The organism is Nonomuraea sp. NPDC050680, assembly GCF_040654555.1.
Taxonomy (GTDB): Bacteria; Actinomycetota; Actinomycetes; order Streptosporangiales; family Streptosporangiaceae; genus Nonomuraea.
This window is the reverse complement of record NZ_JBFAIF010000002.1, coordinates 1-115,343: the sequence shown is the minus strand read 5'-3', so window position 1 is coordinate 115,343 and position 115,343 is coordinate 1. Positions and strand designations below refer to the sequence as shown.

Annotated in this window: 101 protein-coding genes and 1 pseudogene (1 of these 102 running past the window's edge); 50 read left to right on the top strand and 52 right to left on the bottom strand. The window is 69.5% G+C overall.

The window, feature by feature from the left end; all coding sequences use genetic code 11:
- The 3 genes in view from AB0H88_RS07080 to AB0H88_RS07070 are tightly spaced (each overlapping or abutting the next) and all read right to left on the bottom strand, a layout consistent with a single transcriptional unit that may run on beyond the window.
- On the bottom strand, positions 1 to 197 hold the 5' portion of the coding sequence (locus AB0H88_RS07080) for an AMP-binding protein (RefSeq protein ID WP_357642253.1). It extends 1,288 nt beyond the left edge of the window; the window shows 197 of its 1,485 coding nt (coding positions 1-197); the start codon lies at positions 195 to 197; the stop codon falls past the left edge of the window.
- Complete coding sequence (locus tag AB0H88_RS07075; protein WP_357642250.1) at positions 197 to 1,171, bottom strand: acyl-CoA dehydrogenase family protein; 975 nt, start codon at positions 1,169 to 1,171, stop codon at positions 197 to 199. Before AB0H88_RS07075 ends, AB0H88_RS07080 begins: the two co-directional genes overlap by 1 nt.
- On the bottom strand, positions 1,168 to 2,334 hold the full coding sequence (locus tag AB0H88_RS07070; protein WP_357642247.1) for an acyl-CoA dehydrogenase family protein: 1,167 nt from the start codon (positions 2,332 to 2,334) through the stop codon (positions 1,168 to 1,170). Before AB0H88_RS07070 ends, AB0H88_RS07075 begins: the two co-directional genes overlap by 4 nt.
- 183 nt (positions 2,335 to 2,517) lie before the next feature.
- On the opposite strand from AB0H88_RS07070, the gene AB0H88_RS07065 reads away from it, so the two are divergent.
- The 4 genes from AB0H88_RS07065 (at position 2,518) to AB0H88_RS07050 (ending at position 6,719) form a co-directional block, all read left to right on the top strand.
- Positions 2,518 to 3,726, top strand: coding sequence for a HAMP domain-containing sensor histidine kinase (locus tag AB0H88_RS07065; RefSeq protein WP_357642245.1), 1,209 nt, complete (start codon positions 2,518 to 2,520; stop codon positions 3,724 to 3,726).
- Between the two features lie 3 nt (positions 3,727 to 3,729).
- Positions 3,730 to 5,076, top strand: a complete 1,347-nt coding sequence (locus AB0H88_RS07060) for a HAMP domain-containing sensor histidine kinase (protein ID WP_357642243.1) — start codon at positions 3,730 to 3,732, stop codon at positions 5,074 to 5,076.
- 11 nt (positions 5,077 to 5,087) lie between these two features.
- Complete coding sequence (locus AB0H88_RS07055) at positions 5,088 to 5,687, top strand: TetR family transcriptional regulator C-terminal domain-containing protein (RefSeq protein WP_357642241.1); 600 nt, start codon at positions 5,088 to 5,090, stop codon at positions 5,685 to 5,687.
- A 66-nt stretch (positions 5,688 to 5,753) separates the two neighbouring features.
- Entirely contained in the window at positions 5,754 to 6,719 is a 966-nt protein-coding gene (locus AB0H88_RS07050) for a diiron oxygenase (protein WP_357642238.1), read from the top strand.
- 41 nt (positions 6,720 to 6,760) lie between these two features.
- Here AB0H88_RS07050 and AB0H88_RS07045 read toward each other — a convergent pair whose 3' ends face one another.
- Complete coding sequence (locus tag AB0H88_RS07045) at positions 6,761 to 7,645, bottom strand: class I SAM-dependent methyltransferase (RefSeq protein WP_357642236.1); 885 nt, start codon at positions 7,643 to 7,645, stop codon at positions 6,761 to 6,763.
- Between the two features lie 48 nt (positions 7,646 to 7,693).
- On the opposite strand from AB0H88_RS07045, the gene AB0H88_RS07040 reads away from it, so the two are divergent.
- Both AB0H88_RS07040 and AB0H88_RS07035 read left to right on the top strand, forming a co-directional pair.
- Positions 7,694 to 8,278, top strand: coding sequence for a copper resistance CopC family protein (locus AB0H88_RS07040; protein WP_357642234.1), 585 nt, complete (start codon positions 7,694 to 7,696; stop codon positions 8,276 to 8,278).
- Entirely contained in the window at positions 8,275 to 9,300 is a 1,026-nt protein-coding gene (locus AB0H88_RS07035; RefSeq protein ID WP_357642231.1) for a CopD family protein, read from the top strand. The genes AB0H88_RS07040 and AB0H88_RS07035 overlap by 4 nt, the downstream gene beginning before the upstream one ends.
- Here the strand turns inward: AB0H88_RS07035 and AB0H88_RS07030 are convergent.
- Together AB0H88_RS07030 and AB0H88_RS07025 are read right to left on the bottom strand one after the other, a co-directional pair.
- Entirely contained in the window at positions 9,258 to 10,445 is a 1,188-nt protein-coding gene (locus tag AB0H88_RS07030) for a hypothetical protein (RefSeq protein WP_357642228.1), read from the bottom strand. The two genes, AB0H88_RS07035 and AB0H88_RS07030, sit on opposite strands and share 43 nt — an antisense overlap.
- Positions 10,446 to 10,551: 106 nt before the next feature.
- Positions 10,552 to 11,820 carry a cytochrome P450 gene (locus AB0H88_RS07025; RefSeq protein ID WP_357642226.1) on the bottom strand — a complete coding sequence of 423 codons (1,269 nt, stop codon included), beginning with the start codon at positions 11,818 to 11,820 and terminating at the stop codon, positions 10,552 to 10,554.
- 97 nt (positions 11,821 to 11,917) lie between these two features.
- Here AB0H88_RS07025 and AB0H88_RS07020 point away from each other — a divergent pair, with 97 nt between their 5' ends.
- From AB0H88_RS07020 to AB0H88_RS07010, 3 genes are all read left to right on the top strand, one after another.
- Positions 11,918 to 12,325, top strand: coding sequence for a PaaI family thioesterase (locus AB0H88_RS07020; RefSeq protein WP_357642223.1), 408 nt, complete (start codon positions 11,918 to 11,920; stop codon positions 12,323 to 12,325).
- A 47-nt stretch (positions 12,326 to 12,372) separates the two neighbouring features.
- Complete coding sequence (locus AB0H88_RS07015; protein WP_357642220.1) at positions 12,373 to 15,180, top strand: CocE/NonD family hydrolase; 2,808 nt, start codon at positions 12,373 to 12,375, stop codon at positions 15,178 to 15,180.
- 143 nt (positions 15,181 to 15,323) lie between these two features.
- Positions 15,324 to 16,205 (top strand): ABC transporter permease subunit, encoded by an 882-nt coding sequence (locus AB0H88_RS07010; protein ID WP_357642218.1) that lies wholly within the window; start codon positions 15,324 to 15,326, stop codon positions 16,203 to 16,205.
- A 219-nt stretch (positions 16,206 to 16,424) separates the two neighbouring features.
- On the opposite strand, the gene AB0H88_RS07005 is transcribed toward AB0H88_RS07010, so the two are convergent.
- Complete coding sequence (locus AB0H88_RS07005; RefSeq protein WP_357642216.1) at positions 16,425 to 16,550, bottom strand: hypothetical protein; 126 nt, start codon at positions 16,548 to 16,550, stop codon at positions 16,425 to 16,427.
- 121 nt (positions 16,551 to 16,671) lie between these two features.
- Between AB0H88_RS07005 and AB0H88_RS07000 the strand changes: the two genes are divergently transcribed.
- Complete coding sequence (locus tag AB0H88_RS07000; RefSeq protein WP_357642214.1) at positions 16,672 to 18,783, top strand: tetratricopeptide repeat protein; 2,112 nt, start codon at positions 16,672 to 16,674, stop codon at positions 18,781 to 18,783.
- Here AB0H88_RS07000 and AB0H88_RS06995 read toward each other — a convergent pair.
- Both AB0H88_RS06995 and AB0H88_RS06990 read right to left on the bottom strand, forming a co-directional pair.
- A complete protein-coding gene (locus AB0H88_RS06995) occupies positions 18,780 to 19,700 on the bottom strand; it encodes a hypothetical protein (RefSeq protein WP_357642212.1) in 921 nt (306 codons plus the stop codon). The genes AB0H88_RS07000 and AB0H88_RS06995 overlap by 4 nt on opposite strands.
- 154 nt (positions 19,701 to 19,854) lie before the next feature.
- Positions 19,855 to 20,256 carry an ankyrin repeat domain-containing protein gene (locus AB0H88_RS06990; protein WP_357642210.1) on the bottom strand — a complete coding sequence of 134 codons (402 nt, stop codon included), beginning with the start codon at positions 20,254 to 20,256 and terminating at the stop codon, positions 19,855 to 19,857.
- A gap of 85 nt (positions 20,257 to 20,341) precedes the next feature.
- On the opposite strand from AB0H88_RS06990, the gene AB0H88_RS06985 reads away from it, so the two are divergent.
- On the top strand, positions 20,342 to 21,241 hold the full coding sequence (locus AB0H88_RS06985) for a PAC2 family protein (RefSeq protein ID WP_357642208.1): 900 nt from the start codon (positions 20,342 to 20,344) through the stop codon (positions 21,239 to 21,241).
- Positions 21,242 to 21,308: 67 nt separating this feature from the next.
- Positions 21,309 to 22,370, top strand: a complete 1,062-nt coding sequence (locus AB0H88_RS06980; protein ID WP_357642205.1) for a Gfo/Idh/MocA family oxidoreductase — start codon at positions 21,309 to 21,311, stop codon at positions 22,368 to 22,370.
- A 230-nt stretch (positions 22,371 to 22,600) separates the two neighbouring features.
- Here AB0H88_RS06980 and AB0H88_RS06975 read toward each other — a convergent pair whose 3' ends face one another.
- Positions 22,601 to 23,392, bottom strand: coding sequence for a tyrosine-protein phosphatase (locus tag AB0H88_RS06975; protein WP_357642203.1), 792 nt, complete (start codon positions 23,390 to 23,392; stop codon positions 22,601 to 22,603).
- Between the two features lie 65 nt (positions 23,393 to 23,457).
- Between AB0H88_RS06975 and AB0H88_RS06970 the strand changes: the two genes are divergently transcribed.
- Positions 23,458 to 24,330, top strand: a complete 873-nt coding sequence (locus tag AB0H88_RS06970; protein ID WP_357642200.1) for a hypothetical protein — start codon at positions 23,458 to 23,460, stop codon at positions 24,328 to 24,330.
- A gap of 30 nt (positions 24,331 to 24,360) precedes the next feature.
- Here AB0H88_RS06970 and AB0H88_RS06965 read toward each other — a convergent pair whose 3' ends face one another.
- Complete coding sequence (locus tag AB0H88_RS06965; RefSeq protein ID WP_357642198.1) at positions 24,361 to 26,889, bottom strand: tetratricopeptide repeat protein; 2,529 nt, start codon at positions 26,887 to 26,889, stop codon at positions 24,361 to 24,363.
- Positions 26,890 to 26,956: 67 nt separating this feature from the next.
- On the bottom strand, positions 26,957 to 29,065 hold the full coding sequence (locus AB0H88_RS06960) for a M6 family metalloprotease domain-containing protein (protein ID WP_357642196.1): 2,109 nt from the start codon (positions 29,063 to 29,065) through the stop codon (positions 26,957 to 26,959).
- Between the two features lie 100 nt (positions 29,066 to 29,165).
- Between AB0H88_RS06960 and AB0H88_RS06955 the strand changes: the two genes are divergently transcribed.
- Positions 29,166 to 30,323, top strand: a complete 1,158-nt coding sequence (locus tag AB0H88_RS06955; RefSeq protein WP_357642194.1) for a helix-turn-helix domain-containing protein — start codon at positions 29,166 to 29,168, stop codon at positions 30,321 to 30,323.
- A gap of 113 nt (positions 30,324 to 30,436) precedes the next feature.
- Positions 30,437 to 31,489, top strand: coding sequence for an amidohydrolase family protein (locus AB0H88_RS06950; RefSeq protein ID WP_357642191.1), 1,053 nt, complete (start codon positions 30,437 to 30,439; stop codon positions 31,487 to 31,489).
- On the opposite strand, the gene AB0H88_RS06945 is transcribed toward AB0H88_RS06950, so the two are convergent.
- Positions 31,486 to 31,905 (bottom strand): MarR family transcriptional regulator, encoded by a 420-nt coding sequence (locus tag AB0H88_RS06945; RefSeq protein WP_357642189.1) that lies wholly within the window; start codon positions 31,903 to 31,905, stop codon positions 31,486 to 31,488. The two genes, AB0H88_RS06950 and AB0H88_RS06945, sit on opposite strands and share 4 nt — an antisense overlap.
- A 70-nt stretch (positions 31,906 to 31,975) precedes the next feature.
- On the opposite strand from AB0H88_RS06945, the gene AB0H88_RS06940 reads away from it, so the two are divergent.
- The 3 genes from AB0H88_RS06940 to AB0H88_RS06930 all read left to right on the top strand — a co-directional run bounded on the left by AB0H88_RS06940 (position 31,976) and on the right by AB0H88_RS06930 (position 35,483).
- The gene (locus AB0H88_RS06940) at positions 31,976 to 33,709 is read left to right on the top strand and encodes an ABC transporter ATP-binding protein (RefSeq protein WP_357642188.1); all 1,734 of its coding nucleotides are present in this window, start codon (positions 31,976 to 31,978) and stop codon (positions 33,707 to 33,709) included.
- A gap of 97 nt (positions 33,710 to 33,806) precedes the next feature.
- Complete coding sequence (locus AB0H88_RS06935) at positions 33,807 to 35,063, top strand: MFS transporter (RefSeq protein ID WP_357642186.1); 1,257 nt, start codon at positions 33,807 to 33,809, stop codon at positions 35,061 to 35,063.
- Between the two features lie 96 nt (positions 35,064 to 35,159).
- Positions 35,160 to 35,483 (top strand): DUF5709 domain-containing protein, encoded by a 324-nt coding sequence (locus tag AB0H88_RS06930; protein ID WP_357642184.1) that lies wholly within the window; start codon positions 35,160 to 35,162, stop codon positions 35,481 to 35,483.
- Between the two features lie 115 nt (positions 35,484 to 35,598).
- On the opposite strand, the gene AB0H88_RS06925 is transcribed toward AB0H88_RS06930, so the two are convergent.
- Positions 35,599 to 36,252 (bottom strand): HAD family hydrolase, encoded by a 654-nt coding sequence (locus AB0H88_RS06925; RefSeq protein ID WP_357642183.1) that lies wholly within the window; start codon positions 36,250 to 36,252, stop codon positions 35,599 to 35,601.
- Positions 36,253 to 36,550: 298 nt separating this feature from the next.
- Between AB0H88_RS06925 and AB0H88_RS06920 the strand changes: the two genes are divergently transcribed.
- Together AB0H88_RS06920 and AB0H88_RS06915 are read left to right on the top strand one after the other, a co-directional pair.
- On the top strand, positions 36,551 to 37,183 hold the full coding sequence (locus AB0H88_RS06920) for a Uma2 family endonuclease (protein WP_357642181.1): 633 nt from the start codon (positions 36,551 to 36,553) through the stop codon (positions 37,181 to 37,183).
- 84 nt (positions 37,184 to 37,267) lie between these two features.
- On the top strand, positions 37,268 to 37,816 hold the full coding sequence (locus AB0H88_RS06915; RefSeq protein ID WP_357642179.1) for a Uma2 family endonuclease: 549 nt from the start codon (positions 37,268 to 37,270) through the stop codon (positions 37,814 to 37,816).
- A gap of 16 nt (positions 37,817 to 37,832) precedes the next feature.
- Here the strand turns inward: AB0H88_RS06915 and hrpA are convergent, their stop codons facing one another.
- Both hrpA and ppgK read right to left on the bottom strand, forming a co-directional pair.
- The gene (gene hrpA / locus AB0H88_RS06910; RefSeq protein WP_357642177.1) at positions 37,833 to 41,702 is read right to left on the bottom strand and encodes an ATP-dependent RNA helicase HrpA; all 3,870 of its coding nucleotides are present in this window, start codon (positions 41,700 to 41,702) and stop codon (positions 37,833 to 37,835) included.
- Between the two features lie 399 nt (positions 41,703 to 42,101).
- Entirely contained in the window at positions 42,102 to 42,815 is a 714-nt protein-coding gene (gene ppgK, locus AB0H88_RS06905; RefSeq protein WP_357642175.1) for a polyphosphate--glucose phosphotransferase, read from the bottom strand.
- 121 nt (positions 42,816 to 42,936) lie between these two features.
- Between ppgK and AB0H88_RS06900 the strand changes: the two genes are divergently transcribed.
- Positions 42,937 to 44,064, top strand: coding sequence for a TIGR03118 family protein (locus tag AB0H88_RS06900; protein WP_357642172.1), 1,128 nt, complete (start codon positions 42,937 to 42,939; stop codon positions 44,062 to 44,064).
- Positions 44,065 to 44,339: 275 nt separating this feature from the next.
- Here the strand turns inward: AB0H88_RS06900 and AB0H88_RS06895 are convergent, their stop codons facing one another.
- From AB0H88_RS06895 to AB0H88_RS06885, 3 genes are read right to left on the bottom strand one after another with little or no spacing between them, the layout of a single operon-like run.
- A complete protein-coding gene (locus tag AB0H88_RS06895; RefSeq protein ID WP_357642171.1) occupies positions 44,340 to 44,930 on the bottom strand; it encodes an HAD-IA family hydrolase in 591 nt (196 codons plus the stop codon).
- Positions 44,927 to 45,532, bottom strand: coding sequence for a response regulator transcription factor (locus tag AB0H88_RS06890; RefSeq protein ID WP_357642170.1), 606 nt, complete (start codon positions 45,530 to 45,532; stop codon positions 44,927 to 44,929). The genes AB0H88_RS06895 and AB0H88_RS06890 overlap by 4 nt, the downstream gene beginning before the upstream one ends.
- Before the next feature lie 24 nt (positions 45,533 to 45,556).
- Positions 45,557 to 47,080: a carboxylesterase family protein gene (locus AB0H88_RS06885; RefSeq protein WP_357642168.1), complete on the bottom strand. Its 1,524-nt coding sequence runs from the start codon at positions 47,078 to 47,080 to the stop codon at positions 45,557 to 45,559.
- 129 nt (positions 47,081 to 47,209) lie between these two features.
- On the opposite strand from AB0H88_RS06885, the gene AB0H88_RS06880 reads away from it, so the two are divergent.
- The gene (locus AB0H88_RS06880; RefSeq protein WP_357642166.1) at positions 47,210 to 48,028 is read left to right on the top strand and encodes a DUF4253 domain-containing protein; all 819 of its coding nucleotides are present in this window, start codon (positions 47,210 to 47,212) and stop codon (positions 48,026 to 48,028) included.
- 178 nt (positions 48,029 to 48,206) lie between these two features.
- Here the strand turns inward: AB0H88_RS06880 and AB0H88_RS06875 are convergent, their stop codons facing one another.
- On the bottom strand, positions 48,207 to 49,037 hold the full coding sequence (locus AB0H88_RS06875) for an SAM-dependent methyltransferase (protein ID WP_357642164.1): 831 nt from the start codon (positions 49,035 to 49,037) through the stop codon (positions 48,207 to 48,209).
- Between the two features lie 175 nt (positions 49,038 to 49,212).
- Entirely contained in the window at positions 49,213 to 50,460 is a 1,248-nt protein-coding gene (locus AB0H88_RS06870) for a Scr1 family TA system antitoxin-like transcriptional regulator (RefSeq protein WP_357642161.1), read from the bottom strand.
- A gap of 335 nt (positions 50,461 to 50,795) precedes the next feature.
- Here AB0H88_RS06870 and AB0H88_RS06865 point away from each other — a divergent pair, with 335 nt between their 5' ends.
- The 10 genes from AB0H88_RS06865 to AB0H88_RS06820 all read left to right on the top strand — a co-directional run bounded on the left by AB0H88_RS06865 (position 50,796) and on the right by AB0H88_RS06820 (position 60,492).
- The gene (locus AB0H88_RS06865) at positions 50,796 to 51,455 is read left to right on the top strand and encodes a hypothetical protein (RefSeq protein ID WP_357642159.1); all 660 of its coding nucleotides are present in this window, start codon (positions 50,796 to 50,798) and stop codon (positions 51,453 to 51,455) included.
- A complete protein-coding gene (locus AB0H88_RS06860) occupies positions 51,452 to 53,047 on the top strand; it encodes an MFS transporter (protein ID WP_357642157.1) in 1,596 nt (531 codons plus the stop codon). Before AB0H88_RS06865 ends, AB0H88_RS06860 begins: the two co-directional genes overlap by 4 nt.
- A 209-nt stretch (positions 53,048 to 53,256) precedes the next feature.
- Complete coding sequence (locus AB0H88_RS06855; RefSeq protein WP_357642155.1) at positions 53,257 to 53,412, top strand: hypothetical protein; 156 nt, start codon at positions 53,257 to 53,259, stop codon at positions 53,410 to 53,412.
- 30 nt (positions 53,413 to 53,442) lie between these two features.
- Positions 53,443 to 53,640, top strand: a complete 198-nt coding sequence (locus AB0H88_RS06850; protein ID WP_357642154.1) for a hypothetical protein — start codon at positions 53,443 to 53,445, stop codon at positions 53,638 to 53,640.
- Positions 53,640 to 54,029, top strand: coding sequence for a hypothetical protein (locus tag AB0H88_RS06845; RefSeq protein ID WP_357642152.1), 390 nt, complete (start codon positions 53,640 to 53,642; stop codon positions 54,027 to 54,029). Before AB0H88_RS06850 ends, AB0H88_RS06845 begins: the two co-directional genes overlap by 1 nt.
- Complete coding sequence (locus tag AB0H88_RS06840; RefSeq protein WP_357642149.1) at positions 54,026 to 54,754, top strand: hypothetical protein; 729 nt, start codon at positions 54,026 to 54,028, stop codon at positions 54,752 to 54,754. Before AB0H88_RS06845 ends, AB0H88_RS06840 begins: the two co-directional genes overlap by 4 nt.
- Complete coding sequence (locus tag AB0H88_RS06835) at positions 54,751 to 55,932, top strand: FAD-dependent oxidoreductase (protein ID WP_357642147.1); 1,182 nt, start codon at positions 54,751 to 54,753, stop codon at positions 55,930 to 55,932. Before AB0H88_RS06840 ends, AB0H88_RS06835 begins: the two co-directional genes overlap by 4 nt.
- Positions 55,925 to 56,734 (top strand): aspartate/glutamate racemase family protein, encoded by an 810-nt coding sequence (locus AB0H88_RS06830; RefSeq protein ID WP_357642145.1) that lies wholly within the window; start codon positions 55,925 to 55,927, stop codon positions 56,732 to 56,734. The genes AB0H88_RS06835 and AB0H88_RS06830 overlap by 8 nt, the downstream gene beginning before the upstream one ends.
- 5 nt (positions 56,735 to 56,739) lie before the next feature.
- Positions 56,740 to 57,717, top strand: coding sequence for a porphobilinogen synthase (hemB, locus tag AB0H88_RS06825; protein ID WP_357642143.1), 978 nt, complete (start codon positions 56,740 to 56,742; stop codon positions 57,715 to 57,717).
- Between the two features lie 45 nt (positions 57,718 to 57,762).
- Complete coding sequence (locus tag AB0H88_RS06820) at positions 57,763 to 60,492, top strand: hypothetical protein (protein ID WP_357642141.1); 2,730 nt, start codon at positions 57,763 to 57,765, stop codon at positions 60,490 to 60,492.
- 43 nt (positions 60,493 to 60,535) lie between these two features.
- Here AB0H88_RS06820 and AB0H88_RS06815 read toward each other — a convergent pair whose 3' ends face one another.
- A complete protein-coding gene (locus AB0H88_RS06815) occupies positions 60,536 to 62,452 on the bottom strand; it encodes a Xaa-Pro dipeptidyl-peptidase (RefSeq protein WP_357642140.1) in 1,917 nt (638 codons plus the stop codon).
- A 186-nt stretch (positions 62,453 to 62,638) separates the two neighbouring features.
- Between AB0H88_RS06815 and AB0H88_RS06810 the strand changes: the two genes are divergently transcribed.
- The gene (locus AB0H88_RS06810) at positions 62,639 to 63,304 is read left to right on the top strand and encodes an excalibur calcium-binding domain-containing protein (RefSeq protein WP_357642137.1); all 666 of its coding nucleotides are present in this window, start codon (positions 62,639 to 62,641) and stop codon (positions 63,302 to 63,304) included.
- A gap of 90 nt (positions 63,305 to 63,394) precedes the next feature.
- Positions 63,395 to 64,054 (top strand): FadR/GntR family transcriptional regulator, encoded by a 660-nt coding sequence (locus AB0H88_RS06805; protein ID WP_357642136.1) that lies wholly within the window; start codon positions 63,395 to 63,397, stop codon positions 64,052 to 64,054.
- A gap of 14 nt (positions 64,055 to 64,068) precedes the next feature.
- On the opposite strand, the gene AB0H88_RS06800 is transcribed toward AB0H88_RS06805, so the two are convergent.
- From AB0H88_RS06800 to AB0H88_RS06770, 7 genes are all read right to left on the bottom strand, one after another.
- On the bottom strand, positions 64,069 to 64,707 hold the full coding sequence (locus AB0H88_RS06800) for a class I SAM-dependent methyltransferase (protein WP_357642133.1): 639 nt from the start codon (positions 64,705 to 64,707) through the stop codon (positions 64,069 to 64,071).
- 128 nt (positions 64,708 to 64,835) lie between these two features.
- Complete coding sequence (locus AB0H88_RS06795; RefSeq protein ID WP_357642132.1) at positions 64,836 to 65,420, bottom strand: nuclear transport factor 2 family protein; 585 nt, start codon at positions 65,418 to 65,420, stop codon at positions 64,836 to 64,838.
- A 388-nt stretch (positions 65,421 to 65,808) separates the two neighbouring features.
- Entirely contained in the window at positions 65,809 to 66,138 is a 330-nt protein-coding gene (nirD, locus tag AB0H88_RS06790; protein WP_357642129.1) for a nitrite reductase small subunit NirD, read from the bottom strand.
- A complete protein-coding gene (gene nirB / locus AB0H88_RS06785) occupies positions 66,135 to 68,567 on the bottom strand; it encodes a nitrite reductase large subunit NirB (protein ID WP_357642126.1) in 2,433 nt (810 codons plus the stop codon). Before nirB ends, nirD begins: the two co-directional genes overlap by 4 nt.
- Positions 68,564 to 69,958, bottom strand: a complete 1,395-nt coding sequence (locus tag AB0H88_RS06780) for an FAD-dependent oxidoreductase (RefSeq protein ID WP_357642124.1) — start codon at positions 69,956 to 69,958, stop codon at positions 68,564 to 68,566. The genes nirB and AB0H88_RS06780 overlap by 4 nt, the downstream gene beginning before the upstream one ends.
- Positions 69,955 to 71,976, bottom strand: coding sequence for a molybdopterin-dependent oxidoreductase (locus tag AB0H88_RS06775; protein WP_357643141.1), 2,022 nt, complete (start codon positions 71,974 to 71,976; stop codon positions 69,955 to 69,957). The genes AB0H88_RS06780 and AB0H88_RS06775 overlap by 4 nt, the downstream gene beginning before the upstream one ends.
- A gap of 19 nt (positions 71,977 to 71,995) precedes the next feature.
- Positions 71,996 to 73,306 carry an MFS transporter gene (locus tag AB0H88_RS06770; RefSeq protein WP_357642122.1) on the bottom strand — a complete coding sequence of 437 codons (1,311 nt, stop codon included), beginning with the start codon at positions 73,304 to 73,306 and terminating at the stop codon, positions 71,996 to 71,998.
- Positions 73,307 to 73,572: 266 nt separating this feature from the next.
- Between AB0H88_RS06770 and ligA the strand changes: the two genes are divergently transcribed.
- The 4 genes from ligA (at position 73,573) to AB0H88_RS06750 (ending at position 77,380) form a co-directional block, all read left to right on the top strand.
- A complete protein-coding gene (gene ligA / locus AB0H88_RS06765) occupies positions 73,573 to 75,654 on the top strand; it encodes an NAD-dependent DNA ligase LigA (protein WP_357642120.1) in 2,082 nt (693 codons plus the stop codon).
- A 99-nt stretch (positions 75,655 to 75,753) separates the two neighbouring features.
- Entirely contained in the window at positions 75,754 to 76,341 is a 588-nt protein-coding gene (locus AB0H88_RS06760) for a dihydrofolate reductase family protein (RefSeq protein WP_357642118.1), read from the top strand.
- Positions 76,338 to 76,676, top strand: a complete 339-nt coding sequence (locus tag AB0H88_RS06755) for a YciI family protein (protein WP_357642115.1) — start codon at positions 76,338 to 76,340, stop codon at positions 76,674 to 76,676. Before AB0H88_RS06760 ends, AB0H88_RS06755 begins: the two co-directional genes overlap by 4 nt.
- Complete coding sequence (locus AB0H88_RS06750) at positions 76,673 to 77,380, top strand: DUF6596 domain-containing protein (RefSeq protein ID WP_357642113.1); 708 nt, start codon at positions 76,673 to 76,675, stop codon at positions 77,378 to 77,380. The genes AB0H88_RS06755 and AB0H88_RS06750 overlap by 4 nt, the downstream gene beginning before the upstream one ends.
- Before the next feature lie 392 nt (positions 77,381 to 77,772).
- On the opposite strand, the gene AB0H88_RS06745 is transcribed toward AB0H88_RS06750, so the two are convergent.
- Complete coding sequence (locus AB0H88_RS06745) at positions 77,773 to 77,982, bottom strand: hypothetical protein (RefSeq protein ID WP_357642111.1); 210 nt, start codon at positions 77,980 to 77,982, stop codon at positions 77,773 to 77,775.
- A 147-nt stretch (positions 77,983 to 78,129) separates the two neighbouring features.
- Here AB0H88_RS06745 and AB0H88_RS06740 point away from each other — a divergent pair, with 147 nt between their 5' ends.
- A complete protein-coding gene (locus AB0H88_RS06740) occupies positions 78,130 to 78,417 on the top strand; it encodes a hypothetical protein (protein ID WP_357642109.1) in 288 nt (95 codons plus the stop codon).
- A gap of 184 nt (positions 78,418 to 78,601) precedes the next feature.
- On the opposite strand, the gene AB0H88_RS06735 is transcribed toward AB0H88_RS06740, so the two are convergent.
- Positions 78,602 to 79,087 (bottom strand): GNAT family N-acetyltransferase, encoded by a 486-nt coding sequence (locus AB0H88_RS06735; RefSeq protein WP_357642107.1) that lies wholly within the window; start codon positions 79,085 to 79,087, stop codon positions 78,602 to 78,604.
- 260 nt (positions 79,088 to 79,347) lie between these two features.
- On the opposite strand from AB0H88_RS06735, the gene AB0H88_RS06730 reads away from it, so the two are divergent.
- Together AB0H88_RS06730 and AB0H88_RS06725 are read left to right on the top strand one after the other, a co-directional pair.
- Entirely contained in the window at positions 79,348 to 81,585 is a 2,238-nt protein-coding gene (locus AB0H88_RS06730) for a glycosyl hydrolase family 28 protein (RefSeq protein ID WP_357642105.1), read from the top strand.
- Between the two features lie 250 nt (positions 81,586 to 81,835).
- On the top strand, positions 81,836 to 85,648 hold the full coding sequence (locus AB0H88_RS06725; RefSeq protein ID WP_357642102.1) for a S8 family serine peptidase: 3,813 nt from the start codon (positions 81,836 to 81,838) through the stop codon (positions 85,646 to 85,648).
- A 339-nt stretch (positions 85,649 to 85,987) separates the two neighbouring features.
- On the opposite strand, the gene AB0H88_RS06720 is transcribed toward AB0H88_RS06725, so the two are convergent.
- On the bottom strand, positions 85,988 to 86,125 hold the full coding sequence (locus tag AB0H88_RS06720) for a hypothetical protein (protein ID WP_357642100.1): 138 nt from the start codon (positions 86,123 to 86,125) through the stop codon (positions 85,988 to 85,990).
- A 451-nt stretch (positions 86,126 to 86,576) separates the two neighbouring features.
- On the opposite strand from AB0H88_RS06720, the gene AB0H88_RS06715 reads away from it, so the two are divergent.
- Positions 86,577 to 86,804, top strand: coding sequence for a hypothetical protein (locus tag AB0H88_RS06715; protein ID WP_357642097.1), 228 nt, complete (start codon positions 86,577 to 86,579; stop codon positions 86,802 to 86,804).
- Positions 86,805 to 86,966: 162 nt separating this feature from the next.
- Here AB0H88_RS06715 and AB0H88_RS06710 read toward each other — a convergent pair whose 3' ends face one another.
- On the bottom strand, positions 86,967 to 87,980 hold the full coding sequence (locus tag AB0H88_RS06710) for a hypothetical protein (RefSeq protein WP_357642095.1): 1,014 nt from the start codon (positions 87,978 to 87,980) through the stop codon (positions 86,967 to 86,969).
- Positions 87,981 to 88,081: 101 nt separating this feature from the next.
- Here AB0H88_RS06710 and AB0H88_RS06705 point away from each other — a divergent pair, with 101 nt between their 5' ends.
- Positions 88,082 to 88,507 (top strand): DUF4440 domain-containing protein, encoded by a 426-nt coding sequence (locus tag AB0H88_RS06705; RefSeq protein ID WP_357642093.1) that lies wholly within the window; start codon positions 88,082 to 88,084, stop codon positions 88,505 to 88,507.
- Positions 88,508 to 89,038: 531 nt separating this feature from the next.
- Here AB0H88_RS06705 and AB0H88_RS06700 read toward each other — a convergent pair.
- The 9 genes from AB0H88_RS06700 to AB0H88_RS06660 form a co-directional block, all read right to left on the bottom strand.
- The gene (locus tag AB0H88_RS06700; RefSeq protein ID WP_357642091.1) at positions 89,039 to 90,064 is read right to left on the bottom strand and encodes a M23 family metallopeptidase; all 1,026 of its coding nucleotides are present in this window, start codon (positions 90,062 to 90,064) and stop codon (positions 89,039 to 89,041) included.
- A 194-nt stretch (positions 90,065 to 90,258) separates the two neighbouring features.
- Complete coding sequence (locus AB0H88_RS06695) at positions 90,259 to 90,846, bottom strand: restriction endonuclease (protein WP_357642088.1); 588 nt, start codon at positions 90,844 to 90,846, stop codon at positions 90,259 to 90,261.
- Positions 90,847 to 90,997: 151 nt separating this feature from the next.
- On the bottom strand, positions 90,998 to 92,599 hold the full coding sequence (locus AB0H88_RS06690; RefSeq protein WP_357642085.1) for an FAD-dependent oxidoreductase: 1,602 nt from the start codon (positions 92,597 to 92,599) through the stop codon (positions 90,998 to 91,000).
- 23 nt (positions 92,600 to 92,622) lie between these two features.
- A complete protein-coding gene (locus AB0H88_RS06685; RefSeq protein WP_357642083.1) occupies positions 92,623 to 93,648 on the bottom strand; it encodes a LacI family DNA-binding transcriptional regulator in 1,026 nt (341 codons plus the stop codon).
- 25 nt (positions 93,649 to 93,673) lie between these two features.
- Positions 93,674 to 94,930, bottom strand: coding sequence for an enolase C-terminal domain-like protein (locus tag AB0H88_RS06680; RefSeq protein ID WP_357642081.1), 1,257 nt, complete (start codon positions 94,928 to 94,930; stop codon positions 93,674 to 93,676).
- The gene (locus tag AB0H88_RS06675; protein WP_357642079.1) at positions 94,927 to 95,775 is read right to left on the bottom strand and encodes an NAD(P)-dependent oxidoreductase; all 849 of its coding nucleotides are present in this window, start codon (positions 95,773 to 95,775) and stop codon (positions 94,927 to 94,929) included. The genes AB0H88_RS06680 and AB0H88_RS06675 overlap by 4 nt, the downstream gene beginning before the upstream one ends.
- Complete coding sequence (locus tag AB0H88_RS06670) at positions 95,772 to 96,617, bottom strand: carbohydrate ABC transporter permease (RefSeq protein ID WP_357642077.1); 846 nt, start codon at positions 96,615 to 96,617, stop codon at positions 95,772 to 95,774. The genes AB0H88_RS06675 and AB0H88_RS06670 overlap by 4 nt, the downstream gene beginning before the upstream one ends.
- Before the next feature lie 5 nt (positions 96,618 to 96,622).
- Positions 96,623 to 97,489, bottom strand: a complete 867-nt coding sequence (locus AB0H88_RS06665) for a sugar ABC transporter permease (protein WP_357642075.1) — start codon at positions 97,487 to 97,489, stop codon at positions 96,623 to 96,625.
- Positions 97,486 to 98,850 (bottom strand): extracellular solute-binding protein, encoded by a 1,365-nt coding sequence (locus AB0H88_RS06660; RefSeq protein WP_357642073.1) that lies wholly within the window; start codon positions 98,848 to 98,850, stop codon positions 97,486 to 97,488. Before AB0H88_RS06660 ends, AB0H88_RS06665 begins: the two co-directional genes overlap by 4 nt.
- Positions 98,851 to 99,021: 171 nt before the next feature.
- Between AB0H88_RS06660 and AB0H88_RS06655 the strand changes: the two genes are divergently transcribed.
- A complete protein-coding gene (locus AB0H88_RS06655; protein WP_357642071.1) occupies positions 99,022 to 101,310 on the top strand; it encodes a hypothetical protein in 2,289 nt (762 codons plus the stop codon).
- Between the two features lie 165 nt (positions 101,311 to 101,475).
- On the opposite strand, the gene AB0H88_RS06650 is transcribed toward AB0H88_RS06655, so the two are convergent.
- From AB0H88_RS06650 to AB0H88_RS06630, 5 genes and pseudogenes are all read right to left on the bottom strand, one after another.
- Positions 101,476 to 102,366 carry a hypothetical protein gene (locus AB0H88_RS06650; protein ID WP_357642069.1) on the bottom strand — a complete coding sequence of 297 codons (891 nt, stop codon included), beginning with the start codon at positions 102,364 to 102,366 and terminating at the stop codon, positions 101,476 to 101,478.
- Positions 102,363 to 102,656 carry a hypothetical protein gene (locus tag AB0H88_RS06645; RefSeq protein ID WP_357642067.1) on the bottom strand — a complete coding sequence of 98 codons (294 nt, stop codon included), beginning with the start codon at positions 102,654 to 102,656 and terminating at the stop codon, positions 102,363 to 102,365. Before AB0H88_RS06645 ends, AB0H88_RS06650 begins: the two co-directional genes overlap by 4 nt.
- A complete protein-coding gene (locus AB0H88_RS06640; RefSeq protein WP_357642065.1) occupies positions 102,653 to 102,934 on the bottom strand; it encodes a hypothetical protein in 282 nt (93 codons plus the stop codon). Before AB0H88_RS06640 ends, AB0H88_RS06645 begins: the two co-directional genes overlap by 4 nt.
- A gap of 26 nt (positions 102,935 to 102,960) precedes the next feature.
- On the bottom strand, positions 102,961 to 103,269 hold the full coding sequence (locus AB0H88_RS06635) for a hypothetical protein (RefSeq protein ID WP_357642063.1): 309 nt from the start codon (positions 103,267 to 103,269) through the stop codon (positions 102,961 to 102,963).
- Between the two features lie 186 nt (positions 103,270 to 103,455).
- A pseudogene (locus AB0H88_RS06630) lies at positions 103,456 to 103,756 on the bottom strand (transposase); the annotation flags it as partial.
- 636 nt (positions 103,757 to 104,392) lie between these two features.
- Here AB0H88_RS06630 and AB0H88_RS06625 point away from each other — a divergent pair.
- Positions 104,393 to 104,617, top strand: coding sequence for a helix-turn-helix domain-containing protein (locus tag AB0H88_RS06625; RefSeq protein ID WP_357642061.1), 225 nt, complete (start codon positions 104,393 to 104,395; stop codon positions 104,615 to 104,617).
- A gap of 54 nt (positions 104,618 to 104,671) precedes the next feature.
- Here the strand turns inward: AB0H88_RS06625 and AB0H88_RS06620 are convergent, their stop codons facing one another.
- The gene (locus AB0H88_RS06620) at positions 104,672 to 105,499 is read right to left on the bottom strand and encodes a sugar nucleotide-binding protein (RefSeq protein ID WP_357642058.1); all 828 of its coding nucleotides are present in this window, start codon (positions 105,497 to 105,499) and stop codon (positions 104,672 to 104,674) included.
- Positions 105,500 to 105,531: 32 nt separating this feature from the next.
- Positions 105,532 to 105,903, bottom strand: a complete 372-nt coding sequence (locus tag AB0H88_RS06615) for a DUF5997 family protein (protein ID WP_225289020.1) — start codon at positions 105,901 to 105,903, stop codon at positions 105,532 to 105,534.
- A 55-nt stretch (positions 105,904 to 105,958) separates the two neighbouring features.
- Here AB0H88_RS06615 and AB0H88_RS06610 point away from each other — a divergent pair, with 55 nt between their 5' ends.
- Both AB0H88_RS06610 and AB0H88_RS06605 read left to right on the top strand, forming a co-directional pair.
- Entirely contained in the window at positions 105,959 to 106,687 is a 729-nt protein-coding gene (locus tag AB0H88_RS06610; RefSeq protein ID WP_357642054.1) for a LysR family substrate-binding domain-containing protein, read from the top strand.
- Positions 106,688 to 107,061: 374 nt separating this feature from the next.
- On the top strand, positions 107,062 to 107,952 hold the full coding sequence (locus tag AB0H88_RS06605) for a potassium channel family protein (protein WP_357642052.1): 891 nt from the start codon (positions 107,062 to 107,064) through the stop codon (positions 107,950 to 107,952).
- Between the two features lie 479 nt (positions 107,953 to 108,431).
- On the opposite strand, the gene AB0H88_RS06600 is transcribed toward AB0H88_RS06605, so the two are convergent.
- Positions 108,432 to 108,572 carry a hypothetical protein gene (locus AB0H88_RS06600; RefSeq protein ID WP_357642049.1) on the bottom strand — a complete coding sequence of 47 codons (141 nt, stop codon included), beginning with the start codon at positions 108,570 to 108,572 and terminating at the stop codon, positions 108,432 to 108,434.
- Position 108,573: 1 nt separating this feature from the next.
- On the opposite strand from AB0H88_RS06600, the gene AB0H88_RS06595 reads away from it, so the two are divergent.
- Positions 108,574 to 110,028: a multicopper oxidase domain-containing protein gene (locus AB0H88_RS06595; protein ID WP_357642047.1), complete on the top strand. Its 1,455-nt coding sequence runs from the start codon at positions 108,574 to 108,576 to the stop codon at positions 110,026 to 110,028.
- Positions 110,029 to 110,724: 696 nt separating this feature from the next.
- Positions 110,725 to 112,146, top strand: coding sequence for an ATP-binding protein (locus AB0H88_RS06590; RefSeq protein ID WP_357642045.1), 1,422 nt, complete (start codon positions 110,725 to 110,727; stop codon positions 112,144 to 112,146).
- A gap of 343 nt (positions 112,147 to 112,489) precedes the next feature.
- On the opposite strand, the gene AB0H88_RS06585 is transcribed toward AB0H88_RS06590, so the two are convergent.
- Entirely contained in the window at positions 112,490 to 112,966 is a 477-nt protein-coding gene (locus AB0H88_RS06585) for an NUDIX hydrolase (RefSeq protein WP_357642043.1), read from the bottom strand.
- Between the two features lie 29 nt (positions 112,967 to 112,995).
- Complete coding sequence (locus AB0H88_RS06580; protein WP_357642040.1) at positions 112,996 to 114,210, bottom strand: helix-turn-helix transcriptional regulator; 1,215 nt, start codon at positions 114,208 to 114,210, stop codon at positions 112,996 to 112,998.
- Positions 114,211 to 114,335: 125 nt separating this feature from the next.
- Here AB0H88_RS06580 and AB0H88_RS06575 point away from each other — a divergent pair, with 125 nt between their 5' ends.
- Positions 114,336 to 114,683: a hypothetical protein gene (locus tag AB0H88_RS06575; RefSeq protein WP_357642038.1), complete on the top strand. Its 348-nt coding sequence runs from the start codon at positions 114,336 to 114,338 to the stop codon at positions 114,681 to 114,683.
- Positions 114,684 to 115,343: the final 660 nt, after the last annotated feature.

Below are 115,343 nucleotides of genomic sequence, written 5' to 3'. Positions count from 1 at the left end.
TCGAGGCCGTTCGGCAGCACGCCGGCCACCACGTCCCGGTCGGTGAGCCCACGGGCGCGCAGGCCGTGCGAGACCTGGTTGACCCGGGTGAGCAACTCGCCGTACGTGGTCCGGGACCCGTCCACGTCGATGACCGCGAGCCGGTCCGGGTCGGCGGCGGCGATCGCGTAGAAGCCGGGCAGTCCGCTGATGTCCATCACAGCTCCAGCAACTCGGCGAGGCGGGCCCGGTGGATTCGTGGCGGGCCGAGCAGCACTTCGTCGGCCTTGGCCCGTTTGTAGAACAGGTGCGCGTCGTGCTCCCAGGTGTAGCCGATGCCGCCGTACAGCAGCAGATGGTCGCGGGCCACCTCGAAGCAGGCCCGCCCCACGTACGCCTGGGCGAGCGCGGCGGCGGCGGGCAGCTCCTGCGGCGACTCGTCGGCGGCCCAGGCGGCGAAGCGGACGATCGACTCGGCCTGCTCCAGCTTGCAGTGCATGTCGGCGAGCTTGTGCTTGACTCCCTGGTAGGAGCCGATGTAGCGGCCGAAGGCGACCCTGATCTTGGCGTAGGCGACGATGGCGGCCAGCGCGGCGCGCAGCACGCCGAGCTGCTCGGCCGCCAGCGCCACGGCGAGCAGGTCGTCGACGCCGGCCGGCAGTGGGCCGAGCTCACGGCGGGGCGCACCGTCCAGCGCCACGCGGGCCTGGCCACGGGTCAGGTCGAGCGTCTCCAGGGCGGTCCTGGTGACGCCGGGCGCGGTGAGGTCGACGGCCGTCAGGACCTCGCCGTCGCGCAGCAGGAGGACGTCGGCCTCCATCCCGTTGAGCACCCGGTCGAGCGGGCCGGTGGCGAGCGTGGCGGTGATGCGGCCTTCGGCGATGGCGGTCAGCAGTTCCTTGTCCGGTACCCGGGTCAGCGCGATCGTGGCGAACGCCGTGGCCAGGAAGGGTCCGGGTAGCAGCGCGGCGCCCGTCTCCTCCAGCGCCACGGCCAGCTCCGCGAAGCCCGCGCCCGCCCCGCCGTACTCCTCCGGGACGATCAGCCCGGACAGGCCGAGCTCGGCGTTGAGCCGCGCGTACACCTCCCGGTCGTAGCCCTCGCGGACCTTGGGCAGCGGCGAGGCGGCGGCCAGGAACGAGCGGACGGCGGCGCGGAGTTCCTGCTGCTCCTGGCTGAGTACGAGCTTCACCCCTGCGTCCCCACCTTCAGGTCCTTGAACGGCACGGTCTTGTCCACCCGGGGCTCGGGCGGCAGGTTGAGCACGCGGTCGCCGATGATGTTGCGCATGATCTCGTTGGTGCCGCCGCCCAGCGACATGCCGGGGGCCATGGAGATCGCCTGCGCCAGCGGGTGGCCGCCGACGACCGCCTCGGGCCCGACCAGCCGGGTCGCGAGGTCGGCCTGGTACAGGTACAGCTCGGCCAGCAGCAGCTTGGCGGCGCTGCCGCGGGCACCGGGGAAGATGCCCGCCTTGGTCTCCTGGGACAGGCGCTGGTTGAACAGGGCGAGCGCCCGCGAGCGGATGTGCAGCTCGACGAGCTCGTCCCTGACCAGCGGGTCGGTGGTGTCCACCACCTGGCGCAGCGCCGCCAGCGAGGTGGGGTCGTCCTTGCCCTGGCCCATGCCGACGCCGGCCGAGATCGACAGCCGCTCGTGCAGGAGAGTCGTGACCGCGACGCTCCAGCCGTCATTGACCTCGCCGACGCGGTGCGCGTCGGGGATGGGGACGTCGTCGAAGAAGATCTCGTTGAAGTTGGCCCGGCCGGTCATGTCCTTGAGCGGCCTGATCGTGACGCCCGGGTGGCGCATGTCGACCACGAACATGGTCAGGCCCTTGTGCTTGGGCACCTCGACGTCGGTGCGGGCCAGCAGCAGCCCCCAGTCGGCGTGGTGGGCGACCGAGGTCCAGACCTTCTGGCCGTTGACGATCCAGTCGTCGCCGTCGCGTACCGCCCTGGTCTGCAGGCTGGCCACGTCGCTGCCCGCGCCCGGCTCCGAGAAGAGCTGGCACCAGATCTCCTCGCCGCGCAGCAGCGGCCGGACGAAGCGTTCGCGCTGCTCGTCGGTGCCCCGGTCGACCAGCGTCGGGCCCGTCATGCCCAGGCCGATCGAGAAGACGTAGGTGGGCAGCGTGAAGTCGCGGGCCGCGGCGGCGAACGCGCGCTCCTCCGCCTGCGTCAGCCCCTGGCCGCCCCAGCGGGCCGGCCAGGTGATGCCGGAGTATCCGGCGTCGTAGAGCCGGGCCATGAAGTCCTTGGCCCTGGCGACCGGGTCGGCCTCCGGGGAGTCGCCGGCCGGAGCGTTTTCGAGTAGCCAGGCCCTGGCGGCATGCCGATACTCATCAAGGTTCACATCGTCTCCCTGACATCAGTGCTCACTTACTCTAACCAGCCGAATGCGGCACGCATAGAGCGCCGTTCGGTTGGCGTTTTATCCGGATTTGTCGCCGAATCTCCGTTAATTAGGATGGTGACGACTAGGTGTGATCGGCTGATCGCCGGGGGGAAAGGCGTGGTCACACGGTTCGGGCGGTCCGTGCGTGCGCGGTTGACGCTGTTCGCGAGCGTCGCCATGGCGCTGCTGTGCGTTGTGGTCAGCGCGTTCGCGCTGCACGCGGTGCACACCACGGCGGTCGGGCGCCGCACCAACGAGGTGCTCACCGCCGCCCTGCGCGTGGTGCACCTGGTCAAGCGGCACGAGCTGCCGCCGGTCATCAGCGGCGAGGTGGACGGGATCCAGGTCGTCGACTCGGCCGGGCGGGTGGTGTCCACGACGGAGAACCTGACCGGCCGCCCGCGGATGAGCGAGTGGACACCCGACGCCGACAACGCCAACCGCACCCGGGTCGTGTGCGACCTGCCCGACTTCCCCGGCCGGTGCGAGATCCTGACCGTCCTGCGCGTCTACGAGCGGAGCGGCGACTGGCTGGTCTACGCGGCCGGGGCCATGGTGCCGCGGTACGTCCACCCGGCCGTGCTGGGATTCCTGGGCGGCGACTCGCTCGCGCTGGTGGCACTGACCTGGTTCGGCGTGTCCCGGGTGGTGACCAGGACGCTCCGGCCGGTCGACCGGCTGGAGCTCGCGGCCGAGCGGCAGCGCAGGTTCGTCGCCGACGTCTCGCACGACCTGCGCAGCCCGATCACCGCCATGCGCGCGGAGGTCGAAGAGGCCATGCTGTACCCCGGCGAGGCCGACTGGCAGCGGACCGGAGTGGCGCTGCTGGGCAGCCTGGACCGTCTCCAGGCCATCGTCGGCGACCTGCTGACGCTGGCCCAGCTCGACGCGGGCGCCCCCGCCATCCGCGAGCCCGTAGACCTGGCCGAGTTGGTCGGCGCCGAGACGGCCGGGCGGCGTTCCAAGCCGGTGATCACCGACCTGCGGCCGGGCGTGACCGTCATGGGCGACCCGGTCCGGCTGGCCCGCCTGCTCACCAACCTGCTGGACAACGCGGAGCGTCATGCCGAGTCCCAGGTCGCGGTGACCGTACGGGACAGCGATGGGGCGGCCGTGCTCGAGGTCGTGGACGACGGCGCGGGCATCGCGCCGGACCAGCGAGAGGTGGTGTTCCAGCGCTTCACCCGGCTGAGCGCCGCGCGCGAGCGCGACGCCTGCGGCACCGGACTGGGGCTGGCCATCGCCCGCGAGATCGCGCTGGCTCACGGGGGCACCCTGACCCTGGAGGACTCCGACCGCGGCGCCCGTTTCGTGGTGCGGCTCCCTCGGCTCCCGATCGTGGAAGGCTGAGAGGTGTTCGCCAGGTGGTCGGTACGGCGCCGGATGACGGTGGCCGCCCTGCTGTCGACGCTGGTCGGCTACTTCGTCACCGCCGTGCTCATCACACCGCTCGCGAACAGCGTGCTCACCGGGTACCGGATCGAGCACGCGGCCGGCGAGGCGCGCCGGGTCGCGGCCGGCGTCCAGCGGTCCGCGCCGGATCGGATGCGGCCGGTGACGGCCACCGAGGACGTGGACCTCATCCAGGTGGTCGACGACCACGGCGCGGTACGCCAGGCCAGCCCCAGGCTCCTGGGCTATCCGCCGCTCATCAGGGACACCTCCACGGGCGAGGACAACCGCCTGGACACCACCGTCTGCACCAACCGGGTGCCGGGCGTGAAGTGCCTGATCGTCGTGGGGTACCGGGTGCCGGTCGGGTCGACGTTCTGGACGGTCTACGCCTACGTCCCGGCCGTCCCCTGGTACATCAGCCCGCTCTATGTGGTGGCCGTGCTGCTCGCCGTGCTGCTGCTCTCCGCGATCACGGCGTACGTGGCCAGGACGACGGTGACCAGGGCGCTGCGGCCCGTCACGGCCATCAAGACCGAGCTGGCCGAGATCACCGCCACGGACCTGGGCCGCCGGGTGCCGCCCTTGCCGCACCGCGACGAGCTCGACGACCTCGCCCGGACCGTGAACCAGACCCTCGACCGGCTGGAGCACGCGGTCCAGCAGGAGCGCAGGTTCGCCTCCGACGCCTCGCACGACCTGCGCACCCCGCTCACCGCGATGCGCGCCCAGATCGAGGAGGCCATGCTCCATCCGGACGAGGCCGACTGGCCGCGGACCGCCGTGGCCCTGCTGTCGAGCCTCGACCGGCTGCAGGCCATCGTCACCGACCTGCTGACGCTGGCCAAGCTCGACGCGGGCGCGCCCGGTCTCGGCGCCGACGTCAACCTGGCCGAGCTGGTCGAGGAGGAGCTGGCCCGCCGGCCGCCCGGCAAGCGCGTGGAGCTGAACCTGCGTCCGGTGGTGGTGATCGGTGACCCGCTGCGCCTGACCCGCCTGCTGGCGAACCTGCTCGACAACGCCGAGCGGCACGCGGAATCCACGATCACCGTGACCGTCGACGAGCGGGGCGGCTGGGGCGTACTGGAGATCCTGGACGACGGCGCGGGGATCGCGCCGGACCAGCGCGAGAACGTCTTCCGCCGGTTCACCCGGCTGGACGCCTCACGCAACCGCGACGCGGGGGGTACGGGGCTCGGGCTGCCCATCGCCCGTGAGATCGCCACGGCGCACGGTGGTACTCTCACCGTCGAAGATTCCGACACTGGTGCCCGGTTTGTCCTACAAATCCCCCGGGTTAGTAGTTAAAGTGGCCCGCTGTGACACGGGGTTTCAGCCGATTACGGCGCGAAGATTTACTGAAGACAGCCTGCGAAGTGATCGCCGAGCAGGGGTTCGGGCACACCAGGACGATCGACATAGCCAGAGCCGCCGGCGTGAGCCAGGCACTGCTGTTCTACCACTTCGAGACCAAGGACGAGCTGTTCGCGCAGGCGTTCGCCTATGCCGCCCGGATGCATCTCGACACTCTGGACGCCATCGAGCGCTCGCCGAGCACGCCGCGCGAGCGGCTGCGCGCGCTGTTGCGCCGCTCCTCCCCCGCGGGCTCGTCCGACGGCTGGCGGCTGTGGATCGACGCCTGGTCGGAGTCCATGCGCAACAAGGAGCTCGAGCAGACCGTGCGACGGCTCGACGTGCGGGGCAGGACCATGCTGCGCGGGATCATCGAGGCCGGCGTGGCGTCGGGCGACTTCGTCTGCTCTGATCCCGAGGAGTCCACCTGGCGGATCTTCGCGTTGCTCGACGGACTGGCCATCCAGATCCACGTGCACCCCAAGGTCGTGTCGCGCCGCTGGGCCACCCGGCTCCTCCGCGCGACGGCCGCCGCCGAAGTCGGCCTGAACCCGGACGACCTGTGATGGGCGTCACTCTTCCCCTCTTATTAGATGCTTCGTACAATTACCGGGCGAGGAGAGGAGCAGGCGATGACACGCGCACCGAGCTCTACCACCGCCAGGGAGACCGACGAGCGGGTCGCCGAACGGAGCGCCTACCAGGCGGTCATCCAGCGTCTGTCGAAGGCATCGGTCGACAAGCACTGGGAGCCGTACAAGGACATCCCCTGGGAGGATCCGGAGTTCCTCGTCGACCAGACCGATCCTCGCTGGGAACTGCCCGGGGTGGACAAGCTCGGCGGCCATCCGTGGTACCGCAGCCGCTCCCCCGAGACGCGGGCCAGGATCGGGCTGTGGCGGCTGGCCACGGCGATGAAGATCGGGCTGCAGTTCGAGAACCTGCTCAAGCGCGGCCTGCTCAACTACGCCTACCGGCTGCCGAACGGGTCACCCGAATTCCGCTACGTCTACCACGAGACCATCGAAGAGGGACATCACGGGATGATGTTCCAGGAGTTCGTCAACCGGACGGAGCTCCCGGTGCGCGGCATGCCGGGGCCGCTCAGCATGCTCGCCCAGATCGCCCCCTGGATCCCGCTGATCTCGACCGAGCTGTTCTTCGTGTTCGTGCTCGGTGGCGAGGACCCGATCGACCACGTCCAGCGCAAGCTCCTCAAGGACGATCGGGTCCACCACCCGCTCGAAGAGACGATCATGCGCATCCACATCGCGGAGGAGGCCAGGCACATCTCCTTCGCCCGGCACTACCTGCGCAACCGGGTGCCGAGGATGCCGCGCTACCGGCGCCTCATGCTGGGTGTCGCCTCGCCGATCATCCTGGGGATCATGGCCAGGATCATGCTGGCGCCGCCGGGGCCGATGATCAGGCGGTTCGCCATCCCGCGTGACGTGGTGACCGAGGTGTACCTGCGCAATCCGGCGGCCAAGCGGGAGATCCGTGACTCGGTGGGCAAGACCCGCGAGTTGTGCACCGAGATCGGCCTGGTGAACGCTGTCACCAGGCCGATCTGGCAGGCCATGGGCATCTGGGCCTGAGAGGCTTTTAGGACCTGAGGGGCTTTAGGGACGGCGGGGCTTTAGGGACGGCGGGCGACCAGCACTTCGGTGATCGCCCGCTCTTCCCACACGCCCGACGGGTTGGCGGCCAGGAGCACCCGCCGGACCGCGTCGGTGAACTCCGCCACCCTGTCGCCGAGCCTGTCGGGAGTGGTGTAGGAGTACGACAGCTGCAGCCCGATCACGGCGTCGAGGTCCCAGGTCAGCCGCTGTTCGAACAGGCTCGCCTCCACCCGGTCGAACGGCGAGTCCGCGAGCACGTCGTCGTGGTGCTCCCCGCTGGCCTGGAAGGAGTTGCCCGCCAGGAACTCGTTCATCGCGAACTCGGCGCGCACCTCCCGCACGACCGGCTCCCACGGATGCTCGCTGTGGTCGCGGGAGGGTCCGATCAGGGCCACCGCCCCATCCGGGGGCAGCAGCAGGTCCAGCTCGGCCAGTACGGCTCTGCGGTCCATCCAGTGGAACGACCTGCCCATGACGACGTCGTCGAAGGGTGGCAGGGCGGCCAGCGTCGTGGAGTCGCCGGGCAGCCAGCGGATGTTCGGCGTACCGGCGGCGACGCGTCTGCCCTCGGCCAGCATGCCCGCGTCCGGGTCCACGGCGATCACCTCGCGCACGGCTCCCGCCAGCGGGATCGCCACCGTGCCGGGGCCGCAGCCGAGGTCGAGCACCCGGCTGCCGGGGCCGAACGCCCGCGCCAGGCAGCCGATCGCCTCCTCCCCGTGTCCGGGCCGGTACTTGGCGTAGAAGGGGGCGGCGCCGCCGAACAGGTTCGTCATGGTGAGACGATATTCGGGTTCTGTTGGCGTCCACTCTCCTTCGAGGGTGTTGAGGTTGACGGTAAAGAGGTTGACGGTGACGAGTTCGACGGTGAAGAGGAGGTCGCGTTGAGGGGCACGGTTCACCGGCTCACCCGGCGACGAGACGTGACGAGTTCGGTGAGGAGGCTGGTCGTGATCCTGCTGCTCGCCTTCGCCGGGGTGGGCGTCGCTCTCCCGGCGCGAGCGCACAACGTGCTGGTCGGCAGCGACCCCAAGGACGGGACGACGCTGAGCGCCGCGCCCGCGCGGATCACGCTCGTGTTCGACCAGGCGGTACGCCAGGGATACGCCCAGGTGGGCGTGACCGGGGCCGACGGGACGGCGTGGGCCGACGGGACGGCCGAGGTCGCCGCAGAGAAGGTGTCGATCAAGGTCAAGCCACTGCGGACGGCCGGGGCCTACGTGGTGGGCTACCGGATCCTGTCGGCCGACGGGCATCCGGTCACCGGCAAGATCAGCTTCAACCTCGCGGCGGGCGCCACGGCCGTACAGGAGGGCGCCGGGACGCAGGACGCGGTCACGGGCGGCACCGGGGACACCGGAGCCAAGGCCGCCGAGGCGGCGGCGAACGGCGGGGCGGGGATGGCCGTGGTCTGGATCGTGGGAGCGCTGCTGGTGCTGGCCGCCGGCACGGCCGTGTCCCTGCGCCGCGCCCGCACCCCAGCCCCAGCCCCAGCCGACAGCGAGAGGCGCGACAGTGAGGGGGCCGGCGCGTGACGATCACCGCTCCCCCTAGGCAGCGGATCGGCGGGCGGTGGGTGGTCGGGGCGTTCGCGGTGTGCGCGATCGTCGCCGCCGTGGTGGCCAGCACGTTCACCGCGCAGGAGGCGGTGCCGGGCATCCCGATGCCGGGTCCGGTGGTGGCGTACGGGCTGCCGATCGTACGGGTGCTGCTCGATCTGGCGGCCGTGGCCGTGGTGGGACTGAGCCTGGTGCCCAAGCTGCTCGGTTTCGACGCGCCGGAGCTGACCGAGCCGGTCCTGCGCAGGACGCGGCCGCTCACCGTCACCGCCGCGTGGGCATGGGCGGTCTGCGCGCTGCTGACGATCGTGTTCCAGACGGCCGAGCTGAACCCGGGCGGCCTGCCCACGGTCGGCATGATCGCCGCCTACGTCGACGGTGTCGGCACCGGGCAGGGCCTGCTGTTCAGCGCCGCGTGCGCGCTGGTGGCCGCGGGCATCGGGCTGATGGCCGTGCGGTTCGGCGAGAAGGTGCCCGCCGAGCTGCGGATCATCGTGGCGCTGTTCGGCCTGCTGCCGATTCCCGTGACCGGTCACGCGGTCAACTCCGTGTGGCACGACCCCATCATGATCGCGATGGAGACGCACGTGATGGGCGCGGCGGCGTGGGCGGGCGGGCTGGTGGCGACGGCGGTGTTCGTCGCGCCGCGTCCGTCGCTGCTGGCCGCCGCCCTGCCGCGTTTCTCCAGGATGGCGACCGTCTGCCTGCTCCTGGTCGGCCTGTCCGGGCTGATCACCGGGCTCGGCACGATGGCGCTGACGCCCGGCGTGGAGCTGCCGGGCGCCATCGTGACCAGTCACTACGGCTTGCTCGTGGTGGTGAAGCTGACGCTCACCGCACTGCTGGTGCCGCTGGCCGGGCACATCAGGTTCCGGCTGCTGCCGCTGATCCGCCGCGCCGAGCCCACGGCCGTGGTCGGCTGGGTGGCCGCCGAGGTCGCCCTGATGGGGATGGCCTATGGCGTGGCGGTCGCGATCACCCGGGCCTCGATCGGCTGACGCCGGGTCGCGAGCCACTCGCAGACCAGCCAGGCGATCATCAGCCCCGCCCCGGCCCAGACGGCCGACGACGGGACCAGGGGCGGCGCGCCGAGCAGGCCCTTCTGCCCCATCAGCGCGCCGTACACCGCTCCCATGATCGAACTCTGCGCGGTCAGCGCGCCGTAGACGGCGGCCGTCGCCACCACCGCCCCCAATACCGCGCGCACCGGCGCCAGACCCCGCATGGACAGCCGTACGGCGAACGCGAGATCCACGCAGATAGCGGCTATCACCAGGAAGTACGGCAGCGCCGACGGCGGGAAATTGGTGAACGTCAGCAACGGCCAGGCCACCGTCCTGAACCCCAGGTAGGAGGCGGCCACCAGCGTCGCCGCCCCGAACCTGCCGATCATCATCCGGGCCACGACCAGCACGGTCACGCCGACGACCACCGCGTACACCGGATAGAGGAAGTCCGGCACGGGAAGGGTGAAGTTGGTCATCATCACCCGGTCGACCGGACGCCCCATCTGGTCGGCGGCGAACCGCAGCAGGATGGGCTCGGCGTAGATGGCATGGTTGTCCCAGGCGCCGATCGACAGGATGCCGTACTCCTGGTGCTGCTCGGGGAAGTGCACGTTCTCCAGGAAGAACGCGAAGAACGCGCCCAGCATGACCGTGCGCTCCCTGCCGGGCGGCGCGCCCATGAACCAGCCGCGGATCACCCCGGCGATCATGAAGAACGAGCCCCCGTACAGCATGAGGTGGGACGGGCTCCACGAGGTGATGTCCAGGCCGTTGACCCGGTGGTTGATCAGGTCGAGCGGCACCGCGACGAGAAATATGCCGGTGCCCCACTGGATCAGCCGGAGCGCCGCCTTGTCCACGCCGAAGCCGGTGTAGCCGTGGATCACGGTCAGCGCGAGGGCCAGGGCCGTGCCGACGGAGTTGAGCAGGTGGGGCGGCGCCAGGTCGTCGCGCAGCCACTTGAAGTGCCAGGAGACGTCCCAGGTCGCGCCGAGCACCTTGAACGTGAACGCCACCAGCCAGCCGTAGTAGAGAACCCTGAACAGGTCGGGCGGCGTCTCGCGCCCCGCCTGCCCGCGGGTCCAGTGCGGCAGGGCCCAGTCGGCGGCGGACTTGATGATTGCGGGAGCCTTCACGGCGGAAATCTTACGATGCCTTCTTCCGGAGCAATACGCGCATGTGCCTCGTCATCCGGCTTGCCGCCCCTTCTGCCGGCCTTGACATCGAGACCGGCGCGCACAGTCAGGCGGAGGTCAACTGCCTTCCTCGGTGGGTCAGCCGTACAGGCAGGTGTTTGAGCCCGTTCTGGAAGTTGGACGTGAGGCGGACGGGCGCCCCCGCGAGCTCGACCTCCCAGGCGAGCAACTCGGCGAAGACCGCCCGGAACTGCACGCGCGCCAGGTGGGCGCCGAGGCAGAAGTGCGGGCCGAAGCCGAAGCTGACGTGGTCGTTCGGGGTGCGGGCGACGTCGAACCGGTCGGGGTCGGGGAAGACGGACGGGTCGCGGTTGGCGGAGGCGTGGTAGACGACGACCTTCTCGCCCGCGCGGATGCTCCGGCCGCCGAGCGTGAGATCGCGGGTGGCCGTACGGCGGAAGTCCATGACCGGCGGCCAGAACCGCAGCATCTCCTCCACCGCCGGGCCGAGCAGGGCGGAGTCGGCGCGCAGCCGGGCCAGTTGGGCGGGGTGTTCGAGCAGGGTGAGCAGGCCGCCGGGGATGCCGTTGCGCAGCGTCTCGTTGCCGGCGACGGCGAACAGGAAGAACATGTTCTCGAACTCCGCCTCGGTCAGGCCGCCGTCCCTCATGGCCGACATGACCGACTCGCCGTGGGCGCTCTTGGCCAGCGCGTGCGCGTACGCGAACATGTCCGCCAATGCCGCCCGGGAGCGGGGGTTCACCCCTGGCCCGAGCCGCGGCCGGGAAGCGGTGGCGAGGCGGCCGATCGGGCTGAGCGACTCGGCGTCGGCCGTGGACAGCCCCGCGTAGTCGGCGTCCTGATAACCGATCACCCGGGACGCCCAGTCGTACAGCAGCCGCCTGTCCTCGTCCGGCACGCCCATGACGTGCGCGAGCGTCCAGACGGGCAGGTCGGCGGCGACCTCCACGAAGTCGCACACGCCCGCGGCAAACAGCGACGCGGCCCGCTCGGCGATCGTCCGCTCCAGCGCCCGCACCGCGCGCGGCGTGAAGGCGGCCGCCACGATCCTGCGCAGCCGGGAGTGGTCCGGCGGATCCGTGTTCAACATCATCGCCCGCACGAAGGCCAGGTCGGCGGGGGTGTCGGGGTCACGGATCTGCGTGGCGCCCAGGTGCGAGGAGAAGTCGTCCGCGGCGCGCAGCACGTGCTTGACGTCGGCGTGCCGGAACACGCCCCAGTATCCCGGCCCCTCACGCCACGGACCCACGGCTGGTTCCGGGATTCGGCAGACGGGGGTTTCCCGCCGCAGCCGGTCGTAGAGGTCGTACGGGACGGCGTGCGCGTACGTGGCGGGCAGAAAGACCTCACTCACGGGCGGCTTTTCCACCGGCGGTATCCGTGGCAGGAAGTTATCCACAGGCTCTCGCCACGTCTCCTCGCTCATGCCTGCCAGCCTGCATGATGGGCGGGTGACTCCAGAAGACGGTGAGGCCATTCTGCGCGACTACTTCGCGCCCTGGATCCAGCAACTCGGGCTGCGCGTGCGGGAGCTGGGTGAGCGCCACGCGGTGGTGTGCCTGCCCTGGTCCGACGCGCTGGCCAGGGAGGGCGGCGGGCTGTGCGGCCAGGCCATGATGGCCGCCGCCGACACGGCCACGGTCATCGCGATCTCCTCGGCCAGGGGCGGGTTCGTGCCGATGACGACGGTGCAGCAGTCGACGACGTTCCAGCGGCCGGTGACGGGCAAGGACGTGCTCATCGACGTACGCATCTCCAAAATCGGCCGGACGCTGGCCTTCTCCGACGTGACGCTGACGGCCGACGGGGCGGCCGAGCCGGCCGCGCGGGCGTCCACGGTCTACGCGATCTTGGGCTGATCCACTGTCTCAGGGGTTTCTCAGGTGCGGAAAGTAGGCTCAACCACATGAAACGTGTGGCCGCGCCGGTCGCGGTGCTCGCCCTCGCGGGGGTGGTGACGTGGCTGGTGTGGCCGTCCGCTCCCGAGGCGAAGGGCCTCGACCAGCGCATCGCCGTCGTCGACGGGCCGGCCGACGAGCAGCGGGTCGAGCTCGACGCGACGTTCTTCCCCGCCGCGGGTGGCGGGAAGGCTCCGGTCGTGCTGCTCGCGCACGGGTTCGGCGGCAGCAAGCAGAGCGTGCGTCAGCAGGCTCTGCGACTGGCGCAGGACGGCTACGCGGTGCTGAGCTGGTCGGCTCGCGGCTTCGGCCGTTCGAGCGGCGAGATCGCGCTCAACTCCGCCGACTACGAGGTCAAGGACGTCAAGCAGCTCATCGACTGGCTGGCCAAGCGGCCCGAGGTCCGGCTCGACGCACCCGGCGACCCGCGTGTGGGCATCGCGGGTGGCTCATACGGCGGCGCCATCGCGCTGATGACGGCCGCCTACGACAGCCGCGTGGACGCGATCGTGCCGCAGATCACCTGGGCCGACCTGGCCGACGCGCTGTTCCCCGACGGTGGCGGCCAGGGTCCGGCCAACGGCGTGTTCAAGCGCATGTGGGCGGGCTATTTCTTCGGCCGTGGCGCCCCGGTCCAGGGCGGCGGCGCTGCTCAGGGGCTCGGCGCTGCTCAGGGGCTCGGCGCGGCTCAGGGGCTGGGCGCGCTCAGTCAGCAGAGCGGGCCGCTGACGGCCGAGCAGGCCAGGTGCGGCAGGTTCCTGCCCGCGGTCTGCGAGATGTACCAGCAGGTCGCCAAGACCGGGCGGGCCACGCCGGAGGCCATCGAGCTGCTGCGCAAGTCCAGCCCGGTGACGGTGGCCGGCCGCATCAAGGCGCCGACGCTGCTCATCCAGGGGCAGCGCGACTCGCTGTTCCCGCTCGGCCAGGCCGACGCCAACGCCAAGGCGATCGCCGCCGCGGGCACGCCGGTGAGCCTGGCCTGGTTCGACGGCGGCCACGACGGCGGCAACGGCGAGGCCGACTGGCTCTACGACCAGACGGCCGGCTGGTTCGGCCACTACCTCAAGGGTGACGGCACGCCGGTCCCGGAGCGGTTCACCGTGACCCGTGACGGCGGCCGCGACCCCGGCACCCGCCAGCGCATCAGGCTCCACCCCGAGTCCGCCGCGTACCCCGGCCTCGCCGGCACCGCCACCACCACGGTCGCACTCAAGGGCCCCGAGCAGAACATCGCCAACCCGCCCGGCGGCTCACCCGCCTCCATCTCCACGGTGCCCGGCGTCGGGGGCCTGCTCGGCGGAGGCGGCGGAGCGACCAATCTCAGCGTCGGGCTCGACATGCCCGGCCAGGTGGCCGTCTTCGAGTCGGCGCCGCTGACCGCACCGCTCCAGCTCACCGGCAGCCCCTCGGTCAAGCTGAAGGTCTACGGCAAGGGGCAGGTGACGCTGTTCGCCAAGGTCTATGACGTGGCCGACACCGCACAGCCGCCCAACCTGCCCGCCGGGCTGGTCTCGCCGCTGCGCGTGACGGTTCCGGAGGGCGCCGGCAGCGTGGAGACCACGGTCACGCTGCCCGCCGTCGACTTCCGCTTCGCGGTGGGGCACCGGCTGCGGCTGGCGGTGACGACGACCGACATGGGTTATGCGACGCCCGTCGAGCCGGCCTCCTACCGGGTCGGCCTGGCCGCGCCCGCCCTCGCCGTACCGACGGTATCCGCGCTGGCCGCACCCACGACCGGGGTGGCGTGGTGGGTGTGGGCGATGCCGCTCGCCGCCATCGCGGTAGCCGCCCTCATCCTGGCCACCGGCCGGACCCCATCCCGCCGCCGGATCCCCACCGTACGAGACCGCCGCCGGACCGCCATCGTCCAGAAGGACAACGGCCGATCCGACGCCATCGTGAAGGACGGCGGCCATACCGCCACTGACCAGGGCAATGGCCGATCCGGCGTCTTCGTTAAGGACGGCGGCCATACCACCACTGACCAGGGCAATGGCCGATCCGGCGTCTTCGTTAAGGACGGCGATCCGTCCGGTGCGGAGCCCCTGCCCAGTGAAGTGGGACCCGTGCCCGGCGAAGAGGTGCCGTTGGAGATCAGGGGGCTCACCAAGGCGTACCGCAACGGTGAGCTGGCCGTGGACGACCTGTCGTTCCGGGTCGAGCGCGGTCAGGTGCTGGGACTGCTCGGCCCCAACGGCGCCGGCAAGACGACGACGATGCGCATGATGATGGGCCTCATCCAGCCCGACGCCGGTGAGGTCCGCATCTTCGGCGACCGGGTGACCCCCGGCGCGCCCGTGCTGTCCAGGCTCGGGTCGTTCGTCGAGGGGCCCGGGTTCCTGCCGCACCTGTCCGGCCGCGACAACATCGAGCTCTACTGGGCCGCCACCGGCCGCCCCACCGCCGACGCCCGGTTCGACGACGCGCTGGAGATCGCGGACCTGGGCAAGGCGCTGGAGCGGGCTGTACGCACCTACTCGCAGGGCATGCGGCAGCGGCTGGCGATCGCCCAGGCCATGCTCGGCCTGCCCGACCTGCTCGTCCTCGACGAACCCACCAACGGCCTGGACCCACCCCAGATCAGGGAGATGCGCGAGGTGCTCAAGCGCTATGCCCGCGACGGCCGTACGGTGATCGTCTCCAGCCACCTCCTGGCGGAGGTCGAGCAGACGTGCAGCCACGTCGTGGTCATGCACAGAGGCCGTCTGGTGTCGGCGGGTCCGGTGTCGGTGCTGCTCAGTGCCGCCACCTCCACCAACGGACATGGGCCGCGCCTCGAAGACGTGTTCCTCGACCTCATCGGAGAGAAGTCGTGACCCACAGCTCCACGAACGGGACCGCGACCGGCTCCACCGACGGGACCGCGACGGGACCAGAGACTGAGATCGGGACCGGACCAGAAACCGGACCAGGGACCGGACCAGGGGCCGGAATCGGGTCAGCGGCCGGGACCGCGACCTTGGCCGGGCCGGGGACCGTAACCGGGTCCACGACCCGCTCGGCGACCGGCTACGCGCCCCGCCGGACGTTGCCGTTGCGGGTAGAGGTCGTCAGGCAGTTCAAGCGGCGGCGCACACTCGTCATGTTCGGGCTGCTGCTCGCGCTGCCGTGGATCCTGGTGATCGCCTTCCAGTTCGGCCCGCAGTCCAGCGGGCAGCAGCAGTCGGCGCTGCGCATCTCCGACCTGGCGACGGCCGGCGGCCTCAACTTCGCGGCGTTCGCCCTGTCGGTGTCGGCCAACTTCCTGCTGGTCGTGGCCGTCGCCCTGTTCTGTGGCGACACCGTGGCGAGCGAGGCGAGCTGGTCGTCGTTGCGCTACCTCCTGGCCGCGCCGGTGCCGCGTGACCGGTTGCTGCGGCAGAAGATCATCGTGGCGCTCGGCTACTCGGCGGCGGCGGTGATCTGCCTGCCCCTGATGGCACTGCTGGCCGGCACGCTGGCGTTCGGCTGGCATGACATCCTGGTGCCCGGCACGGGTGAGACGATCCCGGCGCTCGACGTGCTGCCGCGCTTCGGCATCGTGATCGGCTACGCCCTGGTGAGCCAGTTGGTGGTGGCGGCGCTGGCGTTCCTCATCTCCACGATGACCGACTCACCACTCGGCGCGGTCGGCGGGGCGGTGGGCCTGTGGATCATCAGCACCATCCTGCAGGCCGTGGAGGCGCTGGGGTCACTGCGGGAGTTTCTGCCGACCTTCTGGAACACGGCCTGGCTGGACGCCATCGCACCGGAACTCGACTGGAGCGGCATGGTCAAGGGCGCCTCGGTGTCGGTGACGTACGCGGCCATCCTGATCGCCGTGGCCTTCCGCCGCTTCCGCCGCAAGGACGTGGTCAGCTAAGACGCCTGCCGCTGCCGGCAGGCGTCTTGCCACTGCCACCGGAGCCGCCCGCCTTCGGTGGCACAAGCCCGTTCGGGGGACGGACGTCTGCGTCGGCCGGATTCTGGCCGGTGACGGACTTCTGGCGTATGAGGAAGGCGGCCTGCCGCAGGACGGTCTCCGTGTCTGGTCTGCCCGCCCGACATCACCTGATGACGCTCACCAGCGCCTAACAGACGGTCACCCCCAGTGAGGTGGCTTGTCGTCCAGGTAGAAGGAGTCCGAGTCGGCGTCCTGGGAGTCGCGCCAGTCGCCCCAGCCGAGGTCCGTATCGTCGCCCGTCTGCTCCGGGAGGAATTCACTCACGGTATACATGCTACCCAGAGGGACAAACTCATTCCCGGCCCGCGCGGCTTATCCCGTACGGCGAAGGGCCCCAAGGGTACGATGCCAAGGCAGGTGTCGCCTATCCCCCGTGAGGTCGCCCATGGCCACCCCAACCGGCTGGCGGCGAGAAGGTAATCTGCCGTCGGAGCTGACCAGCTTCGTGGGGCGGACCCGCTTGCTCGCCAACCTCAAGCGACATCTCGCCGAGTCGCGGCTGGTGACGGTCACGGGCATCGGCGGTGTGGGCAAGTCCCGCACGGTGCTCCGGCTGGCGCACCAGATCCGCTCCCAGTACGAGGACGGCGTCTGGTTCGCCGACCTGGCCCGGTTGCAGGACGCCGGAATGGTCAAGCACACCATCGCGTCGGCGCTGGGCATCGCCGACCAGTCGCAGCGGACCGAGTCCGAGTCGCTGTCGGAGTGGGTCGGCGATCGGGACATGCTGCTCATCATCGACACCTGCGAGCATCTGGTGCAGGGCTGCGCCGAACTGGTCGAGGAGTTGCTGGAGCGCGCCCCCAATCTGAAGGTGCTGGCCACCAGCCGCCAGTCGCTGCACCTGCCCTACGAGCACGTGATCCCCGTCCCGCCGCTGCAGGTGCCGGGCGACGACCCGACCGAGAGCCTGTTCACCAACGAGTCGGTGCAGCTGTTCGCGGCTCGCGCCGGCGCGGTGATGCCCGACTTCCTGCTCGACGAGCAGAGCATCGGCGCGGTGGCCGAGCTGTGCCGCCGGCTCGACGGCATTCCGCTGGCGATCGAGCTGGCCGCCGTGCGCCTGCGGGCGCTGTCGGTCGACCAGATCCTGGGGTTGCTGGCCGATCGGTTCAGCCTCCTGGCGGGCGCCAGTCGTACGGCACTACCGCGCCATCAGACGTTGCGCGCGGCGATCGGATGGAGCCACGAGTTGTGCGAACCGGCGGAGAGACTGCTGTGGGCACGACTGTCGGTGTTCGCGGGCGACTTCGAGCTCGACGCGGCCAGGTTCGTGTGCGCCGACGACCGGCTGCCGTCCGAGGACATCACCGACCTGGTCACCGGGCTGGTGGAGAAGTCGATCCTGCTGATCAGGAGCAATCACGCCGGAGTCCGCTACAAGCTCATCGACACGCTGGCCGAGTACGGCGAGGAGTGGCTGGACAAGCTCGGGCAGACCGAGCAGATGCGGCACAGGCATCTGGAGTACTACCTGAGCCTGGCGCAGCGTAGCGAGGACGCCTGGTCAGGGCCGAGGCAGATCTACTGGTTCGTCCGCATGCGCCAGGAGCACGACAACGTGCGCGTAGCCCTCGAGCACGCGCTGCGGTCGCCCGGCGAGTCCGCCCTGGCGCTGACCCTGCTGTCGTCGCTGTGGTTCATGTGGGTCTGCTGTGGATTCGTACGCGAAGGCCGGCTCTATCTGGAACGTGCGCTGCACGCCAACCCGGGAGTGAGCAAGGAGCGCTGCAAGGCTCTCTGGGTGCTGTCCTACGTACGCAGCGGCCAGGGCGACAGCGTCGGCGCGCTGGCGGCGGCCGAGCAGTGCAGCACCGAGGCGGTCAGGGTCGGCGACTCCAAGGCGGTCATCCTCGCCTCCAAGATGCAGGGGACGGCGGCCCTGCTGCAGGGCGACCTGCAGAAGGCCAGCGCGCTGCTGGGTGTGGCGATCGAGTTCAACACCGACAACAAGGAGCTCAACCCGGGCCTGCTGCCGGCCATCGTCGAGCTGTCGCTGGTGTTGTCCGCGCAAGGTGAGCTCTACGAGGCCGAGTCCCTGCTGCAGGACTGCCTGCAGGTGTGCAGGGAACGCGGCGAGCTGTGGCTGAGCTCCTACGCGCAGTGGTCGCTGTCCATCACCCGGCTGGCGACGGGCCGGGCCGAGGAAGCGCTGCAGAGTGCGCGTGAGGGGCTGCGGATCAAGCGCCACTTCCACGACACGCTCGGCACGCTGCTGGTGCTGGAGACCACGGCCCGGATCTTCGCCGTCATGGAGCAGGCACCACTCGCCGCGCGGCTGCTCGGCGCGCTCCATCAGAACTGGAAGACCGCCGGCCTGCCCCTGCTCGGCGCGCCGTTCCTCACCAGCGACCACGAGCAGTGCGTCAAGGAGTGCCAGAAGGTGATGGGCGAGGACTCCTACAAGCACGCCTTCGAGGAGGGCGCGCGGCTCGACCTCGATGAGGCGTCCGCGCTCGCGCTCGGCGAGCTGGACGCCCCAGGAGATGTCGGCTAGACGGCCTGCGGCCAGCACGTGCCGGTCGGCCAGGCGTGGATGTAGCGGGCGCTGCCGAGCGAGAACGCGATGTGCCCGCGCACCCAGTGTTCGAGGCCGCGCACATACTTGTGCACCGGTAACGAGGCCCAGTGGTCGAGCGCCGCGCGCCGGTCGAGGAAGGCGGCGATGGCTTCGTTGTGCATGTTCGCTACTTCTTGCAGCGCCTCTTGCAACGTGAGGGTCTTGTGCGTGGCCAGCACCGTGACGAGGTTGTGCCGGGCCTTGTCGTTGTCGCGCTCCTTGGCGTACGACAGCAGGTCATTGTCCCAGCCGATGAGGTCGCAGGCGAGGTCGGAGAGCGCGCGCACGTCCGGATGGTGCCATTCCTCCGCTTCGAGCCGGTAGCCGCCGCACGCGTCGATGAGCGCGAGGCAGGTGTAGGTGGCCCCGGTGATGCGGCGCATGAGCACATAGTCCTCGGGCGTGGGGATCAGGTCGACCTCGCGGTTGGCCGCCTCCCAGATCTGGGCGAAGAGGTACTCCTTTACCGTGATGCGCCACCTGTCCACTTGAGTGGGGGTGGCGATGTCCGAGATTCGGTGGAGCAGTTCGCTCAGGGCGAGCCCGAAGGGGTCGGTGGCGTCCGGTTCCTTGCGGCCGTCGAGGATCTCGAGGAGCGGCGGAAGGGCGCGGGCCAGCGCAGCGGCCCGGTGTCCCATCAGCTCGCCCTCGCAGAACGCGTCGTCGAACGCGAAGAGCCAGTTGTACCAGTCGTTGATCAGTCTGAGACTGTCTCGCGGCACGGTGGGGTTGGTACGCGCGGCGAGGAGGCCGATCTTCGAGCGCCGGAAGTGCTCGATCGTGTCGGCTCCGGTGAGCATGTGCGAGGCGGCCAGCCATGCGTGGCTTTCCGAGTCGATCTCTGTGGCGTGCACGTTGATCTCGTTCGGGAACGGGCATGGCAATGGAGGGATGCGAAGCGGTCGCCTACTGAAGGAGTGCGCAGAAGTAACCACCCTCACAGCATGACGATGGACTGTTCGAAAGGCCACACTCACTAACTTCCAAGACATTTAGCCATATTTCGCACTATGTACTGATTTGCCGGAACCATTCAAGGAACTGGTCGTTCGCGAACATCCGCGCCGTGTCGACCGCTGAGGGGGTTCCGGCCGCCGGATCCGCACCCGCGTCGAGCAACGCTCTGACCACGGCAGACTCCTTCTTGAACACGGCACCCGCCAGAGGTGTCTGGCCACGGTCGTTCGCTCTTCCCGGATCAGCGCCCACCTCGGCGAGCATCCTGACGGTCGCGGCGTGACCGTGATAAGCCGCAAGCATCAGCAAAGTGTCACCTTTGCTATTGGTGAGATTTGCCGGAACCCCGGCGTCCACGTAGGCGTGCAACGTCTCCGTGTCTCCCGCCCTGGCCAGGTCGAACATCCTGGTGGCGAACTCTTCGAGCTCCGGATCTCCGTCCATGTCCACCATTTTCCCTCGATAGGGTGCCTTGCACGGAATCGTTGCGGCTCGTCGTAGGTTCTGGAGAGAGTACCTAGGGAAAGGCTGTCCAACCGTGTTCGACCCGACGGATCTCTACAAGCTCGCAGACGATGCGCCCGAGCTGGCCGATCCCGTGCTCTTGTACCACTTCGACGGCTTCGTCGACGCGGGTGGTGCCGGGCGCCTCGCGCTGGGCCACCTGCTGGCTGAGCTGGAGCACCGGACCGTGGCGACGTTCGACGTGGACCGCCTCCTCGACTATCGCTCGCGACGGCCCATCATGACCTTCGACACCGACAGATGGGTCGAATGCGAGAGCCCCGAGCTGGCCGTCTACGCCGCGAAGGACGCCACCGGCACCCCCTTCCTGGTGATGAGCGGCCCCGAGCCGGACCGTGAGTGGGAGCTGTTCACCCGGGCGGTCGGCGCCCTCATCGACCAGCTGAAGATCAGCAAAATAGTCACGCTGCACGGCATCCCGATGGCGGTCCCGCACACCCGGCCGCTGGGCATCACCATGCACGCCAGCCGTCCCGAGCTGATCAATGCCCAGACCAGCTCCTTCGGCCGGGTACAGGTGCCGGCCAGCGTGGCCGCCCTGATCGAGTTCCGGCTCGGCGCCCAGGGGCACGACGCGCTGGGCTACGCGGTCCACGTGCCGCACTACCTGTCGCAGGCCGAATACCCGCACGCCGCGGTCGCCGCCCTGGAGGCGATCACGCGGGGCACCGGCCTGCTCTTCCCGCTGGACGCGCTGCGCGAGGCGGCCCAGCGCACCACGATCGAGATCGAGGAGCAGATCCAGGCGTCGACCGAGCTGTCCACCGCCATCAGCGGCCTTGAGCAGCAGTATGACGCGTTCTCGGGCGGCACCGATCGCGAGAACCTGATCGCCGAGGCCACCCCGATGCCCACCGGCGACGAACTCGCCGCCCAGTTCGAACGCTTCCTGGCCGAACGCGACGACGAGTAGCCGCCCCAGGTGAGAGATCCCCATCGCGCCGGGCGGTGACGATGGGGGCTCGCGTTACGCTGGGCCGATGAGCGAGATCGAGGTCGGCCTCGTCGGGTACGGCACGGCGGGCGCGTACTTCCACGCGCCTCTGATCCACGCCACACCCGGCCTGCGGCTGTCCGCCGTCGTCACCGGAAACCCGGCGCGAGCCGACGAGGTGGCCGCCCGCTACGGCGCGGTCCCCGTACCGGAGTTGGCCGGGCTGTGGGACCGCTGCGACCTCGTGGTCGTCGCCTCACCGAACAAGACCCACGTGTCGGTGGCCACCGAAGCGCTCACCCGCGACAAGCCGGTCGTGGTCGACAAGCCCCTGGCCCGTACCGCCGAGGAGGCCCGCCGGCTCCTACGACTGGCGGCCGAACGCGACCTGATGCTGACCGTGTTCCAGAACCGGCGCTGGGACGGCGACTTCCGCACCCTGAGACGGCTCACCGGAGAGGGCCGCTTCGGCGACGTGTTGCGCCTGGAGTCCCGGTTCGAGCGCTGGCGGCCGGTGCCCAAGGGCGGCTGGCGCGAGGCCGGCGGCCCCGAGGAGGTCGGCGGCCTGCTCTATGACCTGGGCAGCCACCTGGTGGACCAGGCGCTGCAGCTGCTCGGGCCGGTGCGCGACGTCTACGCGGAGAGTGACATCCGGCGTGAGGGGGTGGCGGCCGACGACGACACGTTCATCGCGCTGTCCCACGTCAGTGGCGCTCGGTCGCACCTGTGGGCCGGTGCGCTGGCCGCTCAGGCCGGGCCGCGGTTCCGGGTGCTCGGGTCGCGGGGGGCGTACGTCAAGTACGGGATGGACGTGCAGGAGGAACGGCTGCGCGCCGGGATCTCGCCCGACTCGCCGGGGTTCGGCGAGGAGAGCGAGGCGATGTGGGGGCTTGTCGGGACGGATGACGACAAAACCGCGGTCCGCACCGAGGCTGGGGCGTACCTCGACTTCTACCGCGGCGTCGAGTCCTGCCTGCGCGCCGGCACGCCGCCGCCGGTGAGCCCCCACAGCGTGATCGACGCGCTGACCGTCATCGAGGCGGCCCGTCTGTCGGCTACCGAGCACGTCGTCGTCCAGCTGCAGCAGAGCGCGACCGAAAGAACCTAGGGCCGATGGCTCGTCTCACGACCGTCTTGATCCCTGTGACGGTCCGTGGTGGCTGGGGTCCTTGGGAGGGATACCCCCTCCGGGGAGGTGCGGAAGAAGACGGTCCGTCGAGGCAGCGGTCCATATGGAGGACACCCCTCCAGGGGGGTACGGAAGAAGACGGTCCGTCGAGGCAGGGGTCCATATGGAGGACGCCCCCCGCGGAAACGGACCGAAGACGGCCGGAGGGCCTACTCGCGTAGGCGGGAGCGCATCGTCTCCGTGTCGGACTCCGTCCATCCGTGTGACTCCAGCCACACCGCCGGCCCGCCGAACCGCTCGTCCAGCACCGACAGGAACTGCTCCATGTACCGCGCCCGGGGCATGTGGTCGTCGGCGGGTCGTGAGTCGAGGTCGTCGCGGTAGGTGGCGCTGCCGCGCAGCCGCCGCAGCACCTGCTCCAGCCGCTCCCCGGTGGCCACGTAGTCGGCGATGATCTCCTCCCGGGTGACGCCCGTCACCTCCAGGGCGAGCGCCGACAGCACCCCGGTGCGGTCCTTGCCGGCCGCGCAGTGCACCACGGCCGCGCCGTCGCTCAGCGCCATCGCCCGCAGCGCGGCCACCACCGCGTCGGGCCGGTCCCGCAGGTAGCCGTAGTAGAAACCGGTCATCCGCAGGTCTTCGTCCAGCTCACGCTCCTGCCAGGGCAGCACCCGGTCGCCGTCGATGGTGTCGGCCTCGACGTCGGTGTACCTGCCTCCCTCGGCGAACAGCGTCAGATGGTGATGCGTCACCTCGGGCATCCGGGTCAGCGGCCCGGGGCCCTCCAGCGCGACCTCGGCGTTGGAGCGGAGGTCCACGACGTGCCGCAGCTTGAGCTCGCTGACCAGCCGGGACACGTCCTTGTCGGTGAGCCCTTGAAGATTGTCCGCCCGAAAAATCCGTCCGTAGCGGGTGACGCCGCCGTCATGGGTGGTGAGTCCACCCAGGTCACGCACGTTGACGGCGCCTTCCAGATCGATCCATCGCGTCATCTCGTTCATTGATTAGACCCTATATGTCCCTCAAAAATGAGCGGATTCGAGGTTCATAACGCAGCATGAACGGTATGGATCCGCGTGCTCTGCCCCCGAGGCTGGTGATCGACCCATCCCTGCCCCCGGACATCTCCCTCCAGCTGCGATCCAGCCCGCACATCCTTCGCATGGCCAGAACCGGCCGGCGGATGGGCTCCTCCGTCAATCCCCTCCTGCTCCTCGTCCTTCCGGCACTCCTGATGCTGATCTGGGCCGTGACCGACACGAGCGGCGCGATCGTGGCCGCGCTCGGGATGAGCCTGATCGGGCTGCTGCGGTGGATGGCCGTGGACTCGACGAACCGGGCGGCCAAGAAACGCCTGCGGCTCGCCTCCGAGTACGCCGCCCACTACGTCTTACCCGAAGATCTCGACTATCCCTGCCAGATGCTGCTTCGCCGCGCCCAGGACGCCGTGGACGCGATCCTGAACTCCCAGGTGAACAGGGCAGGGCTGATCGACACCATCGACAACCGGGTGACGTTGCCGGAAGAGGTGTGGCAGATCGCCCAGCGGCTGGCCAAGCTGTCGTCCATGCACGCCGAGCAGGGCCGGCTCATCCCGCGCGACCTGCCCACCGGCATGGAGGACGCGTTCAAGCCGTACACCGCCGCGCTGGACGTGGCCTGGACGTCGCTGTCGCGGCGGGTGCGCCACCTGGAGAAGTACGCCAAGCAGGTGCTCAAGGCGGACAAGGTCTTCCACGCGCACCGGCGGCTGGAGGCGCTGGCCGCGCGGACGCCGGACTACCAGCAGCTGATCGCCGAGACCGTCCACGACGAGCAGGCCCGTACGCACATCAGGGAGCTGGCCGACCAGGCCGCGCACGTACGCAAGCTGTTCGAGGAGAGCATCTACCAGGCCCGGCAGGCCGCCGGCGAGCTGATCAGGACTCCGCTGCCCTGACCAGGACCCTGCTCCCCTGATCTCCCCTGCTCAGGACTCCACTTGCCTGAGCAGCTCCAGCGTCCTGCGCATGCCTGCCTCGTTGCCGAGGCTGCGGTAGATGTCCCTGGCCTGCTGGAGGGGCTCGACGGCCGCGCGCGGCCCGCCCGAGTCGAGGTGTGTCTCGCCGAGGTAGCGCAGGCTGAGCGCCATCCACCACCGGTCGTCGAGCTCCTCGAAGGCGTGTACGGCCCGGCGCAGCTCGCGCTCCGACTCCTCGATCCGGCCCAGCCTGGCCAGCGCCCGCCCGGCCGACAGCGCGGTGCGCGCCACTCCCCAGGAGTCGCCGAGCGCCACCAGGATCTCCTCCGCCCGCCGGACGAAGTCGAGCTCGCGCAGCCCGTTGGACGGGTCGCCGACCTCGCCGGCGGCGCGCAGGCAGCGGGCCTCCTCCCACAGCTCGCCGCGCTGCCGGAACATCTCGGCGGCGCGGTCGAGGCTGAAACCGGCCTTGGTGAAGCCCTCCAGAGCGGCCCGGTGCTCACCTTCGCGGTGCCGGCCGCGGGCCTGCGCGGCGAGCACCTCGCCGTAGGCACGCAGCGTCTGGGCCTCGGAGTAGCGGTTGCCCGCGTGCTTGAACACCTCAAGGGCGTCTTCGAGCAGCTCCCTGGCCTCCTCGGGCCGCCGCTCGGCCAGCCGCATCTCGGCGAGGTTGCGCTGGGTGCGGGCCATCCACCAGAAGTCCTCCTCACCCTTGAACGAGGTGATGGCGCCGATCAGGTAGGACTGCGCGCGGTCGAGGTGGCCGTCGTTGAACAGGCCCATGCCGATCGTGCGCATCGCCCTGGCCGCCCACCACGACTCGCCCAGGTCGGTGAAGATCTCCAGCGCCTGCTCGGCGCCCACCCAGCCCTGCTGGTGCCCGCCGAGACCGCCCTGCACGGCCGCGCGGTCGAGCAGCGCGATGCCCAGGGCGCGCCGGTCACCGGTGCGCCGCGCGGCCTCGCAGCCCGCCTCCGCCACGGCGTGCCAGTCGGTCCAGTAGGCGCGCAGCGAGTGGCACAGCGAGCAGAACGCCCTGGCCAGCCCCGAGGTCAGCTCCCACAGCTCCAGCTGCCTGGCCAGATTGATCATGGCGAGCAGCGAGAGCCGCTCGGCGTTGAGCCAGTCGCCCGCGTGCGTCTGCCCCTCGATGCCGGAGCTGCGCCCGCCGCGGCTCCAGTCCTGCGGCCAGCGGTCCTGGGCCGCCTCCTCCGCGCGGCGGCGGTAGCCGGACAGCACCCGCTCGATCGCGGCCCTGCGCCGGCCCTGGTCATCCTCCTCGGCCAGCTCGGTGGCGAACAGCCGGACCAGGTCATGCAGGCGGTAGCGCATGGCGCCGGTCTGGTCGACACCCGAGCTCTCGGCGAGCTGCGCGTCGATCAGCGCCTCCAGCTGGTCGGCGCCGTCGAGCCCGGAGATGTCGAGCAGCTCGCCCGCCACCCAGCCGGGCACGTCGGGCGAGGTGAGCGCGGACAGCAGGCGCAGCAGGCGACGCTGCATGCCGGTGCAGTCGTCGTAGCTGAGCTGCACGGAGGCGCGCACGCTCTTGTCGACGGTCTGCGCGAGTTCGAGCTGGTCGAGGCGGCGGCGCTCGTCGGCCAGCCGGTCGGCCATCTGGCGCAGCGTCCAGTGCTCTCGGGTGGCCAGCCGGCCGCCGCAGATGTTGATCGCCAGCGGCAGATAGTCGCAGATCCGGACGATCTCCTTGGCCGAGGCGAGGTCGTCGACCACCCGTTCGCCGCCGGCCAGCCTGGCCAGCAGCTCCACGCCGTGGGCCTCGCTGAACACGCTCAGCTGGGTGTCGTAGGTGCCGTTGAGGAACAGCGGCTGGCGCGAGGTGACCAGCACGGCACAGCCCGGCTCGGCCGGGATCAGCGGCTTGACCTGGTCGGCGCCGTGCGCGTTGTCGAGACCGATGAGGATCCTGCGGTCCTTGGTCCAGGTCAGCCAGAGCTTGCGCAGCTCGTCGAGGCCGCCCGGATCGGTGGTCAGCCGGACGCCCAGCGCGCGCAGGAACCCGATCAGCACCTCCTCCGGGCGTACCGGGGCGTCGACGCCGCCCCGTAGGTCCGCGTAGAGGCGCCCGTCGGGGAACGCGCCGGCGACCTCCTGCCCGAACCTGGCCGTCAGCGCCGACTTGCCGACGCCGCCCCGGCCGTACACGGAGACGACCAGCGGCGGCGAGACATCGCCGGCCTTGGACTTGCGCCGCTCGCCGAAGACCGTCCGCAGCTCGGCGAGCGACTCGACGCGCCCGGTGAAGTGCTCGGGCACGGGCGGCCACTGGTCCGGCGGACGCGAGGACGGCTCGGCCGTCACCTCGCGCCTGGGCCGCGCCTCGGTCGTGGCCCAGGTGGTCAGGCCGACGAGGAGCGCCGCGGTCATCGTCACGCCCACCTTCACGACGGGCGGGATGTCCCAGTCGACGGAAGCGGCCAGGATGCTGGCCGCCGCGGCCGCGATGCCGGCCGAGACCGGCGCGGCCCATGGCACCTTCCTACGCCGCGAACGTGGCTTCTCCGGCAGCTGCCCTGTCAAGGACCACCTCCGGGGGAGATTCAAGCGGACGGGGTACGGCCTGCGCCAGCCGTACCCCGTCCTTAAGCTAAAGGCCGATCACCGGGCAGGTGGCCGTCATCGTCTTGGCCGGGTCGCTCTCCGACGTCGCGGTGAGCTTGACCTTGGCGAGCCGGTCACCACTCGAGGCGCGTACGGCGTTGACCGCCACCACCTCCTGCTTGCCGAAGTCGACGGCGGCCAGGGCGTTGGGCAGCTGGGCGGTCCAGCCCTTGCCCTGCACCTCGGCCTTGAGCCGGTAGACGTCGGAGTTGAGGTAGGCGCTGACGTCCTCGGGGTGCTGCCCCTGCGCCGGGGCCGCCTTGCCGGTGTTGAACAGCGGGAACTTACAGGTCGACACGCCCTTGCCGGCCGGGATCCCGGCCCCGGGCAGCAGCTTGACGCCGCGCTTCTGCGGGCCCGCGCCGTCGAGCGAGCGGATCGCGACCGTGTACGACAGCGTGCCCTCGCGGTCGCGCTTCAGGTCGGTCACGTAGAAGTGCAGGCGGTTGGCCTGGTCGACGTACTCGTACTGGCTGCCGGAGCCGGTGCCCGCGTGGAAGAGGGCGTCGGACAGCTGGCGGTAGTCGCCGATCGTGATCGGCACCTTGGTCCCGTCGGGCATGACGTAGTCGGTCATCCCGATGTCCTGCGGGTTGGCGTCGATCACCCACTCGAAGGGCGAGCGGTCCTGGTTCTTGGTCTTGGCCACGAGCACGCCGGAGTCGGGGGTGAAGGAGTCGGTGCCGACCCGGTCGACGACCTCGACCGTGTAGTTCTCGTAGCCGCCGCCGTCGCAGAGCGGGTTGGTCTGCGTGCTGCAGGCCGGGCTCTTGTCGCCGGTGTCGAAGGAGATGTTGACGCCCGACAGGTCGTTCTGGCCCGGCTGCACCTCGCGGGCGATGACCCTGGCCTTCACCAGGCCCGACTCGTCGAGGGCCTCACGTGACAGGCGCAGCACGTTCTGCTCCTCGACCATCTCCAGCTTGATCTTGTTGCGCAGCATGTGCTGGGCGCCCATGGACGCGCCGGAGGTCGGCGGGATCAGCCAGCGGGAGTGCGGGCCGCCTGGACCGTTGAAGCTGCCCCGGCTGAGCATCTCCCAGATGCCGGTGTAGGCGCGGCGGGCCGGGACGCCGTACGGGTTGTTGTAGTTGTCCAGCACGCCCAGGATGTGGCTGAACTCGTGGGCGTACACGGCCATACCGGAGCTCTCGGCCTGGACGGAGTCGACGCCGATGTTGGCGTTGGGCCAGAAGGTGGAGCCGGACTGCCAGGAGGTCCAGTCGACGTAGCGGGTCTCGGACCAGTTCGGCAGGGCGGGGTCGGGCGGGCCCCACTCGTCGGTCACGTCCTCCTTGGTGGGAAATTTCATCATCCCGAACTCCTGCCAGGTGGACGACTCGTCCTGGCCGGCGCTCACGTAGAAGATGAAGTCGAACTGCTTGGCCGCCTCTTCGCCGATCGCGCCGACGAACGCGGCGTGACCGTCGGTACGCAGGTTCTTGTCGCAGGAGTCGCCCGCCGGGCAGGCGGTGCCGCCCTGGAACTCCATGGCGTACTCGTGGTCCTTGCCCGGCATGGTGTAGGGCCCGAAGCCGGTCAGCTCGACCCCGTAACGCCCACCGGAGTCCTCCATCCAGTACTCGTGGATGGTGTGACCCTTGTTGAGGTCGTTCGGGGTGTTGAGGAAGTCCTGGTAGAACTTCGCCACCTGGTCACGCGGGATGTCGTGGGCCTCGGCGCTCGGGTTGCGGAAGATCGTCGAGCCCTTGGTCTGGGTGACCACGAACGGCTGGTTCGGGTAGTCCAGGAGCACCAGCGCGCCCTTGAAGGTGCGCTTGGAGCCCTTGACGGCCGGGTCGTTCCAGCGGGTGCCCGGCACCTTCTTGTAGTCCGCCCACGTCATGTGGTCGGGGTTCTCCCAGTTCTGCGGGTCGATCGGCGCGATGCCGCCCACCGAGCGGCTACGCAGCGACTGGGCGTCCGAAGGCGCGTCCTGTTGCCAGGGCTGGGTCTGCGGCCACTGGTTCTGCCGCCATGGGTATTCGGGATCGTCTGTGGGGGGTGCTGCGGAAGCCGGGGTCGCCACAAGGCTCATCGGAATCAGCACGAGGGCCGCCAGCAGACCTTTCAGCAGCTTCTTGGGGGCAATCACGGATCGACGTTATAGACGAAGTTGACGGAGATCACCGATCAGCTGTAGGGAAGACTTGTGGCGTGTCCTCCGACAAATGATGAAATGTCCAGGTGACGTGGTGGCGGATCTCCAGCGGACCGTGGACGAGCTGGCCGCTCGTCTTGACAGACCGCTGTTACTGGAGGACCGCGTGCAACGCGTCGTCGTCTACAGCGAGCAGAACGGCGCGATGGACGACGTCCGCCGCGACACGATCCTGCGCAGGCACTCCACGCCCGAGGTACGCCAGTGGGTGCGCTCCGCCGGGATCCACGAAGCCGCCGGGCCGTTACGCATACCGGGCGCGCCGCACCTGAGCCTGCTCCCCCGGGTCTGCGTTCCGGTACGGCACGATGCCGGGCTGCTGGGCTTCCTCTGGTTCATCGACTCCGGCCCGGCCATGTCCGGCGCGCAGGTCGCCGAGGCCGCCGCGGCGGCGCCCGCCCTGGCCCTGACGCTCTACCACGAGAGCCTGGCCACGGGGCTGGCCTCGCACCGGGAGCTGGAGGCGGTCACCGGCCTGCTGCTCGGGGAGCGGGACTCGGCCCGGCAGCTCATCGAGGCCGGCGCCTTCCCGCAGGCCCAGCCGGTGACCGTACTGGTGGCCAGGCCACTGTCGGACGAGCCGGACGAGGCGCTGCGGCTCGCGCTGGAGCAGGGCCTGCTCGCGCTGCGGCGGCGGCTGAGCGGGCACCACCCGCTGCACCTGGTCCGCTACGACCACGCCGTGCTGCTCACCGCGGGCGGAGCGATGGCGGCCGACGAACTGCACGCGGCGATGTCGATCCCGGTGGTGGTCGGAATCGGGCGGGCCAGACCGGCGCTCGCGGAGGCCGCCGGATCGTACACGGAGGCGCGGCACGCGGCCGAGGTGGCCGCCCGGATGCCCGATCTGGGCCGGTCGGTGGAGTGGGCCCGGCTCGGCGTCTACCGGATGCTCACCCATCTTCCGCACCACGAGCTGCATCCGGGGCTGGCGGAGCTGCTCGCCGATGAGCAGTATCTTCCGCTGCTGGAGACGCTGGAGACATACCTGGATCTGGCGGGCAGCGCGGTGGCCACGTCGCGGGCGCTGCGCCTGCACCGCACCTCTCTGTACTACCGGCTGCAGCGGCTGGAGGAGCTGGCCCGCACCGATCTGAAGGACGGCGGCGAGCGGCTGGCCCTGCATCTCAGCCTCAAGCTCGCCCGGCTCTCCGGCAGGTACCGGCCCAGGGAGGTGCGGCCCGGCACGTGATTGCGTGCCTGGCCCAGCTCACGTTTAATGCCCAGAGGGAACGCCCAGCAGGTATAGACCAGAAGGTCGAACCCGGCGGGTAAATCCAGCAGGTCATCCGACGGGAGGTCCTCTTGCCGTCCGCGAAGCGTGCCACATCCGGCCGAGCGCCGAAGCTCGGCAGGCGCACGCCCGCGCCCATCGTCCTCCACTCCGCCCCGCTGGTGCTGCCGATCGGCGCCGACCCGCTGCGCGGCGCCGCGGTCGCGGTCCGGGGCGAACGGGTCCTCCAGGTGGGGCTCCGGGAGGAGCTGCTCGCCTACTTTCCCGTCACCCGGGAGCGACGCTGGCCGGGCATGATCGTGGCGGGGCTGGTGGACGCCTGCGCCACGGCGGCCGTGCCGCCGCCCGGGGTGACCTCGCGGGCCGGCGTCGCCGCCGACCCGGCCGAGCCGGCCAAGCTGCCCGGCGTCTCCTATGTCGAGGTGTCGTACGAGTCCGAACAGGTCTGGGAGGAGACCGGGCGCGACGCGGTCATCACCGCCATCCGCGAGGTCGATCGGCCGCGTACGGTGGGCATCGCCGCGTACACGCCCGACCCCCAGGTGCTGGAGGACGTGGCGGTGCTGGCCAGGACGTTCGGCCTGCGGCTGCTGGCCGACCTGGACCGCCACTCGCCCGCGACACTCGACGAGGCGGGCATCCTCGGGCCGCACTGCCACGTGGCCTGCGGCCGGCCGCTGGATCCCGGTGAGCGCAAGCTGCTGCGGCTGCGCAAGAGCGTGATCGCGCTGTGCCCGTCGCCGCCCGACGACCTGCCGGCGCTCCTGGACGAGGGCAATCGCGTCGCCTTCGGCACCCGCGCCGCCGCCTCGGCCGGCCCGGTGGCCGATCTGCTCACCCTGGCCAGGTCCATCAGGCAGTACGCCAAGGGGCGCGGGCAGCGGTCCCCGGGCCTGGACCGCAGGCTGGTCGAGGCCGCCACGCTGGGCGGGGCGCGGGCGCTCGGCATGTCGAGCGGGGCGGGCCGGATCGGCTCGCTCGGACCGGGCAGCCGGGCCGACTTCGCGGTGTTCGACGCCCGCGGCCGTTACCCGTACGCCGCTCTGCTGAGCGGGGCGCCCTGCCTCGCCACAGTCGTCGGCGGCACGATCCTCGACGAGAAAGGGCCACCCTATGGCGCCTAGCGCGGCTGGCCGTCGACCACCCCGAGCAGCTCCTTGAGCTGGTCGCGCTGGTCCTCGGACAGGACCGCGAACAGGTCCTGACCCGCCTGCCTGCGCGCCTCCCGCGACCGCTCGTGCATCTCGCGGCCCGCGGGCGTGATCACGACCAGCGTGGAGCGCCGGTTGGCCGGATCGACCTCCCTGCGTACCAGGCCCGTCTGCTCCAGGGTGTCGACGACGGGTGTGACCGAGCGCGGCACGATCCTGAGCTCGTCGGCGAGCTGCACCATCCTGAGCGGCCGGTCGGCGTCGGCGAGCGCGCGCAGCGCCCGCGCCTGCCCCGGGTTCACGCCGAGGGGCGCGAGGCGATGCGCGTAACCGTGCCGCAGACGGCGGCCGACCCGGTGCAGGAGCTCCGACAGCTCCACGTCCTCCATGCCGGATAGCTTAGCCGGAATAAGTATGAGTTAGCCTCTGTTTGAGGGAGCATCTGATTAGGAGGCCTACTTGGCCGAGGAACCACGCGCGCCCTTGCGGCGCATCATCAAACTCTTCCGCGCCTACCGGGGCCGGCTGGCCGTGGTCGGCGCCCTCATCCTGCTGTCGTCACTGGTCTCGCTGGCCTCGCCGTTCCTGCTGCGCGAGGTGCTGGACGTGGCGATCCCCTCCCGCGACGCCATGCTGCTCGCGCTGCTGGCCCTGGGCATGATCCTGGTCGCGGTGATCACCAGCGTGTTCGACGTACTGCAGACGCTGGTGTCCACCACGGTCGGCCAGCGGGTCATGCACGACCTGCGCACCGCCGTCTACGGCCACCTGCAGCGCATGTCGCTGGCCTTCTTCACCCGCACCAAGACCGGCGAGGTCCAGTCGCGCATCGCCAACGACATCGGCGGCATGCAGTCGGTGGTCACCTCCACCGCCACCTCGCTCATCTCGAACCTCACCACCGTGATCGCCACCATCGTGGCCATGCTGGCGCTCGACTGGCGGCTGACGGTGATCTCGCTCCTGCTGCTGCCGGTGTTCGTCGGGATCAGCCGCAAGGTCGGCCAGGAGCGCCGCCGCATCACCACCGAGCGGCAGCGGAAGCTGGCCGTGATCTCGTCGATGGTGCAGGAGTCACTGTCGATCAGCGGCATCCTGCTCGGCCGTACGATGGGCCGCTCGCCCGCGCTCACCGAACGCTTCGCCGACGCCTCCGACGAGCTGGCCGAGCTGGGCGTGCGGTCCAGCATGGCGGGGCGCTGGCGACAGTCGTCGATCCAGATCGTCATGGCCGCGATGCCCGCGCTGGTCTACTGGGCGGTCGGCTACACCGGTGTGATCTCCGTCGGCACGCTGGTGGCGTTCACGACGTTGCAGGTCAGCCTGTTCAGGCCGGCGGTGTCGCTGCTGCGGCTCGGCGTCGAGGTGCAGAGCTCGCTCGCGCTGTTCGGCCGCATCTTCGAGTACCTGGACCTGTCGGTCGACATCCACCCGGGCACGCGTACGCTGAGCGACGTCCGCGGCGAGGTCCGCTACGAGCGGGTCGGCTTCTCCTACGACGAGGAGCCCACGCTCACCGACGTGGACATCACCGTGCCCCCGGGCACCAGCCTGGCCGTCGTCGGCGAGACCGGCTCGGGCAAGACGACGCTCAGCTACCTGCTGCCCCGGCTCTACGACGTGAGCGGCGGCCGGGTGACGATCGACGGGGTGGACGTCCGCGATCTCACCTTCGAGACGCTGGCCGAGACGGTCGGCGTGGTCTCCCAGGAGACGTACCTGTTCCACGCCACGATCGCCGAGAACCTGCGCTTCGCCCGGCCGTCGGCCACGGACGAGGAGCTGGCGCAGGCGGCCAGGGCGGCGCGCATCCACGACCACATCGCCTCGCTGCCCGACGGCTACGAGACGCTGGTGGGCGAGCGCGGCTACCGGTTCTCCGGGGGCGAGAAGCAGCGGCTGGCCATCGCCCGCACCTTGCTGCGCAACCCGCCGGTGCTCGTGCTCGACGAGGCGACCAGTGCCCTCGACACGCAGACGGAGCGGGCCGTACAGGAGGCGCTGGACACGCTCGCCGAGGGCCGTACCACGATCATGATCGCGCATCGCCTCTCCACGGTCCGTGACGCGGACCAGATCGTCGTCCTGGACCACGGCCGGGTCGTCGAGCGCGGCACGCACGAGGCGCTGATGTCGCTGGAGGGCCACTACGCGGCCCTGGTGGACCGGGACCGCCCGCTCGAACCGGTCTGACCTGCGCGTGAGCCGCCTCACATTTCGGTCAGGCCGGAATCCGCTTCTCGGAGCAGCGTGTTAGAAACCTGTCGCCCTTCAAAGAGAAAGACAAGTTTTGCCCACGCGTTCCCCCACGATGTTCCGTGCCCTCCGCCACCACAACTACCGGCTGTGGGCCGGTGCGGATCTGGTCTCCATCACCGGCACCTGGATGCAGGTGCTCGGCGTCAACTGGCTCATCCTCTCCCTCACCGGCTCGGCCACCAGTGTCGGGCTCAGCCTGGTCATGCAGGCGCTGCCCACGCTGCTGCTCGGCATGTGGGGCGGCGCGCTCGCCGACCGGTTGCCCACCCGTCCCGTCGTGATCGCCGCCCAGATCGCCCAGGCCGGGCTCGCCGCCGTGCTCGCGGCGCTCGCGCTGAGCGGCAGCGCCTCCGTCTGGCCGCTGTACGCGGTGGCGCTGGCCGGCGGGGTGGTCTCGGCGCTGCACGGGCCCGCGCTCGGCCGCTTCGGCGCGGAGGTCGTCCCGCCGCAGGACCTGCAGAACGCGATGGCGCTCGGCTCGATCGTCAACTCCGCGGGTCGCATCCTGGGCATGAGCCTGGCCGGGGTGCTGCTGCCGTTCACCGGAAACGGCGGCCTGTTCCTGGTCAACACCGCCACCTTCTTCGTGGTGATCGGCGCCGTCCTGGCCATGCGCCGCGCGGAGTTCCATCCATTGGCCGCCGCCGAGCGCCGGCCGGGCGCCGTCGCCGAGGGCCTGCGGTACGTCCTGCGCACCCCCTGGCTGCTGGTCGTCCTCGCGCTCTCGTTCGTGCTGGGCAGTCTCGGGCGCAACTACCAGGTCACAATGGCCGCCATGAGCGCCGGCCCGCTGGCCGCCGGTGGCGGCGGCTACGGCCTGCTGTCCACGGTCTTCGCGATCGGCACCGTGATCGGCGGCGTGCTCGCCGCCGCCCGGCCCCGGCTGACGCTGCGGCTGCTGCTGGTCACCGCGTTCCTCACGGGCCTGGCCCAGGCGCTGAGCGGGCTGATGCCGGGGCTGGCGACGTTCGCCGGAGCCATGCTGCCCATCGCGGCCGGCGCTGTGATCATCGACACCACGGTCGCGGCCCGGGTACAGATCGACAGCCCCGACGAGATGCGCGGGCGGGTCATCGCGGCGCTGGGCATGGTCGGGGCCGGCGCGGGCGCGCTGGGCGGTCCGGTGCTGGGCTGGCTGAGCGACTCGCTCGGGCCCCGGGCGGCTCTGGAGATCGGCGGCGTGTCGTGCGTGGCGGTCACGCTGCTCACGGCCATCGGACTGGCCAGGCTCTCGGGCCGGACGATCAGGCAGGCGGCCTTCCGGCGTCCGTCGCTGGAGAACGCCTGACGGCGCACCGCGATTCGCCCAGGCGCACAAAGATCAGCCGGTAACGGTATTACCAGCGGCAGGGTTCGGGGCGTGGCGCTGGGTAGGAGAGCGCGTATGACCGAACAACCTCCGGACAGGTACGGCTTGAGTGACGAGCAGAAGATCGAGGTCGACGAGTGGACCGACGACCTCGGCCTCAGTCACGACATAGAAGAGGACGACCCCGCGCACGAGGACACGCTCGACGAGCGACTGCGGCGCGAGGCACCCGACCGGGAGCGCGCCCCCCGCCCCTCGCACCGGCTCACCCAACCCGACGAGGGGCTGGCCCCCGACACGGAGAGCGAGGAGTGGGGCGAGGATTGGGGGCAGGACGACGGCGACCTCTCCGCCGAGGAGCGCGCGGTCCGCGTCGACCCCGATGACGAACTGAGGTGAGCCGCTCCAGCGCGGGCGGCGGAGCGCGGTGACGAGCTCAGGCGAGTGGCTCCCGCGCGGCCGGCCTGGCGGGATGACGAACCCAGGAACGCCGCTTCAGCGCGAGGTGACGAGCTCAGGCGAGCCGCTCCAGCGCGGGCAGCAGGGCGGGCAGATCGTCGACGATCATGTCGGCGGCCCGCGCCTGCGGCCGTTCGGCGTGCAGATATCCCCAGGGGCCCCGGCGCAGCAGCGCCGTGCGCATGCCCGCCCGAGAAGCGGGGAGCACGTCGTTGTCCAGCCGGTCGCCCACATAGAGGATCTCGGTGGGCTCCCGTCCGGCGATGGCCGCCACCTTGGCGAAGAACTCGGGGGCGGGCTTGGACGCTCCCCAGCCCTCAGAGGTGTGCACCGAGTCGACAGGTAGGTCCATGGCGACCAGCGCGTCATAGGCCCTGGCCGGCTGGTTGCCCGCGACGATCACCTGGTATCCCACCTCACGCAGGGCCTTGAAGGCCTCGCGGACATCGGGATAGAGATCGTCGGCGTCGAAGTGGTTGCGCAGGCTGTGGGGTTCGTCCCGCTCCCAGGCCGCCATCTCGGCCTCGATGTCGAGGCCGGGCCGTACGAGCTCGAACGCCTCGCTGTGGGAGCGGTCGAGCGCGGCCATTCCGCCGAGCGCGCCCATCAGCACAAAACTGCTCACGCCGAGCCGGTCGGCCCAGCGGGACCAGATGCGGGTCTCGTCGATGAGCGTCTCACCGACGTCGAACACCACTGCCTTGATCATCAAGCCTCCTGGATAGTCCCCCCAACTGTACGGATTCCTCATCGATCTTCAGTAAGGGGACATCTCATCCGTGGAACGGGTGACGCCAAGGACCGGAAGCTCGAAGAGCACCGCGCGCCGAACGACGGCGCCTCGATGACTACCGAGCAGGGCGTCCGGGTCGACGACACCGAACAACGCTTCTTCGACAGGGATGTCTCGGGACCGGCGGCTTGAGCTTCCTGGGTTTTGGAGTGTGTCCGACTCGGGCACGTGGAATACTTAGCGTGCCCGTTCGAATACGAAGGGACAGATTCACATGGTCGCCATGACGATTGGCCCCGAGAGCACCGAGCTGGAGCAGGCGAGCGAGTGCGACACCGCCACCCCCAGCGAGAGCCGTCTGCCCGGGACCGCTCGTGAGTTGTTCGATGCACTCCCCCCTCTGCCCGGTCTCCGGCAAGAGGTCATCGAAGGGAACTTGATCGTGAGCCCTATGGGCAGCCCTGAGCATGGCTGGATTGCCATGGACCTGTGTGATGCCCTTCTGCCCCTCAGGAAGGAGCGCGGCTGGCGTGCCGCCGTGAGCACCGTGAGCATCTGCATCGAGGGCTCACGCGACTCAGTGGCACCTGACTATGTGCTGTCGCCACCGGATTGCCGCCGCTGGGGCGAATACGAGCTGCTGTCCTCTCATCTCTTCCTGGTGGCCGAAGTGGTCTCATCGAGCAGCGTCCATCGCGATCACCACGAGAAGCGGGAGATCTACGCGCAGGGCGGGGTGCCGGTCTACTTGTTGATCGATCCGATCGCCGAAGAGCCGGCTGCCACCGTGTTCAGCGACATCAAGGACGGCTCCTACAGCACGACGACCAGAGTGGTCATGGGAACCCCCCTCTACCTGCCCAAGCCGATCGACTTCGAGCTCGACACCTCCATCTTCAAAGCGTGAGCCGCTCCAGACGAAGGGACGAACTCAATGGTGACCGCCTCTCGCGGGCCACACGCGAAATGTCGCTGGACCAGTGATCAGCGCATGCCCGTGACCGCGCGGGAGATGTTCGATGCTCTGCCACCCCTCTCCGGCTTCCGGGCCGAGGTCATCGAAGGAAACCTGATCGTGAGTCCAGTCGGCACCCCCGAGCACGCCGACCACGCCGTGGCTCTCCTCGTGGCGCTCCTGCCCGTCATAAACCAACATGGCTGGCGGGGACGACTCGGCAGCGTGGATGTGTGCATCGAGGGGCCGCTAGATCCGGTCGAGCCTGACTTCGTCCTCGCCCCAGCCGATTGCCCTCGCTGGGGCGATCGGGAACTGCTGTCCTCAGGCCTGATCATGGTCGCCGAGGTCGTCTCCACCAACAGCGCCCGAAGAGACCGGGAAGACAAGCCCCCGCTCTACGCGGCCGGCGGCGTGCCGATCTACCTGCTGATCGACACGATCGCCGAACCACCATCCGTTACCGTCTACAGCGGCATCGACGACGGTGTCTACCGCACGACGGCCACCGTGCCCGTCGGGACCCCGCTCCGGCTGCCCGCCCCGATCGACTTCGAGCTCGACACCTCCATCTTCAAGGCGTGAGCCGCTCCATCCAGCTTCACGGCGTGAGTTTCTCCATCGCCTTGGCGATGCGCTTCTCCGACACCGGCGTGGGCGTGCCCAGCGTCTGGGCGAAGAAGCTGACCCTGAGCTCCTCGATCATCCAGCGGATCTCCAGCACGTCCGGATCCGAGCGCCGTGCCGGGTGGAGCCGGGCCAGCAGGTCCTCGTAGGCGTCCTCCACCTTGTGCACCCGGTCCATCCACTCCTCGTCCCGCCACGGCTCCTCGGGGAGCTTGGTCAGGCGGCGTTCGATGGCTCGGATATAGCGGAGTATGTCGGGTAGGCGGCGATAGCCCGTCGCGGTGATGAAGCCCGCGAAGACGAGCTTGCCCAGTTGGTCGCGGACGTCCGAGGTGGAGGCACTCTGGCGCAGGGCGTCCAGGCGGGTGCCGATCGTGTGCCACACGGTCAAGATCTGCTCGGTGCGCCCCAGCACGTCGGCCGAGGTCTCGTACACGTGCGCGCGTACGTGCTGATAGAGGCGGTCGAACGAGACCGGGTCCCAGGCGGGGCCACCCAGGTCGAGCATGAGCTTGTCGATCGCCGCGTTGACCACGTCGTCGAAGAGCGCCACGGCGCCCCCGTGCGGGCTGCGGGACAGGGCCAGCTTGGCCTGGTTGGACAGGCCGCCCAGCAGCGACTTGGCCGGGTTGGTGACGTTGAGCAGGAGCAGGCGGCGGGTGCCGGGCCAGTGGGAGCGGCGCTGCTCGGCCTCCGTCTCGAAGATCTTGATCGACACGGAGTCGCCGTCGTCCACCAGCGCCGGGTAGCCCTTCATACGGCCCTGTTCGAAGATCTTGGGCAGGGTGCCGAAGCTCCAGGTGTGCAGGCCCGACTGCTCCAGGTCGTCGGCGGCGGCCGAGAGCGTCTTGCGCAGGCGCGGCGCCAGACGCCGTTTGAGGGCGTCGAGGTCCTTGTCCTCGGCGACCGTGCGCTTGCGTTCGTCGATCACCCGGTAGGTGATGCGCAGGTGGTCGGGGACCTGGTCGAGCTGCCAGGCGTCGTGCGGCACGCGGACGCCGGTCAGCCGCAGCAGCTCCCGCTCCACGGCCTCCAGCAGGGGTTCGCCGCCCTGGCGTACGCCTTCGAGCACCTGCTTGGCGTAGTTGGGGGCGGGTACGAAGTTGCGGCGCAGGTGCTTGGGCAGCGACCTGATCAGGGCGGTGATCAGCTCGTCGCGCAGGCCGGGGATCTGCCAGTCGAACCCGTCGGAGCTGACCTGGTTGAGCACCTGCAGCGGTACGTGCACCGTGACGCCGTCGGCGTCGGCGCCGGGCTCGAACTGGTAGGTCAGCTTCATCCGCTGGCCGAGCTGCCGCCAGGCATCGGGGTAGTCGTGGGCGCTGACGTCGGCGCCCTGGTTGACCAGCATCTCGGGCGAGTAGGTCAGCAGGTCGGGCTCGGTGGTCCTGACCTTCTTCCACCAGGAGTCGAAGTGCCGCGCGGACACGACGTCGGCGGGAACGCGCTGGTCGTAGAAGTCGAACAGGGCCTCGTCGTCGACCATGATGTCGCGCCGGCGGGCCCGGTTCTCGAGCTCCTCGACCTCTTCGAGCAGCCTCCGGTTGTCCTGGAGGAAGCGATGGTGGCTGTCCCAGTCGCCTTCGACGAGCGCGTGCCTGATGAACAGCTCGCGTGACAGGTCGGGGTCGATGCGGCCGTAGTTGACCTTCCGCCCGGTCACCAGCGGCACCCCGTAGAGGGTGACCTTCTCCAGCGCGATCACCGCGCCCTGGTTCTTCTCCCAGTGCGGCTCGGAGTAGGTGCGTTTGACCAGGTGCTGGGCGAGCGGCTCGACCCAGTCGGGCTCGATTTTGGCGTTGACCCTGGCCCACAGCCGGGAGGTCTCGACGAGTTCGGCCGACATCACCCACTGCGGCTGCTTCTTGGCCAGCGCGGAGCCGGGGAAGATGGCGAAACGGGCGTTGCGGGCGCCGATGTACTCCTGGATCGGGCGGCGCCCGTCGGGGGCCCGCTTCTCCATGACGTCCTTGACGCCGATGTGCGACAGGAGGCCCACCAGCAGCGCGGCGTGCACCTGCTGCGGGTCGGCCTGCTGGCTGCCCGGCTGGGCGCCGAGGGACTGGCGGATCTGGCTGTAGATGTCCTGCCACTCGCGTACGCGCAGGTAGTTGAGGAACTCCGACTTGCACAGGCGGCGGAAGGCGCTGGAGGACAGCTCCCGCTGTTTGTCCCGCAGGTGGTTCCACAGGTTGAGGTAGGACAGGAAGTCGGACTCCGGGTCGGCGAAGCGGCGGTGCTTCTCGTCGGCCTGCTGCTGCTTGTCGACGGGCCGCTCGCGCGGGTCCTGGATCGACAGCGCGGCGGCGATGACCATGACCTCGCGCAGGCAGCCGTTCTTCTCGGCCTCCAGGACCATCCGGCCCAGGCGCGGGTCGACGGGCAGCCCGGCCAGCTTGCGCCCGACGCCGGTGATGCCGCCCTGGCCGTCGAAGGCGCCCAGCTCGTGCAGCAGGCTCACGCCGTCGCGTACCTGGCGGCGATCCGGCGGCTCGACGAACGGGAACGCCTCGATGTCGCCCAGCCCGATCGAGGTCATCTGCAGGATGACCGAGGCGAGGTTGGTGCGCAGGATCTCCGGGTCGGTGAACTCCGGCCGCTTGAGGAAGTCCTCCTCCTCGTAGAGCCGGATGCAGACGCCGTCGGAGGTACGGCCCGAGCGGCCCTTGCGCTGGTTGGCGCTGGCCTGTGAGATGGCCTCGATCGGCAGGCGCTGCACCTTGGTGCGATGACTGTAGCGGGAGATGCGCGCGTAACCCGGGTCGACGACGTACTTGATGCCCGGGACGGTCAGCGACGTCTCGGCCACGTTGGTGGCCAGCACGATGCGGCGGCCCGTGTGGCGCTGGAACACGCGGTGCTGCTCGGCGGCGCTGAGCCGGGCGTAGAGCGGCAGCACCTCGGTGTTGCGGAAGTCGGCCTTGTCGAGCGCGTCGGCGGCGTCGCGGATCTCCCGCTCGCCCGACAGGAACACCAGGATGTCGCCGGGACCCTCGGTGACCAGCTCGCGGCAGGCGTCGACGATGCCCTGCGTCTGGTCGTCGTCCTCGTCGAGCGGCCGGTAACGCACCTCGACGGGGTAGGTGCGGCCCGAGACCTCGACGATCGGGGCGTCGTCGAAGTGGCGGGAGAAGCGCTCCGGGTCGATCGTGGCGCTGGTGATGATCAGCTTGAGGTCGGGGCGCTTGGGCAGGAGCTGCTTGAGGTAGCCCAGGATGAAGTCGATGTTGAGGCTGCGCTCGTGCGCCTCGTCGATGATCAGCGTGTCGTACTGCTCCAGCAGCCGGTCGTTCTGCAGCTCGGCCAGCAGGATGCCGTCGGTCATCAGCTTGACCAGGGTGCGGTCGCTCGCCTGGTCGGTGAAGCGCACCTTGTAGCCGACCGCCTGGCCCAGCTCGGTGCCCAGCTCTTCGGCGATGCGCTCGGCCACCGTGCGGGCGGCGATGCGGCGCGGCTGGGTGTGGCCGACCAGGCCCCTGACACCGCGGCCCAGCTCCAGGCAGATCTTGGGGATCTGGGTGGTCTTACCGGATCCGGTCTCCCCGGCGATGATCACGACCTGGTGGTCGCGGATGGCCGCGAGGATGTCGTCCTTGCGCTGAGATACGGGGAGATTTTCCGGATAGCTCACTACTGGTACGGCTTCGCGGCGCCGGGCGAGGCGTCGCTCGGCGCGTTCCACGTCGGCGAGGATCTCCGCGGTGATCTTGTCTCGGGCTTCGCGGGAGCGTACCCGGCGCACGCCGTCGAGCCTGCGCCGCAGTCGCCGCTGGTCGCGCGGCATCAACTCGGGCAGGCGGGACTGGAGCTCGGTGAGTGGAGAGGACAACGCAGAGGTTCCCATACTGCTATCAGGATATTTGAGCTCCGCGTCCCCGGAGCCAACCCACCATGCTGCCCGACGGCGCCGGTGTCCGCATCCGAATATCCGCTCGACCGTGATCGCCCAGGTCGGGCCCGCTGTCCCCCGAATATCTGGTCGACCGTGATCGCCCAAGACGGGCCCACTCTCCCCAGAGTTGTCGTCTTGGACGACCACGGTCACTAATGAGACTCCCGAAAAGCCCATCAGGTTGCGCTCCGGACCAACCTTTCTTGATCACCCAGGTCGGAGCGTCGCGAAGAAGACGGGCTCACCGTCTCGTAGCGGCGGCCGGCCCGCTCCACCGGAGGAGCGTCTCCCTGGACAGACGCCGGCCACGGGCGGCGGGTGGGGCTCACCGTGCCGTGCCGTAAAAACCAGTCATTTGACGGCGAGAGCCGCTCCTATGATGCCCGCGTCGTTGCGCAGGCGAGCGGGGACGACGGCGGTGTCCACGTGCACGTACGGCAGGAACTTGTCCGCCTTCTTGCTCACCCCGCCGCCGATGAGGAACAGCGACGGCGAGAAGAGCATCTCCACGTGCCGCAGGTACTCCTCCACCCGCCCCGCCCACTTCTCCCACCCGAGGTCGTGCTCCTCGCGGGCGTGATCGGAGGCGCGGCTCTCGGCGTCCTTGCCGTGGATCTGCAGGTGCCCCAGCTCGGTGTTGGGTACCAGGACGCCGTCGACGAACACCGCGCTGCCGATGCCCGTCCCGAACGTCAGCATGATGACGGTCCCCATCCGGTCCCGGCCCTCGCCGAACCTCATCTCCGCGACGCCGGCCGCGTCGGCGTCGTTGAGGACGGTCGCGCCGTCGAAGAGCTTCTTCGCGTCGACGCCGATCCAGGAGTGGTCGACGTTGGCGGCCGTCATGATCACGCCGTCCACGACCACGCCGGGGAACGTGACGCCGACCGGCCCCGTCCAGTCGAAGTGCTTGACGATCTCCACCACGACCTCGGCCACCCCGCGCGGCTTGGCCGGCTGCGGCGTGGGGATGCGCAGGCGCTCCTCCGTCAGCCGCCCCGACGCGGTGTCCACGGGGGCGCCCTTGATCCCGGATCCGCCGATGTCAATGCCCAAAACTTCCATGTACCTCAACTCCCCAGGAAAACGCCCGATTGACGTTCAAGGCCAATATTTCTGACCGTTACTGAACCGCACTTGCGTCCCCCACGTATCTCCGGCCACAAGCGCTAACAAGGAGGCACGGATGCGGCTCCGCATCATCACACTCTGCGCTGGTGCGGTCGTCTTGAGCACGACCCTCACCGCCCCCGCACAGGCAGCGACGAATACCAAGTTCGACGTCGTGAACCTCATTTCCGACATCAAGGGGAAGGCAGCAGTCACCGATCCTAAACTGGTCAACCCTTGGGGACTGGCCATGGGCAAGACCCTGTGGGTCTCCGCGACGGGCACCGGCACCGCGACCGTCTACTCCGGAGCAGGCAGGAAGGAGGCGACCGAGGTGGCCATTCCCGGTGGCGCTCCGACCGGCCAGGTGTTCAACTCTGGCGAGGGCTTCACCGTCAAGGGCAAGCCCGCCACGTTCATCTTCGCCAGCCCGAGTGGCGCGATCACCGGCTGGAATGCCGAGGTGGACCCGAAGAACGCGATCATCGCGGCCTTCACCCGGGGCGCCGACTACAAGGGCCTCGCGATGGTGAACACCGACGACGGCGACTTCCTGCTGGCCGCCGACTTCGCCAACGGGCGCCTCGCCGCGTGGAACTCGGAGTTTGAGAAGATCAACCTGTCCCGCAGGGCGTTCAGGGACCCGTCGGTTCCCTCCAATTACCACCCGTACAACGTGACGTTCAGCGGCGGCAGCGTATGGGTCGCCTATGCCCTGCGTGACTCGGAGACCGGGAAGTCCATCGCGGGCGCCGGCAAGGGTTTCGTCAGCCGCTTCAACGTGAACGGTCGCCTGGTCGGGCGCATCGCGCGTACCGGGCTCAACGCCCCCTGGGCCGTGACCGCCGCGCCGAAGCAGTTCGGCGCGTTCGCCGGATCAGTCCTGGTCGGCAACTTCGGCGACGGGACGATCCACGCCTACCGCGGCAACCGCCACCTGGGCGCGCTGCGCGATGGCAACGGCAGGACGGTCTCGCTGCCGGGCCTGTGGGACCTCGAGCCGGGCACCGCCGCCACGGGCGGGGAGAACGCCCTGTGGTTCTCGGCGGGCATCGACAAGGCCCAGCACGGCCTGGTGGGCGTGCTCCGGCCCGCGGGCACCGGATCACGGGTGAGCACGCCTTCGTCGAGCCCCACGCCGACGAACCATTCGTCGCACAAGCCGACGACGACGTCCAGTCAGTCTCCGTACGGGAGTTACTGACCGGACCCGCTGAACGTTTCCGGCACGGCAGGCGCGAGCCGTGCCGGAAACAAGCACTTGTTTTATGCGAGTTGTGTACATCTTTTATGCGGCTTGGATGGGATAACACGCATCCCGTGCAAGCCAATATGCATTGATGGTCGTTCTTCCGATCGCCGCCGCTTGACCTTGTCCCCGGGGAAGACCACATCGTGGTGGGCGACAAGGACGAAGGAGGCGGCGATGGGCTCGGACCATCTTCTGCCGTACCCCCGACGAGGGGCTCCCTCCAGGGACTAGTCGAAGAGCCCGGTGAGCGCGGGAGCCAGGTCGGCGATGCTCCGGTAGTGCACGCCGGTCATCCCCAGTGCCGTGGCGCCCGCCACGTTCTCCAGCCGGTCGTCGACGAACAGGCAGCGCTCGGGCGCGACGCCCGCCAGCTCGGCCGCGAGCTCGTAGATCCTGCGGTCGGGCTTGGCCACCCCCACACGGGCGCTGCTGACCACCGCGTCGGCGAAGTAGGCCAGGCCGAGGCGCTCCAGGTGCTCCTCCAGCGTGTCCATGGCGTTGGTCACCAGCACCACGGGCACCCGCTCCTGCGCCCGCGCCAGCAGCCCCCTGACCTCCTCGTCCACCCAGAACGGCACCGCCGCGAACTCGGCGGCGGCCTGGCGGGCATGCTCGTCGCCGCCCAGCGCCACGACGATGGACTCGACCCACTGGGCCTCGGTGATGTGACCGATCGTGGCGGGGCCGATCAGGTCCGGGTCGAAGGCGGTCTTCCGCAGGGGCAGGCCGTAACGGGCCTCGATATCGGCCTGAACCGCATGGTCGAAATGGCGGAGCACTCCATCGAGATCACAGAGAACAGCGTCAAATGGGGTCACAGCCACCCATTGTGCCGTGCCAGCTGGGCGGCCTCGATCCTGTTCCGGGTGTTCGTCTTGCCGATGGCCGACGACAGGTGGTTGCGTACCGTGCTCTCCGAGAGGTGCAGCCGCGCCGCCAGGTCCGCGATCGTGGCGCCGTCGAGCGCCGCGGCCAGCACCTCGCGCTCGCGGTCCGTGAGCGGGCTGGGCCCGGCGTTCAGCGCGGCCGCGGCCAGAGCGGGATCGAGGATCCGCTCCCCCGCCACCGCCCGCCGGATCGCCGCGGCCAGCTCCTCCACCGGCCCGTCCTTGACCAGGAACCCCGCCGCCCCCGCCTCCATCGCCCGCCGCAGGTAGCCCGGCCTGGCGAACGTCGTCAGGATCAGCACCGCGCACTCCGGCAGCGCGGCACGCAGCACGGGCAGCACGTCGAGCCCGCTGCGGCCGGGCAGCTCGATGTCGAGCAGCGCCACGTCGGGCCGGTGCTCCGTGGCGGCCGGCACGATCGCGTCGCCGGAGGACACCTGGGCGACGATCTCCAGGTCGTCCTCCAGCCCGAGCAGCAGCGCCAGGGCGTCGCGCATCATCCCCTGATCCTCGGCGATCATGACCCTGATCACGACGCCTCCCCTCGCGCTGCGCGTCTACTTCCAGAAGGCCAGCTGGTGCTCGGCAGCGTAGTCGACCGGCCGGACGGCCCCCGGGGCCAGGGACAGGGTGCCGGACGAGACCCGCGGCCAGGCGGGCAGCCCGCGGCCGTTCGGGTCGCCGGTACGGGCGAAGTTCGTCCAGTAGCTCATCATCTGCCCGGACAGCTTCTCCTGGGCGGGCGAGAGCTTGGCCTTGGTCTCCGGGAAGATGTACGGCAGGTCGCTCGCGTGGTAGGCGCCCCAGTCGAAGTCCGCCTCCAGCGGCAGGAACATCGGCGCCTTCCGGTCGGCGAACTCGTAGCCGTAGACCGGCGCCTTCTTGGCCAGCAGGGCGTTCTGCTCATGGGTGGACCGGGCCCACATGCGATCGGTCAACACGGTAGCCCAAGCAATACTCGGCGACTTATAGCGATTTACCGGATATTTCCGGGCAATTCTCTCAGCCTTCGCTCCGAACGCATCTTTTAGCAATTTCCGGTAATCCGGGGAGGTGCCCTGGACGTCGTAATTCATCCCGACAAAGATCCGGTGTTCGTCCTTCGTCGTCCCGGCCAGGACCGGCATCGGGCTGGTGTGCCCCTTCCGCATCGCCTCGGCCGGCGACTCGGGCAGGACGCCGTTGCCGTACGCGTACGACTGGAAGACGTTCATGATCTGCGGGACCTCGAGGATCTTCTTGACCGGCAGCGCGCGCAGGCACGCCAGGTCCGAGCAGCCCAGCTGCTTGGCGTACACCTCTCCTATGGCGCTCACCTCAGCGGCGGGCCGCCACGCGAAGGACGGCAGGGCGGGCACGCCCGGCACCATGCTGTTGGCGGGCATGTCCATCAGGGTCTCGCCGCTCTGCATGATCGCCCGCTGGAACAGGCCCTTGGCACCCGGCGAGGCGAGCTGGCCGCCGATCGACAGCGCGCCGTAGGAGATGCCGAAGGCGGTCACGTTGCCCGGGTCGCCGCCGAAGGCCGCCGCGTTCCGCTTGACCCAGCGCAGCGCCTCCTGCTGGTCCTGCAAGCCGTACGTGCCCGAATCGCGCAGTCCCGGATAGCCGAACCCGCTGAACACGCCGAGCCGGTAATTGATCGTCACGACCACCACGCCCTTGGCGGCCAGCTTCCGGGCGTCGGAGAAGTGGCCCGCGCCGACCGCGCCGTCGCCGTGGATCCACACCATGACCGGTCGCCCCTTCCCGGGGACGGCGGGGGTGGTGACGTTCAGGTACAGGCAGTCCTCGTTGTCGCTGCTGGTCGGCGCGTAGACGCTGCCGACCTGCGGGCACATGGCGCCCGGCTTGGCGGCCTCCCGCACCCCCTGCCACGCCGGCGCGGGCTTCGGCGCCTCCCAGCGCGCCGCCGTGGCGTACTTGATGCCCTGGAACAGGCGGTTCGTCGCGGTCACCGTGCCGCGCACGGCTCCCGACGCAGTCTCGACGACCGCCGGATCCGCGACGGGCCCGGGCTCGCCGACGGAGGTTTCGGCGCACCCCGTGAGGAGTACGGCCAGCGCTAGCAGAATCTTCATACCTCCACGGTCTCGGAGCCGGGGCGCCGGCAGAAGATTCGCCTGTACGGGATCGCCCAGGACAAAAGTCCTGACGCAACGGTCGGCATTACCATCTCCGAGACAGGATTCGGTAGTGAAACGGTGGGCATGAACGATCATCAGCTGCCACGTGAGGTGTGCCAGCTGTTCGCCGACGGCGGCAGAGGGCGGCTCCTGCCGGTCAGCCTGCCCGAGGGCGACGTCGTCTGGCCCGACCCCGGCTACACGCACCAGGGCGAGGCGTCCAGGCCCGCCTTCTGGATGAGCGACGAGGCCGTGGCGGGCGACGACTGGGCCCGGTTCCGCGCCGCCCACGCGCGCAGCGGCCTGTGGCCCGTTCTGCTGGACGAGTCCGCGCAGCCGTGGTCGATCGGCCAGATCGTGCCGGACGAGGCGCTGATGATAGATCACTTCACGGCCGAGGGGTTCATGGCCGAGGTGTGGCAGGAGTGGGTCTCCCAGATGCCGCCGGAGGCCCTGGCGGAGCTGGAGCCGTTCGGCGCGCTCTGTCCGGGTCCCGCCCCGCCGGGGGTGCTGAGGGCCGACCCGAACGCCGTCGCCGACTGGTACGCCCGTGAACTGTCATCCAGGGGCCTGCCGCTCGGCCTGGTCGCCGCGCATCGAGGTGCCGACGCGCTGGCCGTGATGGGCTGGCAGGGGGCTTTGCACCACAACGAGTGGATGGTGCCGCTGGCGGCGGTCGTGCGCAGCTGGGAGGACCGGTTCGGGATTCGCGTGGTGGGGGTCGGCTTCAACACGCTGGAGCTGAGCGTCGCCGCGCCGCCGGTGGAGCCCGAGCACGCGCTGCACGTGGCAGCCGAGCATTGGACCTTCTGCCCGGACAACGTCGTCCAGGGGCCGGGCGATCTCCAGAGCTACGCCGAGCAGATCATCGGGCGGCATTACTGGTCGTTCTGGTGGGACTAGGGCTGGGGTCTCTCGGGAGGGATGCCCCCTCCGGGGGAGACGGTCCGTCGTGGCCGGGGTCCCTGGCGAGGGACACCCCAGCGGAAGAAGACGGTCCGAGGGTCCGGCCGGCGTGTCGGGCCGGGCCCTCGGTCGCGGGCGTCCGTGGGCCGGCCGCGAAGGCGCCGTGGCCGGTGGGTCAGGGAAGGCGGGCCACGGCGCCGTAATTGCCCGACGAGCTCGGCTGGTCCGCGCACACGGAGTCGCCGTCGGGCCGCCAGAGCGGGACCCACACCAGGCCCGGTTCCAGCAGCTCGAGCCCGTCCAGGAAGGTCGCCACCTCCGCACGCGAGCGGATCACGTGTCCCGGCAGCGTCATCGCGAGCAGGTCGTTGATGGCGGGCAGCAGCTCGGCGGGGATTGCGTCGAAGGTGGTCTGCAGGATCGCCAGGTAGCTGCCGTCCACGACGGCGTGGCACAGGCGTTTGATCACGAAGGAGGCCAGCTCGTCGTCGGTGAGGCTGTGGGTGGAAAGGAGCAGCACTCCCACGGGCCGCTCCCAGTCGATGAACCGGGCCACGACCTCGTCGGCGAGCATCTCGTCGATCTGTCGTATGTCGCCCTCCACCACCCGTACGAGGTCGTTGAGGGGCTCGATGGTGACGCGGGCACTGGCCAGTATCAAGGGGTCGTTCTCGACATAGACGACGCGCACATCGGACGCGGCGGACGCGCCACGGGCGACGTCGTGTAACTGGCGTCCGGGCGGCAGCGCGCTGGGCACGCCACTGCCGATGATCAGGAACTGGTCGATGCCGGAGCCGGCCAGGTGGGCGACCACCCGTGCCAGGTAACGCAGAACAGCTCGCGCGGCGGAGCCGGTGACCGGAACCGCCTCGTCGTAACGGCTCACCGCAGCACTGTCAACCTCGAAGTGGTTCTTCCCTCCCGCGGCGGCGTCGAGTATTCGGGTGACACTCGCGCGGGTGGTGTCAAGGTTGGTCAGATTTCGGATAGCACGCTGACGCATTTGAGTGTTGCCCCTTTCCCCTCGCCGTATCTACACGGGAAAGTCGGTCCCACTGACCCCACTCAATTTGGCCCAACAATACCAATGATCCATCAACCTCAGGATCTGACAATACGAAGAACAATATTTGTTGGGAAATATCCATTTCCCGTTTTTCGTGCTAGGGAGTGTCAGATCACCTATGGCTCAGACGGTCACGGTGCGCATACAGCAGCTCGTGCGTCTCGTCGCCCATGGTGGTGGAGACCGACAACTTGGTAAACGCCTGGTGGTAGGCCTCGACCGCGGCCGCGTCGCTGATCACTTCATCGGATTCGATGGCGTGCGCGCAGGCCACATCGGGCTCGAAGGCCTCCGGGAAACGCCACATCGTGAACGAACCGCAACGGGGCAGGAAGATCGGATCGTCGATCGGCACGATGTGCAAGGAGATGTTGGGCCGCTTCGCGTACTCGATCAGCCGGTCGAGCTGAGCGGCCTGCGTCTCGGGGTCGGCGATCGAGCGCAGCAGGACGCTCTCGTCGATCACCGCCCACAGCACGGGTCCGTCGCCGTGGTTCAGCAGGGCCTGGCGGGAGCGCATCAGACGCACCGCCGCGTCGGCCGACGTCTGGCCGAGCCCGGCGCTGCCCGACACCTCGATGGCGGCCCGCGCGTAGGCCTCGGTCTGCAGCAGCGGGGGGACGATCTGGGTCTGGTACGTGCGGATCAGCGACGCCCGCTGCTCCAGGGCGTAGGTGGCGGCCATCCAGACGGGCACGGAGCCGGCGTCGTACCAGGAGGGCGGGCGTTCGCCGCGGGCCAGCGACAGTACGTATTCGCGGGTGGGCGGGGCGGTCACGCCATAGAGGGTGAGCAGGCGCTCGACCGTGACGGGCCCGGGCGCGACGCGGCCCTCCTCTATCGCGCCGATGGCGGCGGCCCCTCTGCCCAGGGAGGTCTCGACCTCCTCCGGCGACATGCGCGTGATCAGCCGCAGGTTACGCAGGCGGTCGCCGAGCGCCTCCCGTTGCGGCGCGGTCAGCGGCGCCGCCGCCTCGGGGATCTCGGCAGTGGCGGGGGGCTGGTCGGGCAGGCCCTCGGCCGCGCGCGCGAGCTCTATCACGCCGCGCAGGACGCTCAGCGACCCGTCGGACAGCCCGGCGGCGGACGCGCCGATGGCGGCGGCCCGCAGCTGGAGTTCCTCGACCGCGCCCGAGTCCGTGGCGTCCTCGCCCAGCAGCCAGCCCACACTCACCTGGAGGCAGGCGGCCAGGGCGCGCAGCACCTGGAGGGTCGGGTTGGTCTGCTTGCCCGTACGCAACTGGCTGACGTAGGCACGGGTGATCGGGATGCCGGCTTCGGTGAGGGCCGCGGCGAGCTGCGCCCCCGTGAACCCGCGCTTGCTCATAGCGAGACCGAGTCGCTCGGCGAAGTTCGCCACTCGTACCTCCCAGCCGCCAGGAACCTCCAGCGTAAAGGAAGCCCGGCTCGCCGTCCCCTGCCCTGCGGGGCGCGAAACTCCGCAAGGGGAGGTCAACATATACGAAAACTGTCAGTTGACACAACGAGCCGCGTACACCCACTATCGTACTGATCGTGGTAAGTGAGACTTGACAGCCGGAGGGTTCTGGAGTGTCTCCGGCGAGGAGGTGGCCGGACGTGACCGTCGATTCCGTCGATTCCAAGGTCCGTTCCTGGTTCTCGAAGAATCCGGCTCCCCCCGCGCAGGCCAGCGTGATCAGACGCGTCTGCGCTCGGGCGGCCCCTGAAAGGAACGTGATCCATGTAGTGGAGCTGCCACTCGGCGGCGTACAGGTCTGGGTGGAGGACACCCCTGACCGCTGGAGCGTGCAACACCGGATGGCCCGCGAGCTGAGGCTCGCCGGATGGCACACGGAGGCGAGCGCCGATCGCCTGCTGGTGCTCGGTTGGGGCGCCGACTGCCTGCACCACCGCGCCCGCATGCTCGCCTCGGCGCTGCGGGGCCGGCTGGCCGACTTCGACCAGACCGCGGTCATGGCCGTCATGATCGCCAACCCGCTGAAGGACCGGGACCTGTCCATCGACGAGATCGTCCTCGAGGTGGAGGAGCAGATCAGCCGTTCGCTGCGCTGGCCTGACCGGCTCGCCGATCTCGACGGCCTCGAACGCACCGCGACCGTGGAGTCGCTGCGGCTCCGGCTGGCGCAGATCGCCGGTCTGGAGGCCAAGGTGGCCCGCCGCTGTGCCGAGCACCTGAGCCTGGCCACGCAGGTCGCCCTCACGCTGGCCGGCGGCGAGGTGTCGACCAGGATCCGCGTGAACGGCCGGGACGTCGGCCTGTCCGAGCGGGTCGTCGCCGCGAGCGTGCCGAACAACAGCCCGGCGCCGGTTCCCGCCGAACCCGTCCCGGCCCCCGTCGAGGCCGAGCTCAGCTACGCGGAGTCGGCACGATGACCTTGACGCCCATCCGCGAGGGCGTCGCCGGTCCCACGATGGTGCCCGCGATGCCGCCGGCTCGCCGGCTCCGGGGGCGATTCGCCGTACTTCGGCTGGTCGCCTCCGGGGTGGTGGTCGCGATCATGGCGGACAGCACCGCGACGACGCTGGCGATCCCCGTGCTCAGCCGCGACCCGCTGGCGGCCGCCCTGCCGCTGTCCGAGATCACCTGGGTGAGCACGGTCAACTTCGCCGCGGTCGCCGCACTGCTCGCCACCGCCGGACGCTTCGCCGACCTGTTGGGCCGGCGCAGCGTGCTCGCGCTCGGGCTGGCCCTGTACGGGCTGGGCGCGACGACGGTCATCGCCGCCCCGTCCTGGACCCTGCTCCTGGCCGGACGGGTGGCGCAGGGAGTGGGCGCGGCGCTGATGTTCCCCGCCTCGCTGGCGCTGCTGCTCGGCGAGCTGCCCGCCAACCGCCGTGCCGGAGCCATCGCGCTGTGGAGCGCGTCGTCCGGCATCGGGGCCCTGGCCCTGCAGGCGGGCGGTGGCTGGCTGCTGACCGAGTACGGCTGGCGGGGCCTGTACCTGCCCGGCGCGGGACTCGCGGCGGCGCTGCTGATGCTCACCCCCGCGCTGCCCCGCAACCGCGGCACCAGGCAGGGCGTACCCGACCTGTTCGGCGCGGTCCTGCTGATCGGCGCGGTCGCGGGAGCGGTGCTGGCCATCTCCCAGGGCAGCCTGTGGGGCTGGACCTCCGTACGCACGCTGGCGTGCGCGGGAGGCGGCGGGCTGCTCCTGGCCCTGGCCATCGCGATCTCGTGGCGGCATCGCGCCGGAGCGATCGACATGAGCCTGTGGCGGCGTCCCGGCTTCCTGTGGGCCGGTGCCACCTCCTGCATGTACGGAGCCGCATCCTTCGTCGTGCTGGCCATGGGACCGCTCTACCTGCGCAACGCCGAGTTCGACGCGAGCACCATCGGCCTCTGGCTCACCCCGATCTCCATCGCCATGATCGTGTCGAGCCCGGTGGCCGCACCGATCAGCCGGCGCATCGGCATCAACGGCGTCATCTACGGCGGTGCCCTCATCCTCGGCACGGGCTGTGCGCTGATGCTGGCCCAGCCGCACCCGAACCTGTGGTGCCTGCTGGGGGCGGTCATGCTGGGCACTGGGTTCGGCTTCCTGTCCACCGGAACGTTCATGGTCGGCTCGATGGCCGCCGACCCCAGCCAGTACGCCTCGGCGGTCGGCGCGATCAACACCGCGCGCATGCTCGGCGGAGCCATCGGCGTGGCCGGCGCCTCGGTGCTGGTGGACCATCCCATGCTGGCCGGACCGATGCCGGGCTTCTCCACGGTGCTGGTGGCCTGCCTGGCGGTGGCGGTTCTGCTCGGCGTCGCGGCGCTGATCCGCGTAGCCGTCGCGGCCACCAGCAACCGGCCACGCCGTCCCTCCCTGCGCGAAGCGGAGGCGGAGCTGGTCGTGTTGCGCGGCCTGCTCGCCGAGCTCCGCGACAGCTTCGTCCAGGTCCGCAGCGAGGCCGAGCACGAGCTGGCCCGCTTCGGTGTCCGCGATCCGTCCGAGTTCCGGGCCCTTGACCAGCGCTGATAGGAGTGATCATGCTCGCGAACGAGACCCGCAGGCCGTACCCGCACCCCTATGAAGTGCGTTCGCCCAGGCACGTACTGCCGTCCAGTGCGGCGCCCGATACAGACGACACACAGCCCGCGAGCATCCCACGCCAGAGCATCCCTCTACAGACCATTCCTCGACAGGCCATGCCTACGCAGGCTACTCAGGCCATCCCTATGCAGGCCATGCCTACGCACAGCATCCCCACCCAGGCGGCCGCTGTGCCTCCGCAGACCCCGCCCGAGTTGACGGCGCGCACCGTCCATCGGCTTCGTCACATACGGCAGGTGTCGGACCAGGCGATCAGCGTGATCGACCAGGTGCTTCACCACGTGCTCTGAACCCCCCAGGCTCCTTCGCAGGAGGTACTCATGCTCACCATCCAGGTCGAATCCCCAGCAGGACTGGCAGTCGACAGGCAACGGGAGTTCGCCGATACCGTGATCGGGGCAGCGGTGGATCTCCTAGGCGTGGAGCGCGGCGAGATACAGCTCGTCCTCACCGACCGGGACGAGACGCGGGCGCGTCGAGAGGCGGCGTTCTGGGCCGCGGCTTGGTCGGGTTGCTGATGCCCGCCACCTTGACCCGCCCGGCGACCGCCGGCGAGGCCGGGACCGTTCCGGGGATGGCGTTCCGCTGCCCCTACGGTTCCAGAATGGTCCCCACGGTGCCGGTACCGCCTACCGTCCCCGTCGTACAAGCACTGAAGCGCAAGGCGGCCGCCGTCGCGGACGCCGAGCTCGGACGGCTGACCTCCCGTGCCCCCGGCCTGGACGCCGCCGCCCGCGCCGAGATCAGGGACGCCGTCCAGCGAGTGGTCGACGCCTTCCTGTACGAGCCGATCAACCGGGTGACCAGCTATGCCGGCTCCCCCCTGGGAGAGACCTACGCGGACGCCTTACGTGAGCTGTTCTCGCTGGAACTGCCCGCTTTCGGTCCGGCCGGGAGCGCGGGATGAGCCGGGGCCGGGTCGGCGTGTTCGTACCGCCGGCGAACCCGTCGGTGGAGCCCGAACTGGCGCGCCTGTTCGGGTCCCGGGCCGACATGTACGTCAGCCGCTTCCCGGTACGCCCCGGCCTCACCCTGGCGGAGCGGCTGGAGAGCTACAACGAGGTCCTGCCCGCGATGATCTGCTCGTTCGGCGACCTGCCGCTCGACGCACTGGTCATGGCATGCAGCGGCTCGCGATATCTGTTCGCACCCGAGGAAGACCGAGCGAGGTGCGACAAGCTGAGCGGTGAGGCGGGCATACCGTTCGCCTCGGCGACCCTGGCGACGCGGGAGGCGCTGGAGCACATCGGGGCGCAGGAGTTCGTGCTCGTCTCGCCGTATCAGCCCTGGCTCACCGAACTCGCCGAACGCTTCTGGGCTGCGGCCGGTCTGCACGTCTCCCGCGTGATACCGGTCAGGGCGCAGGGCGGCTTCTCACCGTACGACGTCACGCCGAACGAGCTGGTCGAGCAGGTGGAGCAGGCCGGCGTGCCGTCCGACGCGGTGGTGCTGTTCAGCGGCACCGGGATGTCCACGCTGCCCGCGCTGGGCCCCCTGGGCGCCGGAAACGACCGGATCCTGCTCACCTCGAACCTGTGCAGCGCCTGGTGGGCGCTGGCGCACGCGACCGGTCAGCCGGTCACCCTCAGCCGGGTGCCGCACCGCCCGGTGGCACAGGGCCGGCCGTCATGAACGGCGTCACGGTGGTCGGCGCGGGCCCGGTCGGGCTGACCGCGGCGCTCACCCTGGCCCGCGCCGGAGTGCCGGTGACGGTGCTGGAACGGGAGCCGGGCCTCGGCCGCCAGTCGCGCGCCTCGACCTTCCACCCGGCCACGCTCGACCTGCTGGAGGAGCTCGGGATCGCCACCGCGCTGATCGCCCGAGGCCGGGTGGTGGAGCGGGTGCAATGGCGTGACCGGGCGGGCCGGGTGCTGGCCGAGATGCTGATGGGCAGCCTCGACGGCCTGACCCAGCACCCGTTCCGGCTGCACGCCGAGCAGTCCACGCTCACCGCGCTGCTGCTGGAGGCGCTGTCGGCCTACCCGGAGGCGGACGTGCGCTTCGGCACCCCGGTCGACGGAGTGGCCGAGGGCGGCACGGGCGTCCGGCTGCGCATCGGCCGCACGTGGGCGCGGGCCCGCTACGTGGTCGCGGCGGACGGCGCGCACAGCACCGTCCGCAGTTCGCTCGGCCTGCCGTTCCCCCGCTCGGAGTATCCGACGCAGGCGCTGCGGATCTTCACCGACTCACCGCTCGACGCGCTGCTGCCCGGCCTGGCGCCGCTGACCTACATCCGCGACTCCCGGCAGTCGTGCAGCCTGCTGGCGCTGCCCGATCACTGGCGGATCATCCTCAGGATCCCGCACGATGCCCGCGACCCGCTCAATCCCCAGAACGTGGCCAAGCTGCTGTTTCGTGCCCTGCCCACCGAGCAGGCGCCGATCCGCGTGATCGGGGCCGACCGCTACAGCCTGGCCCGCGGCGTGCTGGGCGACTACCGGTGCGGGCGGGTGCTGTTCGCCGGTGACGCCGCCCACCTGACCTCCACGGCCGGCGGCCTGAACATGAACGCCGGCATCCACGACGCCGTCGAGATCGGCCAGGTGCTCGCGGCCGTGCTCGGCGGATTCACCGCACCCGCCGCGCTGGACGCGTGGGCCTGGCGGCGGCGCACCGTACTGGTCAACCGGGTGATCCCGCGCAGCGAGGCGCGGGTGGCCGGCGTACAGGACAGAGACAACACCAAGCTCGCGGCGGCCATGGCGGGACTGCGCGCCATCGCCGGCGATCCGGAGTCCACCCGCGCCTACCTGGCGCAAGCCTCGATGCTCGACACAATGCCCCATCAATCTCACGTGAGGCATGGCTGACATGCGCATCTGGTTCCAGAAACACACCGTCGAGGGTCGTTCCGCGCTGCTGGACAAGCTCTACGCCGAGCACTTATCCAAGATCACCGAACCCGGCACCGAGGTGGAGATCCACACGTTGCCGGCCGACACATACGGCACCGACCTGCCCGAGCACCTGGTCGGCTACGGCCAGCTGGGACTGCTGTTCGGCAACTACTTCGCGCAGACGGCCGTGGCGGCCGAACGCGACGGATGCGTGGCCTGGATCAGCGGCGCGGGGCAGGACCCCGGGCTGGCCGCCGCCCGCTCGCGCGTGTCGATCCCCGTGGTCGGCTACGGCGACGCGGTCTGGCAGGCGGCGCGCATGGAACGCCACCGGCTGGGCCTGATCGGCTTCATCCCGCATCTGGCCGAGCCCATCACCGACAACATCCGGGCGGCGGGCGCCGACCTGGCCTCCTATCAGGTGGTGGAGGACGGCACCACCCTCGTCCAGCGGGCCCTGGCCGAGGACTTCGGGCCGCTGCTGGCCGCGTACACGAAGGCCGCGAAACGGGCGGCGGACGCGGGGGCGCAGTGGCTGGTCCCCGCCGAAGGCATACCGAACGAGATCCTCGTCCACCTAGGGGTGCACGAACTGCACGGCCTGCCGGTGATCGACCCGGACGGGCTGGCGGTCAAGACGGCCGAACACCTGTGCCAGCTGCGCCGGCTCAACATCACCGCGCGCAGCACCTCCGGCTACTGGTTCCGGCTCCCGCCCGCGGACGCCGTCAGGCACGCGGAACGTGTTTTTCTCGGCAAGGTAATCGGAGGCTAGAACCCATGAGCTTCCCCGCAGACCGTCCCCGCCGCCTGCGGCGCACCTCCGCCCTGCGCGGGCTGGTCGCCGAAACGCGGCTGCACCCGGCCGACCTGATCCAGCCCTTGTTCGTCCGCGAAGGACTCGACGAACCCCGAGAGATCCCCAGCATGCCGGGCCAGGTCCAGCACAGCCGCGACAGCCTGCGCAAGGCGGCCTCGGCCGCGGCCACCGCCGGCGTCGGCGGCCTGCTGATCTTCGGCATCCCGGCCGCCAAGGACCCCGAGGGGTACGGCGCCTGGGACCCGTCCGGCATCGCGCAACTGGCCATCGCCGACGTCGCCGCCGAGGTCGGCGACGCCACCGTGGTGATCAGCGACATCAACCTGGACGAATACACCGAGCACGGCCAGGTCGGCGTCCTCGACGCCACCGGCGACGTCGACAACGACGCCACCCTGCGCGCCTACGCCCAGGTCGCCATCGCCCAGGCCAACGCGGGCGCCCACGTGGTGGCCCCGAGCGGCATGATGGACGGCCAGGTCGCCGCCGTCCGCCAGGCGCTCGACCAGGCCGGTCACCATCGGGTGGCGATCCTGGCCTACGCCGCCAAGTACGACTCCGCCTTCTACGGCCCGTTCCGCGACGCCGTCGAATCGCGCCTGACCGGCACCCGCTCGACCGCCCAGCAGGACCCCGCCAACAGCCGCGAGGCGCTGCGCGAGGTGCTCCTGGACATCGAGGAGGGGGCCGACATGGTGATGGTCAAACCGGCGGGCCTCTATCTGGACGTCGTACGCATGGTGGCCGACGCGGTCAACGTGCCGGTCGCCGCCTACCAGACCTCCGGCGAGTACGCGGCGATCGAGGCCGCCGCCGCCCAGGGGTGGCTCATGCGCGACCGGGCCATCCGGGAGAGCCTCACGGCGATCCGCCGGGCGGGCGCCGGGAGCGTGATCACCTACTGGGCTACGGAGATCGCGGAGCAGTTACCCGGCTGAGGCTTCCGGAGGCTCTGCTTTTCGACCAAGGAGGTGGCACGGGTGATGTGGCGGACACTGACCGACGACGTACGCGAGGAAATCCGCGAGCTGTGCGACGAGTACGGATCCCACCTCTATGACTATTGCCGCACGGAGCTCGCCCAGGGCGAGGCCGAGCTGGCGGTCGCCGGGGCGCTGCTGTCGGCGTACGGCCACACGCACCGGGTCGTCGACTCCTCCCTGCTGCGGCCGTGGCTCTATGGGCTGGCCCGGGCGCATCGCGCGGCCGTGGCCGGCCCGGCGAGCATCGGCTCGTGGTCGCGTTCCGGCCGGATGCCGGACCTGCTGCCCGAGGCCCTGCGCGCGCTGGACGGCCCGCAGCGGGAGCTGCTGGACCTGTCCGTACGGCACGGCCTCGCGCATCAGGAGATCGCCGTCATCTTCGATGTGACGCCGCCGGACGTGGACGCCATCGTGACCGAGGCGGCCCGCGGGGTCGAGCGCTGGTTCTCCGCCGTCATCGCCGCGCGGGCGGCCAACGGTTGTGGCCGGCTCGCGGCCAAGGTGACGGCCTGGGCGACGACGCCCACGCGGCGCAACCGGGCCGGCATCAGCCGCCACATTCCCACCTGCCCCACGTGCCGGGCGGCGCCCCGGGCCGTGGTGGCGGCCACACTGCTGCGCGAGCTGCCCATCGCCACCGCTCCCCCCACGCTGCGCGACCGCCTGACGTGGGCCCAGCCGCTTCCGGACGCGGGCGAGCTGTGGCGGGTGGACGGGTTCCCCGTGCAGGTTCGGGGGCTGGTCGAGGCCGCTCCGATGTTGATCTCCCCGATCGCCGACCCCACGGCGGCGATCAGGGGTAGCGCCTGGCCGGCGGCGGGCGCGGCTGCCGCCGGCCAGGAACGCAAACCCCACCGGAGCCATCGCGCCCCCACCCCTGCCCCGCCCCGCTCCAGCACCCCGGCGTCTGCCCCACCCCGCAGCGACGCCCCGACCGCCATCCCGCACCAGCGGTCCGATCCGGATGCGATCGCGGCGGCCCTCGAACACGAGACCACCGTTCCGCTCGCCCGGAAGCCCGCTGCCGGGGTCCTCCCACGGCGCGCTCCGGCCACGGGCCCATCCGCTCCCGGTCTCCTGGCCGCTCCCATCTGTGAGGCGCCTGCCGCTCCCCCGCGTGACGCCCGAACCAGCCCTCCGCCGGAACCGGTCTTGCGGCTCCCCGGGCTGGTCATCGGCGGGCCGCCCGTGCCGAGCGCCCCCATTGGCGACCCGCCCGTGCGCGACGCTTCGAACGGCCAAGCACCGCCCGGCACATCGAACGGCCAGGCACCCCCCAGCACGTCGAACGGCCAGGCGCCGCCCGCAGCGTCCGATCGTGGACCGGCCGGTGCCGGACCGCGTGGTCGTCACCCCTTCGGGGATCGCCAGCGGGACGTCCTGGTGGCCACCGCCCGCGACCGGCAGGGCGTCTTCGTCGCGGCCAGCGGCACCCGCCGGGACACCCCCGCCGCCAGGAGCCGCCCGGCCCCGTCGGCCCCGGGCAGCCGCCGGGACGCCACGACCACGAGCCCGCCCCGGGACGCGACCGCTCCTGGTAACCGCCGGGACACCTCTGTTCCCGACACCCACCGGAACGCCCAGACCGCCACCGCTGGAACCCACCGAAACGGACAGTTCGCCACGACGGGCACTCATCCCGGCGCCCAGAGCGCGACCCCGGCTACGGACGCCCTGATCGCGAGCGCCCAACGGGACGCCCTGATCGCCGCCCCCGGCACCCGCCGGGACCAGCCGTTCCCCATGACGGCGGACGCCCGCGCGGAGGCCCTGTTCACGACCGCGGCCACGCTCCGAGACGCCCTGGTCATGGCCACCGGCGAGCACCGAGACCTGCTGGTCGCGACCCAGAGCATCGACGGCGGCACGGGGAACGACGAGCCGGACGGCCCGGGGTCGGAGTTCTGGCGTGACCGTCCGGACGAGCAGCAGACCGAGTTCTGGCGCAACCGCCCGGGTGAGTACGAGTCCGACGGCCGGTTCTCCATCCGGTCCGTGGCCACAGTGGGGCTGCTGGTCGGCGCCGGGATGCTGGTGGCGAGCCTCGCCTGGTCCGGCATCCAGAGCCGCCACCGCCCCGAGATGCCCGCGACGCAGACCAAGCTGTCAGGACCCGGCAGCGCCCCGGCCGTACCGCCGGGGAGCACCCCCAACGTCATGCTCAACCCCACCGTGGTCCCACCGCCGGCCGACGTGACAGCGGCCCCGACGGCCACTGCCATGCCGTCCACCCCGGACTCCAGGCTGAGCGACACCGCCACCGGCGAGATCCGGCCGCAGAAGGTGGCCCTGGCCGACCCCAGACCACCCGTCGCGAGGCTGTCGCCGTCGTCGATCAACCTGGGCAGCCGCCGTACCGGATCATTCGGGCTGGTCTGTCCGGGCAGCTGCAAGATCAGCGCGGTGTCCGCCCCGAAGGGGATCGCGGTCTCCGCGCACGCGTTCCGCGTCCAGGCGCCCGCGTCGCGGCCCGGCTGCCCGGGGCCGCCCGCCACCGAGTTCGGCAAGGTCACCGTACGGTGGACCGGCACCTCCGGCGGCGACGGCCAGAGCGCGACGGGCCTCGTGCGCGGCAGCGGGACCCTCACCCTGCGCCTGTCCTGGACCGTGGCCAACGCCAAGGGATCGTACGTGGCGGACGGCAAGGGCAGCGGCTACTGGACGAACTGCGGCTGGCCCGCCACCGGCGGCGAGGGAGTCCAGCACCAGCCGCTGCCCGGCTCCGGATGAACCTCTATGTGGTGGCTGGAGGACCCGCCACCACAGCGCGAACTTAGAAGAAGGAGTTGTCTGGCTCCGGCAGGTCGATCCGCGCCGGCCCGCGGAACCGGGTCGTGTCCTTGGGCACGTCCACCAGCGGTGCCCCCTGCGTGAACGGCACGATCACACTGCTCCTGGCCAGGTCGAGCGTGACGTTCGCGCCGGTGCCCGCCTCAGAGGTGTACGTCGTGTCGGTGCCCGCGACCACCAGGGCGATCCGGTGTCCCTTCCGGAAGGTGTAGTCGTGCGGCAGCGTCTGCCACCTGACCCTGCCCCACGTCCCGACCGGCAGCGGCGACGACGCGCTGAGCGAGTCGCGGTTCTGGATGTCGATCCAGCCGCGGGCGACGATCTCGGCGGGCCGCGTCACGGTGTTCGTGGCCACCTTGCGGTAGCAGGCGTCGTCGGCGGCGGTGCTGTCGCCGTGGCAGTCCTCCTCGGCGAGCGTGGTGATGCCCTGGCCGCGCCCCCAGTCGACGCGGTTCGCCTCGCCGAAGTCGACGAGCAGGGTGGTCAGGTTGGCGGCCGGCTTGTCGAGCTTGACCCGCAGGTCGGCCGTGGGCGTGCCGGACAGGCGCAGGTCGAGCGGGAGCGCGCCGCTGGTGAACGCCACCCGGCCCGGCTTGGCCGTACCGACGTCGGCGATCATCTCCTCCTCGTCGAGCGGCACGTCGGTGAAGGACGCGCTGGCATCGCGCCTGGCGGCGAGGAGGCCGAGCGAGCCGTCGGCGGCCGGGCGGAGCGGGACGTTCGTCGCGAACGGCGCCGGCCAGTCGCGCTGAGTGATCCACTGCGTCGGGCCGGTCTGCACGTCGGCGCGCGGGGCGTTCATGATCCCGTTGCGTACGCCCTGCAGCCAGTAGTCGAACCAGCCGTGCAGCGTGTCCACCCACACGTCCCTGCGGCCCTCGAAGTCGAAGGGGTCCACGTGCTGGTACTGGCCCACCCAGATCTTGCGCGGTACGTTCCGCTTGGCCAGGGCCTGCCACCAGGTGGAGAAGTTGTCCGGCTTGACGTTCAGGTCGTTGGCGGTGTGCACCACGAAGACGCTGGCCCTGACCTTGGAGGCGTCGCCGAGCAGGCCGTTGACGTAGTCGCGCTCGGCCCAGAAGGCGTTGTAGTCGCCCGTGTCGTCGCCGTCCTCGGCGTCCATGCGATCCCGTACGGCCTGGCACTTGGGCTCGGGGTCGGTGTCGACGTAGTTGGCCAGCCAGGAGGCGTAGTCGTAGCTGTAGACCACGCCGTTGGAGCGCTGGTACTTGTACCAGGAGCTGATCGCCGAGATCGGCACGATCGTCTCCAGGCCGCGCACGCCGGTGGCGGCGACGGCGTTGGCCAGCGTGCCGTCGTAGGACTTGCCGATCATCCCGGCCTTGCCGGTGGTCCAGTCGGCCACGGCCTGGGTGCCGTCCGCGCGGTAGGCCTTGGCCCGGCCGTTCAGCCAGTCCACGACGGCCTTGCCGCCCAGGACGTCCGCCTTGCCGCCGATGTCCGGGCAGCCCTCGGACTTGGTGGTGCCGAGCATGTCGACGTTCAGGACGGCGTAGCCGCGCGGCACGAAGTAATTGTCATAGAAGAGCGGAAATTTCGTGACATTCCCGGCGGCGTCGTAGACCTTCCGCTCGGCCTCGTTGCCGCGTCCAGAATTGTCGTAGTACGGACTCTCGTCGATGATCACCGGCACCTTGAGCCGGGGACCGGACTCCTTGGGCCTGATGATGTCGACGCGTACCCTGTCCAGTCGGCCGTCGGAATCGCTGTCGACGCTCGACTCGACGTAGACGTATTCGCGGACGGCGTCCGCGTAGGAGAAGACCGGCTGCGTACGGCCGTTCTCAACGGTGATCCTGGGTCCGGCGGCCGCTTGCGCGGGACTCGCGATCGCCAGGGTGAGGGTGACTGCGATGAGGGCCGGGCGTAATTGAGGCACGCGTGTCCTCCGAGACGATGGGCGCCAAAGTACCCGCAATCTCTCACCCGCCAAGGGGCCTGACAAGATCCGGTGCGCCTACGTGCAGGGGCGTGTCGGGCGGATATGGCCGCATCCGGCCAGTGACGTGAGTGCACCTCCGTGAGCGATGAGGCGTCCTCTTCATCCCGATCCCCTGGAGGGCCCATGCGCGTCGTCATCCTCACCGCCGTCGTCCTGCTCGCCGTTCCCGCTCCCGCGTACGCCGCCGGACCTCCCGCCGGAGTGCCGAAGGGCGCGATGAGCGTACGCGTGGCCAAGATCGTGAACGGTGACACGATCGACGTCACCACCGGCGACGGCAAGAAGACGCGCGTCATGTTCCTGGAGTCGGACACTCCCGAGCGCGGCCAGTGCTGGGGCAAGGCCGCGACCCAGCGCACGGCGGCGCTGCTGCCGGTCGGCCGGCTCGCCTACGTCCTCGCCGACAAGAAGCCCACCGACGGTTTCGGCCGCCGGCTGTTCTATGTGTGGAACGCCAAGGGCGTGCACGTCAACCGCAACCTCGTCCGGTACGGCTACGCGAAGGCGGTCCTGGTCAAACCGAACGACCGCTACATCAAGGTCATGCGGAGCGAGGAGGCCGTGGCCAAGCGGCAGAAGCTGCGCATCTGGTCCGGCAAGTGCGACACCGGCACCACGACCACAACCCCGACTCCCACTCCCACTCCGACTTCTGGCGGCAACGACCCGCGCTACCGGACCTGCGGTGACGCGAACGCCGCCGGGTACGGCCCGTACCGGAAGGGTGTGGACCCCGAGTACGCCTGGTACCAGGACCGCGACGGCGACGGTCTCGTCTGCGAGCGCTGACCCTGGGAGCAGGACAGCTGTCCGATCACCTGGCGGCCGCTTAGGATACGGTTCCTAGTCAGGCAATCACTGAGAATCGGCGAACGGCTCATGCGAAACGTGGCGCGGACCTCCCTCGTGGACGCCGCGATCGAGGAGCTCCGGGGGGAGATCACCAGCGGCGCTTGGCCGGTGGGGACGAAGATCCCGTCCGAGCTCCGGCTCGCGGAGACCCTCGGCATGAGCCGGCTCTCGGTGCGGGAGGCCGTACGCGTGCTGGCCCACTCCGGGCTGCTGACCACCCGCCAGGGCGACGGCACGTACGTCACGGCGGTCGACGAGTCGCAGGTCGCGCTGGGCAGGCGGCTGGCCAAGGCGGCCGCGATGGACATCATCGACGTGCGGCGCGGCCTCGACATGGTGGCCGCCCGGCTGGCCGCCGGGAAGCGGACCGACGAGGACCTCACCGGCCTGCGCGAGGCGCTCGTGCGGCGGGACGCGGCCGGGCGGGCGGGCGACGTGGACGCGTTCGCCGACGCGGACGTCGATTTCCACCTGCGGGTGGCGGACGCGGCGCACAACCCGCTCCTCGGCGACCTCTACCGCAGCATGAGCGAGGCGTTGCGCGACAGCGTCCGCCACATGGAGCAGGCGGCGCTGGTGCTCGACGGGTCGCATGAGGAGCTGCTGCGGGCGATCGAGGACGGCGATCCCGGCGCCGCCGTGTCGATCTCCGTCGCCATCCTCGACCAGCAGGAACGCGACCTCTGACGGCCTAAGGGCCGCTAAGGTCTGCGGGCCAGGCCGAGAATGTGGGTCAGGGCGGGCGACCCCGGTGTGGCCCGGTGGACGAACCGGTCGGCGTCCTCGATCACGAACCCCGCCTCCCGGATCGCCGCCGCGGTGTCCCGGTTGGGACGGCAGTCTCCGGCCATCAGCCGCCACAGCGGAGTGATGAGATCCTGCAGCACGCCCCGGACCGGGTTCGCCGAGCGTACGTGCTCGAAGAAGCGCAACTCGCCGCCCAGCCTGAGCACCCTGCGCAGCTCGGCCAGCAGCACGGCCGAGTCGGGGACGGAGCACAGCACCAGCGACACCACGGCCGCGTCGAACGACCCGGCGTCGTACGGCAGGGAACCGCCATGCCCCCGGACCACGGTGACGGGCACCGGCGCCAGGGCCGCGGCCCGCTCCCCCAGCGCGCGCAGCCGGTCCTCCGGTTCGATGGCCACGACCTCGGACACCTGGGGAGGATAGTGCGGGAAGTTCAGCCCGTTTCCGGCCCCCACCTCCACCACCCGGCCGCTGAGCCCGGACAGCAACCGGCGCCGCAGCCCGGTCATGCCGTGGCGCTCGGCCTCGGCGCTGAGCCGCTCGTACATGCGAGCGAAGCGCGGATGCTGAAACGCCGAAAGATCCTGCATGCCCCCACGCTAATTCGCCCTGAGGCTCACCGCGCATGACCATGGCCGCCACTGTGGCGGCCATGGTCTCGCTCGGGGCTGGTTCTGTCAGGGGCTTACGGCCGCTGATGGGCGTGTCACCGGTCCGCTCACTTCGACGCGGAGTTGTTCATGAAGCGCTCGATCTTCCACTCGCCGTCGGACTTCTTGAGGAGGAAGAACTCGCGGTACTTCTCGCTGCCCTCGGTGCTGGTGGTCCGGACGAAGGCCACCTCGCCCGCCATGCGTGTCTCGTCGAAGGTGTGCGTGGCGATCATCTTCGTCTTGAACATGTCCTTGAACAGGGTCGTCAGCGCGTCGGTGCCCTGCGCGGTCGGCTTGCCCTCCGCGGCCGCCAAGCCGTCGGTGGCGAACGCCTCGACGGCCTTGTCCGCCTCGCCGGCCTTGGCAGCGTCGAAGAACGCCTGTACGGCCGCGCGCGGCGAGGTCATCGGCGCCATCGACGCGCTCTCGGAGGCCGATGGTTCGGGGCTCATGTTGCCCGACTCGGACGGCATCGGGCTCATGCTGCCCGACTCCGATCCGTAGGGACTCGGGCCTGATTCGGAGGGCATCGGCGATGCGGCCGCGCCCATGAGTCGCATATCGTTACCGCCCGCGGCACAGCCCGTGACGAGCAACGCCGGGACGACTGCCGCCAGCAGGAGTGCTCTGGCCTGGGATTTTGTGCTCATAGCGGGGTGATTCCCCGCAAAAGCCGTCACGAATGCACCATTTGTCCACTTCGGACGACCCCTTTACCAGCTGCCGCCTCAGTCCCTGGGATTGCTCACAGTAACCTTCACAGAAGTTGATGAGATCGTTCAGAGGTTGGATCGTTGCCGGGCCGCGACCAAACCGCCGCCGCCTCGCCGATAGCGTCCAACGAGTGCCGCACCTGGAGACGATCCTGAGCACTACCCCCGAGCCCGAGCCCGAGCCCCTGCCGCAACGCGACGATGCGGAGCGCTGCGACAGCGTCGACTCCGACCGGCGCTGTGTCCTGCCGGTGGGACATCAGACGGCCCACGTGTACCCACCGGCGGACGTGTTGGCCGAACCATAGAAGCGACCGGGCGTCCGCTAGGCGCCCGTACCCACCTGTACCAGCCCGGCTTCCACCCGTATCGGATAGACCGGTACGGAGATCTCCGGCTCATCCAGACAGACCCCACTCACCAGTGAGAACACCTGCTTGTGCAGGGGCGACGCCACAGTCGGCTCCCCCTGCCGGGTGCCGACGATCCCCCGCGACAACACCTGCGCCCCGCTGAACGGGTCCAGGTTGCCGATCGCGTGCACCGTGCCGTCGAACGTACGGAAGACGGCCACCTGCCGGCCCTCCACCAGAGCGCACACCCCCCGCTCCGGCAGCAGCCCCTGATAACCACAGACAGGGATCCAACCATTCATCGCGCAGCCACCTCCACGGGCTTGATCTGGTCGCGTTCGGTCTCGAAGACGATGGACGGGTCAGGGACCCCGGGCGCGTTGACGAAGCTCACGAACCTGCCGAGCTTGTCCGGATCGTCGATGGTCGTCTGCCACTCGTCCACGTACGTGGCGACGTGGTACTCCATCTGGGCGTCCAGCTCGGCGCAGATCCCCAGGGAGTCCTCGATGATCACCTGCCGCAGGTAGTCGAGCCCGCCGTCGAGCGACTCCAGCCAGGCGGCGGTGCGCTGCAGCCGGTCGGCCGTCCGTATGTAGAACATGACGAACCGGTCGATCGTCCTGATCAGCTCCTCGGTGGTCAGATCCGCCGCCAGCAGGTCGGCGTGGCGCGGCTTGAAGCCGCCGTTGCCGCCGACGTACAGGTTCCAGCCCTGCTCGGTGGCGATGACCCCGAAGTCCTTCGACCGGGCCTCGGCGCACTCACGGGCGCAGCCGGACACGGCCGACTTGAGCTTGTGCGGCGCGCGCAGGCCGCGGTAACGCAGCTCCAGGTCGATGGCCAGGCCGACGGAGTCCTGGACGCCGTACCGGCACCAGGCCGAGCCGACGCACGACTTCACCGTCCGCAGCGCCTTGCCGTACGCGTGGCCCGATTCGAAGCCGGCGTCCACGAGCCGCCGCCAGATCTGCGGCAACTGCTCGACGCGGGCCCCGAACAGGTCGATCCGCTGCCCTCCGGTGATCTTGGTGTAGAGGCCGAAGTCGCGGGCCACCTCACCGATCACGATGAGCTTGTCGGGCGTGATCTCGCCGCCGGGGATGCGCGGGACGACCGAGTAGGTGCCGTTCTTCTGGATGTTGGCCAGGAAGGCGTCGTTGGTGTCCTGCAGGGCCGCCCGCTCGCCGTCGAGGACGTGCCCGTTGTGCAGCGAGGCGAGGATCGAGGCCACGGCCGGCTTGCAGATGTCGCAGCCCCTGCCCTGCCCGTGCGCGGAGACCAGCTCCGAGAACGTGGTGATGCCGCGCACCTTGACGATGTCGTACAGCTCGGCCCTGGAGTAGGTGAAGTGCTCGCACAGCGCCTTGCTCAGCTCGACCCCGGACTTCTCCAGGAGCTGCTTGAGCATCGGCACGCAGCTCCCGCAGGTGGTGCCCGCCCGCGTGCACGCCTTGATCCCGGGCACGTCGGTGAGCGCCTTGTCGGCGATGGCGGTGCGGACCGTCCCCGCGCAGACGTTGTTGCACGAGCACACCTGCGCGTCGTCGGGCAGGTCCAGTTCCGCCCCCGACCCGGTGAACAGCAGGTCGGACGGCGGCGCGGGCAGCGGCTTGCCGACGAAGGGCCGCAGCGACCCGTACGGCGAGGCGTCGCCGACGCAGATGCCGCCGAGCAGCGTCTTGGCGTCGTCGCTGATGAACAGTCTCTTGTAGACGCCGGCCACCGGGTCCATGTAGGTGACGTCGAGCGCCCCGTCCATCGCGCCGAACTGCGCCACCTCGACACCGAGCAGCTTCAGCTTGGTGGACATGTCGGCCCCCTCGAAGGTGGCGGCCCCGCCCAGGATGCGGTCCGCGGCCACCTCCGCCATGGTGAAGCACGGCCCGACCAGCCCGTACACCATGCCGCCCGCCAGCGCGCACTCGCCGATCGCGTAGATCGCCGGGTCCGAGGTGCGCATCCCGGCGTCCACCGTGATGCCGCCGCGCTCGCCGACGTCCAGCCCGCTGGCGCGGGCGAGCTCGTCACGCGGCCTGATGCCGGCGGAGAAGACGACGATCTGGGCGTCGAGCAGCGTTCCGTCGGGCTTGCGCAGCCCGGTGACGCCGCGCTCGCCCGCGACGATCTCCTGGACGCCCGCGCCCGCGTGCACGCTGAGCCCGAGCCCCTCGATGTGGCTCTTGAGCACCGAGCCGCCGCCCTCGTCGACCTGCCGGGGCATCAGCCAGGGGCTCATCTCCACAATGTGCGTCTTGAGCCCGAGCCCGCGCAGCGCGTCGGCGGCCTCCAGGCCGAGCAGCCCGCCGCCGACCACCACGCCCTCGGTCGCGTCCTTGGCGGCCATCCTGATCGCGTCGAGGTCGTCGATCGTCCGGTAGACGTAGGCGTGCTCCGCGCCCGGCACCGGCGGCACGAACGGCGCCGACCCGGTCGCCAGCACGAGCACGTCGTACGGTTCGGCCGATCCGTCGGCCAGCGTGACCGTGCGGGCCTCGCGGTCGATCCCGGTGACGCGCCCGCCGAGCCTGGTCACCGTGCCCGGCGGCACCGGGTAGGTGAGGTCCTCGACGCTGGTCCCCGACAGGTAGGAGGTCAGCGCCACCCGGTCGTACGCGGGGCGGGGCTCCTCGCCTATCACCGTGACCTGGCCGCCGAAGCCCCGCTCGTGCAGCGTTTCGACGAGCCGGTGGGCGGTGGGTCCGTAACCGACGACAACGATCTTGTTCATGCCGAGATCCCTTCCTGCTCACACAGCCAGCCGACGATGCCCTCCACGGCATCCCGGCACGTCCCACACCCGGTCGTGGCCCTGGTCGCGGCCGCCACTCCGGCCACGTCCCGCGCGCCGGCCTCCCAGCACGCCCTGATCTGGCCCTTGGTGACGTTGTTGCACTGGCAGACCTTCGCCGCGTCGGGCATCAGCACCGGGCTGTCGGCCACGGTGACCGCCCCCAGGCCGGGGAACAGCAGCCCGGCCCGGTCGCCCGGCAGCGGCCCGCCACGGTCGAACAGCTGGGTCAGCGTGCCGACGGCGTCGGTGTCGCCCAGCAGGATCGCGCCGACCAGCCGGCCGTCGCGGATGACGAGCTTGCGGTAGGTACCGCGGGCCCGATGGGTGAAGCGCACCACCTCGGCGTGCTCCTCGGTGAGGTGGGTCTCGCCCATCGCGGCCAGCTCGACGCTCCTGGCCTTGAGCCTGGTCACCAGCCGCGAGCCCCGGTAGAGCGCCTTGCCGCCGGTGATGATCTCCGCGGCGACGGCCGCCTGCTCCCAGGCGGGGGCGACCAGGCCGTAGACGGTGCCCTCGTGCTCGGCGCACTCGCCGATGGCGAACACCGCCGGGTCCTCGGTACGCATCTCGTCGTCCACGACGATGCCCCGCCGTACGGACAGGCCCGACTCCTTGGCCAATGCCGTCATGGGCCGTACGCCGCAGGCCAGCACGACGAGGTCGCCCTCGACCAGTTCGCCGCCGGCCAGCCGCACGCCCTCCTCCAGGATCGCCTCGGCCGTCACGCCGGTGCGGATGTCCACGCCCAGCCCGGTGAGCGTCTCGCCGAGCACCAGCCCGGCCTCCGCGTCCAGCTGCCGCTCCATCAGGTGGTCGGCCAGGTGCAGCAGCGTCACGGGCAGGCCGCGCCCGGCCAGCCCCCGCGCGGCCTCGATGCCGAGCAGGCCGCCGCCGACCACCACCGCCCTGCGTCCGTGCTCGGCCGCCGCCAGGATGCGGTGGCAGTCGTCGAGCGTGCGGAACGGGATCGCCAGCTCGGCTCCCGGCACCGGCGGGACGACCGCCTCGCTGCCGGTGGCCAGGACCAGCACGTCGTACGGCGTGCTCCGCCCGTCGGCGGTCATCACCGTCTGGGCGCTCCTGTCGACGCGCACCACCTCGGTGTCGAAGACGGCCTCGACGCCGTGCGTGGCGTACCAGCTCGGGTCGAGCAGCCGCACCTGGTCGGGACCCGAGCTCCCGGCCAGGACGTTGGACAGCAGCACCCGGTTGTAGGGCTGCCAGGTCTCGGCACCGAACACGGTGACCGGCATGTGCGGATCACGTGCCCGCACCTCGCCGACCAGCCGCGATCCGGCCATTCCGTTCCCCACTACGACGAGCCTCATGCGACCTTCTCCACCCTGACGGCGCAGACCTTGAACTCCGGCATCCGCGATGACGGATCGAGCGCGGGATTGGTCAGACGGTTGGCTCCCTCCCAGTGGAACGGCATGAAGACGGTGTCGCGCCTGATCGCGTCGCTGACCCTGGCGACCCCCGTGCTCTCGCCCCGCCGGCTGAGCACCCGCACGACGTCTCCGGCGGTGATGGCCAACTGCTCGGCGAGGTCGGGATGGAGCTCGACGAACGGCTCGGGCGCGGCCTTGGACAGGGCGGCGATCCTGCGGGTCTGCGCGCCGCTCTGGTACTGGGCCAGCACGCGGCCCGTGGTCAGGTAGATCGGGTAGTCGTCGTCGGGTTCCTCGGCCGCGGGCCGGTGCTCGACGGGCACGAACCTGGCGCGGCCGTCGGGGGTGGCGAAGGAGTCGAGGAACGGGCGCGGTCGGCCGGGGTCGTCCGGCGACGGACACGGCCAGAACACGCCGGTCTCCTCGGTGATCCGTTCGTAGGTGATGCCCGCGTAGTCGGCCACCCCGCCCGCGCTGGCGCGGCCCAGCTCCTCGAACACCTCGCGCGGCTCGGCCGAGAACCGGTGGCCGAGCCGGTCGGCCAGCTCCCGGATGATCTCCAGGTCGCTCCTGACCCCTTCGGGAGCGGGTACGGCCTGGCGGCGCAGCAGGACCCGGCCCTCGAGGTTCGTCATCGTGCCGGTCTCCTCGGCCCACTGCGTCACGGGGAAGACCACGTCGGCCCGCGCGGCCGTCTCCGACAGCACGATGTCGCAGACCACCAGCAGGTCCAGCGCGTCGAGCCGCTCGGTCACGTGCGCGGAGCGCGGCGCGGAGACCACCGGGTTGGAGCCGAAGACCAGCAGGGCGCGCGACCCCTGGGGCGTCCCGAGCGCGTCGAGCAGCTCGTAGGCCGAGCGTCCCGGGCCGGGCAGCTCATCGGGTCGTACGCCCCAGATCGCGGCGACGTGCTCGCGGGCGGCCGGGTCGTCGATCTTGCGGTAGCCGGGCAGCTGGTCGGCCTTCTGACCGTGCTCCCTGCCGCCCTGGCCGTTGCCCTGCCCGGTCAGGCAGCCGTACCCGGAGCCGGGGCGGCCGGGCAGCCCCAGCGCCAGGGCCAGGTTGATGAACGCGGTGACGGTGTCGGTGCCCTTGGCGTGCTGCTCGGCCCCCCGCCCGGTGAGCACGGCGGCCCGTCCGGCCGAGGCGAGCGCGCGTACGGCTTCGCGCATCCTGGCCACCGGCACGCCGGTGACGCGCTCGACCCGCTCGGGCCACCAGGACGCGAGCGAGGTGCGTACCTGCTCGAAGCCCGAGGTCCTGGCGGCGACGTAGTCCTCGTCGACGAGCCCTTCGGCGATGACCAGGTGCAGCAGCCCGAGGGCGAGCGCCAGGTCGGTGCCCGGCGTGGGCTGCAGGTGCAGCCAGGCCAGCTTGGCCGTCGCGGTGCGGCGGGGGTCGATGACGATGAGCCGCGGCCCGGTCAGGTGGCGGACGAAGGGCGGCATGGTCTCGGCGACGTTCCCGCCGGCCAGCAGGACGACGTCGGTCTCGGCCAGGTCGGTGATAGGGAACGGCAGGCCGCGGTCCAGCCCGAACGCCCTGAGCGAGGCGGCCGCGGCCGACGACATGCAGAAGCGGCCGTTGTAGTCGATCTGGCTGGTGCCGAGCGCGACCCTGGCGAACTTGCCGAGCTGGTACGCCTTCTCATTGGTCAGCCCGCCGCCGCCGAACACGGCCACGGCGTCGGGGCCGTGCACGGCGCGGATGGCGATCAGCCGGTCGGCCACGTAGTCGAGGGCGGTGTCCCAGGCCACAGGCCGGCCGTGGAGCAGCGGCGTGGTCAGGCGCTCGCCGTTGGTCAGCAGTTCGGCCGCCGTCCAGCCCTTCTGGCACAGGGCGCCGCCGGAGTTGGCCGGGATGTCGGTGCGCGGGGTGATCGTGATGTCGGTCCCCGTGGCGGTGATCGTCATGCCGCACTGGAGGGCGCAGTACGGGCAGTGGGTCGCGGTCACCTGCTTCACCGCGGTGTGCTCAGACACGGGCGTGGGCCAGGCTGCCGACCAGCGAGACGCCGACCTTGCGGGTGTAGCACCACCAGGTGAGCGCGAAGCAGGCCACGTAGAAGGCGCCGAACCCGACGAACGCGGTGGCCGGGCTGCCCGTCTCGGCGAACGACATGCCGAACGCGCGGTTGATGAGGAATCCGCCGAGCGCCCCGACCGCGGAGATGATCCCGATGGCGGCGGATGCCTGCCGCTTGCCGTACATCAGGGCCTCCTCGCCGGTGCCGCGCTCGGCCACCGCCTTGGCCTGGAAGATCGCGGGGATCATCCGGTAGGTGGAGCCGTTACCGACGCCCGCCGTGAGGAACAGCGTCTGGAAGGCCAGGAAGAACAGCCAGAAGTCGCCCGAAGCGCTGCCGAACCAGACCAGGACCACACCGACGCCCATGGCGGCGAAGTTCCACAGGGTCACCGGCGCGCCGCCCTTCTTGTCGGCCAGCCAGCCGCCCACCGGCCTGATCAGCGAGCCGAACAGCGGGCCGACGAAGGCCACCGCCGCCCACGGTGAGCCGGGGAACAGGCTCTTGGCCAGCAGCGGGAAGGCCGTCGAGTAGCCGATGAACGAGCCGAACGTGCCGATGTACAGGAACGACATGATCCACGTCTGCGCCCGCCCGGCCACCGCCAGCTGCTCGCGCGGCTTGGCCCTGGCGCTCGACAGGTTGTCCATGAAGAACCACGCGCAGACGGCGGCCACGACGGCCAGCGGCACCCAGAACCACCCGGCGGCGGCCAGTCCGAACCCGCCGATCACCAGCGGCATGACCAGCTGCACGGAGCTGACCCCGATGTTGCCGCCGGCCGCGTTCAGCCCGAGCGCCACGCCTTGCCGCGAGCGCGGGTAGAAGTAGGTGATGTTCGCCATGCTGGAGGCGAAGTTGCCGCCGCCGACCCCGGCCAGCGCCGCGATCACCAGGAACATCCAGTACGGCGTGCCCGGGTCGCTGACCGCCAGCCCGAGCAGCGCCGCGGGGATGACCAGCAGCAGCGCGCTGACCGTGGTGAACGTGGCGCCACCGAACCTGGCCGGCCCGAAGGTGTAGGGGACGCGCAACACGGAGCCGATGAGGTTGGGCAGCGCCACCAGCCAGAAGAGCTGGTCGGTGGAGAAGTCGTAGGCGCCCATCTTGGCGGCCACGATGCTCCACAGCGTCCACACCGTGAATCCGAGATGCTCGGCCAGGATCGAGAAGGCGAGGTTGCGCCGGGCGATCCGCTTGCCGGAGCCCTCCCAGAAGGCCTTGTCATCGGGGTGCCACTCGGCGATCCAGCGCGCCATCGTTCCTCCTACTCTCGGCCCACTCGGCCACTCGGCCGCTCGGCCGCTCAGCGGCGAGAACTCGAATGTAGGAATCGCGCGTTACGCACTTTGACGATCCGTGGCTGTGCGTTCGTTACATGTAACTCACTGGCGTAACGGGCAATACACATGTGTCACTGACGAAACCTGCTGTTAATCCCCCGGCAGGGGAGCAGGTCGGATCGCCTGGCGGAGCCGCGTTCGGCCGGTCGGAAACTGTCGGTGCCGAGCGAGATGATGTCACCATGACCGACGCGCCCCCGAGCACTCTGCTCGCTGATCAGACCGCCTACGCCGAGGCCGTTCAGCTTGCCCTGGACGCCGCCGCGGCCTACTACCGCGACGGCACGTCGACGCTCGACGATGACGCCTACGACCGGCTGGTCCGGGGCATCCAGGCGTACGAGGCCGAGCATCCCGGCGAGGTGCTGCCGACCTCGCCGACGGGCAAGGTGGCCGGCGGCGCCGTGGTCGGCGACGTGCCGCACACGGTCCCGATGCTGAGCCTGGACAACGTCTTCGGCGCCGAGCAGCTGGCCGACTGGGCCGCGTCGCTGGAGCGCCGGCTGGGCAGGCCGGTCACGGCGTGGAGCGTGGAGCCGAAGCTCGACGGGCTGGCGATCGCCGCCCGCTACCGTGGCGGGCGGCTGACGCAGCTGGTCACCCGGGGTGACGGCGTCGCGGGTGAGGACGTGAGCCACGCGATCGGCACCATCGTGGGGTTGCCCGCCAGGCTGGCCGAGCCGGTCACGGTGGAGTTGCGCGGCGAGGTGATGATGACCGCGGCCCAGTTCGAGCAGGCGTGCGCCAAGCGCCAGGCGCACGACGGCACCACGTTCGCCAACCCGCGCAGCGCCGCCGCCGGCACGCTGCGTGCCCAGGACCGGCCCTACGTGTGCGAGCTGACGTTCTTCGGCTACGGCGCACTGCCGCTGCCCGACGATTCTTCCGAGCTGGCCACGCGACTGCGCGAGCTGGCGCACAGCGAGGTCATGGCGTGGGTCGCCGGGCAGGGCGGGCAGACTCCCGCCGTCACCGACGTCGGCGGGATCGTCGCCACCAGCCTGGAGCAGGTCCAGGAGCGGGTCGAGCAGATCGCCGCCAAGCGGGCCGACCTGGCCTTCGGCATCGACGGCATCGTGATCAAGTGCGACCTCGCCGCCGACCAGGCGCAGGCGGGCTTCAGCTCACGCGCGCCCCGGTGGGCGATCGCCTACAAGCTGCCCGCCACCGAAAAGATCACCAAGCTGATCGGCGTCGAGTGGAACACCGGCCGCACCGGCATCATCGCCCCGCGCGCCGTGCTGGAGCCGGTCGAGCTCGACGGCAGCGTCGTCACCTACGCCACCCTGCACAACGTCGCCGACATCACCCGCCGCGGCCTGATGCTCGGCGACAGCGTGACCGTCTACAAGGCCGGCGACGTCATCCCGCGCGTCGAGGCCCCGGTCGTGCATCTGCGCACCGGTGACGAGCGGCCGATCGAGATCCCGCAGGCCTGCCCGTCGTGCGGCGACACCATCGACACCTCGCAGGAGCGCTGGCGATGCGTGCGCGGGCGCCAGTGCCGGGCGATCGCCTCCATCGCCTACGCCGTCGGCCGCGACACGCTCGACATCGAAGGTCTGGCGGAGAACCGGATCCAGCAGATGCTGGACGCCGGCCTGATCGTCGACTTCGCCGACCTGTTCTTCCTGACCCGCGAGCAACTGCTGGACCTGGAACGGATGGGCGAGACCAGCACCGACAACCTGCTGGCCGCCATCGAGCGAGCCAAGGGGCAGCCGCTCAGCAGGGTGTTCTGCGCGCTGGGCGTGCGCGGCACCGGCCGCTCCATGAGCCGCCGCATCGCCCGGCACTTCGGCAGCATGGACGCCGTCCGCACGGCCGACGCGGAGGCGATCCAAGCGGTGGAGGGCATCGGCCCGGAGAAGTCGCCGGTGGTGGTGGCCGAGCTGATCGAACTGGCCGACCTCATCGACAAGCTGGTCAAGGCCGGCGTCACCATGACCGAGCCGGGCTGGACACCACCCGCCGACCCGGCCGCCGACCTCGAGGCGAGCGACACGTCCGCGTTGCCGCTGGCCGGAATGTCCGTCGTGGTCACCGGCGCGATGAGCGGCGCCCTGGAGGCACTGAGCCGCAACCAGATGAACGAGCTGATCGAACGCGCGGGCGGCAAATCCTCCTCCAGCGTCTCGGCGAAGACCTCACTCCTGGTGGCCGGAGAGAAGGCGGGCTCCAAGCGAACCAAGGCCGAGAGCCTGGGCGTCCGGATCGTCGCCCCGGAGGAGTTCGCCGACCTCATCGGCCCGTTCATCCCGTAGGAGTTTTCTGAGCTCGCCTGTCGATATGGGCCATCCCTGTTCGTGTGAAGGGTGAGACGCCAGCGCGAGGCCGGCGCCGAATCCGGGCAGGAGCTCGCCATGAAGATTGTCGTGACCAGCAGCGTGACGCTCGACGGGGTGGCGCAGGCGCCGGGCCGGGCGGACGAGGACACGCGCGGCGGCTTCAGCCACGGCGGCTGGGCCCGGCCCTACAGTGACCACGTCATGGGCGAGGTCATGAGCCGGCGGATGGCCGAGGAGGGCAGTCTGCTGCTGGGCCGCCGCACGTACGAGGACTTGTACGGCTACTGGCCCAAACAGAACGATGGCAACCCGTTCACCGAGGTGCTCGACCGGACCCACAAGTACGTGGCGTCGCGGACGCCGTCCCAGCCGCTACCGTGGGTCAACTCGACCCTGCTGGACGGTGACGCGGTGGAGGCCGTGGCCGGGCTGCGGGCGCAGCCCGGCCCGACCCTGGGCGTCATCGGCAGCCTCGACCTGGTCCGGCAGCTTGCTCGCCGTGATCTGATCGACGAGTACGTCCTGCTGACCCATCCGCTGGTGCTGGGCACCGGCAGCCGGCTGTTCGCCGACGACGGCGCCGCCCGCCCAGTGCGGCTGACGGACAGCGTGGTGACCACCACCGGTGTAGTGATCGCCACCTACCAGAGGGAGGCCCGATGACCCAGTACCTGCTCAGTGTGTACCAGCCGGACGGGCCACCACCGGCCCCGGCGATCCTCGACAAGATCATGGATGGCCTCGAGGCGCTGAACCAGGAGCTGCGGGCCGCCGGTGCGTGGGTCTTCAGCGTGGGCCTGTACCCACCGACCACGGCCACCGTGCTCCGCGCTCAGGACGGCGACGTACTGATGACCGACGGCCCTTTCACCGAGGGCAAGGAACACGTCGGCGGCTTCACCGTGATCGAGGCTCCGGACCTGGACGCGGCCCTCGCCTGGGCCGGCCAAATGGCCCAGGTCACCACCCTGCCCATAGAGGTCCGCCCGATCCGATGACCCCGGACCCGACCACACCCGTGCTGGCCGTGGTGTATCTGATCTTCAACGAGGGATACACCGCGAGCTCCGGCGAGCGGCTGACCCGCGAGGACCTCGCCGCCGAGGCGATCCGGCTGGGCCGCCTGCTGGCCGCGCTGATGCCCGACGAGCCCGAGGTCCTCGGCTTGCTCGCGTTGATGCTGCTGATCGAGTCGCGGCGGGCCACCCGGACCACCCCGGACGGCGACCTGGTGCTCCTGGCCGACCAGGACCGGGCCCGCTGGGAACACTCCCTGATCGCGGAAGGCCAGGCCATCGTCCGAGCCTGCCTGCGACGCAGCCGGCCCGGGCCCTACCAGATCCAGGCCGCGATCAACGCGGTGCACAGTGACGCGGCGTCGGCCGCGACCACCGATTGGGGGCAGATCCTCCAGTTGTACGACCAACTCGCCGTCGTAGCCCCGAGTCCGGTGGTCGCGTTGAACCGGGCGGTGGCGGTGGCCGAGGTCAACGGGCCGTCGGCGGCACTCGACCTGGTCGACGGCCTCGACCTCGACGGGTTCTACCTCTATCACGCGATCCGCGCTGACCTGCTCCGCCGCCTGGACCGTGGGGCGGAGGCGGTACAGGCATATGAGGCGGCAATCGCCCGCAGCGGCAACGCGGCCGAACGCGCATTCCTACGCCGTGCGGCTCTGGCGGCGGATCCGGCCTCAGGCTGAGCCCGGCGCGCTTTTCCGCCGATGCCGCCCTGGCGGTGGATCCAGCCTCCGGCTTGAGCCGAGCGCACCTTTTCCGACCGATGCAGACCTGGCGGCGGATTCGCCCTCGGGCTGACGGGTGCGGTCAGCGTCCGACGGCCGCTCTCCGCTCCGTCACAGCGGGGTTTTCGAGGAGGCCACGGCCGGCGATGCGCCGTAACGGCGCCGGGCCCCGTGCGGGTCAGAGGCCGTCTCCCTGGAGGCCGCCGACCCCGTACGGCGGATGGCGCCAGCCCGGCGGTGCCGTACAGGAAAGTCAAAGGCGCCAAAAACGGAGATCACGTGGCCTCGGCGAGCAGCGCCGTAAAAGCGATGCCGTAACGGCGGCGCCGCACAAGAATCCGAGACGCAGGTCACGTGGCCACGTGGACGAAGTGGCCGCGGCGGGTGGGGAGGACGGCGGGACACGCGTCGGGCTCGTCGAGTCCGTCGAGCAGAATTGCGGCAAGTTGGCGGCGCTGAGAGCTGGTCAAGGTCATGGGCAGCACGATGGGCATCAGCTCGATGGCGTCGCCGGGTAGCTCGCGGACGTGGCAAGGCAGGAGGAGAGAGGAGTGAAGCACATCCCCACTATCGCAGCCGCCACCGACAGATCGCGGCGACTTGGTCTCACCGAGACCTGAGCGAAGCCCGTCCGACGCCTAAGGATCGCGATTACCTCGCCTGACCTCGGGTAACAGGATCAGAGCAAAGGGGGGATCATGATCAAAATGCTCCATAAGATGGGCATCAGGTCCAGTCATATGTACACGGCCGGTCTCGCGTCGATCGGTGTGTCCGTCGCGTCCTGGGTGATGTCGAGGAACCTGGAGAAGGCCAGCCTCGCCCGGGCAGATCGCTGGGGGATCTTCGTCGGCCAGTGGGCGCCCACGTTCATCGGCCTCGGCGTCGCGCTCCGCATCGAGGAGACGCACATGGAGGTCGACGAGGAGGCGAAGACGGAGGTGTTCGACCGTGCGTCCGGCGGCGTGCGCCCCCGGACGCACGCGGGCACGTAGCGGCGCGCGCTAATCGTAGGGAGCGAAACGACCGCAGGCCGACTCTCACGGAGCGGCCTGCGGTCCGATGTCGCGAGAAAGCCAGCGGCCGATAAGCCGGCGCACGTGAGAAGGCCAACGCACGCGAGAAGGCCAGCGCACGTGAGAAGGCCAACCCACGTGAGAAGGCCAACGCCCGAAAGATCTAGCGCGGTTCGTCCGCGTGTGCGGCCAGGCGCTTGAGCGGTTCGTCGGTCAGCCTGAACATCGTCCACTCGTCGAGCGGTTCGGCGCCGAGCTTGCGGTAGAACCCGATGGCCGGTTCGTTCCAGTCGAGCACCGACCATTCGAGCCGGTGGTAGCCGCGTTCGGCGCAGATTCGGGCCAGCTCGGCCAGCAGTGCCTTGCCATAGCCGGACCCGCGCATCCCGGGACGGACGTACAGATCCTCCAGATAGATCCCGTGCGTCCCCCGCCAGGTCGAGAAGTTGAGGAACCACATCGCGAAGCCGGCCACCTCACCGTCATGCTCGACGACATGGGCGAACACGGCGGGCTCAGCGCCGAAGAGCACATCACGCAGCTGCGCCTCGGTCGCCCGCACCTCGTGCGCGGCCTTCTCGTACGTGGCCAGCTCGTGCACGAGCTGGAGCATCGCGGGGACATCGTCAACGGTGGCGCGGCGAATCATGGGCCTCAGAGTAGTAGGGGGAGGCAAACGCCAGAACACCAAAACCGGTTGCAGTGATTTCGGCGCTCATAGACCCGATGTTTTCTGTCCGAAAAGCGCTCGATCTGGATGTTTCCAAATCTTATCCCTTGTCACATCCGACCTTTGAGCCTAGCTTGAGCGTCAGGTCTGCAACCGACTGTCAGGCAGGAGCACACACCCCCATGAGCGAATCCGCCTTACCAAGAGCAGCCGCATGGGTTGCCGCCGTCGTTCTGGCGATGTTCTCGATCGTCATCCCCGCCCAGTCCGCGGGGGCGCTGGCGGTGTTCAACGTCAAGGACTACGGAGCCGCCGGCAACGGCTCCACGAACGACACCTCCGCCATCAATTCGGCCATCACGGCGGCCAACAGCGCCGGCGGCGGAACCGTGCAGTTTCCGTCGGGCACCTACAAGTCCGCCAACACCATTCACATGAAGAGCAACGTCACCCTCCAGCTCGACGCCGGCTCCACCATCATGGGCGCGTCCAACGACGACTACGACGCGCCGGAGTCGAACCCGAACGACGACTACCAGGACTACGGGCACAGCCACTTCCACAACGCGATGATCTATGGCGACCGCCTCACCAACATCGGGTTCGTCGGGACGGGCACCATCGACGGCGGCGGCAACCTCATCACCGGCAACCCCAGTTCCGGCGAGGCGGACAAGATCATCTCGCTCACCCGGTGCGACGGGCTGACGGTCAGCGGCATCCGCCTGCGGCGCGGCGGCCACTTCGCGATGCTCACCAACGCCTGCAACAACATCACCTCGGACGACCTGCGGATCGACACCGCCAGCGACCGTGACGGCTGGAACGTCATCAGCGCGCAGAACGTCACGATCCGCCGCCCGAACATCGCGGCCAACGACGACGCCCTCGTCTTCAAGAGCGACTGGGCACTCGGCCAGACCTACACCAACGGGAACGTCACCGTCACCGACGCCCAGCTCTCGGCGGTGTGCTGCAACGCGCTGATGTTCGGCTCGGAGACCTGCGGCAACTTCACCGGCTACCACTTCGAGCGCATCTCCATCAACGGCTCGAACAAGTCGGGTCTCGGCATGGTGTCGATGGACGGCACGGTCATCTCCGACGTCCACTACAAGGACATCACGATGACCAACGTACGGGCGGCGATCACCGAGAAGATCGGCACCCGCAGACGATGCGGCGGCAGCCCCGGCGTCGGCCGCATCGAGAACATCACCTACGAGAACGTCACCTCCTCCGGCCAGAGCGGCAACAACTTCACCGCCACTCTGTGGGGCGAGTCGAACACCAGTAACCGGATCCGCAACGTCACGTTCAGCAACGTCGACCTGACCGTCCCCGGCGGCAACGGCTGCATGGGCACCGGCGTGCCGAGCAACGACGCGACGAACTACAACCCGAACAGCATCGGCACCCGGCCGGCGTACGGGTGGTACATCCACAACGCGCACGACATCAAGTTCGTCGACAGCTCGGTCCAGTTCACCTCCAACGACTGCCGGCCCGCGGTGATCGCGAACACGGGCAGCACGGTGTCGTTCGACCGGTTCACGGCCGAGCGCGGCAGCAACAGCCCGAACGACATGGTCTTCCAGACGATCACCGGCTACTGCGTCCAGAACAGCCAGAACACCGCCGGCGCGGCCCTGCGTGTCAGCGCCACCGACTCTTCCGACAGCTGTACGCCGGGCAACCCCGGCACCGAGTTCCTGGAGGCGGAGGACGCCACGATCTCCCAGGGCGTCGTGGAGTCCAACCACGCCGGCTTCAGCGGCACCGGCTTCGTCAACGGCGACAACCTGGTCGGCAGCTACGTGGAGTGGAGCGCGCCGGCGACGCAGGCGGGCAACACCACGCTGACCTTCCGCTACGCCAACGGCACCACGACCAACCGGCCGATGGACATCACGGTCAACGGCGTGCTGGTCGCCGACGAGTTCCCGTTCCCGCCGACCGGGGCCTGGACCACCTGGCAGTCCGTGACGGTGACGGCCCCGTTCAACGCGGGCGCGAACGCCGTACGCGCCACCTCCACCACGGCCGGCGGCGGCCCGAACCTCGACTACCTCGACACTGAGGTGGCCGGACCCGCGCCCACGGAGTACCAGGCGGAGAACGCGACGATCTCCCAGGGCGTGGTCGAGTCCAACCACGCGGGGTTCACCGGCACCGGGTTCGTGAACTATGACAACCTGGTCGGCAGCTACGTCGAGTTCGCGGTGACGGCCGCCCAGGCGGGCAACGCCACAGTGGTCCTGCGCTTCGCGAACGGCACCACGTCCAACCGGCCGATGGACATCACGGTCAACGGCGTCCTGACCTCCGATGAGCTGGCCTTCCCCGCCACCAGCGCGTGGACGACCTGGAGCACCGCCACGGTGACCGTCCCGCTCAACGCGGGGGCCAACGTGATCCGGGCGACCTCGACCACAGCCGGCGGCGGCCCCAACCTGGACAGGATCTCGGTCGCCTGAGCAAACCAAACCCTTCCCCTTCCGCCTTCCTGCGGGCGGAACGGACCGCCGCCCCGCCTCGACCGGCGGGGCGGCAGCTTCGTGAAGGGGGCCCGGAAGCTCGGGGGCCCGGAAGCTCGGAGGCCCGGAAGCTCGGAGGCCCGGAAGCTCGGCGGCCCGGAAGCTCGGCGGAAGCGGCGCACGATATAAAGATCACCAAGCAAGGCGCGCCGTTTGGGAGCGCTCCCAAGAGACCAAAAGGACCTCTCTTTTGTTCCACAACCGCATCGCCACGGTGTTCACCGGTATGGCACTGGTGCTGTGCACCACCGCCACACCCAGCTCGGCGACCCCGCCCACCACGACCGACACCGCCCCCACGAGGGCGGACGAGAAGCCCAGCACCGTCACCCTGATCACCGGCGACGTCGTCGACTTCACGCCGGGCGAGAACGGCGAGCCGCCGAAATTAGCCACCCGGGCCGCGCCCCGGCCGGACGGCTCGACGGTGACGTTCGCCACGCTGCCCCACCGCGACGGCGGCACTCTGGTCATGCCGTCCGACGCCGCCGACCTGGTGGCCGCGGGCACCCTCGACGAGGAACTGTTCGACGTCGAGACGCTCGTACGGGAGAACCGCGCCAAGACGATCCCGCTGATCATCACCTACAGCGGCAACTCCGTCGCGAAGGCCGCCGAAGCCCTGCCCGGCACCGAGCGCACCCGCACGCTCGACATCATCCACGGCGCCGCCGTGACGATGCGGACCGCCGAATCCGGCAAGCTGTGGTCGGCGCTCCAGCCGGATGCCGCGCTCAAGAACGGCATCTCCAAGAGCGGCATCTCCAAGATCTGGCTCGACCGCCGCGTCAAGGCGTCCCTCGACCAGAGCGTCCCGCTCATCGGCGCCCCCACCGCGTGGCAGCAGGGCTTCGACGGCGCCGGCACCAAGGTGGCGGTCCTCGACACCGGCATCGACGCCGGGCACCCTGATTTCGCCGGCCGCATCGTCGCCACCGAGAACTTCTCCACCACCCCGGACACCACCGACGTGGTCGGCCACGGCACCCACGTCGCCTCCACCATCGCCGGCTCCGGCGCGGCCTCCGACGGCAAGTACCGGGGAGTCGCGCCCGCCGCGTCGCTGCTCGTCGGCAAGGTGCTCGACGACGACGGCTACGGCGAGCTGTCCTGGCTGATCGCGGGCATGGAATGGGCCTCGGCCCAGGGTGCCGACGTGGTGAACATGAGCCTCGGCGTGTGCTGCGGAGATGGCACCGACCCGACGAGCCAGGCGGTCAACGAGCTGACGAAGAAATACGGCACGCTGTTCGTCGCCGCCGCGGGCAACGAGGGCGAGCCTCAGACGGTGAGCGTCCCCGCCGCCGCAGACAAGGCGCTCGCGGTCGGCGCGGTGGACAAGGTCACCGGTACGACCCTGGCCCCCTTCTCCAGCATCGGGCCCCGCCTCGACGACGCCGCGGTCAAGCCGAACATCGTGGCCCCCGGCGTCAACATCGTCGCCGCCCGGTCCGGCTCCTCCGGCCAGCCGTCCATTCCGGGCAACGACCGCTACACCTCCTTCAGCGGCACCTCGATGGCCACGCCGCACGTCGCGGGCGCCGCGGCGGTGCTGGCCCAGCAGCATCCCGACTGGGACGCCGACGAGCTGAGCGCCGCCCTCGTCTCCACCTCGGCGCGCAACGCGGAGCACAACTGGTTCGAGGAAGGCGGCGGGCGGCTGGACCTCGGGCGCGCCGTCACCCAGAGTGTCTTCGCCGACCCGGTCGTCGACTTCCTCCGCCTCGAATGGGGCAAGGGCAGCGTCACCAAGAAGGTCACGTACCGCAACACCGGCTCTGAGCCCGTCACACTCGCGTTGAAGGCCGACACCCGCGCCTGGAGCGGCGGCCCCACCCCGGCGGGCGCGATCCGCCTGGGCGCGCAGACCGTCACCGTCCCCGCGAACGGCACCGCCACGGTCGACCTCACCGTGAACCCGGCCCTCGGCCCCGAGGGCGCCTACGGCGGCTGGGTCACCGCGACCGCGGGCGACGCCCGCCTGGCCACGCCCTTCAGCTACTACACCGGCCCGGACACGCACCTGCTGAAGATCTCCCTGACGAACTCGTACGGCGCCAAGGAGTTCTCCTCCCGTCCCGGCCAGGGCGGGCGGCTCGGGCCGCTGGTCTACATCGTCCCGCTGCGGCGGAGCAACAGCCCGGATGACCCTTTCCATCCGTACGCGTACTACTACGGCCGCCTCGACCTGACCGGGAACGGCGAGCAGTACCTGCCGGACGGCGACTACGAGGTGATCGCCGTCGCGAACGAGACCTACATGAGGACCCGCACCTCCCTGGTCATCCGCGACGTGACCCTGAAGGACGACCAGACCCTCGACCTGGACGCCCGCGACACCGTGCCGCTCAAGCCGACCTCGCGCGCCCCCATGGACGCCGAGGGCAAGGTCCAGTACGTCCGGACCTTCACCGACCGCCCCTCCCCCATCGCGATCACGGCGAGCACGGAGAACGGCAGGCACGTGGACCTGTACGCCACGCCGGTGTCGTCGGTCAAGGCGGGCACGATGAGCCTGTCGCACATGTGGCAGATGGAGCCAGGCGTGCTGGCCGGCGCCACGGCAGGGCGGCTCACCCTCGACCCGTCCTATGAGGTCGACACGATCCGCTCGCTCATCACCAAACCCACCGACTATCCCCTGGTCTATGCCGGGCAGGGCAGGCCGGCGGACTTCGAGGGCCTGGACCTCACCGGCAAACTGGTTCTGGTTGGGGTGCCGCTGGGCGCCGGCCCGGCGCCGTACAGCGACGCGACCCCGCGGATGGACGAGGCTTCCGCGCTGGCCAAACAGGGCGGCGCCGCCGGTTTCATCGGCTTCTACGACGCCGACGGGGCCGGGACGCGGCTGCCGGGCTTCGCCGACACCAGGTTCCTGCGGTTCGGACTGGACGCGGCGCAGGGTCGCTCGCTGCGATCCGTCGTTCAGCGTGGGACGACCTCGCTGCGGCTCACGCCGTACTCCGGGGAGCCCTCCTTCTACCGGCTGCGGTACGACTCGAAGGGGAAGATCCCCCGCAAGCCGGAGAAGCTGGACCGGGACCGCCTGGCCCGCGTCGAGACCCGCTACCACGCCGACCAGCCGAACGCCCAGGGACACCTGCTGGTGACGACGTCCGCCGGTGCCGCCGAGCTGTCGTTCGGCCAATGGGTGACGATGCCGTTCGAACGTACCGAGTACTACGGCCCGGCCCGCGACGACGTGCGCTGGTCACGCGCGGTCGGCAACCAGAGCCTGGAGCTCCGGTCGCAGGACACGTTCGCGCGGACGGCCCGTACGGACGAGGACTGGTTCAAGGCCCCGCTGGTGCCCGGCGCGGCCGCCGCGCCGTCGGGGGTGCCGGTGCCGTGCGCGCTGTGCCGGGATGGAGACCGGTTCGTACCCGCCGAACAGTGGCTGGACTCGGACCCGCGCCACTACAGCAACCTGAGCACGGTCTCCGCCGCTCCCCGTCTCGTGGCGGGCGGCACCGAGATCCCGGTGCAGGGCTGGGGCCCCCGCTCGTTCACCGTGCCCGCAGGCTCCGCCCCCTACCGGCTGGACACGGTGGATACCACCTACCGGCCCCTGTCCCCCAAGGTGACCTCCGGCTGGCGGTTCACCTCGACGGGAGAGCCGTCCGGCAAGCCGCGCGGCTCCTCCTGCTCCTTCGGTCCCGCCTGCGCGTTCCAGCCCGCTTTGGTGCTCAGGTACGACCTGCCGGTGGACCTGCTCAACCATGCCTCCGCCGGGCGGCCTTTCACCTTCGAGCTGACCGCCCGCCCAGCAGCGCGTTCGGCTTCAGAAGCACGCTCGGCCCGGGTGGAGTACTCCGTCGACGACGGCACCACCTGGCGCCCGGCCGAGAAGGTGCGCAAGCTCGGCGACGGCCGCTTCAGGGTGCGCGTCCTGCACCCGGCCCTGGCCGCCACCAGCGGCTTCGTCTCACTGCGGGTGAACGCTGAGGACAAGGCGGGCGGCACGGTCACCCAGACCGTCGACCGCGCGTACGGCCTGAAGTAGACCGGTGACGGCCACGGGACACTCACGCCCCGTGGCCGTCACAGCGCTTCCCAGCGGCCGTTGTCCCGGCGTGGGTCAAGAGCGCCCCTGATCGTCGATACTCACACCTGCCACGCTTACGGAGCGGGTGCGGTTTAGTCGAGACGAGCAAGACCGGGGTCGGGCTTGCATAGAGCTGCCAGCGCTACTGTGCGCGCCCCTCAAGAAGTCTTTCCCACAGCCGCTTCGCTTCAGCGGCCCGAAGTCAGGGGCTCTCACTGAGACGGATGCCCTCCGACGACCTCTCCGTCCGGCGGATGTGGCCGAGCCCGCCCGCCATGCAGAACTCGTAGACCGTGATCAAGCATTCGCACGTGCCTCCATGCCAGGAATCGAGACGATCAGAACACAGCTCTCGCCCTCCTCCTTGCGCTGATTGCCACCGCAGCTCCTGCTGAACGACACGTCGCTGAGATATCCGCCGTACAGCTCCATCACGCGATCTCCTTCCATCTGGCTCCGGATATCGGGGGTTCCTGACAAGCGTGATACTTCGCCGTCGGCCGTGACACCATCCGCAAAGCGTTCGCGATCCTTCGCGAACGTCAGCTGATCATCACCAAGCCCGGCAGGGGATCCGTCGTCGTACGCCGCGGCACCGACGACGGGCCATGAGGCAAAGGTCGGCTCAGCCGTTCTTCTTGGTACTGCCAGCGCGACCGTATGCCACTCACACAGGTCGTCGTCGGTGAGGCCGTGCTCGCCCTGGATCTGCTGGCGGTAGCCCGATTAAGCCCGGCCCTGCGAGAGCCGGGGGTTGAGAGTTGATCAGAAAGGTTTCGGCGGATGACCTGGAACGCATGGATAGGCGTAGTTCACTGGGTAGCGTTCGGCATGGCCTGCGCGGTCGGGGCGTTCGGTTTACTGGCGCTGAACACTAAGCTGCTGCATGCACGATGGCAGCGTCACAGGGGGTGGAATCAGAGCAGGCCAACTGATCGCCAAGGCCACCTGCTTGCTGGCGGTGTTTCTTATTGCCATGGCCGGCATTGCTCTTTTCGACTTTCCTCGCTGGCTGGTGCTGGCTCTGATCCCGCTTCAACTGGTATGCCTCGGCGGCTATATATGGCTGTGGTTGGTGGCGCAGAGGATCAGATCGGAGAATGCGCCTCGATGACGCACACCCGTCGCGCCGGCCTGCCGGCGGGACGGGGAGACTTGCCGGTAGGCGGGTCAGTGAAGCGTCAAGCATCCTGTTCCACAGCTCGTGCTGCTTACGCGGCATGGACTGCTGCGCAAGCAGTAGAGGAATCCCCGCCTCTTCAGGGCGAGGAGCACGTCAAAACACGTACCCCAGCGACTTCACCGCCTTGCGCGACAGCGTCCACACCCGGTCGGAGGTGCGCGCGGCATAGCCGTCCAGAGTCAGCCGATCCACTGCCGCCAACCCGCCGGTGACCACGACGTCGAAGTTGGGCAGCACCTTCAGCACCTGCTCGACCGCAACCGGAGCCGGCTCGTAGGCCGGACTCATCCCCAGGACGTAGGCCCCGAGGGCGTTCAACCGGACCGCCCGCAGCCCGTCGTAGCGGCTCAGCCGCTTCAGGTCGTCGGCGCCCCAGTTCCGGTGGTAGTCGCTTCTGGCTCCCTCTGGCTCTTCGTACCTCACGTCAACCAGTCCGAGCGTGGCGGCATACTCGAACAGCACCGCCAGGGTGTATCGGCCCTCCAAAATCGGCCAGTCCGCGAATCCCGCGTATCCCAAGCTTCCGTACTCCGGATCCACCAGATACAGGCGCCACAACCCGCGCTCGGTGCGCGCGATCAACGGATCCAGCCCGTTGCGGCGCATCACCGCGAACAGGTCGTCGACCTCGACCCACTCCCCCGGCTCGCACAGCGCGAGCGCCGCCGCGACCTTCTGGCGGCGCGGCTTGGCCGCCGTCAGCACGTTCTTGATCCGCTGGCCCTTGATCTCCTCCACCCGGCTGAACTCGTCGATCACACCGCCGCTGATCCAGCGCCGCCACAGATCCTTGATCGTCGCCGCAGCGGGCTTGGACAGCGCCGTACGGCCGCGCGCGGTCAACTGCAACCGGCCACCCGCCAGTTCGGCCAATCCGCCGGCCTGCAGGAGCAGAGGCCAGGCGAACGCCGCGATCGGCTCTGCGTCATAGAAGTCACCCCCAGCCATCGGCGATGCCACCACCGCGACCGTCGCCGCCGCCGGCCGCTGTGTCTTCTCGCTGGCCCGCAACTTTCCCGCCGCGCACAACTGGAGCACAGCCCGCACATTGGCCGCCGCCTCCGCCTCGGTCTCCCTGGCCACTGCCGCCTCGTCACCCTGAACCATGGACGGACTGTAGTACTCCAAGTCCATCCCGATCAGATAGTCCTCGACAACTTCCGGTTCCCCTCGTGACCGGCCGCTGATCCAGTGAAAGGGTCGTGTTCATGGATGAGCTGAGAGAACTGGTCGAATCCTTCTTCGAGGCGGTCTCGTTCGCCGAGGGTGAGCGGCCGGTGTACGCCGCCATCCACGATCTCTTCATCGTGGACGGCAAGCTGATCAGAAGCGGCCCCGGCGACCCGGAAATCCTCACCGTCACCCAGTTCACGGCTTCTCGCGGCAAGCTGTTCGAAGCCGGCGAACTGACCTCATTCCGTGAAACCGAGTCGGCGGCGACAACGGAGTTCTTCGGAAACGTGGCTCATCGGTTCAGCACCTACCGGAAAGAGGGCGTCTTGAACGGGACGAGGTTCGCCGCCGAAGGCGTCATCTCGACTCAGTTCATCCGACTGGCCGGCGAGTGGAAGATGAGTTCGATGGCCTGGGACGACGAACGCCCCGGCCTGGTCATCCCCGAGCGATATCGATGACCGCACGGTCATCGGATCAACGTACCAAGCCGGGCACGGCGTACTGTTGCCCGCAGAGCGTGAACAACTCACGGGCCTGCCCCGTCAGGACGTTCACCGCCTAGGCCACTGCCGATCCACCGCTCCGGGGCGACTCCGCGACGGCGACCCACTCAGCGGGTTCTGTCCCCAGTGCCAATTCTTTATCCCGGGTCAACAACGGCGGGATCAGGATGTTGATAGTTCAATGCCTTCCTAATCCCGAAGGTACACATTTGTTCAGGCGGATCATGCGGCAGGAGCTGAATCATCACCAGAATCTGCCAAACTGCGGCAACCATCTCTCACGCTTGATCGTCCAGCGGTGCGTTCCGTTTCTTCGCGACCCGAGGACACACCGATGCGGCAACTTCGCCCAGCACTCCCCAACTCAGCGCTCGGGCCCGCTTCTGCTCACCAACCGTTCTGCTCCCTCCGGAATTCGAGCGAAAAGCGCCGCCACCCGCGGAGGGGTGGCGGCGCTCATGGCTCACACGTCAGGTGCGGTGCACGTCAGCTGCAGTGTTCGAAGGGGCTGTTGTAGGTGGCCGTACCGGCCTTGCCGCCCCACTTGACGCACTTGTCCGCCGCGCTGGCGCGTACCGGACCCGCGTAGTAGGTGAAACTGCCCGTGTCGGTGACCCGCGTCTTCCCCTTGACCTCCAGGTAGGCGCTGGTGGCGGTGGCCTTGCCGAGGGAGGCCGACTTGATCGTGGCCACGCAGTTCTTGCCGGCGGACGAGCTGAACAGCAGGTAGACCTTGCCCGCCGTGCCCAGGGCGGCCGAGTCGATCACCTTGTAGCCGCTACCGCACACCGACTCGGCGGTGTTCGGGTTGCCGCCGCTGCCGCCTCCGCAGTTCTTGGAGGTGAGGGTCTGGTTCGGGTAGCCGAACGTGGCCCCGTTGAAGACGGCCTTCTGGATGTTCGACGGGTAGCTGCTGCCCTTGCGCACCTCGAAGTGCAGGTGCGGCGAGATGCCGTTGCCCGGCTTGCTGGTGTTGCCGACCGCGCCGATCTTCTGGCCCTGGGTGACCTTGGCGCCCGCCGCGACGGCGCGCGAGTTCAGGTGCGCGTAGAAGGTCGTATAGCCGCCGCCGTGGTCGATCTTGACCAGGTTGCCGTAGCCGTTGGTCGAGCCCTGGTGGGCCGAGATGACCACGGTGCCCGCCGCGGCGGCGACCACGGTGTCGCCGAGGTCGGCGTTCGCCGTGCTGCCCCGGTTGAAGTCGATCTCATACGACCGGTGCGCGCTGCTGCCGCTGGAGTTGCCGGTCCACTTCTGGCCGCAGGGGAAGGGGAGCTGGAAGCGCGGGGCGGCCAGGGTCGACACCTGCGGCCCCTCCACCTGGTTCGGGGGGTCGTTGTTGTCCGCCCCAGAGGTCGGCGTGGCGGACGGCGAGGCGGTGGGTGTGGCGGTGGGCGTGGCGGCCGGCGTCGGACCGGCCTCGGCCCCCGTCGTGCTCGCTAACGCGGCCTGGCCCGATGCGAGACAGACAAACAGCGCCACACCCGCTGTGATCACACCTTTAGCTCTCATGCCAAATCCTTTCAACGCGCGCCGGAGCCGCGCATGGGTCTATGGGGTCGTTCCAAGCGCTCTTGCTGGAGATCAAGAGTGCGGATGAGCCATACAGAGAACATCCAGAAGCCGCATAGACGACCATCCGCTTCGAGCACACGCCGGCCGGGAAGCGTAGTTAGACCTGTGGTTTAACGCTCATGCCGGGTACTTCAGCCCGCGGGCTCCTCTCCTTCGATCAGGACCCCGTTCGGCCGTGGGGGCAGGAGCGAGAACGTGCCCAGCAACCAGTCCGCCAGCCGATCGCGTTCGACCAGGATCAGCGGCTCCCGGGCACCGAGCGCCTCCAGCCGGGCCGGACGGGTCAGCTCGCCCGAGGTGACCAGGACTCCGGTGTGCCCGGCGAAGGTGTTGGCGAGCGCGCCCAGGAAGTTGCGGACCTCGGGCGCGCCGACGGACTTGCTGTAGCGCTTGCACTGGATGGCGTACCTGCCGTGTCCGGGAGCGACGGCGGTGATGTCCACGCCACCGTCGCCACTACGGCCTCGTTCCCGGACCTGCCGGAAGCCATCGGCGATCATCCGCTGGGCGACCAGGTGCTCGAACTGCGTTCCGGACATCCGGTCGATCTTCGCCAACTCCACGTTGGCCGCCAGGAACTGCCGTCTCCGTGCCTCGATGGCCTGGTAGCGCAGGAGCAGCCCGCCGCCGAGCACCGCCAGGACCAGGCAGGCGATCGCCGCCGCCCAGACCGGATGGTCGCGGACGAACGAGACCACGACCGCCCCGGCGATGGCCACACCCGCGACTCCCAGGACCCATATGTCCTGTCTGCTCCGTGACTTTTTCCGGCCCCGTCTGGTTCCCCTCGCCATGGGTTCCCCTCCTCGATGGGTGGTGTCCATGGCGAGTGTGAGTCACCGGTCCGACAAAAACATCACGCTGAAAGGATCAGTAGCCCGCCGGTGCCGGCCAATGGCGCTCGACGCCGATCTTGTCCAGCTCCCCGGTGAACTCCTCCAGCAAGGCCTCCTTATCCCTGACCTCCTGCGGCTCCACCCCCCGGCGCAGGCAGTACGCGGCCAGGTGGCCCGCGACCTCGCCCACATTCCATTCCACCGGATGCAGGCGGAAACACCCGTTCGAGATGTGCGTGGTGCCGATGTTCTTCCCCGCCGGCAGCAGGTTGCGCATCCTGACCGGCAGCAACGCGCCGAGCGGGATCTCGAAGGGCACGCTGGCGATGTCGATGTAGTTGTCCCCGCCGGTCGACGGGTGCAGGTCGATGCGGTACGCGCCGACGCCGACGGAGTCATGGTGCCGCAGCGGGCCCCGGTCGCCGAGGATGGCCCTGGAGACATGATGCTCGGTGACGGTGGTGACCGCGCGGACGCGCCTCGACTCCCTGACATAGGCGGACTTCGCCAGCCCGTCGGCGGTGCCCACCACGTCGTGGCGGAGCCGGAGCCCGGGGAAACCGGTGCCGCCGTCAGGACGGGGCGCTTCGGTCTGGAGCCAGTACAGCAACGACAGCGACAGCTGCTTGGCCTCCTTGTGCGCCAGTGCCGCCGTGCCGGCGTCCACCTCGGTGATCGGGCGCAGCCAGTAGTCGTTCAGCGGCCAGTTGACCAACGTGATGTCGGAGGCCGCGAAGCCGGGCTCGAACAGGTCGCGGGCGAGGATCCTGCGGAACATCCACAGGTCCTTGTCCCCCGATTGGGCGCTCTGGTCGGCCAGCACCGCGCGGGGGTCACCAGGCGGGTTGGGGTCGAACCAGCGGGCTTCGGGCTCCAGGGTGCGTGGGTCCGGTGCGCTGAAGCCGAGCAGCGGGCCAGGCCAGAAATCGGGCTGGTAATCACGCCAGAATCCGTAGTCCGCGGGCCGGTCGATGACGTGGTTCTCGCCGTCGTGGTGGGAGACGGCGAAGCAGTAGGTGATGCCCTGAATGTTCAGCGGCTGGTACTCGTCCGGCGCGTGCGGCTCGTCGTACTCACCGCGGGCCTCCGCCCCCGTGACGTACTCCGTCTTGGCCAGCGGCAGCAGCTCGCCGGTCTCCGTCGCGTCGAGGACATAGGGGGCGGCGATGGTGTGCGAGTCGCCGGAGCGGAGGTCCAGCAGCGTGACGGCGCTGACGCGGTCACGGTCCACCTCGACCTCGACGGGGCGGTGTTCGAGAAGGACGCGCAGGCGCCCGGCGGCCACGTGGGGAGCCAGCATGGCCTGGAGGACCGCCAAGGAGACGCGTGGTTCGTGGCACAACTTGCTGACATATCCGGCGCCTGGGTTCAGCTCGCGCCAGCGCTGCGCGCCGCCTGTCATGGGGTACCAGCGCCGGTAGTAGTCGCGGATGGAGCCGCGCACCTCACGATAGGTGGCGGTGGCGCCGTAGCTCTCGATCCACGGGTGCTCGTCAGGGGGTACGGCCTGGGCGGTGAGCTGGCCGCCGATCCAGTCCGTCTCCTCGGTGAGTACGACGTCGTGACCCGCACGGCAGGCGGCCAGGGCCGCGGCGACGCCGCCGAGCCCACCGCCGACGATGAGGATGTCGGTCATGGGTGGTGCCTTTCCAAGGAGGGCTAGCGGGGAGGGGCCGCGGTCTCGCCCGGCTCCAGCTCACAGGTCATGAGCTGGTGCCTGGGGACCGTACGGTCTCCCGCGATGAGTTTCGTGAGCAGCCGCACGGCCGCGGCCCCCATCTCGCGACGGGGTACGGCGAAGCCGGTGAGACCTGCCGGGCGGTCGCGGGGGTCGCCGAGCGTGGCCAGGGACAGGTCGTCGGGGAAGCGGAGACCCGCGCGCTCGGCGGCCGCCAGGAGGGCGCGGTGGGCGGCGTCGGTGTCGGTGGCCTCGGTGACCAGCGCGGTGACGCCCTGGTCGCGCCAGGCGCGCAGCCGCTCGGGGGTCAGGTCGGCGCCGTCGGTGCGTACCACCTCGGCGGCCAGCCCGCATTCGTCCATGCCGCGTCTGAAGCCCGACTCCCTGTCGACGGAGGTGATCGCCTCGTCGGCTTCGCGCACGTACAGGACGCGCTCGTGGCCCAGCCCCGCCAGGTGCCGCACCACGGCGGCGCCGGCGGAGACGTAGTCGGCCCCGACGTAGGGCAGGCGGTCGCCGAACTCGTCGTGCCGCCCTATGTAGACGACGGGCAGATCGGTGGCCAGCAGGCGGTCCATCTCCGGCACGGGCAGGTGCCTGCCCAGGAACAGGCAGCCGTCGGCCAGTCGTACCCGGTTGAGCACCTGGGCGTGCGGACGCTCCCCCGTGACGCTGGAGGCGATGAACATCAGCAGGTCGTAGCCCTGCGCCGCCGACTCCTCCTCGATGCCCACCAGGAACGGGTAGTAGGCGTGGGACATCTCCGTGGGGAAGGTCGAGGTGAAGGTGTAGAGGCCGAGCAGGTTGTTCTGCCCGGCCGCCAGGCGGGTGGCGATCGGGTCGGGCACGTACCCGAGCTGCTCGGCGGCCGCCATGACCTTGCGCTGGGTCTCCTCGGCGATGCCCATGGCGGCGGCGCCGCCGCCGAGGATCAGGGACACGGTCGGCTGTGAGACGCCGGCCAGGCGGGCGATGTCCGCCTGACGCGGGCGACCGCTGGGTCTCATGGCATATCCCCCAAGAAGTAGTAGATCACGGAGCCTCGATCCCGCCGTCGGGCCGGCGCACCCGCGCGGCCCACCGCTCGTGCAGGTGCGTCTCCGGCGGGTATCGCCGGGCGGCGCTCTCATCGAGGTCGATACCCCAGCCGGGCCGGTCGGAGGGGGTGAGGTAGCCGTTCACCGTCCGCAACGTGCCCGGGAACACCTCGTGCACGGTCTCCGGGTAGACGTGCGCCTCCTGGATCCCGAACGCGGGGCTGGTGACGTCCAGCGTGACGTTGGCCGCCGCGCCCACCGGCGACACGTCCGGCGGCCCGTGCCAGGCCGTCCGCACCCCGGTCAGCTCGCACAGCGCGGCGAGCTTGCGCACGGGCGTCAGCCCGCCGACGGCTGAGACGTGCAGGCGCAGGTAGTCGACGCCACCGGAGGTGATGAGCCGCGCCGCGTCGGTCACCGAGGAGACCAGCTCGCCGGAGGCGATCGGCATCGGCGCCGCCGCCCGCACCTCGGGCAGCCGGTCGAAGTGCTCGGGCGCGAGCGGGTCCTCCAGGAAGAACAGCCCGTACGGCTCCAGCGACCGCGCGAGCACCACGGCCTCCTTCGGCGTGAGCCGGTTGTGCGCGTCGTGCAGCAGGCCGAGCTCGTCACCGAGGACCTCGCGGGCGCGCTCGAACAACTTCGGCGTGCTCCGCAGGTAGTGGCCGACGTCCCAGCCGTCGGGGTGGGGGCTGTGCGGATATCCGCCGGGCGTGCCGACGCCGCCATACGTGCCGAGCCCCGGCCCGCCCGCCTGCAGCCGTACGTAGCGGTAGCCCTGCTCGGCGAGCGCGGCGGCCCGCTCGATCGACTCCTCGACCTCGCCGCCTCGAGCTCCGGTGTAGACGGCGGCGGCCGCCCTGACCCGCCCGCCCAGCAGCTCGTACACCGGCACGCCGAAACGCTTGCCGGCGATGTCCCACAATGCCTGGTCGATGCCGGACAGCGCGTTGTTGTGCACCGGCCCGCCTCGCCAGTACGAGGAGTAGTGCAGCATCCGGCCGATGTCCTCGATGTCGGCGGGATGCCGGCCGATGACCATGGGTGCGATGTGCTGCTCGATGGCGGCGACCACGGCGTGGAAGCGCTGGGTGAAGGTGGCGCAGCCCAGGCCGTACAGGCCGGGCTCTGAGGTGTCGACCCGCACGACGACGAGCGGGACCCCGCCCGGGGCGGTGACGATGGTGCGCACACCGGTGATGCGCAGCCCGTCCCTGGCCTGCCACGGCGCCTGCGTCTCCGGCATGATCATGATTGTCGCTCCTCTGGCAACGGATGCGAGGCGGTGAACCCGAGCAGCCGCCTGGCCGGTTCGAGATCGATGGCCACCGTCCTGCCGGGCAACGCCGTACGACACGGCACGCCGGGGTGGTGGGCCGCGAGCAACTCCTCGGTGGGCGTCGTCATGAGCGTCTCGGGCGCGGCGACGAAGATGACCGGCGCGCCGGACAGCGGGGCCGTCAGCCCGAGCAGGCAGGCCCGCGCGGCGTCGCGCAGATCGAGGTAGCTCCACACCTCAGCGGCGCCGGCCGCGGGATCCCCGGCCAGCCGCTCGGCGCGCGCGGCGAGCCTGGCCTGGTCACCGAGGAAGGGGAAGCGCAGCGCGGCGACGGTCATGCCGTGCCGCCGGTTCATCATCGCCGCCGTGGCCTCGTCCACCTGCTTGGACAATGCGTACGGGTCCTCGATCAGCAACGGCACCCGCTCGTCCAGCGGCAGATACGCCGGGCTGTGGCGCGACCGGGCGAAAGGCAAGCCGGTGATCGACAGGCTGCTGGCGATCACGGCCCGTCGTACCCCCCGCTCCCCCGCCTCGTTCAGCACCACGAACGTCGCCTGCGTGTTGGCCGAGAACACCACCTCGGGCGCCGCCACCTCGGGCGAGGCCAGCGCCGCCGTGTGCACGACGGCGTCGGCCCCGTCGAGGGCCGAGCGGACGGCGGCCGGGTCGCGGGCGTCGCCCACGACGACCCGCTCCGCCGTCAGCGGGCCGGGATCCTGCGCGACGAGCGCGGTCACGGCGATGTCGCGTGCCGCGAGTTCTGCCAGTACGGCGGAGCCGAGGCGTCCTGCCGCGCCGGTGACCAGGACCCTCATCCCTTCAGCCCCGTGAAGGCGATGCCCCGGATGATCTGCCGCTGGAACAGCAGGAACACCAGGACGGGCGGAATGATCGCGATCAGCATCCCGGCGATGAGCAGGGCCTGATCCGAGGTGTCGGCCAGCCGGGGCAGGGCCACCGCCAGCGGCTGGCTCTCGGTGTCGGTAATGGCGATCATGGGCCAGAGGAAGTCCTTCCACGCGTTCATGACAGCCAGCAGTGATACCACGGCCAAGATCGGCCGCGACATGGGCAGCACCACCCGGGTGAAGACCCGCCACGGCCCGGCGCCGTCGAGACGCGCCGCCTCGAACAGCTCCTTGGGGATGCCGTCGAAGAACTGCTTGACCAGCAGGACGTTGAAGGCGTGCGCGCCGGCGGGCAACCACACCGACAGCGGGGTGTTGGCGATGGACAGATCCAGAACGGTCAGATAAAGCGAGACCATCGAGACCGTGCCGGGCAGGAACAACGTCGCCAGGACCGCGCCGTAGACGTACTTGCCGTAGGAGGGCCGCAGGACCGACAGCGCGTAGGCGCCGGTCGTCGCGACGAACAGCTGGGTGAACCACGAGCCGCCGACGAGCACGACGGTGTTCGTCAGGTAATGACCGACCTCCAGGGTCGTCCACGCCTCCGTCAGGTTCGACCATCGCACGTCCGCCGGCCACAGGGCCAGCGGCCGGCGCAGCGACTCCTGGGTGGAGGAGATCGCGCCCTTGAAGATCCAGTAGATCGGCCCGGCACCCTCCAGGAGCAGGGCCACGATGAGCAGCACCTGGGTGGTGCCCAGTCCGAGGCGCATCCCGCGCCCGCGTCGTTCGGTGTCGGAGATCACTCCCCTCACTTCGTCCCCCAAGTTCTGGTGAGCCGCAGGTACCCGGCCGACAGCACCGCCAGCACCACGGCCAGGCTCACGCTCAACGCCGCCGCCGTGCCGTAGTCGCCGTTGACGAACGCGTACCTGTAGATCAGCAGCAGCACGGTGACCGTCGAGTCCTCCGGCCCGCCGTCGGTCAGCACGAACGGCTCGGTGAACACCTGGAAGGTGTTGATCACCTGGAGCAGCAGCATGATCAACAGGATGGGCCGCAGCTGCGGCAGTGTCACGTGCCACAACCTGCGCCAGATGGACGCGCCGTCCAGCTCGGCCGCCTCGTACAGCTCGGTGGGCACGCTGGACAGCGCGGCCAGGTAGATGAGCACCGCGCCGCCGGCGCCCGCCCAGGTCGCCTCCAGGACCAGGCTCGGCATCGCCATGCCGGTGGACTGCAGCCAGGGGCACGGCCCCAGCCCGACCAGCCCGAGCAGCTGGTTGAACAGGCCGGAGTCCGGATCGTAGAACCACTTCCACATCAGCACGGCCACCACCGGCGGCACCACCACGGGCAGGTAGACCAGCACCCGCATCAGCCCGGAGCCGCGCCGCAGCTCCGACATCAGCACCGCCAGGAAGATCGGCAGCGGGAAGCCGATCACCAGGGCCAGGCCGGTGAACAGCAACGTGTTGCGCACCGCCATGCCCAGCAGGGGGTCGGCGAGCAGGGTGCGGAAGTTGTCCAGGCCCGCGAACGTCGCCGCCTCGACCAGGTTGGTCCGCTGGAAGCCGAGCACCACGCTGCGGATGATCGGCCACCATGAGAACAGGCCGAAGACCAGCACCGTCGGGATGAGGAACAGCGCGGCCGCGACGCCTTTGCCCCGGGTCACTGTGCTTTCTCAAGCAGCGGCGCGACTCGTGCCGCCGCCTTGGTCAGCTCGTCGCGCGGATCGGCGTCCTTGCGGGTCAGCACGGCCTGCACGGCGGTGTCGAGCGCGCCGTACAGGTCCTGGGCGGCGACCGGGGGCTCGACGACGTACTCCAGCTTGTCGGTGTCCTTCACGTAGGGCGCGAAGTTCGACACCGGGATGTTGGCGTGCTTGGCGATCGCGGTGTTCACCGGGCCCGCCACCGACGTGCCGTAGAACGGCAGCGTGGGCAGGCCGACTGCCAGCTTGTCCGCCGCGTTGGCCACGGCCAGTTGCTCGGCGGCGGCCGGGTCATAGTTGGGCTTGAGGTAGTAGAAGTCGATCCACTTCACCGCGGCGGCTCGCTGCGCGGCCGTGGCCTTGGCGTTGACGGCCGCCACCAGCCCGCCCAGCAGCGTCGCCTTGCCCGCGCCCTGCTGCGGCAGCGCCGCGATGCCGAAGTCGTCCGGCTTGCCGGAGTAGAGGGTGGTGTAGCGGTTGTAGCTGTTCACGGTGCCGATCAACATGCCGATCTTGCCGGCCGCGAAGTCGCGCTCCGCGTCCTGCTGGGTGCGCAGCTGGTTGGCGCCCATGGAGTCGTCCTGCCAGCGCATCGCGGACAGGTGCCGCAGCGCCTGCTCCGCCGGGCCGTCCAGGAGCGAGGAGACATACCTGTCGCCCTCCTGCTTCTCCATCCGCCCGCCGAAGGAGTAGGTCATCGCGGTCAGGATCCAGCCGCCGGTGTTCTTGACCGTCATCTGGGTGTAGCCGGCCACTCCCGTCCCGGCGATCTTCTTGGCCGCCGCCCTGACCTCGTCCCACGTGGCCGGCGGCTGGTCCGGGTCGAGCCCCGCCTTGGTGAACAGGGCGCGGTTGTAGACCAGGCCCAGGGCGTACTCGGTGACGGGCAGGCCGTAGACCTTGCCGTCCGCGCCGGTCGCGGGGGCCAGCGCGCGGGGGTCGAAGTCTCCGGCGTGCGGCAGGCTCTTGATCTCGGCGCTGAGGTCGGCGACCTGGCGCCGGGCGATGAGCCCCGGCGGCTCGGTGAGCGGCACGGTCAGCACCGTCTCCGCGTTTCCACCGGCCAGCCTGGTCGCGAACGTCCTGGCGTCCCACTGCGTGTCGGTCGGTTTGATCTTGATGGCAGGGTTGGCCTTCTCGAACGCGGCGACCGCGTCGAGGAACTGCTTGCGGGTCTTGGCGGCGGTGGTGGGAGGCATGCCCGCCACGGTGATGGTGGTCGTGCCCGAGTCCTCACCCGACGAGCCGGACGCGCAGCCCGCCGTTGCGGCGGCGAGCACGAGCGCCCCCGCCATCCACTTCCTGGAGGCTGATACATCCATGGCTGCTCCTCTACCTAATGCGGATTAGGTGGCATCTAATCCGCATTAGGTGGAGGTGTCAAGGCGTTACCGCCAGATTACGTGATGCGCACAAAGCACCCTTGACACTCTCGTTCGGGGCGGAGTACACATCTCCCTAATCCGCATTAGGTCGACAGGGAAGAGATCTTCATGTCTGACATCCCCCGACGCCGCTTCCTCGGCGGAGCCGTAGCCGCCGGGCTCGCGGGAGCCCTGCTTCCCACCGCACCGGCCCAGGCCGATACCCCTTCGATCTCCGCCGACGGCATCACGCTGACCGCCGGCACCGACGGAGGCATCACCGTCCGCGACGGCGTCGGCGTCGAACGGGTCAGCCTCACCGGGTTCATGACCAAGGACTCGGTCACCGGCATCCAGCGCACCACCGGCGGAACGCCGTCGCTCGTCACGCTCCAGGACGGCACGCAGGCCATCCAGGTCGACTACACGCTCCCCAGCGCGGCCGGCGGAATCACCGTCCGCGGCGTCTTCGGCGTCGCGCCGAACCGCGCGAAGCTCCGCTGGGAGGTCGGCGGCTCGACCACGCTGATCCCGGCCGGTTTCATGCTCGGCCGCGCCGTCGTCTCACCCTCGGCGCCCGAGTCCTTCGCCGCGCTGACGACGTGGAACCGCGACGCCGGGGGCGGAGTTCCGTACGAAAGCAATGCCGGGGTCGTCTACCAGGAGACCTGGGCCGACACCCGCGCCTACTTCCGGCTGGCCACCACCACCCCCGCCTGGACCAACGCCACCTGGATCCACGCCCCGGGCACCGGAACCGCGAGCGCGGCCGTGACGGAGGCCGACCTCGTGCTCGGCTCGATGCGACCGGCCGCGGGCGGCACCATGGGCGCGGGCCTGCCCCTCGGTGTGGAGGTCTGGACCGACCAGCCCTTCTCCCTCTGGGACGCCGGCGGCCAGGCCATGGCCCTGCACGCGGAGGTGGCCAACGGGGGAAGCGCCGCCCGCAGCGTGAAGCTGTCGTGGTGGGCCCGCGACTTCGACGGCAAGACGCTGGCCGGCGGCAGCGTGACCGGCACGGTCGCGGCGGGAGCCGCGTGGCGGCAGACCTTCACCCTCACCTCGCCGCCCCGCGGGATCGTGTTCACCGAGGTACGCGCCACCGCGGGCACCGACAGCGCGTTCGCCCGCACCAACCTCGCCGTCCTGCCGCCGCACACCTATCAGGCCGGCGCCGACAGCATGTTCGGCATCGCCAACTACCCCTGGCTGCTCAAGCCCGACACCGCCGCCGTCGTGGGACTGATGCGGCGCATAGGCATCCAGCGCGTCCGCATCTCCTACGACGGCGGGCCGGGCCTGCCGCCCGCCGCCCTCGACGCGGCGGGGATCAGTCACAACATCGAACTCGCCGGGATCCCCCTGGGCGGAACGGCCGCCGAGGTCGCCGCCTGGGCCGACACGAACACGCAGAAGGCGATCGGGTCGGGTGCCGACTATTTCGAGGTCGCCAACGAGGTGAACAAGCCGTGGATGAGCGGCGAGACCGCCGCCGCCTACGTGCGGGATGGATTACGCCCGGTACGCGACCGGCTGACCGCCGCGGGAGCGCCCACCAAGGTGCTCAACGCCGGCCTGGCCGGCATGGATCACGTCTGGACCAAGAACTTCCACGACGCCGGCGGCTGGGACCTCATCGACGGGTTCGCCTTCCACCCGGGCCGGGGCAACTTCACGCCGGACTACGCGCCGCCTCCCGAGGAGTGGACGCAGGGCGCCAACGGCTCCTACTGGAACTTCCTCGGCGGCCTGCGCAAGGCCCGCGAGACGATCGCGGAGTACGGGCACAAGGAGCTGTGGCTGACCGAGGCCTACGCCTGCACGAAGCCGAACAGCTGGTGGCACGACACCTACCGGCAGGCCGCGGAGAACGTCCTGCTCACCCTGGCACTGGCCAAGGCCGAGGGGGTGAACTGCGTGAACTGGTACCAGCTGCACGACAGCGTCCTGGGCAAGCCGCAGATGGCCGACCCGGCCAATCCCGAGTACCACTACGGGCTCATGAACCGCGACCTCAGCGCCAAGCCGTCCATGCTCGCCTACGCCACGGCCGCGCAGGTCCTGGACCGGGCGACGTTCGTACGGTGGCTGAAGCCGGCCGACCCCGATCTGAAGGGACTGCTGTTCAGCACGCCGGAAGGTCCCGTCTCGATCCTGTGGAGCAGGAAGGACGGGTACCTGCTCAACACCGATCACGCGCCGGGCGCCACGTGGTTCGCCGCGCCGGAACCGTGGGTGGACGACTGGCCGACCAAGACGGAGCTGAAGGTGGCCGCCGCCGGGCGCTCGGTGCGGGAGCTCGACTGCCTCGGCAGGGAACGCCTGCTCACCGCCCGCGACGGCAAGGTCGTGGTCCGGCTGGACGGCGCCCCACGCGTCTACTACGGCCTGACGGCGACCCCCGACCAGCTGCGCTGAGGCCTTCGGCGGCGGTCCCGGCTTCCGTCCAGGAACCGGGAATAATTGCAATGGCCGCTTGGCGATAAATTTCACATCATCGCCTTGGCGGTAAATTATTGCGCGCGGCCCGAGCAGGGAAATACTCCAGAAATCGGCGTAGCGGCCGTCGTGGCATCCGGCCCGCTAGATCCCGAGGACCATACGGATGACGTCGCGATCCTTCTCCTTTTCGGCCTCGGAGAGCAGTTCGTAGGGGCGGCGCTGCTCTTCGGGGGCCCAGTCCCGGTTGCGGACGAGCCACTTGTCGTGCACCACCGAGCTCGCCTCCTCCATGAACCGCTCGCTTCTGACGTCCACGCCGCTCGTCCGCGCCTCGTCGACGAGCTGTACCCCGATGCGCGCGGACTCCTGGTTCTCGCGTTTCCAGTCGGCTGGCAGGTCGCGATAGCGCGTGTTGGCTATGTCGACCTGGTCGGTGTCGTGCTTCTTGATCCAGGACGGGTCGCTGGTGGTCTTCACCCTCGGCTCATACGTGCCGCCGGGCAGCTTGCGCGGAGCGCGCCACGCATCGTGGAAGCGGTCGGCGACTTTGTCGACCCTGCGGTTGGTCAGGGTCGTGGACATGCCGCGCATCAGCGCCCCGAGGCGGGCGGTGATCTCGCGCAGCCTGGCAGAGACTCTGACGGCGATGGCTCTCAGCCGGGGCAGCAGGTGGGGCGCGTACGCGATGGCCGCCACAGCGAGGGCGGCCAGCCCGGCCAGCAGACCGCCCACCCAGACCAGCGTTTCCCTGGCGACTCGCAACATGCCGGCCACGTTGGAGAGGCGGTCGGCGAGGTCGCCCGCAGTGAGGGCGATGCCGTCGCGGCCGTTCACATGGTCGTCCACCGCGTCGGCGGCCGGCCCGCTGTTTGCCCCGGCCAGCCGGTGGGCGCGTCCGCTCTCCGCGGCGAGTTCCCGGTGATGGGCGGCCGCCGCGTCCAGATCGGCGATGTGCCTGTCGACGCCGTCCAGGTCGGGCAGTGGCGGGACGCCGAGCAGCGCCAGCCCGGCCGCCAATGCCTGTTCCGTCACACGCCCCGCCCACGCGAGTTGGCGAGTTCTGTGCTCGTATTGACGGCGGCCATGGCGACCTGTCCCGTTCCGGCCTGGTCGAGCGAGCCGGACAGCCCTTCGCAAGCGGCGCGGAGGCCGGCCGTGAGCTCGTGGTAGCCGACCGAGAACTCCTCGTACGGCAGCGGCGTCTCACCTCGGCCCCACCCTCCGGCGAGCCCGGAGTACTCATCGGCCAGCGCGCCGAACGCCCGCCCCGAGGAGGCCCGCCCGCTGGCGTCGATCGTTATCCCGGTCGAGATCTCGGTCATTCCGTGATCCTCCTGAGAGTGTCGTCAAGCCTGCTGTTCACGTAATCGAAGTCCCTGTCCGCCTGAGCCTCCAACTCGTCCAGCCGCTGGAGGAGTGCGTCGAGGCCGGGGGAGTCCCGGGGCGGCTGCTCGTACCCACGCTGCGCGGCGCGCACGACCTCCACAACCCGTCTGGCCAGCTCCGTCGAGCCGAGCCGCATGGCCCGCGGGTCGATGTGGAGGGCGGCCAGCAGCCCGTCCTCGCCCACCTCCGCCGTCACCGGCTCGTCCACCTGCACCTCCGCAAATTATGATCTTCGAGAGTCTATCCACCCGCACCACCGCCGAAGCCAACCCCGTCCAGCGTCGCCGTACCCGCTGATCCCCACGCCACCAGGTAGACCACCGGGTCACGAGCTATTCCACACCGGTAGCACCTGATCATCGTTGGGTCGGGCTCGACTCCTAACCTGGCCTTCACCAGATCGACCCGATACCGCGTGAGCTCCGGCGCGGAACCTTCAGCCTCCTCGGTGCAGGCGTTCAGGAACGGCGCCGCATCGTCCCCGCCCTCGACGACGAACCCGTCATGGCGTTCGCTGAACTCCCGCCGTCCCGCTTTGTGCAGCACCATCCGGATAACTTCAGCGTCCCGATCCCGCACATCCACAGCGGCCGACGGCCCGCGCCGTACCTGACCTCCGGTTTGTCGTCGCTCACGGACCGCACCGTCAGCGAACCGAGACCTCGATCACAGAGTCTCTATATCACCGCAGGCCGGCGCTATATCAGTGGGAAATTTCTTCATTGCTACCGGGACCCCTTGGCTGGGGAAGGGCACGTTGGTGGAGATCTTCACACTCTGGGTGTCCATCACGTACGCGGTTGGTTCGGCTTTGTTTGACACGGGCCAGGCCGGTCAGCTCGTAGTTGAGCTGGGCGAAGATTTACTCGTCCAGCCAGGCTGCGTAGTAGGCGTAGACGGTGCTGTACGACGGACAGGTATTTCCAGGCGATTCCCGTTTGGTTGATATACAGGATCGCGTTGAAGACGTCCCACAATTCACCCGAGGCGGGCTGGCCAGTCGAGCTTGGCGCCAGGCGGTTAAGATGGGTTCGATTAACGCCCAGCGGGCGTTCGATTAACGCCCAGCGGGCGTTCGATTAACGCCCAGCGGGCGTTCGATTAACGCCCAGCGGGCGTCGGATAGGTCGCTCGGGTACGGCTTCGCTCGCTCATGGCGGAGCTACTACCCGAGTGGTCTTCGCCTGGTTGGGAGCCTCATGCGCCAATCGAAGGCGAGCATCACGATGACGATAGTCAGGAGGATTACATAGGCGGAGATGGACGGTGCCAGCAGATGCGCCGCCACGCTCATCATCTGCAGGAGGCCGCGCCGGCCATGATGGACACCTCGCCAACCCGGTCGGCGCTGTACCGACCAAGGGGCAAATGGGCCAGATGATCGCCGAGCCGGGATACATACCGCGCAACAGCGCTGTCCGCGCGCCCGACCCACCGAACGCCTTGACCACCGCGATCCCCTGCTCCAACTCCACGACGGAACTGGCATCCGTCCCATAGCCGCATCGAACTCCTCCTACTCGCGCGACCAGGCCGGGGTCATCATCAAAAGGGCCAGCGCCACCGCCAGCACCACCGGGATCAGCGTCACCCGCCAGTTGATAGTGAACAAGTAGATCAGCGACACCAACGGCACCACGAACGCGGAGGCCAGTTCACCAGGGGCACTGACGTGACCGCGATCGCCGCCGGTCACCCGGAAGATCTGGAGACGCTGGACGCCTACTGCGCCACCGGCTCGCTGCGCCGGGCCGCCGACCTTCTCCACCTGCACCACAGCAGCGTCGCCCGCCGGCTCGAACGGCTCGGCAAGACCCTGGACATCGAACTCACCGAGCCCACCGGCCTGATACGAGCCAGGCTCGCCCTCACCGCATGGCAGCTGCTCGACGACTGAGGCCGTGGAAACATTCGGGATGTCAGCCGACCTGCGTACTGGCCGCCACCCTCACTAACCGTCACCCAGAAATTGCCGGGCGCCGCGCAACTCGGTGTGCAACCGCCGCTGTGTCATGGCGCAGTCCAGGCGCACGTCTAGCGGGCCGGGCAACTTGGTGTCCGCCCGCCGACCCGAAGGCAAGTGGTGGTCCGCGTCCAGGCCATCGCGACGAGCGATGAGCACCCCAAGCTCGTATCGGCTCACCGCATCAGCTCCAGCGACATGATGGACACCTCGATACTCAGCTGCGGCGAGCTCCAAGAGCGCCGCGGCAAGGTCACGTACATGCACGGGACACCGCACGTCATCGGTGAACAACACTCCTCCCGCCCTCCCGGTGGCCAATGCATGCACCAGGACCTCGTGCGGGGAGTCACCGTCGCCAATGATCAAGGATGTCCGGGCTATCACCGCAGCCGGCACGACCGCGCTCACCGCTGTCTCCGCGGCGGCTTTGGCCGCGCCGTACGGGCTGATCGGGTCAGGGAGGCACGTCTCGTCATACCGAATCGCGGCGCCGGAGAAGACCGCGTCGCTGGACACATGGACGAGGCGCCCACCCACCATGGAGACGGCGAGAGCCACATTCACGGCGCCGATCGCCGTGGTCGTCCAATCCGCCTGCCGGTACGCGGCGTTGATGACCACCTCCGGCCGGAAGGCGCCGACCAGTACCTCGACGTCCTCGCGCCGGCGCACATCGAGCGGCAACCACTCAACGCCGGCGATCTCTCCAGGCCGGGTCAGGTACGTCGCGGCGACCTCATGCCCACCCAGCGAACACTGCCGAGCCAGCTCACGGCCGAGAAACCCACTACCACCGACGATGAGAATCCTCACGGCCGGTGACCATAGCCGATCAGCCGGTCTGTCTAGCGTTGCTTGAGCCGGAGTGCTTCTTTGCGGGCCTCAGCCTGGACGGACCGCTCCCGCTCCAGCCACGCTGGGTTCTCCGCTTTCAACGCATCGATCTCAGCGGTGGTGAGCGGCTCGGTGATCCCGCCCCTGGTCAGGCCGGAAATGGAGACCCCGAGCTTCGCGGCGACGACCTGCTTGGGATGCGGGCCGTTGCGGCGCAGGTCAGCGAGCCAGGCGGGCGGCGTCGACTGCAACTCGTTCAGCTCGTCCCTGGAGACGACGCCCGCCTGGAACTCGGCGGGAGTGGCCGAAAGGAGGACACCCAGCTTCTTGGCCGCCGTCTCGGGCTTCATCGTCTGGATGGTCTTCGATTTGGACGAGGTCATGGCGCCAAGCGTAGTCAGTCGGAACGGGTTCCCCGGACATCGGTAGTCTGTGGAAGTGACTGATGGGGAGACCGGCAGGGTGTTCCGGCTGGCGTACGTGCCTGGGGTGACACCCGCGAAGTGGGTCAACGTCTGGACCGAGAGGATACCCGGCGTGCCGATCACCCTCGTCGCGGTGCCCGCCGACGAGGTGGTGGGACTCCTGCGGGACGGCGGCGCCGACGCCGGATTCGTCCGGCTGCCGATCGACCGTGACGGGCTCAGCGTGATTCCTCTCTACGTGGAGACCACGGTGGTCGTGGCGCCCAAGGACCACGCGGTGACCGCCGCCGACGAGGTGGCCCTCGCCGACCTGACCGACGACGAGGTGCTGCACCCTCTGGACGACACCATCGAGTGGACGGCCCGGCCCGGGCTACCCACGTTCACCCGCCCGCCCACGACGGCGAACGCGGTCGAGCTGGTAGCGGCCGGCACTGGACTGCTCCTGGTTCCCCAGTCGCTGGCCCGCCTCCACCACCGAAAGGACCTCACGTACCGGCCGGTACCGGACGCGCCGCAGTCTCAGGTAGCGCTGGCCTGGCCCAAGGACGCGACCACTGACCTGGTGGAAGATTTCATCGGCATCGTCCGCGGCCGGACAGTGAACAGCTCACGAGGCCGTACCCCCGCCTCCCCTGCGGAGAAACCGGCACAGCGACAGGCACAAATATCCGCCAAGAATGGCTCCGCCCGCCGGGCCGTACCGGCCAGCCGTAAAAAGAAGGGCAACCGCCCTCGGTGATCTGCGTCCCCGAGCCTCCCGTTCGGGCACGGCGCGCCGCGGCAGAGTTCCTTGGGGAATACCGGCACGAGCCACCTGTGGTTCGGCTCGCGCTTCTGTCCGCCCAGCCTCCTAGCGTGAGAGATCATCACTGGTCGGGTGATCCGCAGCAGACCCTGCCCCTCGTCGTCATCGATCTGGCGGACACGTACTCGTTCTGCCACTTGGACAACCTGGTTGCACCTCCGATACGGCGAGTCTGCGTTCACCAGCGGTGACTGCGGCCTAGGCTCCAAGCGCGGCCCGGCCCGGGCGGCAGATCGCCCCGGCCTTGGCTGCCCGGGTCGCCTCGCCGCTCCACAGGACACTCACCGCGGGAGAGATGAATGGGGTGGTTGGTCTCGCTGCTCGGGGCCACGCTCATCATGGCCGCCCTGCGAGATCTCTTCCACACGCTCTGGCACCCCACCCGCCACGGAGGTCTGAGCCGACTTGTCATGGCTGCGTTGTGGAAGCTGGCCCGGCATCTCCGAGCGCGCAGGCGTGTGGTGGGGCTCGTCGGTCCGCTCGCCATGGTGACGGTGGTCGGCATGTGGGCCGTCACCATCATCCTGGGCTGGGCCATCGTCTACTGGCCCCACATGCCGGAGGCGTTCGCCTTCGCACCCGGTTCCGGACTGTCGCAGGAGCCGGAATCGCTCAACTCCGTCTACCTGTCGCTCGTCATGGTGGCCACCCTCGGGCTCGGAGACATCGTGCCCGCCGAAGGGTGGCTCCGCGTGGCCTCGCCCCTGGAAGCCATCATCGGCTTCGTCCTCCTGACAGCCACCGTCTCCTGGGTGCTGGAGATCTATCCGACGCTGACCCGCCGACGGGTGCTCGCGATCCGGTTGGCACTGCTGTACCGCTCAGACCCGTCCATGCGGCAGCTCGACTGCGCCGCAGGTGCGTCATTGCTGGGAAGCCTGGCCACCGAGGTGGTACGTGTCCGTATCGACTTCACCCAGTACGCCGAGGCGTACTACTTCCATGACGGTGAGGACCACTCGTCTCTGGCGGCCACGATCGGCTATGCCACTCACCTCGCCCAGCGCGGGCAGGCAGCCCGACGAGCGGATGTGCGTCTGATGGCCGCCTTGCTCGCTGGTGCGTTGGAAGACCTTGCCACCATCCTTGACCAGCGTTTCCTCCACACGGATGGAACACCCGCGGAGGTATTTGCCGCGTACGCCGCCGACCACGGTCGCCCGGCAAACGGGCGACACCAAGACGGTCATATCTGGTAGATCGCTCAAGTTCCCCGGCGTTGCGTGGACGCGCCATGCCTGCTGCTGCCCAAAATCAGATCAGCGACGCGGCCTGACGATCAGCGGCCGCCATCGAAGCTCTGCGGACATGCTCGCGCCTACGGGGGAAGTACTTTGCTCAACACGACAGCGCATCTACAGGTCTGGCGACCTGCCAAACGTCCACTACGGGTGAGTCTGGTGGTGGGGCTCACCAGTGTGGCGATGGTGGGCACCGGGTCGCCGGTCTGGGCCGTACCGCCAGTTGCTGCCGGATTCTCGACCGGGCAGGCCGCGCAGCCATCCACAGAATGCGGCCCATCGCCGAAGGTGGAGTTCTACCAGGATGAGGTCCCGCAGCCTAAGGTGGCGACGCCTGACAGCACCCACAACGGCCGCGATCATTACACCCTCACCGCACATGTGGGCAGGCATTCGTTCTCTCCATCGAACGACTGGCCTGAAGTAACCACACTGGGTTACAGCGCTTCCGGTGGCGGCGGCAGAGGCGGCAACAGCAGCAGCAGTGCCAGCAGCAGCGGCAGCGGCCACAGCAGCGCCAGCGCCAGCAGCAGCGCCAGCGGCAGCGCCAGCGGCAGCGGGGGTGGGGGTGGCGTCAAGATGGACTTCCTCGGCCCGACGATCGTCACGCGAGAGAACCGGCCGGTCGACGTAAAGGTGATCAACGCCTTGCCGGCGGCGGGAACCCCGATATTCCCGTTCGACCAGCCGAACAACGACAACACGCTCACTTTGCACCGTCACGGCGGCCTGCAGCCGCCAGAAAGCGACGGAGCACCCGCGCCCATCGGAGTGGAAGTCCCACCCGGCGGCTCGCAGACCCAGCACTATCCGAACAACCAGGCCGCAGCACCCCTGTGGTACCACGATCACATTGAGGCGCAGACCTCGTACCACGCGTACGAGGGGCTGGCAGGGTTCATGCCCAACACCGACCAGCGGGAGCTCCGGTTCGGCCTGCCCACCGGCGCCTTCGCCAAGGCTTACGCGCTGCAGGACAAGTCCTTCAACCCCGACAAGACGCTGTGCTACAGCCACGCCGATCCCGAATTCTTCGGCGACCTCCCGGTGGTCAACGGCATTGTCGCCCCGAAGCAGACCGTGGAACCGCGGCGTTACACCTTTACCTTCATCAATGCATCAGATTCCCGCTTCTACCGCCTGAGCCTGAGGCAGACCAGCGGCTCGACGACCTCTGCTCCCAAGATGACCGTGGTGGCCGGCGACTCGGGGTACCTGCTTCACCCCGCTGTGGTCAACGAGCTACTTGTCGCCCCAGGCGAGCGGTACAAGGTGGTCATCGACTTCACCGGCCACCGTTCACAGAACTGGGTGCTGGCCAACAACGCTCCAGCGCCCTTCGGCGCGCTGGATGGCGTCGATCCCACTGGGGCTGGAATTCCGCAGCTCATGCGGTTCGACGTTGGCCCTTCGACCAGGTGGCCAGACCGCTCCCGAGTTCCAGGTGCGCTGCCGGAGACCAACAACCAGCTCCCACCTGCCGCCCTCCTCGTCAAAGCCAGACTGCGGACCGTTCAGGCCGGTGAGGTCATCCCCGGCGCCCCGCAGCTCGGGGACAAGGTCCAGTTGCTCAACTACGGGCCGGCCAACACGGCCACCGAGACACCGCAGCTGAACTCGACCGAGGCATGGGCCATGCGCAACCACAGCCCAGACGCTCATCCGATCCACCTGCATCTCGTCGAAATGCGGCTGATCGGCCGTTGGCCCGTCACCAAGTGGAGCGACCCCGACCCTGAGACCGGCAACCAGGTACCGTTGGAGATCGGACAGTTCGTGCCACCGGCTCCTTACGAAACCGGCCCGAAGGAAACCTTCGTGTCCCCGCCCGACTTCATCACCGTCTGGGCGACCAAGTTCACCGTCGGTGGGTCATCCGTCTGGCACTGCCACATCATGTCCCACGAGGACGGAGCGAGCACGGGCGGTGCTATCGAGATGATGCGGCCGCTGGTGATCGGCAACAAGCCGCAAACCCAACTGCCGCTGGTCGGCAACCAGATCCGACTCAACGAGTTGATACGCCTGCCGTAGAAAGAACCCTGGCGGACCTCCAGCATGAATGGCCGGATGTGACAGTCGGGTTGATGGCTCAATGGAGGGAGCAGATCTGAACGGCTCGAAGATGACCGCCCACAACAGCCGCCGCGACTGCGATGGACCGCCTCTTCCCCATGGCTGAAGAGGCATAGCCGTCAGCATGTCACTCACGCCCCGTTTCCATCATCGGAGACGGGGCTTTTCGCTGGTGGGCGGTACTGGGTTCGAACCAGCGGCTCTTCGCTCGCAAGGAGCCAAGATCGCTACTTTCGGGCGCTGACCTGCGGGTCTACCTAGCCGCCCTCCCACTGACCAGCTCGGATGCCACCTGAAGGCACGCTAATTGCACGGTGATCAGATCATGCTCTTCGCCCACCTCACCAGCACTTCGGATCACTCTCTGGAGTCGCGGCTCGCCGTCGAACGGCACGGCAATGGCACGGTGTTCAAGACGCGATCCGTGACGGCACATTCCTCCAGTTGGCGTGCGTTGCCCGGCCCGGTGTCCCGCCGCCGTCCGGGACCGGCCCCCAGACCGCACGCCCGGACGGCGAGCGGAGGGCCGGGGGCACGGCGGCGCACCGCGCCGCCGCCCCAGAAACGCTTGGCCCAGATGCGAAATGTAACCAGAACCCGAGTAAATGTAACCAGCGCACGGTTACCTTTACCTATGAGCCAGAGCTGAACGAGTTGGTCGCACGTCTCCGCACGGCCGGAGGCGACTACGACGATGTCGAGGTCAAGTCGGCGGCAGGAGGGTTGCCTCAGTCGCTCGCCTCAACTCTGAGCGCGCTGGCAAACCATCCAGGCGGCGGGACGATCATCCTCGGCCTCGACGAGGCCACCGGCTTTCGTCCAGTACAGCTTTCAGATCCACAAGCTCTCAAGCAGGGCCTCGCTCACAAGGCGCGCTCGTTCTCGCCGCCTGTCCAGCTCACGATCAGCGACGCGGAGGTGGATGGGGCACCGGTCAGCGTCGCCAGGGTGCATGAATGCGATCCGTCGGCCAAGCCGTGTCGGATCACGGCGTCGGGTACGGCATACATGCGGGGGTACGACGGGGACTTCCCACTGTCGGATTTGGAAGAGCAGGCATTCCTCGCTGCCCGGAAGCCGCCGCTCTTCGACCGGCGGCCCGTGCCAGGTGCCACCCGCGAGGACCTGGACAGCGACCTTGTCGCAGCGTTCCTCCGTTCGGTCCGCGAACGGGATTCCCACGGCCTGGGCCGTTTTCCTGACGATGCCGAGTTGCTACGGCGTGCCGGAGTTACCCTGCCCGACGGCACTCCGACCGTCGCAGGAGTGTTGACCCTGGGAGTTCATCCACAGGAGTGGTTTCCGCGCTTCGTCATCCAGGCTTCGGCAGAGCCCTTGCCGACCGATCCTGTAGGTTCGCGGGCTCGGAATCAGACAACGATCACTGGGGCCATTCCACGGATGCTGGAAGAGGCACTGAACTGGGCACGGCGAACCTTTGACACCAGCGTCGTGTCGGCGCCGGACGGGACTGTTCGTGATCAGCCAGCCTATCCATACATCGCATTTCGCGAGATCATCGCGAACGCTCTTCTCCATCGCGACCTCGATCATTGGTCGGCCGGCATGGCCGTGGAGGTTCGACTCCGTCGTGACCGGCTGATCGTCTCCAACCCGGGCGGCCTGTACGGCATCACGGTCGACCGGCTCGGCCGGGATGCCGTCACCTCAGCACGCAATGCGCGACTCGTTGCGATCTGCCAACACGCTCGCACGCCAGAAACAGGCGCGCGAGTGATCGAGGCGCTGGCAACCGGCATTCCGATCGTGGCTGATGCCCTGGCAGAGGCCGGACTTCCACCTGCGCATTACATCGACGCCGCCATCCGATTCACTGTCGTCCTACGGCGGCAGACACTTCCCATCATCCGCCCGGGCGACGACCTGAACGAGACGGAGCTACGCGTCTACGACACCTTGGTGGCCGGGACACGCAGTGTCGCTGACCTCAAGCAGGAACTGAACCTGTCCGCACCCAATATCCGCAAGGCACTCCGCGAACTGAGATCGAGGGGGCTCGTTGAGCAACTGGGGGGCCAAGGACGGCCCACCACCTACCGGAAACTCTCGGAGTAGCGGGATGCTGATGTTCTTGCACGCCGGTACGCCTACGCCCAGCGAGACAAGATGGCCGCTGATGTCCAGTTGGACGACGACTGATCAGGCCAGTCTCGTCGATGACGACGAAACTGGCGTGTGCTCGCCTGCGCGAGCCAATGGCATGAGAGGTCCGCAGCGTGATCGCTGCGGGGTTTCTTGATGGAGGTGGGCGGTACTGGGTTCGAACCAGTGACCCCTCGCTTGTAAGGCTCGCCGCGAGAAGGTGGGACCTCGGGTGAATCGGGGTCCCACCTCGGCGAACGTTCCGCCCTGGTCCTCGACCGTCCACGCTCGTCCTGAGCCGTTGTCACTCAGATGGTCACTCAGTGGGAACGGCCTGGCCGTGCTCCAGATAGACGGTCCTGCCAAGCTCGCGTGCAGTGGCGGCGGCCTTGACACGACGAGCAAGCCGCTCGATCAACAACCCGTCCAGTTCCTCGACGGGATGAAACTCGTAGGCGCTCAGCTCCTTGTCAACGAACCTGATCTGCTTGAGCAACTCGCCGTCCAAGGTGCCGCCGTCGAACACGAACAGGACCTTGTCGCCCTCCTTCGGGAGAGGCGCCCAATCGACCGCGAGGAGGCGACCGATGGCCGGCTGAATGCCCAGCTCCTCTTGCACCTCTCGAATGCACGCCTCGTACGGGGTCTCCCCCGGCTCGACGTACCCGCCCGGAATGTCCATGGACGGCTTGTACGTAGGACGAACGAGAAGCACACGACCACTGTCATCGAAGAACAGTGCGCCAGCGGCGGCACGGGCCTGGGCGAACGGCGGAGCTTCCTGATCGTTCACAGCCCGACCTTACGCCACGAAGACTGCCTTCACACGATATGCAGTCGCCGGGCCAGAGCTGCGAGTTGAAAGCTGGGCTTGCCCTTCTGCCTTCTGATCCATGACATCGTGAGCTGACGGCTGAGGTAGTGATGGCGGACCTGCTCAGGCGCGATGGTCTCGGCTTCCAACAGCGCGGCCATCGCGTCGTCGGTACGGTTCCACAGGCTCAAGGCATGCGCCATGGCCAGGCCATGACGAGCGCGACGTTCGATCGGAAGCCCACTGGTATCCAGCTTCGGCCCGATCTCCACAGCCACCTGGATGTCTCCCAGCTCGATCGCCGTGGCCACCTGATGGATACGGACATTCGTCGGCCCGAACGCGGTCCAGACATGGTTGGCGTCACTGCCGAGCCGCACCGCCGCTTCCTGTGCCTCGGCGAGGAACGCGCGTGTCGTGCTGCGGTCGTCGTCTCGCGCCGCCGCCATCGACCCAGCGAGGTACAGCGTGCCGTACACCGAAAGCAGCTCAGCCTTGGCGTGCGGGAGGTCAGGAGACAGCAGGTCGGCGGCGTCCATCGTGAGCTGCTTGGCTGCCTTGTAACGGCCGTTGGACAGAAGGGCGTGGGTCACGGAGCGAAGCAAGGAGGCCGTAACGAGCTGATCACCGGACTCCCGCGCAAAGGACAGGCCGCGCTCGGCGGCGATCCACGCGAGATCAGCCTCACCAACCTTGCTAAGGATGCTGGCAGCGGCGTGGTAGACCTGCCCAAGCACTCCCGATGCCTCCATGCGCGCGTCACCGTTCGCAACGCGCGCGGCATGATGCGCCTCCCCGAGGAGTCCAGGCAGAGTCCGTATCACGTAGCTGTACCGGGCGCCCTGGTACGCCCGCCATACCTCGGCAAGAGCACGTCGCAGGTCGGCGTGCCCGGAGGGTTCCGCGTTCTCCACGAGCCCGGCCATCGGCGAGAGTTGCCGATAGTCCGTGATCGCGGCGCGCAGTGCGGGGATGGTCTGACCGCCGCTTCCGTCCGTCCACTCGAACAGGTGTGGCTCGGCCAGTAGATCACCGAGGGACACGTCCAACGCGCTCGCCAGGGACTTGATGACGGACAGACGGTCCAAGGTGATGCGGTCGTTCTCCACCTTGCTCAGCCAATCGGTGGTCCGTCCCACCAGCCCGGCCAATACGTCTTGAGACATTCCACGCCGTCGCCGGTACCAGGCCACGCGCTGGCCGATGGACAGATTGCTGGTCATTCCTCGCATGCACCTCATCCTCATCGGATGCCTACGACGGACCCCTGAATTTCTTTCCGGCCTCACAGCTCAGCCGACACATACCGTCACGCTACGTCACTGCCGTACCTGATGGGAGGCCACTCATGCAACCGCCGAACCGACACCCCACGCCAGAGAAGCACGCCGCCGACGCCCTGGCCGACGCCCTCGCCGCTCATGGCGTGTCTGCAGACGTGCATGACGGCTACGGCCTGAGCCTGGTGTCCGTGTGGGTCGGGCTCGTCGTCTGGTGCGACGGCGATTGGTACTGGTGGCGGGCAGGCTGGGACGACCGCCGCAAACGGGTGCTGTACGCCCGCCATCCGGCCATCGAACCGTCGAGAGCCGCGCGCCGGGTCGCCTTCCGCTACGCGGACCTGCAACGACGCCACCCCCTCTCGGAGACGATCCGCAGTCTGCGCCCGGAATTCACGGAAGCGAGCCCTCAGTGAAGGAGATCCTGCGCAGTGGCACGCTTGCGCTGGTGTCCGTCTGGGTCGGACCGGTCGTCTGGTATCACGGCACGCGGTACTGGTGGCGATCAGCTTTGGATGCGGGACGACAGCGAGTCATCTACGCCTGGCACTCCTCCACCGAGCCCACTCGGGCCGCCCACCGAATCGCTCTCTGCTACGCCCGGCTTCGGGAGTCTCAGCCACTCTGTACGCCGGTCGCGGGAGTGCGACCATGCCCATGACCTTGGCGAAGTTGATCGCCGAGTACCCGGAGTGGCAGGTTCACGACATGGCCGCAGGGTGGGCGGCCATTCGAAAACAGTCCGTTCCCCGTACAAGCGGGCAGTCCAACGTCCGTTGCGGGGCGACGTTGGATGAACTGGCTGCGAACCTGCAAGCGGAGACCAGGCTAGGGAACAAGAAGCAGAGGTCACTTCGCGGGTCGGTCTGAAACACCCCTGCGCCACGCCGGGCACCACCATAGGCAGCAACCCGGGTGAATCGATGGCAACCCGACCCGGAGCGCAGGGCCTCCAGGCCCGAGCACCGGAAGCGGGGCGGCGTGCGCCACGAGGCGCTGGTGCGCCGTGAGGCGCTGGGAATCGAAGGAGGTGTGAGACCTCCTCGCTGGGCTGTCGCAGCAGTCTGGTGGGAGCT

Coding starts and splice junctions, on each gene's coding strand:
- AB0H88_RS07050 (WP_357642238.1), top strand. CDS start 5,754: ATGACACGCGCACCGAGCTCTACCACCGCCAGGGAGACCGACGAGCGG.
- AB0H88_RS07015 (WP_357642220.1), top strand. CDS start 12,373: ATGAAACGTGTGGCCGCGCCGGTCGCGGTGCTCGCCCTCGCGGGGGTG.
- AB0H88_RS07000 (WP_357642214.1), top strand. CDS start 16,672: ATGGCCACCCCAACCGGCTGGCGGCGAGAAGGTAATCTGCCGTCGGAG.
- AB0H88_RS06990 (WP_357642210.1), bottom strand. CDS start 20,256: ATGGTGGACATGGACGGAGATCCGGAGCTCGAAGAGTTCGCCACCAGG.
- AB0H88_RS06980 (WP_357642205.1), top strand. CDS start 21,309: ATGAGCGAGATCGAGGTCGGCCTCGTCGGGTACGGCACGGCGGGCGCG.
- AB0H88_RS06975 (WP_357642203.1), bottom strand. CDS start 23,392: ATGAACGAGATGACGCGATGGATCGATCTGGAAGGCGCCGTCAACGTG.
- AB0H88_RS06970 (WP_357642200.1), top strand. CDS start 23,458: ATGGATCCGCGTGCTCTGCCCCCGAGGCTGGTGATCGACCCATCCCTG.
- AB0H88_RS06945 (WP_357642189.1), bottom strand. CDS start 31,905: ATGGAGGACGTGGAGCTGTCGGAGCTCCTGCACCGGGTCGGCCGCCGT.
- AB0H88_RS06930 (WP_357642184.1), top strand. CDS start 35,160: ATGACCGAACAACCTCCGGACAGGTACGGCTTGAGTGACGAGCAGAAG.
- AB0H88_RS06925 (WP_357642183.1), bottom strand. CDS start 36,252: ATGATCAAGGCAGTGGTGTTCGACGTCGGTGAGACGCTCATCGACGAG.
- AB0H88_RS06920 (WP_357642181.1), top strand. CDS start 36,551: ATGGTCGCCATGACGATTGGCCCCGAGAGCACCGAGCTGGAGCAGGCG.
- AB0H88_RS06915 (WP_357642179.1), top strand. CDS start 37,268: ATGCCCGTGACCGCGCGGGAGATGTTCGATGCTCTGCCACCCCTCTCC.
- hrpA (WP_357642177.1), bottom strand. CDS start 41,702: ATGGGAACCTCTGCGTTGTCCTCTCCACTCACCGAGCTCCAGTCCCGC.
- ppgK (WP_357642175.1), bottom strand. CDS start 42,815: ATGGAAGTTTTGGGCATTGACATCGGCGGATCCGGGATCAAGGGCGCC.
- AB0H88_RS06900 (WP_357642172.1), top strand. CDS start 42,937: ATGCGGCTCCGCATCATCACACTCTGCGCTGGTGCGGTCGTCTTGAGC.
- AB0H88_RS06885 (WP_357642168.1), bottom strand. CDS start 47,080: ATGAAGATTCTGCTAGCGCTGGCCGTACTCCTCACGGGGTGCGCCGAA.
- AB0H88_RS06880 (WP_357642166.1), top strand. CDS start 47,210: ATGAACGATCATCAGCTGCCACGTGAGGTGTGCCAGCTGTTCGCCGAC.
- AB0H88_RS06875 (WP_357642164.1), bottom strand. CDS start 49,037: ATGCGTCAGCGTGCTATCCGAAATCTGACCAACCTTGACACCACCCGC.
- AB0H88_RS06860 (WP_357642157.1), top strand. CDS start 51,452: ATGACCTTGACGCCCATCCGCGAGGGCGTCGCCGGTCCCACGATGGTG.
- AB0H88_RS06855 (WP_357642155.1), top strand. CDS start 53,257: ATGCCTACGCACAGCATCCCCACCCAGGCGGCCGCTGTGCCTCCGCAG.
- AB0H88_RS06850 (WP_357642154.1), top strand. CDS start 53,443: ATGCTCACCATCCAGGTCGAATCCCCAGCAGGACTGGCAGTCGACAGG.
- AB0H88_RS06845 (WP_357642152.1), top strand. CDS start 53,640: ATGCCCGCCACCTTGACCCGCCCGGCGACCGCCGGCGAGGCCGGGACC.
- AB0H88_RS06840 (WP_357642149.1), top strand. CDS start 54,026: ATGAGCCGGGGCCGGGTCGGCGTGTTCGTACCGCCGGCGAACCCGTCG.
- AB0H88_RS06835 (WP_357642147.1), top strand. CDS start 54,751: ATGAACGGCGTCACGGTGGTCGGCGCGGGCCCGGTCGGGCTGACCGCG.
- AB0H88_RS06830 (WP_357642145.1), top strand. CDS start 55,925: ATGGCTGACATGCGCATCTGGTTCCAGAAACACACCGTCGAGGGTCGT.
- hemB (WP_357642143.1), top strand. CDS start 56,740: ATGAGCTTCCCCGCAGACCGTCCCCGCCGCCTGCGGCGCACCTCCGCC.
- AB0H88_RS06820 (WP_357642141.1), top strand. CDS start 57,763: ATGTGGCGGACACTGACCGACGACGTACGCGAGGAAATCCGCGAGCTG.
- AB0H88_RS06810 (WP_357642137.1), top strand. CDS start 62,639: ATGCGCGTCGTCATCCTCACCGCCGTCGTCCTGCTCGCCGTTCCCGCT.
- AB0H88_RS06805 (WP_357642136.1), top strand. CDS start 63,395: ATGCGAAACGTGGCGCGGACCTCCCTCGTGGACGCCGCGATCGAGGAG.
- AB0H88_RS06800 (WP_357642133.1), bottom strand. CDS start 64,707: ATGCAGGATCTTTCGGCGTTTCAGCATCCGCGCTTCGCTCGCATGTAC.
- AB0H88_RS06795 (WP_357642132.1), bottom strand. CDS start 65,420: ATGAGCACAAAATCCCAGGCCAGAGCACTCCTGCTGGCGGCAGTCGTC.
- nirD (WP_357642129.1), bottom strand. CDS start 66,138: ATGAATGGTTGGATCCCTGTCTGTGGTTATCAGGGGCTGCTGCCGGAG.
- nirB (WP_357642126.1), bottom strand. CDS start 68,567: ATGAACAAGATCGTTGTCGTCGGTTACGGACCCACCGCCCACCGGCTC.
- AB0H88_RS06780 (WP_357642124.1), bottom strand. CDS start 69,958: ATGAGGCTCGTCGTAGTGGGGAACGGAATGGCCGGATCGCGGCTGGTC.
- AB0H88_RS06770 (WP_357642122.1), bottom strand. CDS start 73,306: ATGGCGCGCTGGATCGCCGAGTGGCACCCCGATGACAAGGCCTTCTGG.
- ligA (WP_357642120.1), top strand. CDS start 73,573: ATGACCGACGCGCCCCCGAGCACTCTGCTCGCTGATCAGACCGCCTAC.
- AB0H88_RS06760 (WP_357642118.1), top strand. CDS start 75,754: ATGAAGATTGTCGTGACCAGCAGCGTGACGCTCGACGGGGTGGCGCAG.
- AB0H88_RS06755 (WP_357642115.1), top strand. CDS start 76,338: ATGACCCAGTACCTGCTCAGTGTGTACCAGCCGGACGGGCCACCACCG.
- AB0H88_RS06750 (WP_357642113.1), top strand. CDS start 76,673: ATGACCCCGGACCCGACCACACCCGTGCTGGCCGTGGTGTATCTGATC.
- AB0H88_RS06740 (WP_357642109.1), top strand. CDS start 78,130: ATGCTCCATAAGATGGGCATCAGGTCCAGTCATATGTACACGGCCGGT.
- AB0H88_RS06735 (WP_357642107.1), bottom strand. CDS start 79,087: ATGATTCGCCGCGCCACCGTTGACGATGTCCCCGCGATGCTCCAGCTC.
- AB0H88_RS06730 (WP_357642105.1), top strand. CDS start 79,348: ATGTTCTCGATCGTCATCCCCGCCCAGTCCGCGGGGGCGCTGGCGGTG.
- AB0H88_RS06715 (WP_357642097.1), top strand. CDS start 86,577: ATGCACGATGGCAGCGTCACAGGGGGTGGAATCAGAGCAGGCCAACTG.
- AB0H88_RS06710 (WP_357642095.1), bottom strand. CDS start 87,980: ATGGTTCAGGGTGACGAGGCGGCAGTGGCCAGGGAGACCGAGGCGGAG.
- AB0H88_RS06705 (WP_357642093.1), top strand. CDS start 88,082: ATGGATGAGCTGAGAGAACTGGTCGAATCCTTCTTCGAGGCGGTCTCG.
- AB0H88_RS06700 (WP_357642091.1), bottom strand. CDS start 90,064: ATGAGAGCTAAAGGTGTGATCACAGCGGGTGTGGCGCTGTTTGTCTGT.
- AB0H88_RS06690 (WP_357642085.1), bottom strand. CDS start 92,599: ATGACCGACATCCTCATCGTCGGCGGTGGGCTCGGCGGCGTCGCCGCG.
- AB0H88_RS06685 (WP_357642083.1), bottom strand. CDS start 93,648: ATGAGACCCAGCGGTCGCCCGCGTCAGGCGGACATCGCCCGCCTGGCC.
- AB0H88_RS06680 (WP_357642081.1), bottom strand. CDS start 94,930: ATGATCATGCCGGAGACGCAGGCGCCGTGGCAGGCCAGGGACGGGCTG.
- AB0H88_RS06675 (WP_357642079.1), bottom strand. CDS start 95,775: ATGAGGGTCCTGGTCACCGGCGCGGCAGGACGCCTCGGCTCCGCCGTA.
- AB0H88_RS06660 (WP_357642073.1), bottom strand. CDS start 98,850: ATGGATGTATCAGCCTCCAGGAAGTGGATGGCGGGGGCGCTCGTGCTC.
- AB0H88_RS06655 (WP_357642071.1), top strand. CDS start 99,022: ATGTCTGACATCCCCCGACGCCGCTTCCTCGGCGGAGCCGTAGCCGCC.
- AB0H88_RS06645 (WP_357642067.1), bottom strand. CDS start 102,656: ATGACCGAGATCTCGACCGGGATAACGATCGACGCCAGCGGGCGGGCC.
- AB0H88_RS06635 (WP_357642063.1), bottom strand. CDS start 103,269: ATGGTGCTGCACAAAGCGGGACGGCGGGAGTTCAGCGAACGCCATGAC.
- AB0H88_RS06615 (WP_225289020.1), bottom strand. CDS start 105,903: ATGACCTCGTCCAAATCGAAGACCATCCAGACGATGAAGCCCGAGACG.
- AB0H88_RS06595 (WP_357642047.1), top strand. CDS start 108,574: ATGGACTTCCTCGGCCCGACGATCGTCACGCGAGAGAACCGGCCGGTC.
- AB0H88_RS06580 (WP_357642040.1), bottom strand. CDS start 114,210: ATGACCAGCAATCTGTCCATCGGCCAGCGCGTGGCCTGGTACCGGCGA.
- AB0H88_RS06575 (WP_357642038.1), top strand. CDS start 114,336: ATGCAACCGCCGAACCGACACCCCACGCCAGAGAAGCACGCCGCCGAC.